General features: G+C 60.0%; 87 protein-coding genes, 4 tRNA genes and 13 pseudogenes (1 of these 104 running past the window's edge). 52 read left to right on the forward strand and 52 right to left on the reverse strand.

What is annotated here, in order from left to right; all coding sequences use genetic code 11:
- Positions 1–50: 50 nt before the first annotated feature.
- Together NCHU2750_RS00550 and NCHU2750_RS00555 are read left to right on the forward strand one after the other, a co-directional pair.
- Positions 51–1,145, forward strand: a complete 1,095-nt coding sequence (locus NCHU2750_RS00550) for a 2'-deoxycytidine 5'-triphosphate deaminase (RefSeq protein ID WP_162939432.1) — start codon at positions 51–53, stop codon at positions 1,143–1,145.
- Between the two features lie 115 nt (positions 1,146–1,260).
- Positions 1,261–1,334 (forward strand) — tRNA-Gly (locus tag NCHU2750_RS00555).
- A gap of 23 nt (positions 1,335–1,357) precedes the next feature.
- Here the strand turns inward: NCHU2750_RS00555 and NCHU2750_RS00560 are convergent.
- The gene (locus NCHU2750_RS00560) at positions 1,358–2,275 is read right to left on the reverse strand and encodes a glycosyltransferase family 92 protein (RefSeq protein ID WP_119938665.1); all 918 of its coding nucleotides are present in this window, start codon (positions 2,273–2,275) and stop codon (positions 1,358–1,360) included.
- A gap of 220 nt (positions 2,276–2,495) precedes the next feature.
- Between NCHU2750_RS00560 and NCHU2750_RS00565 the strand changes: the two genes are divergently transcribed.
- Positions 2,496–3,335 carry a glycosyl transferase gene (locus NCHU2750_RS00565; RefSeq protein WP_119938666.1) on the forward strand — a complete coding sequence of 280 codons (840 nt, stop codon included), beginning with the start codon at positions 2,496–2,498 and terminating at the stop codon, positions 3,333–3,335.
- Between the two features lie 12 nt (positions 3,336–3,347).
- Here the strand turns inward: NCHU2750_RS00565 and NCHU2750_RS00570 are convergent, their stop codons facing one another.
- From NCHU2750_RS00570 to NCHU2750_RS00585, 4 genes are all read right to left on the reverse strand, one after another.
- A complete protein-coding gene (locus NCHU2750_RS00570) occupies positions 3,348–4,184 on the reverse strand; it encodes an ABC transporter ATP-binding protein (RefSeq protein ID WP_119938667.1) in 837 nt (278 codons plus the stop codon).
- Positions 4,181–5,131 (reverse strand): FecCD family ABC transporter permease, encoded by a 951-nt coding sequence (locus NCHU2750_RS00575; RefSeq protein WP_245480299.1) that lies wholly within the window; start codon positions 5,129–5,131, stop codon positions 4,181–4,183. Before NCHU2750_RS00575 ends, NCHU2750_RS00570 begins: the two co-directional genes overlap by 4 nt.
- A 143-nt stretch (positions 5,132–5,274) precedes the next feature.
- Entirely contained in the window at positions 5,275–6,315 is a 1,041-nt protein-coding gene (locus NCHU2750_RS00580) for a FecCD family ABC transporter permease (protein WP_162939433.1), read from the reverse strand.
- Positions 6,312–7,265: an iron-siderophore ABC transporter substrate-binding protein gene (locus tag NCHU2750_RS00585; protein WP_245480435.1), complete on the reverse strand. Its 954-nt coding sequence runs from the start codon at positions 7,263–7,265 to the stop codon at positions 6,312–6,314. Before NCHU2750_RS00585 ends, NCHU2750_RS00580 begins: the two co-directional genes overlap by 4 nt.
- A gap of 381 nt (positions 7,266–7,646) precedes the next feature.
- Here NCHU2750_RS00585 and NCHU2750_RS00590 point away from each other — a divergent pair, with 381 nt between their 5' ends.
- Entirely contained in the window at positions 7,647–9,794 is a 2,148-nt protein-coding gene (locus NCHU2750_RS00590) for a TonB-dependent siderophore receptor (protein ID WP_119938671.1), read from the forward strand.
- Positions 9,795–9,878: 84 nt separating this feature from the next.
- On the opposite strand, the gene NCHU2750_RS00595 is transcribed toward NCHU2750_RS00590, so the two are convergent.
- The 3 genes from NCHU2750_RS00595 to NCHU2750_RS00605 all read right to left on the reverse strand — a co-directional run bounded on the left by NCHU2750_RS00595 (position 9,879) and on the right by NCHU2750_RS00605 (position 12,577).
- A complete protein-coding gene (locus NCHU2750_RS00595) occupies positions 9,879–10,772 on the reverse strand; it encodes a helix-turn-helix domain-containing protein (RefSeq protein WP_119938672.1) in 894 nt (297 codons plus the stop codon).
- Positions 10,773–10,991: 219 nt separating this feature from the next.
- Complete coding sequence (locus tag NCHU2750_RS00600; RefSeq protein WP_162939434.1) at positions 10,992–12,227, reverse strand: O-antigen ligase family protein; 1,236 nt, start codon at positions 12,225–12,227, stop codon at positions 10,992–10,994.
- Positions 12,228–12,364: 137 nt separating this feature from the next.
- Positions 12,365–12,577 (reverse strand): KTSC domain-containing protein, encoded by a 213-nt coding sequence (locus NCHU2750_RS00605; RefSeq protein ID WP_119938674.1) that lies wholly within the window; start codon positions 12,575–12,577, stop codon positions 12,365–12,367.
- A 357-nt stretch (positions 12,578–12,934) separates the two neighbouring features.
- Here NCHU2750_RS00605 and NCHU2750_RS00610 point away from each other — a divergent pair, with 357 nt between their 5' ends.
- On the forward strand, positions 12,935–13,999 hold the full coding sequence (locus NCHU2750_RS00610) for a glycoside hydrolase family 5 protein (RefSeq protein ID WP_119938675.1): 1,065 nt from the start codon (positions 12,935–12,937) through the stop codon (positions 13,997–13,999).
- Between the two features lie 17 nt (positions 14,000–14,016).
- Here the strand turns inward: NCHU2750_RS00610 and NCHU2750_RS00615 are convergent, their stop codons facing one another.
- Positions 14,017–15,942, reverse strand: a complete 1,926-nt coding sequence (locus NCHU2750_RS00615) for a glycosyltransferase family 2 protein (protein WP_119938676.1) — start codon at positions 15,940–15,942, stop codon at positions 14,017–14,019.
- A gap of 278 nt (positions 15,943–16,220) precedes the next feature.
- Between NCHU2750_RS00615 and NCHU2750_RS00620 the strand changes: the two genes are divergently transcribed.
- Entirely contained in the window at positions 16,221–16,973 is a 753-nt protein-coding gene (locus NCHU2750_RS00620) for a transporter substrate-binding domain-containing protein (RefSeq protein WP_245480436.1), read from the forward strand.
- A 72-nt stretch (positions 16,974–17,045) separates the two neighbouring features.
- On the opposite strand, the gene NCHU2750_RS00625 is transcribed toward NCHU2750_RS00620, so the two are convergent.
- From NCHU2750_RS00625 to NCHU2750_RS00635, 3 genes are all read right to left on the reverse strand, one after another.
- Positions 17,046–17,708 (reverse strand): LexA family transcriptional regulator, encoded by a 663-nt coding sequence (locus tag NCHU2750_RS00625; protein WP_119938678.1) that lies wholly within the window; start codon positions 17,706–17,708, stop codon positions 17,046–17,048.
- Between the two features lie 287 nt (positions 17,709–17,995).
- Positions 17,996–18,643, reverse strand: a complete 648-nt coding sequence (locus NCHU2750_RS00630; protein WP_119938679.1) for a response regulator — start codon at positions 18,641–18,643, stop codon at positions 17,996–17,998.
- A gap of 226 nt (positions 18,644–18,869) precedes the next feature.
- Positions 18,870–19,277 (reverse strand): hypothetical protein, encoded by a 408-nt coding sequence (locus tag NCHU2750_RS00635; RefSeq protein ID WP_119938680.1) that lies wholly within the window; start codon positions 19,275–19,277, stop codon positions 18,870–18,872.
- A 171-nt stretch (positions 19,278–19,448) separates the two neighbouring features.
- Here NCHU2750_RS00635 and NCHU2750_RS00640 point away from each other — a divergent pair, with 171 nt between their 5' ends.
- Positions 19,449–19,796, forward strand: a complete 348-nt coding sequence (locus NCHU2750_RS00640; RefSeq protein ID WP_119938681.1) for a DUF952 domain-containing protein — start codon at positions 19,449–19,451, stop codon at positions 19,794–19,796.
- Entirely contained in the window at positions 19,793–20,890 is a 1,098-nt protein-coding gene (locus NCHU2750_RS00645; RefSeq protein WP_119938682.1) for a quinone-dependent dihydroorotate dehydrogenase, read from the forward strand. Before NCHU2750_RS00640 ends, NCHU2750_RS00645 begins: the two co-directional genes overlap by 4 nt.
- Before the next feature lie 20 nt (positions 20,891–20,910).
- Here the strand turns inward: NCHU2750_RS00645 and NCHU2750_RS00650 are convergent, their stop codons facing one another.
- From NCHU2750_RS00650 to NCHU2750_RS00660, 3 genes are all read right to left on the reverse strand, one after another.
- Positions 20,911–22,176, reverse strand: coding sequence for an MATE family efflux transporter (locus NCHU2750_RS00650; protein ID WP_245480437.1), 1,266 nt, complete (start codon positions 22,174–22,176; stop codon positions 20,911–20,913).
- 146 nt (positions 22,177–22,322) lie between these two features.
- Entirely contained in the window at positions 22,323–22,823 is a 501-nt protein-coding gene (locus tag NCHU2750_RS00655; protein ID WP_119942781.1) for a CAP domain-containing protein, read from the reverse strand.
- Between the two features lie 10 nt (positions 22,824–22,833).
- Entirely contained in the window at positions 22,834–23,100 is a 267-nt protein-coding gene (locus NCHU2750_RS00660; protein WP_119938684.1) for a DUF6460 domain-containing protein, read from the reverse strand.
- Positions 23,101–23,249: 149 nt separating this feature from the next.
- On the opposite strand from NCHU2750_RS00660, the gene NCHU2750_RS00665 reads away from it, so the two are divergent.
- The 5 genes from NCHU2750_RS00665 (at position 23,250) to pdeM (ending at position 29,239) form a co-directional block, all read left to right on the forward strand.
- On the forward strand, positions 23,250–24,212 hold the full coding sequence (locus NCHU2750_RS00665; RefSeq protein WP_119938685.1) for a class I SAM-dependent DNA methyltransferase: 963 nt from the start codon (positions 23,250–23,252) through the stop codon (positions 24,210–24,212).
- A 115-nt stretch (positions 24,213–24,327) separates the two neighbouring features.
- Entirely contained in the window at positions 24,328–24,978 is a 651-nt protein-coding gene (locus tag NCHU2750_RS00670; RefSeq protein WP_245480300.1) for a YitT family protein, read from the forward strand.
- Positions 24,979–24,997: 19 nt separating this feature from the next.
- Complete coding sequence (locus NCHU2750_RS00675; protein ID WP_119938686.1) at positions 24,998–25,645, forward strand: YitT family protein; 648 nt, start codon at positions 24,998–25,000, stop codon at positions 25,643–25,645.
- Positions 25,646–25,685: 40 nt separating this feature from the next.
- Complete coding sequence (locus NCHU2750_RS00680) at positions 25,686–28,232, forward strand: ligase-associated DNA damage response DEXH box helicase (protein WP_162939435.1); 2,547 nt, start codon at positions 25,686–25,688, stop codon at positions 28,230–28,232.
- A 281-nt stretch (positions 28,233–28,513) separates the two neighbouring features.
- Positions 28,514–29,239, forward strand: coding sequence for a ligase-associated DNA damage response endonuclease PdeM (pdeM, locus tag NCHU2750_RS00685; protein ID WP_119942786.1), 726 nt, complete (start codon positions 28,514–28,516; stop codon positions 29,237–29,239).
- 11 nt (positions 29,240–29,250) lie between these two features.
- On the opposite strand, the gene NCHU2750_RS00690 is transcribed toward pdeM, so the two are convergent.
- The 5 genes from NCHU2750_RS00690 to NCHU2750_RS00710 form a co-directional block, all read right to left on the reverse strand.
- The gene (locus NCHU2750_RS00690; RefSeq protein ID WP_119938688.1) at positions 29,251–29,688 is read right to left on the reverse strand and encodes a universal stress protein; all 438 of its coding nucleotides are present in this window, start codon (positions 29,686–29,688) and stop codon (positions 29,251–29,253) included.
- A gap of 111 nt (positions 29,689–29,799) precedes the next feature.
- The gene (locus NCHU2750_RS00695) at positions 29,800–31,590 is read right to left on the reverse strand and encodes a chloride channel protein (protein WP_119938689.1); all 1,791 of its coding nucleotides are present in this window, start codon (positions 31,588–31,590) and stop codon (positions 29,800–29,802) included.
- Between the two features lie 70 nt (positions 31,591–31,660).
- Entirely contained in the window at positions 31,661–32,476 is an 816-nt protein-coding gene (locus NCHU2750_RS00700) for a TIGR02186 family protein (RefSeq protein ID WP_119938690.1), read from the reverse strand.
- Positions 32,476–33,399: a sulfite exporter TauE/SafE family protein gene (locus tag NCHU2750_RS00705; protein ID WP_119938691.1), complete on the reverse strand. Its 924-nt coding sequence runs from the start codon at positions 33,397–33,399 to the stop codon at positions 32,476–32,478. The genes NCHU2750_RS00700 and NCHU2750_RS00705 overlap by 1 nt, the downstream gene beginning before the upstream one ends.
- Before the next feature lie 366 nt (positions 33,400–33,765).
- Positions 33,766–37,707: a peptidoglycan-binding protein gene (locus tag NCHU2750_RS00710; protein WP_119938692.1), complete on the reverse strand. Its 3,942-nt coding sequence runs from the start codon at positions 37,705–37,707 to the stop codon at positions 33,766–33,768.
- Between the two features lie 413 nt (positions 37,708–38,120).
- Between NCHU2750_RS00710 and NCHU2750_RS00715 the strand changes: the two genes are divergently transcribed.
- The 3 genes from NCHU2750_RS00715 to NCHU2750_RS00725 all read left to right on the forward strand — a co-directional run bounded on the left by NCHU2750_RS00715 (position 38,121) and on the right by NCHU2750_RS00725 (position 43,741).
- The gene (locus tag NCHU2750_RS00715) at positions 38,121–39,914 is read left to right on the forward strand and encodes an acyl-CoA dehydrogenase C-terminal domain-containing protein (RefSeq protein ID WP_119938693.1); all 1,794 of its coding nucleotides are present in this window, start codon (positions 38,121–38,123) and stop codon (positions 39,912–39,914) included.
- A 200-nt stretch (positions 39,915–40,114) separates the two neighbouring features.
- Positions 40,115–41,323, forward strand: coding sequence for an acetyl-CoA C-acetyltransferase (locus tag NCHU2750_RS00720; RefSeq protein ID WP_119938694.1), 1,209 nt, complete (start codon positions 40,115–40,117; stop codon positions 41,321–41,323).
- A gap of 201 nt (positions 41,324–41,524) precedes the next feature.
- Positions 41,525–43,741 (forward strand): 3-hydroxyacyl-CoA dehydrogenase NAD-binding domain-containing protein, encoded by a 2,217-nt coding sequence (locus NCHU2750_RS00725; protein WP_119938695.1) that lies wholly within the window; start codon positions 41,525–41,527, stop codon positions 43,739–43,741.
- 110 nt (positions 43,742–43,851) lie between these two features.
- On the opposite strand, the gene NCHU2750_RS00730 is transcribed toward NCHU2750_RS00725, so the two are convergent.
- Positions 43,852–44,649, reverse strand: coding sequence for an ABC transporter permease (locus tag NCHU2750_RS00730; RefSeq protein WP_119938696.1), 798 nt, complete (start codon positions 44,647–44,649; stop codon positions 43,852–43,854).
- Complete coding sequence (locus NCHU2750_RS00735; protein WP_119938697.1) at positions 44,646–45,242, reverse strand: ABC transporter ATP-binding protein; 597 nt, start codon at positions 45,240–45,242, stop codon at positions 44,646–44,648. The genes NCHU2750_RS00730 and NCHU2750_RS00735 overlap by 4 nt, the downstream gene beginning before the upstream one ends.
- A 410-nt stretch (positions 45,243–45,652) precedes the next feature.
- On the opposite strand from NCHU2750_RS00735, the gene NCHU2750_RS30275 reads away from it, so the two are divergent.
- From NCHU2750_RS30275 to NCHU2750_RS00760, 5 genes are all read left to right on the forward strand, one after another.
- Positions 45,653–46,285: a hypothetical protein gene (locus NCHU2750_RS30275; RefSeq protein ID WP_162939436.1), complete on the forward strand. Its 633-nt coding sequence runs from the start codon at positions 45,653–45,655 to the stop codon at positions 46,283–46,285.
- 214 nt (positions 46,286–46,499) lie between these two features.
- Positions 46,500–47,285, forward strand: a complete 786-nt coding sequence (locus NCHU2750_RS00745; protein ID WP_119938699.1) for an amino acid ABC transporter substrate-binding protein — start codon at positions 46,500–46,502, stop codon at positions 47,283–47,285.
- 149 nt (positions 47,286–47,434) lie between these two features.
- Positions 47,435–48,115, forward strand: a complete 681-nt coding sequence (locus NCHU2750_RS00750; protein WP_119938700.1) for an amino acid ABC transporter permease — start codon at positions 47,435–47,437, stop codon at positions 48,113–48,115.
- Entirely contained in the window at positions 48,112–48,867 is a 756-nt protein-coding gene (locus tag NCHU2750_RS00755) for an amino acid ABC transporter ATP-binding protein (RefSeq protein WP_119938701.1), read from the forward strand. The genes NCHU2750_RS00750 and NCHU2750_RS00755 overlap by 4 nt, the downstream gene beginning before the upstream one ends.
- 151 nt (positions 48,868–49,018) lie before the next feature.
- Positions 49,019–49,978, forward strand: coding sequence for a bile acid:sodium symporter family protein (locus NCHU2750_RS00760; RefSeq protein WP_119938702.1), 960 nt, complete (start codon positions 49,019–49,021; stop codon positions 49,976–49,978).
- Between the two features lie 81 nt (positions 49,979–50,059).
- On the opposite strand, the gene NCHU2750_RS00765 is transcribed toward NCHU2750_RS00760, so the two are convergent.
- Both NCHU2750_RS00765 and NCHU2750_RS00770 read right to left on the reverse strand, forming a co-directional pair.
- Complete coding sequence (locus NCHU2750_RS00765; RefSeq protein ID WP_119938703.1) at positions 50,060–51,307, reverse strand: OpgC family protein; 1,248 nt, start codon at positions 51,305–51,307, stop codon at positions 50,060–50,062.
- A 211-nt stretch (positions 51,308–51,518) separates the two neighbouring features.
- Positions 51,519–55,031: a hybrid sensor histidine kinase/response regulator gene (locus NCHU2750_RS00770; protein WP_119938704.1), complete on the reverse strand. Its 3,513-nt coding sequence runs from the start codon at positions 55,029–55,031 to the stop codon at positions 51,519–51,521.
- Between the two features lie 208 nt (positions 55,032–55,239).
- Between NCHU2750_RS00770 and mscL the strand changes: the two genes are divergently transcribed.
- The 8 genes from mscL (at position 55,240) to NCHU2750_RS00810 (ending at position 66,232) form a co-directional block, all read left to right on the forward strand.
- A complete protein-coding gene (mscL, locus tag NCHU2750_RS00775; protein ID WP_119938705.1) occupies positions 55,240–55,674 on the forward strand; it encodes a large conductance mechanosensitive channel protein MscL in 435 nt (144 codons plus the stop codon).
- A gap of 115 nt (positions 55,675–55,789) precedes the next feature.
- The gene (locus tag NCHU2750_RS00780) at positions 55,790–56,965 is read left to right on the forward strand and encodes a pyridoxal phosphate-dependent aminotransferase (RefSeq protein ID WP_119938706.1); all 1,176 of its coding nucleotides are present in this window, start codon (positions 55,790–55,792) and stop codon (positions 56,963–56,965) included.
- Positions 56,966–57,119: 154 nt separating this feature from the next.
- A complete protein-coding gene (gene galE / locus NCHU2750_RS00785; protein WP_119938707.1) occupies positions 57,120–58,154 on the forward strand; it encodes a UDP-glucose 4-epimerase GalE in 1,035 nt (344 codons plus the stop codon).
- A gap of 115 nt (positions 58,155–58,269) precedes the next feature.
- Positions 58,270–59,091 carry a polysaccharide deacetylase family protein gene (locus NCHU2750_RS00790; RefSeq protein ID WP_119938708.1) on the forward strand — a complete coding sequence of 274 codons (822 nt, stop codon included), beginning with the start codon at positions 58,270–58,272 and terminating at the stop codon, positions 59,089–59,091.
- A 146-nt stretch (positions 59,092–59,237) separates the two neighbouring features.
- A complete protein-coding gene (locus NCHU2750_RS00795; protein WP_119938709.1) occupies positions 59,238–60,545 on the forward strand; it encodes a calcium-binding protein in 1,308 nt (435 codons plus the stop codon).
- 210 nt (positions 60,546–60,755) lie between these two features.
- Entirely contained in the window at positions 60,756–62,504 is a 1,749-nt protein-coding gene (locus NCHU2750_RS00800) for a type I secretion system permease/ATPase (RefSeq protein WP_119938710.1), read from the forward strand.
- Positions 62,505–62,508: 4 nt separating this feature from the next.
- Positions 62,509–63,822 (forward strand): HlyD family type I secretion periplasmic adaptor subunit, encoded by a 1,314-nt coding sequence (locus tag NCHU2750_RS00805; protein WP_119938711.1) that lies wholly within the window; start codon positions 62,509–62,511, stop codon positions 63,820–63,822.
- A 475-nt stretch (positions 63,823–64,297) separates the two neighbouring features.
- Positions 64,298–66,232 carry a methyl-accepting chemotaxis protein gene (locus NCHU2750_RS00810; protein WP_119938712.1) on the forward strand — a complete coding sequence of 645 codons (1,935 nt, stop codon included), beginning with the start codon at positions 64,298–64,300 and terminating at the stop codon, positions 66,230–66,232.
- A gap of 293 nt (positions 66,233–66,525) precedes the next feature.
- Here the strand turns inward: NCHU2750_RS00810 and NCHU2750_RS00820 are convergent, their stop codons facing one another.
- Together NCHU2750_RS00820 and NCHU2750_RS00825 are read right to left on the reverse strand one after the other, a co-directional pair.
- Positions 66,526–67,473, reverse strand: a complete 948-nt coding sequence (locus NCHU2750_RS00820; protein ID WP_119938714.1) for a pilus assembly protein TadG-related protein — start codon at positions 67,471–67,473, stop codon at positions 66,526–66,528.
- A gap of 227 nt (positions 67,474–67,700) precedes the next feature.
- Positions 67,701–67,775 (reverse strand) — tRNA-Thr (locus tag NCHU2750_RS00825).
- 201 nt (positions 67,776–67,976) lie between these two features.
- Here NCHU2750_RS00825 and NCHU2750_RS00830 point away from each other — a divergent pair.
- The 3 genes from NCHU2750_RS00830 to NCHU2750_RS00840 all read left to right on the forward strand — a co-directional run bounded on the left by NCHU2750_RS00830 (position 67,977) and on the right by NCHU2750_RS00840 (position 70,737).
- Positions 67,977–68,204, forward strand: coding sequence for a hypothetical protein (locus NCHU2750_RS00830; RefSeq protein ID WP_119942788.1), 228 nt, complete (start codon positions 67,977–67,979; stop codon positions 68,202–68,204).
- Positions 68,205–68,310: 106 nt separating this feature from the next.
- A complete protein-coding gene (murA, locus tag NCHU2750_RS00835; protein ID WP_119938715.1) occupies positions 68,311–69,603 on the forward strand; it encodes a UDP-N-acetylglucosamine 1-carboxyvinyltransferase in 1,293 nt (430 codons plus the stop codon).
- Between the two features lie 291 nt (positions 69,604–69,894).
- Positions 69,895–70,737, forward strand: a complete 843-nt coding sequence (locus NCHU2750_RS00840; protein ID WP_119938716.1) for an oxidoreductase — start codon at positions 69,895–69,897, stop codon at positions 70,735–70,737.
- Positions 70,738–70,781: 44 nt separating this feature from the next.
- Here NCHU2750_RS00840 and NCHU2750_RS00845 read toward each other — a convergent pair whose 3' ends face one another.
- The 5 genes from NCHU2750_RS00845 to NCHU2750_RS00865 all read right to left on the reverse strand — a co-directional run bounded on the left by NCHU2750_RS00845 (position 70,782) and on the right by NCHU2750_RS00865 (position 77,606).
- Positions 70,782–72,575, reverse strand: a complete 1,794-nt coding sequence (locus NCHU2750_RS00845; RefSeq protein ID WP_162939437.1) for a bifunctional diguanylate cyclase/phosphodiesterase — start codon at positions 72,573–72,575, stop codon at positions 70,782–70,784.
- Between the two features lie 514 nt (positions 72,576–73,089).
- Positions 73,090–74,334, reverse strand: coding sequence for an NAD(P)/FAD-dependent oxidoreductase (locus tag NCHU2750_RS00850; protein ID WP_119938718.1), 1,245 nt, complete (start codon positions 74,332–74,334; stop codon positions 73,090–73,092).
- 118 nt (positions 74,335–74,452) lie between these two features.
- The gene (locus NCHU2750_RS00855) at positions 74,453–75,415 is read right to left on the reverse strand and encodes a dihydrodipicolinate synthase family protein (RefSeq protein ID WP_119938719.1); all 963 of its coding nucleotides are present in this window, start codon (positions 75,413–75,415) and stop codon (positions 74,453–74,455) included.
- Between the two features lie 104 nt (positions 75,416–75,519).
- Positions 75,520–76,224 carry a GntR family transcriptional regulator gene (locus NCHU2750_RS00860; protein ID WP_119938720.1) on the reverse strand — a complete coding sequence of 235 codons (705 nt, stop codon included), beginning with the start codon at positions 76,222–76,224 and terminating at the stop codon, positions 75,520–75,522.
- A gap of 176 nt (positions 76,225–76,400) precedes the next feature.
- A complete protein-coding gene (locus NCHU2750_RS00865) occupies positions 76,401–77,606 on the reverse strand; it encodes a right-handed parallel beta-helix repeat-containing protein (protein ID WP_119938721.1) in 1,206 nt (401 codons plus the stop codon).
- A 727-nt stretch (positions 77,607–78,333) separates the two neighbouring features.
- Here NCHU2750_RS00865 and NCHU2750_RS00875 point away from each other — a divergent pair.
- A tRNA-Ser gene (locus NCHU2750_RS00875) sits at positions 78,334–78,422 on the forward strand.
- A gap of 327 nt (positions 78,423–78,749) precedes the next feature.
- Here the strand turns inward: NCHU2750_RS00875 and NCHU2750_RS30860 are convergent.
- A pseudogene (locus tag NCHU2750_RS30860) lies at positions 78,750–79,003 on the reverse strand (transposase); the annotation flags it as partial.
- A gap of 443 nt (positions 79,004–79,446) precedes the next feature.
- On the opposite strand from NCHU2750_RS30860, the gene NCHU2750_RS00880 reads away from it, so the two are divergent.
- The 5 genes and pseudogenes from NCHU2750_RS00880 to NCHU2750_RS00900 all read left to right on the forward strand — a co-directional run.
- Positions 79,447–80,208, forward strand: a complete 762-nt coding sequence (locus NCHU2750_RS00880; RefSeq protein WP_119938723.1) for a helix-turn-helix domain-containing protein — start codon at positions 79,447–79,449, stop codon at positions 80,206–80,208.
- Positions 80,209–80,660: 452 nt separating this feature from the next.
- Positions 80,661–82,121 (forward strand): tyrosine-type recombinase/integrase, encoded by a 1,461-nt coding sequence (locus NCHU2750_RS00885; RefSeq protein WP_119938724.1) that lies wholly within the window; start codon positions 80,661–80,663, stop codon positions 82,119–82,121.
- A 148-nt stretch (positions 82,122–82,269) separates the two neighbouring features.
- Positions 82,270–82,359, forward strand: a tRNA-Ser gene (locus NCHU2750_RS00890).
- Positions 82,360–82,479: 120 nt separating this feature from the next.
- A pseudogene (locus NCHU2750_RS00895) lies at positions 82,480–82,584 on the forward strand (IS5/IS1182 family transposase); the annotation flags it as partial.
- A pseudogene (locus NCHU2750_RS00900) lies at positions 82,542–82,814 on the forward strand (ATP-binding protein); the annotation flags it as partial. The pseudogenes NCHU2750_RS00895 and NCHU2750_RS00900, both read left to right, overlap by 43 nt.
- Before the next feature lie 66 nt (positions 82,815–82,880).
- Here NCHU2750_RS00900 and NCHU2750_RS00905 read toward each other — a convergent pair.
- Positions 82,881–84,079 (reverse strand): annotated as a pseudogene (locus NCHU2750_RS00905) (IS256 family transposase).
- An 80-nt stretch (positions 84,080–84,159) separates the two neighbouring features.
- Between NCHU2750_RS00905 and NCHU2750_RS00910 the strand changes: the two are divergent.
- From NCHU2750_RS00910 to NCHU2750_RS00950, 8 genes and pseudogenes are all read left to right on the forward strand, one after another.
- A pseudogene (locus NCHU2750_RS00910) lies at positions 84,160–84,613 on the forward strand (ATP-binding protein); the annotation flags it as partial.
- A gap of 55 nt (positions 84,614–84,668) precedes the next feature.
- Positions 84,669–85,999 (forward strand): annotated as a pseudogene (locus NCHU2750_RS31245) (ISL3 family transposase); the annotation flags it as partial.
- 117 nt (positions 86,000–86,116) lie between these two features.
- Positions 86,117–86,560, forward strand: coding sequence for a hypothetical protein (locus NCHU2750_RS00920; protein WP_162939438.1), 444 nt, complete (start codon positions 86,117–86,119; stop codon positions 86,558–86,560).
- Between the two features lie 6 nt (positions 86,561–86,566).
- Positions 86,567–87,418 (forward strand): S1/P1 nuclease, encoded by an 852-nt coding sequence (locus tag NCHU2750_RS00925; protein ID WP_119938727.1) that lies wholly within the window; start codon positions 86,567–86,569, stop codon positions 87,416–87,418.
- Between the two features lie 62 nt (positions 87,419–87,480).
- Complete coding sequence (gene tnpA / locus NCHU2750_RS31250; protein WP_119938728.1) at positions 87,481–87,888, forward strand: IS66-like element accessory protein TnpA; 408 nt, start codon at positions 87,481–87,483, stop codon at positions 87,886–87,888.
- Positions 87,885–88,235: an IS66 family insertion sequence element accessory protein TnpB gene (tnpB, locus tag NCHU2750_RS00940; protein ID WP_119938730.1), complete on the forward strand. Its 351-nt coding sequence runs from the start codon at positions 87,885–87,887 to the stop codon at positions 88,233–88,235. The genes tnpA (NCHU2750_RS31250) and tnpB (NCHU2750_RS00940) overlap by 4 nt, the downstream gene beginning before the upstream one ends.
- A 59-nt stretch (positions 88,236–88,294) precedes the next feature.
- Positions 88,295–89,932, forward strand: a pseudogene (gene tnpC, locus NCHU2750_RS00945) (IS66 family transposase).
- Positions 89,932–90,228, forward strand: a complete 297-nt coding sequence (locus tag NCHU2750_RS00950) for a hypothetical protein (RefSeq protein ID WP_245480303.1) — start codon at positions 89,932–89,934, stop codon at positions 90,226–90,228. Before tnpC (NCHU2750_RS00945) ends, NCHU2750_RS00950 begins: the two are co-directional and overlap by 1 nt.
- On the opposite strand, the pseudogene NCHU2750_RS00955 reads toward NCHU2750_RS00950, so the two are convergent.
- The 9 genes and pseudogenes from NCHU2750_RS00955 to NCHU2750_RS01000 form a co-directional block, all read right to left on the reverse strand.
- Positions 90,171–91,019, reverse strand: a pseudogene (locus NCHU2750_RS00955) (IS3 family transposase); the annotation flags it as partial. The gene NCHU2750_RS00950 and the pseudogene NCHU2750_RS00955 overlap by 58 nt on opposite strands.
- A 70-nt stretch (positions 91,020–91,089) precedes the next feature.
- Entirely contained in the window at positions 91,090–91,695 is a 606-nt protein-coding gene (locus NCHU2750_RS00960) for a YecA/YgfB family protein (RefSeq protein ID WP_119938732.1), read from the reverse strand.
- On the reverse strand, positions 91,692–93,263 hold the full coding sequence (tnpC, locus tag NCHU2750_RS00965) for an IS66 family transposase (RefSeq protein ID WP_119942790.1): 1,572 nt from the start codon (positions 93,261–93,263) through the stop codon (positions 91,692–91,694). Before tnpC (NCHU2750_RS00965) ends, NCHU2750_RS00960 begins: the two co-directional genes overlap by 4 nt.
- A gap of 49 nt (positions 93,264–93,312) precedes the next feature.
- Positions 93,313–93,636: an IS66 family insertion sequence element accessory protein TnpB gene (gene tnpB, locus NCHU2750_RS00970; RefSeq protein ID WP_502703798.1), complete on the reverse strand. Its 324-nt coding sequence runs from the start codon at positions 93,634–93,636 to the stop codon at positions 93,313–93,315.
- A 26-nt stretch (positions 93,637–93,662) separates the two neighbouring features.
- Positions 93,663–94,130 carry an IS66-like element accessory protein TnpA gene (gene tnpA / locus NCHU2750_RS00975; RefSeq protein ID WP_119938734.1) on the reverse strand — a complete coding sequence of 156 codons (468 nt, stop codon included), beginning with the start codon at positions 94,128–94,130 and terminating at the stop codon, positions 93,663–93,665.
- Positions 94,131–94,214: 84 nt separating this feature from the next.
- A pseudogene (locus NCHU2750_RS00980) lies at positions 94,215–94,561 on the reverse strand (transposase); the annotation flags it as partial.
- A gap of 402 nt (positions 94,562–94,963) precedes the next feature.
- Positions 94,964–96,505 carry a hypothetical protein gene (locus NCHU2750_RS00990; RefSeq protein ID WP_119938737.1) on the reverse strand — a complete coding sequence of 514 codons (1,542 nt, stop codon included), beginning with the start codon at positions 96,503–96,505 and terminating at the stop codon, positions 94,964–94,966.
- Positions 96,502–97,989, reverse strand: coding sequence for a stealth family protein (locus tag NCHU2750_RS00995; protein WP_119938738.1), 1,488 nt, complete (start codon positions 97,987–97,989; stop codon positions 96,502–96,504). The genes NCHU2750_RS00990 and NCHU2750_RS00995 overlap by 4 nt, the downstream gene beginning before the upstream one ends.
- A 22-nt stretch (positions 97,990–98,011) precedes the next feature.
- Positions 98,012–98,959 (reverse strand): glycosyltransferase family 2 protein, encoded by a 948-nt coding sequence (locus tag NCHU2750_RS01000; RefSeq protein WP_119938739.1) that lies wholly within the window; start codon positions 98,957–98,959, stop codon positions 98,012–98,014.
- Positions 98,960–99,094: 135 nt separating this feature from the next.
- Here NCHU2750_RS01000 and NCHU2750_RS01005 point away from each other — a divergent pair, with 135 nt between their 5' ends.
- On the forward strand, positions 99,095–99,463 hold the full coding sequence (locus tag NCHU2750_RS01005) for a hypothetical protein (protein ID WP_119938741.1): 369 nt from the start codon (positions 99,095–99,097) through the stop codon (positions 99,461–99,463).
- Positions 99,464–99,668: 205 nt separating this feature from the next.
- Here NCHU2750_RS01005 and NCHU2750_RS31255 read toward each other — a convergent pair.
- From NCHU2750_RS31255 to NCHU2750_RS01025, 4 genes and pseudogenes are all read right to left on the reverse strand, one after another.
- Positions 99,669–99,803 (reverse strand): annotated as a pseudogene (locus tag NCHU2750_RS31255) (IS6 family transposase); the annotation flags it as partial.
- Positions 99,804–99,856: 53 nt separating this feature from the next.
- Positions 99,857–100,606: a glycosyltransferase family protein gene (locus NCHU2750_RS01015; protein ID WP_119938742.1), complete on the reverse strand. Its 750-nt coding sequence runs from the start codon at positions 100,604–100,606 to the stop codon at positions 99,857–99,859.
- Positions 100,606–102,180 carry a hypothetical protein gene (locus NCHU2750_RS01020; RefSeq protein ID WP_119938743.1) on the reverse strand — a complete coding sequence of 525 codons (1,575 nt, stop codon included), beginning with the start codon at positions 102,178–102,180 and terminating at the stop codon, positions 100,606–100,608. Before NCHU2750_RS01020 ends, NCHU2750_RS01015 begins: the two co-directional genes overlap by 1 nt.
- Entirely contained in the window at positions 102,177–102,554 is a 378-nt protein-coding gene (locus NCHU2750_RS01025; RefSeq protein WP_205583870.1) for an HAD family hydrolase, read from the reverse strand. The genes NCHU2750_RS01020 and NCHU2750_RS01025 overlap by 4 nt, the downstream gene beginning before the upstream one ends.
- 658 nt (positions 102,555–103,212) lie before the next feature.
- On the opposite strand from NCHU2750_RS01025, the gene NCHU2750_RS01035 reads away from it, so the two are divergent.
- Positions 103,213–103,887 carry a glycosyltransferase family 32 protein gene (locus NCHU2750_RS01035; RefSeq protein ID WP_119938748.1) on the forward strand — a complete coding sequence of 225 codons (675 nt, stop codon included), beginning with the start codon at positions 103,213–103,215 and terminating at the stop codon, positions 103,885–103,887.
- Here the strand turns inward: NCHU2750_RS01035 and NCHU2750_RS01040 are convergent.
- A pseudogene (locus NCHU2750_RS01040) lies at positions 103,884–104,638 on the reverse strand (IS630 family transposase); the annotation flags it as partial. The gene NCHU2750_RS01035 and the pseudogene NCHU2750_RS01040 sit on opposite strands and share 4 nt — an antisense overlap.
- Before the next feature lie 75 nt (positions 104,639–104,713).
- On the opposite strand from NCHU2750_RS01040, the gene NCHU2750_RS01045 reads away from it, so the two are divergent.
- A protein-coding gene (locus NCHU2750_RS01045) for an IS3 family transposase (protein WP_119938749.1) occupies positions 104,714–105,927 on the forward strand; the annotation gives its coding sequence in 2 pieces (ribosomal slippage) (positions 104,714–105,050 and positions 105,050–105,927; 1,215 coding nt in all).
- Here the strand turns inward: NCHU2750_RS01045 and NCHU2750_RS01050 are convergent.
- The 4 genes and pseudogenes from NCHU2750_RS01050 to traA form a co-directional block, all read right to left on the reverse strand.
- A pseudogene (locus NCHU2750_RS01050) lies at positions 105,927–106,187 on the reverse strand (helix-turn-helix domain-containing protein); the annotation flags it as partial. The gene NCHU2750_RS01045 and the pseudogene NCHU2750_RS01050 overlap by 1 nt on opposite strands.
- Positions 106,188–106,323: 136 nt before the next feature.
- Positions 106,324–107,505: a capsular polysaccharide export protein, LipB/KpsS family gene (locus tag NCHU2750_RS01055; protein WP_245480304.1), complete on the reverse strand. Its 1,182-nt coding sequence runs from the start codon at positions 107,503–107,505 to the stop codon at positions 106,324–106,326.
- 470 nt (positions 107,506–107,975) lie between these two features.
- Positions 107,976–108,955: pseudogene (locus NCHU2750_RS01060) on the reverse strand (IS110 family RNA-guided transposase).
- Positions 108,956–109,232: 277 nt separating this feature from the next.
- Positions 109,233–112,460 (reverse strand): Ti-type conjugative transfer relaxase TraA, encoded by a 3,228-nt coding sequence (gene traA / locus NCHU2750_RS01065; RefSeq protein WP_119938752.1) that lies wholly within the window; start codon positions 112,458–112,460, stop codon positions 109,233–109,235.
- A 191-nt stretch (positions 112,461–112,651) separates the two neighbouring features.
- On the opposite strand from traA, the gene NCHU2750_RS01070 reads away from it, so the two are divergent.
- A complete protein-coding gene (locus tag NCHU2750_RS01070) occupies positions 112,652–112,951 on the forward strand; it encodes a mobilization protein (protein WP_119938753.1) in 300 nt (99 codons plus the stop codon).
- Positions 112,948–114,513 carry a type IV secretory system conjugative DNA transfer family protein gene (locus NCHU2750_RS01075; protein WP_119938755.1) on the forward strand — a complete coding sequence of 522 codons (1,566 nt, stop codon included), beginning with the start codon at positions 112,948–112,950 and terminating at the stop codon, positions 114,511–114,513. The genes NCHU2750_RS01070 and NCHU2750_RS01075 overlap by 4 nt, the downstream gene beginning before the upstream one ends.
- Positions 114,514–114,540: 27 nt before the next feature.
- On the opposite strand, the gene NCHU2750_RS01080 is transcribed toward NCHU2750_RS01075, so the two are convergent.
- The gene (locus NCHU2750_RS01080) at positions 114,541–114,720 is read right to left on the reverse strand and encodes a hypothetical protein (RefSeq protein WP_119938757.1); all 180 of its coding nucleotides are present in this window, start codon (positions 114,718–114,720) and stop codon (positions 114,541–114,543) included.
- 152 nt (positions 114,721–114,872) lie between these two features.
- On the opposite strand from NCHU2750_RS01080, the gene NCHU2750_RS01085 reads away from it, so the two are divergent.
- A protein-coding gene (locus tag NCHU2750_RS01085; protein WP_162939421.1) for a hypothetical protein crosses the window boundary here: on the forward strand, positions 114,873–115,343 show its 5' portion. It continues 225 nt past the right edge of the window; 471 of the gene's 696 nt are visible here — the first part of the coding sequence; it begins with the start codon at positions 114,873–114,875; its stop codon lies beyond the right edge, outside the window.

Genomic DNA, 115,343 nt, shown 5'->3' on the forward strand with positions numbered 1-115,343 from the left:
CGTCAATGGCTCGCATTTGGTTTTGTCACCGCCACAAATTTGGAAGTGACATGATGGCTCGCGACACGGGAATTCTGGCGGACCGCGCAATTGCGGACCTATTTGAAACGGGACGGCTGGTTTCCGAACGCGAACTGGACCGCGATCAGATCCAGCCGGCAAGCCTTGACCTGCGTCTCGGCGCCAAGGCTTTCCGCGTCCGCGCCTCCTTCATGCCGGGCCCCAACAGTCTCGTGGCCGACAAGCTCGACCGGCTGAGCCTGCATGTCGTCGACCTGTCGCATGGCGCGGTTCTGGAAACCGGCTGCGTCTATATCGTGCCGTTGATGGAAAGCCTCGACCTGCCGGCCACCATGTCGGCTTCGGCCAATCCGAAATCCTCCACCGGCCGCCTCGATATCTTCACCCGCGTCATCACCGATCACGCACAGGAATTCGACAAGATCCCGGCCGGCTATCGCGGCCCGCTCTATCTCGAAATCTCTCCGCGCACCTTCCCGATCGTTGCCCGCCAGGGTTCGCGCCTGTCGCAGATCCGCTTCCGCATCGGCAATGCGCTCCTGTCTGAACCGGAAGTCCTTCACCTGCATGAAACCGAAACGCTGGTCGCATCGACCAGGCCGAACGTGTCGGGTGGCGGCATTGCCCTGTCGATCGATCTGAAGGGCGATGCCAACGGCCTGATCGGCTATCGCGGCAAGCATCACACCGCCGTCGTCGATGTCGACAAGAAGGGCGAGCACGATGTCTTCGATTTCTGGGAGCCTCTCTATAGCCGCGGCCGCAACGAACTGATCCTCGATCCGGATGAGTTCTACATCCTCGTTTCCCGCGAAGCCGTGCATGTGCCGCCGCTTTACGCGGCCGAAATGACCCCCTTCGATCCGCTGGTCGGCGAGTTCCGCGTTCATTATGCCGGCTTCTTCGATCCCGGCTTCGGACATGAAGCCGCAGGCGGCCGCGGCAGCCGCGCCGTGCTGGAAGTGCGCAGCCACGAAGTGCCCTTCATCCTGGAAGACGGCCAGATCGTCGGGCGGCTCGTCTACGAGCACATGCTGGAAAAGCCTCAGGGCCTCTACGGCACCGGCCTTGGCTCGAATTATCAGGCGCAGGGCCTCAAGCTTTCCAAGCATTTCCGCGGCTGATCACCACATCCGTGGCAGCCTTGCCGTGATGCCGCAGCAATTCATTCTTCGACCTGCCGCCCATCGAAGCGGCCTTGACAGAGCCGGCGGCTTGTTGGAAACCTCACATCTGCAAGCGGGTGTAGCTCAATGGTAGAGCAGCAGCTTCCCAAGCTGAATACGAGGGTTCGATTCCCTTCACCCGCTCCAGCCTTCTTTGGCCTCTGCGCCCCTCAGTCTAGCTTGATCGTCGCCCGTTCGACAAAATCCTTCATCGCATCATCCGCGACCGGATCCGTTTCCAGGTGGTCGATGATCGACAGGGATTTGGCCCGGTAGGCCTCGGTCGAGGCATCGTAGGAAATGCCGCGGTTGATCTTTCGGGAAAATTCCTCGCGCGAGCGGCCGTAATAGTGATTGAGCTGGATGAAGCTGGAGGAATAGAAGCCTGCTTCCTTGCGGCTCCGTCGGTCGAAAATCTTGCCTGCGTCATTCGAGGTCTTGTTGCCGAAGGTCCTCGTCTGGAAATGATGCACGGAAACATGCGTCACTTCGGTCGGATCGACGATGCATTTGAAGTTGAGCGCATGCGGATGGCGATACATCGGATCCCTGGCCCGCATCGTATAGGCCTGCGTGACGGGCAGGGCGGGCCGCGTTTCATGGCCGCCATGGCCGAACATGTGCCACGGCAGCGAGATATTCGGGAAGCCGCCGGCTCCAGTCAGAGCCTCCTCAAGCGTCAGTCCGGTTTTCGGCAGCAGGAATTCATCGGCATCGATGAAGGCCATCCATTCGAACTGGCCGCCGAAATTCACGATCGCATGCGCATAGGCGACCGTCTGGGCATTGATGATTTCCTCGGTGGCCTCGTCGCGCATGCGCATCGACCACGGGATGATGGTCACCTCGTCTTCCGACAGCGTCTGTCGGACGAGATCGAACGTTCCGTCCGAAGAGCCGTCATTATAGAGAAAGAAGTGGCGCACGCCCACAGCCCTGTGGAAGCGCAGCCATTCGACGATGTAGTTTGCCTCGTTCTTGATCCAGCAGACGATCGCAATGCCATGCCTGTCCGCCTGCGGCTTCGGCGGCGTGATGCCGATCTCTCTGGTGACGTGGCGCGGACGCTTGAATCCGAAAAATCGCATGGGCCCCTCGGCGCTCGGACGAGGCGAGCGCGCTTGTATTTCCAACGCCAGTCGAATACAGCCCCCCACGAAGGAAGACAAGCGATGCAGCCGGCAGCGCGGTCTTCGTATCGGCGCAGGAAAGCATTGTGCTGCGGGGTCTGCGAAGCAGCCTCGCGCATGGGCCTGGTATCAACCGGAAGATGGGTGTGCGTGCATGAGTTCAGCAGAGAGTTCGACAATGAGTTCTGCAATTCTGGCAGCAAGTGGTGGCGTCAAGCAGGTCATCTGCATCAGCTGGGGCACGAAATACGGCGCCCCCTTCATCAACCGCCTCTACAACATGGTCGAGCGTAACATCACGCCGCCCTTCACCTTCACCTGCTTCACCGATAACCGCGAGGGCCTGCATCCCGGCATTCTCTGCGAGGACCTGCCGCCGATCGGCGTCGAGATGCCGGTCAACACCCGCGGCATCTGGCCGAAATCGCGCCTCTGGGGCCCCGAACTCGGCTCGCTCAAGGGCGCCGTCCTGTTCCTCGACCTGGATTTGGTGATCGTTTCCTCGCTCGATCCCTTCTTCGAGCTCGGCGGTCCCGATGACGTCGTTCTGGCGAAGAACCAGACGACACCGTTCGAGCGGCTCGGTCAGACCTCGCTGTTCCGCTTCCCGGTCGGCAAGCTCGTGCCGCTGCAGGAGAAGTTCAAGGAAAACCCGCAATGGGTGGCCGATACCTACCGGTTCGAGCAGCGCTATGTCAGCCGCTGCGCACCGGGCGGCATCAAGCTCTTCCCGCGTAAATGGGTGCTGCATTTCCGACAGGATTGCCGCTGGCCGTTTCCGCTCAACTATTTCCTCGCACCCCGGCTGCCGTCGAGCGCCCGCGTTGTGATCTTCCCGCGCGGGCTCTTGCCCCAGCATGCGATCGAGGGGCGATACGGCTCCAGCGCTCCTGCGCAAACGCCGCTGCAGCATGTTGCCGGTGTGTTCAACAAGGAGAAGCGCCGCAAGAAGGGCTTCTTCCAGTATTTGCGTCACTACATCCTGCCGACAAAGTGGGTCGCGGATCACTGGCGCTGATATCGGCCCCGTTCAGGCCGCGGTTATCGTGTGGTGCCGCCCGAGCGGCAGCATCATCGGTCGGCCGCAGGTCGGGTCGGTGATCACGCGGCTCTGAAGCCCGAAGACTTCCCTGACATTGTCTTCCGTCAGCACGGCTTCGGGAGTGCCCGCATCATGGATGCGGCCTTGCGCCATCGCCACCAGATGATCGGCATAGCGGGCCGCAAGGTTGAGGTCGTGCAGCACCATCACGATCGTCGTGCCGCGTGCCCGGTTGAGATCGGTCAGAAGGTCGAGCACCTCGATCTGGTGGTTGATGTCAAGAAAGGTCGTCGGCTCGTCGAGAAGCAGGATATCCGTCTCCTGCGCCAGCGCCATGGCGATCCACACCCTTTGCCGCTGGCCGCCGGAAAGCTCGTCCACCGGCCTGTCGGCCAGATCGGCGGTCTTGGTCGCGTCGAGCGCCGCTTGCACCGCCTCGTCGTCCTTCCGTGTCCAGCGGGAAAAAAGCCCCTGATGCGGATGGCGCCCTCGGCCGACGAGATCGGCGACCGTGATCCCCTCCGGCGCGATCGGCGATTGCGGCAGCAGGCCGAGAACACGGGCAAGGTCGCGCGGCGGCATCCGGTGCACTGATTTTCCGTCCAGCAGAACCTGGCCGCCGCGTGGCGCCAAAAGCCGCGACATCGATCTTAGAAGCGTGGACTTGCCGCAGGCATTTGCGCCGACGATGACCGTGATCCTGCCCGGTGGCACGGCGATGTCGAGGTCGCTCAGGATGTCGCTATCGCCATAACCGGCGGAAAGCTTGATGGCGTCCAGAGTATGTGTGGGCCGAGTATTGGTGGGCAGAGTATGACCGGTCATAGCGAGCCTCCGGCCCGGTTTACGCGAATGATGAGATAGATCAGGTAGGGCGCACCGAGTGCGCCGGTGACGACCCCGACGGGATAGCGGCTGAACAACAGGAACTGACCCGCATAGTCTCCCGCCAGAACCAGAAGCGCCCCGACCAGCGCCGCCGGCAAAAGCAACGGCCCGCTATCGCCGACGACCCGGGCCGCGATTGGTCCGGAGAGAAAGGCGACAAAGGCGATCGGTCCGGTTACCGCTGTCGAGCAGGCGATCAGCCCGACGGTGGCGAGGATGACCATCGCGCGCGTGGCCGATACCCTGACGCCAAGCGCGGCCGCCATGTCGTCGCCGAGCCTCAGTGCCTCGATATCGCGCCCGCGGGCGATCAGCAGACCGCCGAACACGGCAAGTGCGAGAGCAAGCGTGATGGACTGCCCAAGCTGCGCACCGTTGACGCTTCCGGTCAGCCAGCGCATCGCTTCCTGCAGGCTCCAGGCGGGCGCCTGCGACAGGATATAGGAGACCACGCTTTCCAGCATGGCCGACACGCCGATACCGACAAGGATGAGGCGCGTTCCGGCCACGCCATTGCGGAACGAAAGCCCATAGACCGCGAGCGCCACGCCAAGTCCGGCCGAGACGGCCAGAACCGAGACGATCGGCCCCTTCAGCGACAGGACGACGATGGCAAACACAGCTGCGGCACTGGCACCGGAGCTGATGCCGACAATGTCGGGGCTCGCCAGCGGATTGCGCAGCATGGTCTGGAATGCCACGCCACCCAGCCCGAAGCTCAGCCCCGCCAGCACGCAGAGCACGGCGCGCGGCAGCCGAAGCTGGCCGACGGTGAAGCTTGCGCCCGGCACGGTCTCGCCCATCAGCACGCGCAGGACCTCGCCGGGCGGCGTGAACGACTGCCCGAGGCAAAGCGTCAGCGCAAAGACGGCGACGATCAGCATCGCAAGTATCGCGAGGATCGCCCGGTATTTCCGCCGCCGCCTATGCCGATTGGCGATGATGATGCCAAGCGTGTTCGCTGGGGCAGGGCCAGGATCAGCGGCCGGGGAAATAGAGGGTGAAATTGGTGTGGAGGACATACCGGTCACAGGTCGCGTACCCTCTGGCGCCGGACGATCCAGATGAAGAACGGTGCGCCGATGAGTGCCGTAATAATGCCGACATTGATCTCGGCCGGCCGCGCCACGATACGGCCGACGATATCGGCGGCGAGAAGAAGTGCTGCACCGCCGAGTGCCGAGAATGGCAGGAGCCAGCGGTGATCGACCCCGGTAAGCAGCCGGCAGACATGCGGCACGACGAGGCCGAGGAAGCCGATCGGGCCGCAGACCGCTGTCGTGGCGCCACAGAGCAGGATGGCGCCGAGCGAGGCGAAGCCACGCGCAAACGCCACCCGCTCGCCGAGACCGGCCGCGAGCTCGTCTCCGAGCGCCAGCGAATTCAGCTTGCGGGCAGAAAGCAGGCTGATGGCGAAGCCGACCGCGAGAAACGGCAGGACGGGATCGATCCGCTCGAATGTCGCGCCACCCACGCCGCCGATCTGCCATGAGCGGATGCCGCCGGCAATATCTGCGCGCGGCAGCACGATGGCGATCACCAGCGAGGAAAAGGCAACCGAGGTGGCAGCACCCGCAAGCGCAAGCTTCAGCGGCGTCGCCCCGCCGCGTCCGAGCGAGCCGACCGTGTAGACGAAGATCGCTGCCAGCGCCGCACCGGCAATCGCCGTCCAGATATAGGCGGAAGCCGAAGCCATGTTGTACCACGCCACACCGACGACGACGGCAAGCGACGCTCCCATGTTGACGCCGAGAATACCCGGATCGGCAAGCGGATTGCGTGTCACACCCTGCATCACGGCACCGGCGAGCCCGAGTGCCGCTCCTGCAAGCAGCGCCAGCAGCGTGCGCGGTATGCGCAGGGATACGGCCGACTGGCCGATCGTGTCGACATGACCATCAAGCGCCAGCCTGATGTCGCCCCAGCCGACATCCCGCGTCCCCACGGTCACGGAGAGGGTGCAAAGGACAAGCAGCAGCCCGCAAAGCGCGATCAGCCAGAGACCGCGTTGTGCACGACCCGAAGCGATGGCTGGTCTCGCCGTCGATGACAGTCCGCGGGTGGTCATTTCGCTTTCTTGGCGGCGTTGGACAGCAACGTCACGTAGTCCTTCAATACCCAGGATATGGAAAGCGGCGTCGGGTTGGCGGCCGTGCCCAGCGTGCTGTTGGGAAGGGTCACCAGCGCGCCGCGCTGGATCGCCGGCATTTTCGATGTCAGCGGGTTGGCCAGAAGCGCATGCAGCAGTTTGTCGTCGCCATAGGTCACGACGATGTCGACATCGTTGAATTCGTCGATCTGTTCGGCGCTCACCGAGCCCGCGAACTTGCCCGGCTTGGAAGCCTGCAGCACGCTTTTCGGCGAGGCGAGACCCAGATCGTCGAAATATTTCACCCGCGTATCGTTCGTCGTGTAGAAGTTGATGGTGCTCAGATCCGATGCGTTGAGATGGGTGATGAACATCGCCGTCTTGCCCTTGAGTTCCGGGTGACCGGCCACCGCGTCGGCGATTTCTCCCTCGAGCTTCTTGATCAGCGCCTCACCTTCGGCGGGCATGCCGAGGCCGAGACTATCCATCCGGATCATCGTGCGCCAGTCGGTAGACCAGGGCGACGACGGATAGGCGATAACCGGTGCAATCTGGCTCAGTGTGTCGTAGTCCGACTTGCTGATGCCGGAATAGGCGGCAAGGATGACATCCGGATGCGTCGCCGCAACGGCCTCGAAATCGATCCCATCGCCTTCGTCGAACAGGACCGGCGTCGGGGCGTTGAGTTCCGTCAGCCTTTGCTTGACCCAGGGCAGCAAGCCATCGCCGTCATCATCGCCGAAATTGGCCTTTGTCATGCCCACGGGAACGATACCCAGCGCCAGCGGCACCTCGTAATTTGCCCAGTCCACCGTGGCGACGCGCACCGGCTTCTTGGCAATCACCGTCTTGCCGAATGCGTGAGTGATGGTGATCGGATAGGTCGGTCCGTCTTCGGCCAATGCCGATCCGGCGGTAACGAACAGCATGCAGGAAAAAGCCACTGCCCGCGCGACTGAAATGATCAATGGCAGCATGGCGCAGCCTCCGCGTCTGTCTCGGGATAAGTGGACTTTCAGTTTCAGGTTCAACAGGCGGCGTCAACGCCGATACGGCATCCGGTCCGGAACTTTCGTTAAATTTCCGTTGAATTCTACAAAACTCGAAAAACCTACAATACTGGATTACGCTACTCAAGTTAGTGCGTTAATGGGGACTTAATATGGGGGCTTAAGCGGCCGGCGAGGTCGAGACCTGTTCTCGATGGAGCGGAATGTCCGGACGCGAGCCAATCTTCTCCCCGCCAGATATGGGCCGCGGCACTCTTATCCCGGAGTGCCCGACTGTCGGATCAACGTTGGAAGATGGATATGAATATAGTACGCACGAGTGACAATGCGAAGCGAGCCTCCAAGCGCTACAGGGGCACCCTGCTGCTCGGATGTACGGCGCTCGTTGCATTGGCTCCGACCTTTGTCTTTGCCCAGGAAGCAGACGCCACCACCGCCAACGCGGGCTCGGGAACGGCGCTTGCACCGATCGTGATCAAGGGGTCGCGCACCGTGCTCGATACGAGCAACGACTCCAAGACGATCGTTGCGACGGAAACAACGGGTGCGGGCAAGCTGCCGACGGATATCCTGACCGCACCGGCAACCGTCTCGGTCATTACCTCCAAGGAACTCGAGGAACGTCGCGCCACCAGCATCGTCGAGGCCGTGCGTTATACGGCCGGCGTCACGACAGGCTATTATGGCGGCGACGACCGTTACGACTATATCAACATCCGCGGTTTCGAGCCCTACACCTATCGCGATGGCCTTGCGATCGGTCGGACGGTCGCGAACACCAAGGAGGAGCCCTATGCCTTCGACCGCGTCGAGGTATTGAAGGGCACGAGCTCTGCCGGCTTCGGCGCGGCGGAACCGGGTGGCTCCATCAACTATGTGACGAAACTGCCGAAGACGGAGCGTTTCGGTGAGGCCTATGTGACCGGCGGATCCTACAATCACAAGGAAGCCGGCCTGGACTTCGGTGACAACATCACCAAGGACGATACGCTCTCCTATCGTTTGACCACGAAGATGCAGAATGCCGACGCTGAGTATGACTACTCGCGCGACAACGAGAAGTTCATCATGGGCGGCCTGACCTGGCGTCCGACCGATGTGACGAGCCTCTCCTTCGTCTTCGATCATCTCAGCAAGGAAGGCGTGCCCGGCTCGGGCGGCCAGCCGATCGGCTCCGATTTCGACCGGAGCGACTTCTTCGGCGAGCCCGACTATTATTTCATGAACACCAATCGCAACACTTACAGCGTGAAGTTCGACCACGACTTCGGCAACGGCCTGAGTTTCAGTTCCAATTCGCGCTATACCAAGGGTCGCAACAACTTCGGCAGCGCCTATCTGTCCTACACGCGCACCGACGGTTCGGACCTCGCCGACCGCTATTACTTCGGCAGTGACACGAACAACGAGCAGTTCGTCACCGATGCCAACCTTGTCTACGAGACGAATTTCGGCAACGTCGACAGCCGCACGCTCGGTGGTTTGGAATACAATCACTTCCAGTCGCAGAATTACGGCCTCTATGACCCCTCTGCTCCGCCGATCAATTGGGTAGACCCGGTCTATTCCGGTGGTCCGGCTTCGGCGGACCCGAATTACGGCACCCGCGACAAGCAGAAGACGAAGGCGATCTACCTGCAGCAGGACTTCACCTTTGACGACCGCCTGACGGTGAGCGTCGGCATGCGCAACGACTGGTTCGACCTAACGGAGACCGACCTGTTCGGGGGCGGCACAGAGTCAGACAGCAACAGCAAGTTCACCAAGCGCATCGGTGTCAGCTACAAGATCACGGATGAACTGGCCCCCTATATCAGCTACGCCGAATCCGCTGCACCTCCCGGCGTCGGCACCGATCCGACCACAGGCAAGCAGTATGAGGTCGGCATCAAGTATCGGCCGGACGCCTTCCCGGCGCTCTTCACCGCCTCGCTCTACGATCTGACCAAGGGCAACATCACGGTCGATGATGGTATCAGCTACATACCTTTCACCGTCAACAAGGTACGCCATCGCGGTCTGGAGCTTGAAGCCAAGGCTGAGGTCACCAAGGATATCAACCTGATCGCGGCCTACAACTACATCGATTCCAAGATCGACGACCCCGGCGAGGATGACAATGGCAATCGCCTGATGCGTGTTCCCAAGAACATGGCGTCGCTGTGGGGCACCTACAAGTTGGAAGGCCAGGGTAGGCGTGGCGACATGACCTTCGGTGCAGGCGCCCGCTATATCGGCTCCTATTATTATGACCTTGCCAACAGTAATAAATCCGAAACTGCCGTCGTGTTCGACGCATCCTTCACCTATAACATCGTCAAGAACACGACCTTCCAGCTGAACGTCAACAACGTCTTTGACGACAAGCACATCACCAATCAGGACGGTGGCGGCGTCTACTACAATCAGGGCCGGACGATCTACGCGACGCTCCGCCAGACCTGGTAATCATGAAAAAGCCCGCCCGGAGCAAAACGGGCGGGCCAAGCTTTGTCGGCGTGAAGGTTCGGCTTGGAACGCCGGGTTAGGGCCTCAGTCAGCCTCATGCATCCGCCGCCATGCGGCGGGTGTATCGCCCACGACCTGCCTGAACGTCTTGGTCAGGTGCGCCTGGTCGGTAAAGCCAAGCTGGGCGGCGATTTCCGCCACCGCGAGGTCCCGCTGAAGCAGCAGCGTCTTGGCAAGCTCCACGCGCTTGGCGAGCTGCCATTGCAGCGGGCTCTTCCCCGTCGTCTGCTTGAACACATTGGCAAACCAGCTTTCCGACAGGCCGACCGTCTCGGCCATTTCCGCAATCGTCAGCCGGCCATTGCTGCAGGCGTCCATCCGCGCGATGAGCTTGTTCATCTGTCCCTTGGTCAGCCGGCCGTTCGAGGTTGGTTTTTCGCCATGGGGAATGTCGAGCAGAGCCGTCGCGATGCTGCCTGCCAGGCTTTCGGCATAAACGGCATGGCGCGAAGGCGAAGATATCTCGTCGACCAGTAGCCCCGACAGCGCCTCGATCGGCCCGAGATCCTGGATCTCGACCGGCCGCTTGAGCGCGGCCATGGCGGCCGAGCTTCCGATCGACGGAGCCAGGAACCGCATCAGCCGGTCCTTGTGCATATGCAGGTTGAGATGGGAAAACCGGTGCAGGCTCTTGCTCGTCGTCCACATCGGCATGCCGGCAGGGATATAGATCGCGCGCGTCATCGGCCGGTAATTGCGCGAGAATTCGCCATTCTCGTTGGAAATTCTCACCCGCGACGACACATCGTTGAAGAACACCATGATCCGCGGGTCTTCGGCAAGATAGTAGCCGCTTGCTCCTGCCTGACTTTCCGCTTCCCAGAGCACGCTCACCAGACCGTCCAGGCAACGCCACTTCACCGGCGACACGACCTGTATGCCGTTGGTTTTCCAGACCATCGAGTGCCAGAAGTTCAATTGCCAATCCACTTCAACGAACAAGCGTCGGATATGCGCGCAGAGGAAACCCGCAAGTTCCTCGTCACCGCCTCCACGCTCTAAGAGCAGGGGACGTCACGATAATTTGAGAAGTTTTATCTAGTTTAACCCAATTGAGCAAGCCGAGGCTGAATTGCCTAGCGCGTTCGCTGCCGCCAAGCGGCCCGGCGACGCGCCGATCAGGTCATGGATTGCCCGTCACGATAGTGCCGCGCGGGGCCGTCTGCCTTGCCGAAACGGTGATTTTCGTGTTCCCAGGCTAAGTCCGATAATGAGGCCAGTAACGGTGGTGCCTCCCGGGGCCGACATGGCCAATGGCGATATGCATCCATAGGCCGTCAGCATGGCCCCGGTCATCAACAGTGGCCAGCCATAGTTCGGCGCCAAGGCACGCAGCGGTTCGGCACATTTCCACAGGACAAAGAAATAGAGGGCGAGACCAAGCAGGCCGAGGTCGAACCAGACCCCCATGGGGCCAAGGTCACTCGAGAAGATCTGCATTTCGCCAAGGAAGCTCTTGGTCATGTCGACACTGGGTGTCACGCCGAAGCCCCAGAGCGGATCCATGAAGATCCGCTGCCGGACAACCTCGTATTCCATCGCCCGGTAGGAGCCGGACGAGTCGTTTGCAAATTGCTCGAACGGATTGAAGGAATGGTAGAGCAGGCCCGACATGACATAAGCGGACCCAGCGATCATGCCCAGCCGCGCCGCGCCGGTGATCAGCGCTGGCCGTTGCGAGAAAAGGAACAGGACCGTGATCAGGAAGATGATCAGCAGATAGACGCGGGACAGCGACAGCACCGAGGCGGCGGCAGAACTTAGGAAGAAGAGTAACCGCCAATAGGTTATCCTCTCGAACAATTGTGTCAGCCAATAGAAATAGGCGAGGCAGGCCACGGCTAGATACAGGAAAATCCGGGCTCCGCGCTCAGCATCCGACGAGGTGATCGCTGCCAGAAGGCTTCCTGGCATAGCGCCTCCCATCTGCAGGACCGACATGGCGGCATAGATGATGCAATAGGCTGTCGAATAGGTGATCACCCACTTCATCAGGTAGTTGGTGCCGAGCGTGACTGCCATGAAACAGAAAGGCAGAAAGCTCAAGAGCCACATGAACTGGAAGAACACGTTGGGCTGAACCGGTATGTGAAGCCTGCCCGCGAACAGCGCGATCTGATTCATGATCAGCGCGATGAAACAGATCGCAAGGATCGGCAGCATGATCCGACCGCGCAGCACCGCATAGCCGCAGTAAAACAGGATGATGGCAGCTGCCCCGCCAAGCAGAAGCGGTTGGGTGAAATCCCCCACCACCCGGTAGAGACGCGATGCAAACAGGAGGTCGATCAGAAGAATTGCGTGGGCGCACACGCGGTGGATGGCAAACTCGAGTTCTTCAAGTGGCTCTCGCATAACTTGAGTCGTGGTCATGAGGACTTTCCGTTCGCGCCCTGATCGTCAGCCAATATCATGAGGATGGTGATCGGTCACTAGAGGCCGGCCTTCACGATGGAAACGTGACTAACGGCACTGCCGCCGCTCATCGGCACTAGCCGGCGATGCCGTCATCAGGCATCTGCCCCAGGCGTGCGATAGCGGTTGCGGATCAGCTTCATGTAATAGTTACCCGGTGAACTGGTCCGGCGCAGATCCTCGATGACATAGGCAGGCACGTCACAGAATTCCCGCATCTCCCCATTCGCCATGAACAACCGCATGCGCGAGGAGGGTACGTCATACTCGACCTGATCGATAAGCTTCGATTTCAGATGGATGAGCATATTTCACCATCCCGTCTACCGTCATCTCTTCGACCGGGAGGATATTCGCGACATGCCTCGAGTCAATATCGGAAGTTTGCTTGCGCGTGGAGGCTCACATCACCCCGCATCACGATTGCATGTAGAGACATGCGGGAAGTAACATTCTAGGGATCTTGTTGTATTTCTTCTGGCGGTGGCGGGTGTAAGCTTGAGTGATTGTATATTCCTGTCCGCCCCTGTGCCGTCGAGCATGAAGAGAGACGACTTGGACTTGCGCTTTAGTGGCGGCGCAATAAGGTGGCGCACGAGCCGGCCGCGGTTGCAGTACCCGCATGGCAGTCTTTCGGCCGGTGCTGCACGTTTGAGGGATGCAAGATGAGGAAATACCTGCTGGCTGCAATTGCGGTTCTGGCCGGTTCGGCAGGGCCGGTCGCAGAAGCAACGGATTTCCAGTATGGTCGCGGCGTCAACCTCGTCGGCAATCACGGCTTTTATTCCGGTTCCACCACTTGGGCGACGCCTGCCGGGATGAACTACTATCTCGGCAAGGGAATGCGGGTGTTCCGCATCGTCGTGGCATGGGAGTGGATACAGCCCAAACTGGGTGGTGAGCTTGACCCGACGGTTGTCGCCGCCCTGCAGAAGGAGACCGATTTCCTCACCGGTGCCGGCGCTACGGTGATCATCGACATTCATAACTTTATGCGTCGCGACCTCAATTTCGACAAGCGCCCGAGCCGGCCTGTGCCGGAAAAGCAGGTCGTTATCGGTGAGGATCCGGCCGTCCCGGCGACCCAATTCGCCGATCTGTGGGTGAAAATTGCCCAAAAATTCAAATCGAACCCGAAGGTCATGTTCGGCATCATGAACGAGCCGCATGATGTCGACGGGCCGACGCTGGGTGCCACATACAATACGGTGCTTCGCGACATTCGCTCCACCGGCGCCACCAACGCCATCCTTCTCGATGGATTGGGCTTCGCCTACGACCTGTCCTGGACCAGTGAAAAACGGGGCACGCCGCTTGGCGCGATCGTCCGCGATCCCGGCAACAACATGGTCATCGACGTTCATCGGTATTTCGATGACTACAGTGCCGGCCAGAAGGAGACCTGCAATCGCGGCACCGGCACATCGATCCTGGTCGATTCCACCAAATGGGCGCGTGCCAACAAGCAGCGGCTTTTCCTCGGAGAGTTCGCCGTCGGCCGCAACGAGGCCTGCTATCGCGAACTCGGTGACATGCTGGCCTATATGGGCAGGAACAAGGATGTCTGGACGGGTTACACGTGGTTCGGTGTCTATGCCGGCCAGCAAGGCTACAACACGCCCGACCAGGGTTTCTGGTATTCGATCGATCCGGGTGGCCCCGATGTCCAGGATTTCACTGGCAAGACCCCCGACGATCCCCGCATGAAGATCCTGCTGTCCGGGCCGTGATTGGCGTCTCCGCAGTCTCAGGCCTTGGCAGCCGGACTGTGCGGTGTCTTGTTCCAGTGGAAGGGCCTGGTCCTGAGTTCGATCAGCGCTCTCCAGCTGGCGACGGAAATCATCAGCCAATAAAGTGGAACGAGTGCCCAGCGCCAGCCGATAAGCCTTTTCTCGTGATCGATCATCGAGCCCACCCCGAGCCCGAGAAAGATCAGATAGCTGCCGAGAATATTGACGAAGTCCATGGCGAAGAGCGATACGGCGCCAAGCGGCAGGTCGTCCTTCGGGGCATCGAGCAGGGCCGATGCGCCAAGCCAGAGGAAGACGAAGATCAGCGGATGCAGCAGCGCCGAAACCAGCATTCCGCCGACCATGAGGTGAAAGGTTGCGAAGGCTGCCGGGCCTAATTCGCCAAACAGCCGCAAGGGCTCGCGCATCAAAACCAGCCAGGTCTGTGCCCATCCCTTGAACCAGCGGGCGCGCTGCGCCATCCATACACTGATCTCGACGGGCGCATCCTCCAGCGTCTGCCGGGTCATCACGTCGCAGCGATAGCCCAGCCGATGGAGGCGCAGCCCGAGATCGGCATCCTCGGTCACGTTGAACGGATCCCAGCCGCCTACCTCGTGCAGGATCTGCGTCCTGAAATGGTTGGACGTGCCGCCGAGCGGCAGGGGCATCCGCGCTGTGGCCAGAAGCGGCAGAAGGCCGCGAAACAGCGCCGAATATTCAAGCGAGAACATGGCGCTGATGAACGACTGTCGCGGATTTGCGATGATCAGCGGCGCCTGCAGGCAGGCAAGCTCCGGTGGGCCCGCGCGAAAACGCGCATAGGCCTCGCGCAATTGCCCCGGATGCGGTCGGTCTTCGGCATCGTAGATCGCCAAATACTCGCCGCGCGCAGCGGTCAGGGCATAGGTGAGCGCCTTCGGTTTCGTCCGCGGCCCGATCGCCGGAACCCTGACGATCTCGAATTGCGGGCCGAGGACAAGAGCTTCCAATGCCTGAATGGTCTCGCTGTCGTCCTCCTCGCAGACGAGTTTTATATCGAGGAGGGCCGGCGGCCAGTCGAGGCGTGACAGGCTCGCCACCAGCTGGCTTGCCACGGGTGCCTCCCGATAGAGCGCCACCATGACGGTGTAGCGGGGCAGGGGGGCGGGCGCCGTCTGCGCCGCGCTCGTTGTCGCCGGCCGGAATATTTTCGCGGCCAGTGCCGTCAGCCGCAGCATGAGCGAAGCGAGATAGGTCAGCGACAGGAGCACATGCAGGAAAAGCAGCGTCTCTCCCGTCGCAATCAGCAAGGCCGCCATCATCGTCGCAGCAACCATCCCGGCGATGAACCCCTGGGCGCCCGAAAGCACCACTCGCGCGGAGAACAATGGCCTCCTTTCAAACAGTGCCTGGCTTGCTTGCCGTCCGCGCCGAACGGCCCCGGCCGCCCAGACGGCGCGGCGGATTGCCGAGGGCGTGGTAATGGCAAGGTCACGCCCGAGGAGCGGCATCGCCGCAAACGTCGCGGCAAGGTCTGCGAGGCGGCCGGCCGAGGGAACGATCGCCGTTTCCGGTGCCCGGTTGCGATGGGCAAGCCGCAGCATGGTAGGACGCAGAAGCTGACTGTCGATCGTCTCCGCATCGACGACAAGCCCGGCATCGATCTCGGACAGCAACGGCAGACGCAGAAGCCGTGCCATCGCGCCGTAATAGGCTTCTTCGTCCACCTCACCGGAGGCGATGAGTTCCGCCTCCAGTGACGTGCCGTTCACAAATGCGCGTTCGCCGAGCGCCGCGATCATCGGCTTGGAAAAGCCGAGTGCCGCCAGTGCGGCCGCTTCCGCACCGGCAAAGCCCGGATCGGCTGCCTCATCCGGCCTCTGTTGTGCCTTATGGCCCTCTGTTGCCGGCCGATCATCGCACGCCACCGCTCCCTGCGGCGGATATTCCCCGATGCGCATGGTTCTGTTACACCGTTCCCGATGGCACTCCGCAAGGCATGCCCGACCCTATCCCACGTCGCATAATAAAGGGGCTCCGGATGATTACATCCCCAGTTTGCCAGGGGGCTTTCGACTTGGCATTCCGCTGGGCATTCGATTGGGGGCGCAGCGATGCCAGCAAAGGGTTCCGCCGTGTGGTCGCTGGAATTGTGGTCGCCACCGCGTCATTGTTCATCTTGGCCGAGGCGAATGCAGCCGAAACCAGAACGCAAAGCGCCGCGGCCACGCTCCCCTTGATGTTCGACAGCCACGAGCGGTTGGCGCGGCCGGATCTGTCAGCCGTCGTGCGCATCCGCATCCTGACGACGGCCGACTTTCCGCCCTTCAATTTCGCCGACCAGAGCGGCCGGCTGTCGGGCTTCAATGTCGATCTCGCCCGCGAGATCTGCGCCGAACTCGATCTCGAGGCAAAATGCCAGATACAGGCACTCCCCTTCGCCGATCTGGAAAAGACGCTGGAAGCCAATGGCGGCGAGGCGGTGATGGCCGGCATCGCCATGACGCCTGAACTGCGCCAGCGCTTCCTGTTCTCGCGCCCCTATATCGGCATTCCCGCCCGCTTTGCCAAAAGACGCGCGGCGAGCCTGCCGGGCGACACGGCTGCAGCACTATCCACCCAGCGGGTTGGCGTGGTGAAGGACAGTGCCCATGAGGTGATGTTCAAGGCCTTCTTCCCGGCGGCAACGGCAGTCCCCTATGCGAGCGAAGCGGAGATGATGGCGGCGCTGAAATCCGGCGCTGTCGATCTGGTCTTTTCGGATGGGCTTCGCCTGTCTTTCTGGGTCGCAAGCGATGCATCGGATAGGTGCTGCACGCTTTTCGACGGTCCCTACGTCTCGGAGAAATTTCTCGGCGAGGGCCTGTCGATCATGGTCCGCAAGAGCGATCCGCTTCTCGTCGCAGCCTTCGATCAGGCGCTGGCGGAACTGTCGCGCAATGGCAGGCTGCAGGATCTCTACCTGCGCTATTTCCCCAACGGTCTCTATTGATCCTGGGAATTTGTTCCTGAGCCGATCGTGTCGGCCTCATGCCGTACGACTTTGCCGGCAGCGCGGCTGGCCTTACTGGCTTGCCCAGATGATCCGTGCCATCCATTCCACGTCGGAAAGATCGAAGACCCGGTTCGGATGGTCGGGATTGAGCGACATCACCTCGACCGTGCGCGGGCTCTGGCGGGCGAGAACCTTGGCCATCACCTCGCCCTCGCGGGTCTTCAGCACCACCCGGTCGCCGCGGCGCACCTGCGCGCCCGGCTCGACGATCAGCACGTCGCCGTCGCGATAGAGCGGCATCATCGATTCGCCCTGCACTTCGAGCGCGTAGACGCCGGCCTTGCGGGACGGATCGACCGGGAATTCGACGACATCCCAGCCCTGGCCGGCGGGAAAGCCGCCATCGTCGAAAAAGCCGCCGGCACCGGCCTGCGCAAAGCCGAGCAGCGGGATCGTGCCCGATTGCGGTGGAAAATTGCCGTCCGGTATCTGGTTGCGGTTGCTCGGCGGCAGGTAGCTCATGAACTGATCGATCGTCGCCCCGGTCGCATCGAGCACCTTCGACAGCGATTCCGTCGACGGCCATCTGAGTCGCCCGTCAGGCCCGAGCCGTTTCGAGCGGTTGAACGATGTCGGGTCGAGGCCCGCCCGTCTGGCAAGGCCTGATGGCGTTAGCTGATGGCCTTCGGCCAGCCTGTCGATCGCGTTCCATATGGCTTCATGTGACAGCATCGTGGCCTGGCCCCGGTCGTTTTCCGGCTCCTTGCCCTTGGCCCTCCTGTCGTCACCGGTCGATCGGCATGGATCGCATCGATCGGAACACTCTGGGCGAAGTCGTCGGCCGAAGGTGAAACAGCCGGGTTTGCTTGGCCCGGCCTGCATTGGTGCCCATGACGATCAGATCAAGACAATCAGATCCACACAATCGGGTGGAGACGATCGTCCCAGGCGATCGCGATTTTAGCCGAGCAGCCCTCTCGCGTAAAGGGAGGAGAGGAATAAAATCCTCTCGCTCTACCTTACGCCACCATCGCCATGTTGATCTTGCCGAGCTTGATCACCGCCTGCGTGCGGCTGTCGACATTGAGCTTCAACAGGATGGCCGAGACATGCGCCTTGATCGTCGCCTCCGAGACGCCGAGCTCATAGGCGATCTGCTTGTTGAGCAGGCCCTCGGCCAGCATGGTCAGCACGCGGTTCTGCTGCGGTGTCAGCGTCTTCAGCCTGTCGAAGATCTCGTTCAGTGCCGGATCGTCGTCGCCGAGGCCCTGATCGCCGCCGGGGGTGAAGATGCCGCCGTCGAGCACGGTGCGGATCGCCCCGCGAATGTCGTCGAGACCCGATGATTTGGGAATGAAGCCCGACGCGCCGAGCTCGATCGACCGGCGCACGGTGGCACAGTCGTCGGTGGCCGAAACGATGACGATCGGTAGCGCGGAAAACTGCGCCCTCAATGTCATCAGCCCGGAAAAGCCGCTGACCCCCGGCATGGCGAGGTCGAGCAGCATCAGGTCGGCATCGGGGTGTTCCTCGCCGGCCCTGAGAGCGGCGGAAAATTCGCCGCATTCGATGATCGTGACATCCTCGCTCATGGCCTTGAGGGCCTGAACCAGCGCGCCGCGAAACAGCGGATGATCGTCTGCGATAATGATAGTGAGTGTCTGCATTCCCACGCCTCCTCCCAAAGGCATAGTTGTGCCGGGATGACTATCCCGCGGCCCTCCTCAAGGCCTTACTTAAATTTGTAGCCTTCTTGCCGCGTCGAAACAAGGGCGCCGTTCCGGTGCCGTCTGTGGAAGACAATCCGGTGGCATCCTTATTCTCCTCGATCTGTCGCGATTTTGCGACAATGCCGCCGCGGCATCTGCGCCCGTCGATAGCCCGCCCGAGAGCTCAGGTGCGGTCCGGCTGCGCCTCTCCCGGCTTCTCTTCAGTGAATTCGCGCACGATACCCATGAAGCTGCGCATGAACCGTTCCATGATCGACAGCGACCGGTCGACCTCCGCGTCGCTCGGCAACTGGTTCTGAAGTCTGTCGGGCGGCGTCTGGCTCAATCGCTCCTCCAGGGCGGTCACCCGCTTTTGCAAGAGATCCAGCTCCTTGTCATAGGCCGCCCGTTCGTCGGGAGCCATCCGGCAGGCGAGTTCTCCGCTTTCCTCCCGGCAGGTGGTGATCGCGCCGGTCTCGGTATCGAGCCTGACGATCCCCTGATCGGTGCACTGCATCGTGAACCTCGGTTCCGCCTCAGCGCCGCCGGCAGCAAGGGCGAGCCCGGCCGTGATGGTTGCCAATCTGCGCATATTTGTCTCCTCCGATAGTGATGGACATTTGGCCGCCTTTGCGGCAAACGGTCCGCAGCCACCGCATGTCGGTGTTAACGGCTTTTCCGGCCCGGGGTTCTGTCAGGGTGGCGAAAAGGCCGCGGTTTCATCGGGCATGATGCGAAGCCCGGATCCTACGGGAGATGTGTGATGACGGATACCGTTTACAAGATCGTCCCCGACAGCATCTGGCGTGACGCCAAGGCGGCGGGCGTGTTCGAAGGGGCCGAGATCGACCATCGCGACGGCTATATCCATTTTTCCACCGGCGCCCAGGCGCGCGAGACGGCGCGGCTGCATTTTTCAGGTGTCGCCGGGCTCATGCTGGTCGCCGTCAATGTTTTGGCCCTTGGCGAGGCGCTCAGGTTCGAGCCTTCCCGTGGTGGCGATCTCTTTCCGCATCTTTACGGCACCCTGCCGCTGTCCGCTGTCCTGTGGGAAATGCCGCTCCTGATCGGCGTTGACGGACAGCATGCCTTTCCGGAGAAAATGCCATGATCGGCCGTCTCGCGGGGATTGCCTCCCGCAGCCTTTTCGTCTTCGATCCCGAAACCGCCCATGGCCTGTCGATTGCGGCGCTGAAGACCGGAATAACCCCGGTCTGCGCGCCAAAGGCGGACCCGCGTCTGGCCCGGACGATCGCCGGCATCCGGTTTGAAAACCCGATCGGCCTTGCCGCTGGCTACGACAAGAATGCCGAAGTGCCGCAGGCGCTGCTGAAACTCGGTTTCGGCCATGTCGAGATCGGCACGGTCACGCCGAAGCCGCAGCCCGGCAATCCCAAGCCGCGCCTGTTCCGCCTTGTCGAGGACCGCGCGGTCATCAACCGTTTCGGCTTCAACAGCGAAGGGCATGAACCGGTCTTCGCGCGGTTGTCGAATTTCCGCCGCAGCGGTCATTCCGGTCTTGTCGGCGTCAATATCGGCGCCAACAAGGAAAGCACCGACCGCATTGCCGATTACGTCGCCGGCATCCGTCGTTTCGCCTCCGTCGCCTCCTATTTCACCGCCAACATTTCCTCGCCCAACACGCCGGGCCTGCGCGACCTGCAGGCGCGCGAAAGCCTTGCCGCCCTTCTTTCCGCAACACTTGCCGCCCGCAACGAAGAGGCGGACAGGCTCGGCCGAAAACTGCCGGTCTTCCTGAAGATCGCGCCCGATCTGACCGAGGAGGGGCTGGACGATATCGCCGCCGAAGTGCTGGCCCATGATCTCGATGGCCTGATCGTCTCCAACACCACGCTTTCGCGCGAAGGCCTGAAGGATCAGGTCCATGCGAGGGAGACGGGCGGCATGTCCGGCGCGCCGCTCTTTGCCCGCGCCACTGCCGTTCTGGCCCGCATGCGCAAGCGCGTCGGCCCCGACCTGCCGATCATCGGCGTCGGCGGCGTAGGCAGCGCCGAAGATGCGCTGGAAAAGATCCGCGCCGGCGCCGATCTCGTCCAGGTCTATTCCTGCATGGTCTATGAGGGGCCGGGCCTGCCCGGTTCGATCAACCGCGGCCTGTCGAAGCTGCTCGACCGGCAGGGTGCAAAATCGATCCGCGACTTGCGCGATACCCGCGTCGACCACTGGGCCTCGCAGACACTCTAACTTCTATCGCCGCGAGAGCCTCAAAAACTCTCGCGCGCCTTGGATGGCAGCATGGCGGCAAGGAAAAGCCCGCGCATGCCGAGAAACAGGTTGAGCGACAGCCACAGGCCGTGATTGGCAAAAGCCGGCACGAGGATCGCCAGGCTGATGCCGAAGCCGAGAAGCGAAATGAGCATCATGTTGCGCATCGCCTTCGACCATGTCGCCCCGATGAACACGCCGTCGAGCTGGAAGGCGAGCGCACCGGTCATGCCGGTCAGCGCTGCCCAGAAGAGATGCGCCTGCGCTTCCACTTGCACTGGTTCCGATGTCGTCAGGAGCGCAATGATCTGAGATCCGAAGACGAGAAAGAACAGTGCCAGAAGCGCCGCCATGAAGAACGACCAGAAGGCCGTCAGCTTCAGCGCCTGGTCGAAGGCCGGCCGGAAGCGGGCACCGATCGCCCGTCCGGCCAGCTGCTCGGCAGCCCCTGCCAGCCCGTCGAGGAAGAACGAACAGAGCATGAAGACATTCATCAGCACTGCATTGGCGGCAAGCGTGATGGCGCCGAAGCTCGATCCGACCCGCGTCATGATCGCATAGGCGCAGTTCAGCACCAGCGAGCGGATCAGGATATCGGCATTGAGCTCAAACAGCGCCTTCAGCTTGCTGCGATCGAGAATTTCTCCGAGCGCCGGCCGCTCTGCCCGCATGCCATGGAATTGGCGCAAGACGATGATCAGCCCGACGACGGCGCCGATCACCTCGGCAAGCGCCGTACCCCAGGCGACACCCTCCACACCGTGACCGAGCGTGAGCCCGATCGTGACCGACAGCACGATATTGCTGCCGTTGATGACGATCTGCAGCAACAGGCCTGTCATCCCCTGTCCGCGCCCCAAAACATAACCGAGAATGGCGAAATTGATGAAGGTGGCCGGGCTGCTCAGTGCCCGAATGCCGAAATAGTGGCGCGTCACATCTGCCACGGCCTTGTCGTCGCTCATCAGCTCGGGCGCATAGGCAAGGATCAGCGGCGTCAGCAGAAGCATGGCGAGCCCCAGCCCGATGGCGCTGATCAGCGCCCGCCAGAACACCGCCTGCTCCTCGCGTCCGTCGCCACGGCCGAAAGCCTGCGCCGTCAAACCCGTGGTCGAGGTGCGGAAGAAACTGAGGCTGCCGAAGATCAGGTCGAACAGGATGGCGCCGATCGCAAGCCCGCCAAGCGCTGCCGGATCGCCGAGCCGGCCGACGACGCCGGTGGCGGTCAGTCCCAGAAGCGGCGTCGTCAGGTAGCCGAGCGTCATCGGCAGGGCGATCGACAGCACGCCTCGATGCGTCACGGTGAACGGATGGACCGCCGTCGCTGGATTGGAACGGTCATGACCGGAAAGGTCGTCGCCGATTGCCTGTTGCCGCCCCATCGTCCTGAAGGGCCCCCGCCCGAACCGTCTTAAGACCCGCTGGAAAGCACCATCGACCAGTAGGAGCGGCCATCCGCCCCCGTTGCCATGGCAACGCCGAGGCCGCGATAATTGCCGAGCATGTTCTCCAGATGCTTGGGAGAATTGATCCAGGCCTGGACCGCGGCTTCGACGGAATGCTGGCCGCTGGCGATATTTTCCGCCGCCGGCAGCTTCACGTCACTGCGCTTCATCCGCTTTCCGAAATCGTCGCCGATGCCGATCAGGTGCTGCATCTCCTCTGCCTTCGCCATGCGAACGGCCTGGATCGACGCGGCCGTTCGTGCCGGGGCATCGAGCGTCAGTGCGGAAAGGCCCTTGCTTGCCCTGAGCTTGTTGACCATCGGCAGCGCCGCAACGGTATCGTCCTGCGCACCCGTGGTCGGGGCAAGGGCCGTGTTGGTGGTGGAACAGCCGGCCAGGGTCAGCGCGGTTCCTGCCATGGCAAGGCCGGAAATGGCGAGGAAACCCCGCCGGGAAGAAGCAGTCATAAAGGTCATGTCAGCGACGGTAGCTCATCAGGCGCAATACGATAAAGATCGGGATCACCACGATCGCGCCGAGCAGCAGATAGTCGCCCACGCGTCCGAGTGCGCGGAAACCGTTATACCAGAGATCGAGGAAATAATAGCGAACGCTGTCAACGATATTGTGAGGCGTGAAGCCGAAGAAGGCGAGCACGAAACCGACAATTAGGCAGACCACGATCAGCTTGACGATCGTCCGGCCGATCGAATCGCCGAGGAACTTGTTCACGCCATCCGCCATTCTTGATCGTCTCCGTTCTATCCATATGCCATAGCCGTGCAGGGCTTGCCCGGCAACCGTGAGATAGGCACTCTTCAGCGCTCCTCAAATAGAACTTGAGTTTTTTTGTGGCTTCGGCAATGAGCGGCAGTGTTTCAGGACAGTAAACGATGAGCCAGTTCTCTTCCGGCGACGTGATCGCCGACCGCCGTGCCGATTATGCCCGCATGCTGGCCGAGGGCCGCGATTTTGCCGCCGCCGCCGAACTGATGGAACAGGCGCTGGAACTGGCGCCCGCTTGGGCCGCCGGCTGGTTCCGGCTTGGCGAATACCGTGAGAAGGCGGGGCTTGAAACCGCCGAAGAGGCCTATCGCCGGGCACTCGAACTGGAACCGGACGACGTGTTCGGTGCGCGGTTGAAGCTGGCCGTGATCGGTGCCGAGGAGGCGCCCGACCAGCCGCCGAGCCGCTATGTCGAAAGCCTGTTCGACGATTATGCCGACCGCTTCGATACCGCGCTTGTCGAAAAGCTCGATTACTCCGTTCCCGGCAAACTTGCCGCTCTGGTCGTGCCGCATGCGCCATTCGTGCTGACCGTCGATCTCGGCTGCGGTACCGGCCTGTTCGGCGCCGAGATCCGCGACCGGACCGAGCGGCTGGAAGGTTTCGATCTCTCCCAGAACATGCTGGCCAAGGCAGAGGAAAAAGGTCTTTACGATCACCTTGCCCAGTCCGATCTCAGCCTTAGCGCGGAAGAAAGCGGGCTTTTCGGCCCGCACCTGCCGCATCACCGCGCCGACCTCGTCTCAGCCGCCGATGTCTTGATGTATCTCGGCTCGCTCGAAACCGTCTTCCCGCTGGTGATCGATCTTCTTGCCGCAGGTGGCCTGTTCGCCTTTTCGGTCGAGGAAGTGGCGCAGGAGGAGCAGGGTGCCGGGCAGGGGCATGGCCAGGGTCAGGCGCAAGGCTTCGTGCTGCGCGACAGCCTCCGCTACGCCCATTCGGAAGCCCATATCCGGCTGCTTCTTGCCCATCACCGGCTCGAACTGCTGCAGCTGGAGCGCACCACCATTCGCATGGATGCCGGAAAGCCGGTCAGCGGCATTCTGTTTCTGTCGCGAAAAATGGGCTGACCACACGCTTTCTTGCGTTTTCACACGGGCGTGATGGCGCGCCGCCTTCCCGCTTGCTGAACCTCGTGTTGCCGTGCAAAATCGCCGCAAAACAACATGAAACAAGGGGAAATGCGTGGCTGACGAACAGGGCACGGCAAAGAGCCGTTTGGGCTTCTACAGTCAGGATCCGGCCCGTCACACACCGCTTGAGGATGCCCAGGGCATTTTCATCAGCGCCATGGTGGCAGCGCTCGGGCTCTACATGCTCAACCAGGTCGGGCTTCTGACCAGCGGTATCGCCGGTGTCGCCTTCCTGTTTCACTATGCCTTCGGCTGGTCCTTCGGCCTTCTGTTCTTCATTCTCAATCTGCCCTTCTACTATTTGTCTTTCCGCCGGCTTGGCATCGGCTTCTCCTTCAAGACATTCGTGGCGATCGCTCTCGTCTCCGTTCTTGCCGACCTGGAACACCGCTTCATCTCCATCAGCCATCTCGATCCCTTCTGGGCGGCCCTTCTCGGAGGCATCCTTCTGGGCTTCGGCCTGCTCGGGCTCTATCGCCACCGCTCGTCGCTCGGCGGCCTCGGCATTCTGGCGATCTATATCCAGGACCGGTTCAAGATCCCCGCCGGCCTCGTCCAGCTCGCCTTCGATCTCTGCGTCATGGCGACAGCCTTCCTCGTCGTCAGCCCGATCACCGTCCTGTGGTCGCTGTTGAGCGCCGTCGTGCTCAACCTGCTTCTCACCATCAACCATCGCTCCGACCGCTATATCGCGGTGCGCTGAGCTTGAAACGGGGGGCGGCATGGCGGATGTAGCGGAGAAGAAGAAAAGCCCGATCGGCTTCTGGGCCTCCTCTACGGAAAGGCATTCGGTCGTCGAGGATGTGCAGGGCGTCATCGCCGGCTCGATGCTGGCAGCCCTCGGCGTCATCATGCTGCAGGCTGCCCATCTTTTGATCGGCGGCACCGCCGGCCTCGGCTTCCTCCTGCGCTATTCCACCGGCGTCAGCTTCGGCACCGCCTTCTTCACCATGAATCTGCCTTTTTACTGGCTGGCCTACAAGCGCCTCGGCCTCGTCTTCACGGTGAAGACTTTCGCTGCCGTGGCACTCACCTCGGTTCTGACCGGCGTCCTGCCCAGGCTCATCGCCTTCGGCACGATCGAGCCGATCATCGCCGCACTCTTCGGCGGCCTGCTGATCGGTTGCGGCATGCTGGTTCTCTTCCGCCACCGCGCCTCGCTCGGCGGTTTCGGCATATTGGCGCTCTACCTGCAGGACAAGTTCGGCTGGCGGGCCGGCTTCGTGCAGCTCGGGCTGGACTGCCTCGTGCTCATCCTGTCCTTCTTTGTCGCTGGCCCCTTCGTCATCGCCTGCTCGGTCGCCGCAGCACTCACCCTCAACCTGACGCTCGCCATCAATCACCGCACCGATCGCTACATCGTGCGGTAGCGGCCTTCATTTCCGCCGGTGAAAACCTATCTTTCATCTCGTGGATCTCGTCGAAACAAAACCCGCCGGCACTCATGCCGTAACGCTGCCCCGGCCGTTCCTCAAATGGTTCGCCGAAAAGGGCTGGCAGCCGCGTGCCCATCAGCTGGAACTGCTCGCCCGCGCTCAAGGCGGCGAGAACATGCTCCTGATCGCCCCGACGGGTGCCGGCAAGACGCTCGCCGGCTTCCTGCCCTCGCTCACCGATCTCGTGTCGCGCGGAAAGATCCCGCCCGGCTCACCCTTCACCGGCATCCACACACTCTACATCTCGCCCTTGAAGGCGCTCACCGTTGATATCGAGCGCAACCTGATGAAGCCGGTCACCGAGATGAGCCTTGCGGTCACCGTCGAAAACCGCACCGGCGATACGCCGCAATCCAAGCGCCAGCGCCAGAAGCTCAACCCGCCGGATATCCTGCTGACGACACCCGAACAGCTTGCCCTGCTTCTCGCCAACAAGGAGGCGGAGCGCTTCTTCAAGGACCTGAAATATGTCGTGCTCGACGAACTCCATTCTCTCGTCACCTCCAAGCGTGGCCATCTTCTCTCGCTTGGCCTCGCGCGCTTGCGCAGGCATGCGCCGAACATGCAGACGATCGGCCTTTCCGCCACCGTCGCCGACCCGATGGACCTGCAGCGTTGGCTGGTGCCGCAGAACACCCCGCAGAACGCCCCGCAGGCCGAAACGCCGGCACCTCCCGCCGGTCTCGTCCATGTGACCGGCGGTGCCGCTCCTGACATCACCATCTTGGGCACCGAAACGCGCATCCCCTGGTCCGGCCACGTCTCCACCTATGCCATCCCCGAGGTCTACGAGGAGATCAGGCGCCACAAGACCACGCTGATCTTCGTCAACACCCGCTTCCAGGCGGAACTCCTGTTCCAGTCGCTCTGGACGATCAACGAGGACAATTTAGCCATTGCCCTCCATCACGGCTCGCTCGATGCCAGCCAGCGGCGCAAGGTGGAGGCGGCCATGGCCGATAATCGGCTGCGCGCCGTCGTCGCCACCTCGACCCTCGACATGGGGATAGACTGGGGCGATATCGATCTCGTCGTCCATGTCGGCGCGCCGAAGGGCGCCTCGCGGCTTGCCCAGCGCATCGGCCGCGCCAATCACCGCATGGATGAGCCATCCAAGGCGATCCTCGTGCCCGCCAACCGCTTCGAGGTTATGGAATGCCAGGCAGCCCTCGATGCCAATTATCTCGGCGCACAGGATACGCCGCCGGTGGGCGAGGGCGCGCTCGATGTCTTGGCCCAACATGTCCTCGGCATGGCCTGCGCCGAGCCTTTCGATCCGCTCGAGCTCTATGACGAGATCATCTCCGCCTCGCCCTATGCCGGCCTGTCATGGGAAATGTTCGAGCGCATCGTCGATTTCGTCGCCACCGGCGGCTATGCGCTGCGCTCCTATGAACGTTACGCCAAGATCAGGAAGACGAAGGAAGGCCGCTGGCGCGTCTCCAATCCACAGATCGCCCAGCAATACCGGCTCAACCTCGGCACGATAGTCGAGGCCACCGAACTCAATGTCCGTCTCGTCAAACGCAATGCCGTGGGGACGGTTGGCCGTGGAGGCATGTCGCTCGGCAAGGTCGAGGAATATTTTCTCGAACAGCTCGTCCAGGGCGATACTTTCCTCTTCGCCGGCAAGGTGCTGCGCTTCGAAGGTATCCGCGAAAACGAATGCCTCGTCTCCAACGCATTCTCGCTCGATCCGAAAATCCCCGCCTATGCCGGGGGAAAATTCCCGCTGACCACTTACCTTGCCGACCAGGTCCGCGCCATGCTGGCCGAGCCCGAGCGCCGCACAAAACTGCCCGATCAGGTGCGCGACTGGCTGAACATCCAGCTCGAACGCTCCATGCTGCCGAAAAAGGACGAGCTGCTGATCGAAACCTTCCCGCGCGGCAAGCGCTTCTTCATGGTCGCCTATTGTTTCGAGGGCCGGCTGGCGCACCAGACGCTCGGCATGCTGCTCACCCGCCGGTTGGAACGGCTCGGCGCCCGCCCGCTCGGCTTCGTCGCCACCGATTATTCGCTCGCCATCTGGGGCTTGAACGATCTCGGCGCGATGATCGCCGAGGGCGCCTTGAGCCTGTCCGACCTGTTCGACGAGGACATGCTGGGCGATGATCTCGAAGCCTGGCTCGATGAAAGCTATATGCTGAAGCGCACCTTCCGCAATTGCGCCGTGATTTCCGGATTGATCGAACGCCGTCATCCGGGCAAGGAAAAGACCGGCCGTCAGGTCACCGTCTCGACCGACTTGATCTATGACGTGCTGCGTAGCCACGAACCGGATCATATCCTCTTGGAAGCGACGCGGCGCGATGCGGCGTCCGGCCTTTTGGATATCGGCCGGCTCGCCGATATGTTGTCTCGGATAAAGGGGCATATAACCCACCGGGATCTCGACCGCGTTTCGCCTCTGGCGGTGCCGATCATGCTGGAGATCGGCAAGGAGACCGTGCCCGGCGAGGCCCATGACGCCGTCCTGCAGGAGGCGGCAGACGAGTTGATTGCGGAAGCGGGATTGTAGCGGGGGCGGATGGTTGATGGAAAAGACCCCTCCCAACCCTCCCCACAAGGGGGAGGGCTTAACCTGGCCTAACCGTTATGCCGTCGGTGAGGCAGGCGGTCTCCTCAGGTCTTCTCCCCCCTTGTGGGGGAGATGGTCGGCAGACCAGAGGGGGACTCCCTATCCGCGATAACCGTGCCGAAATGCTGGATTGCCGGCAGTGCGAATGAGGGCTACCTTCGATTGAATTGGAAAGACGAACGACAGTGATGCATCGCCTGGGGACTTTTCCCCGCACAATGATGACGGGTCAGGCCGCCGGAGCGCCGGGAGGCAGCCGGGGGAGCCCTGGGAGCCAGGACATCCTCGTCCACGGGGTCGCCGCCGTGTGCGATCCGCTGGGTGGGCTCTATCTGCCGGAAACGCGGATGCTCGTCGTCTCCGACCTGCATCTCGAAAAGGGCGCAGCCTTTGCCCGCCGCGGCATGATGCTGCCGCCCTATGATACGCTGGCGACGCTCAACATCCTCTCTGCCGTCATCGCCCGCTATGATCCGGGCGTCGTCGTCTCGCTCGGCGACAACTTCCATGACCGCCGGGGTTCAGAACATCTGCCGGCGGAATTTCGCGCCATGATCGCGGACATGGCGCGCGGCCGCGACTGGATCTGGATCAACGGCAATCATGATCCCGATGGCACGACGGACCTGCCGGGCCTGTCGAGCGACGAACTCGTCTATGGCGGCCTCACCTTCCGCCACGAGCCGAGCCTCATCTCGTCGAAGGGCGAGATCGCCGGCCATCTTCATCCGGCGGCCACCGTCCGCCGCCGGGAGAAATCCGTCCGCCGTCCCTGCTTTGCCAGTGATGGCCACCGCCTCGTCATGCCCGCCTTCGGTGTGCTGACCGGCGGTCTCGATCTCCGTCACCGGGCGATCCAAGGCCTGTTTCGACAGGAAACGCTGGTTGCGCATCTGCTCGGCCGTGATCGCATCTATTCGGTGCGCTATGGCAGTTTGCTGGGCTGACCTTTTCGGCTCTATCGATAGACCAGCACCGGCAGCTTCGACCCGGCCAGAACCTTCATCGTCACGCTGCCGAGCATGAAGGCCTTGAAGCCGGAGCGGCCATGCGAAGCCATGATGATCGCGTCGCAGCCTTTCTCCTCCGCCGTCTTGACGATGCAGCCGGCGGGATCGACGCTCTGCTTCTTGACGATGTTGCATTCGACACTCTGCTGCGCGGCCGCAGCCTTGGCCTCCGCCAGAATGCCGTCGGCCTGTTCATTGGCCCGCTGCTCGTATTCGGCATAGGCGATATCCATGCCGACCGGATAGACGGTGAAGACCTGCAGCGGTTCGATCACCGCGAGGATCGTTACCTGCGCATTGCTTTCGCGGGCAAAGCCGAGCGCTTTTTCCATCGCTTCGGTGGAAAGCGGCGAACCGTCGGTCGGAATGAGGATGTGTTTGAACATTTTTATGGCCTCCTTGGGTGACCTCCCTTGGTCGAGGTCATCTTCGCATGGCCATCTTGCCGCACATTGATCTGCCGCAAGATCAGAATGTTACGTGCAACAAACCGCTCCTCAGAGCTCGCCGGAAACTTCCCGCCGCCTGCGGTCCAGTTCTTCCGTGTAGCGCCGCAGCGTATGGCTTTCGGAAAGCTGGCCGACGACCTTGCGCTCGATCTGGTTGTTGACCACGGCAAGTGCTTCCGCCTCGGTCCGGTCGAACATCGCGGCCGCCTGCTTGGCATTCATGCTGCGCAGCAAAACGTCGTTCTTGAAGCGTATGAACGAAGACAGATCCGGCGCTTCTTCGTCGCTATTGGTCGGCGCGGCATAGATTTCCGGGGTCAGGATGATGCCGACATATTTGTCGGTTTCGTCGATCACGATGACCCGCTGCGTCGAACCGAGCGGGAACTCCTTGCGGAAGTCTTCGAGCGTCATGCCAGCTTTTGCCGTCTTCACATCGGCACGCATCAGCTTGTCGACCGTCAGGTTGCGGATCCAGCCGATATCGTGGGCGCTGCGAATGCTTTCGCCGCGCAGATGGAAACGCCACGTGGCAAACGAGTAGCCGAACGTGGTGCGCACCACGACCGAGGATGCGATGACGGCGGCAAGCGCCAGTGTGGTGATCGGAAAGTCGCCGGTCACTTCCAGCGCCAGGAAGGTCATCGTCAGCGGCCCGCCGATCACCGCAACCGACAAGGCACTCATGCCGACGATCGCATAGGTGGCCGGCGCAAGCGTCGCATTGGCAAACAGGAAGGGCGTCGCATAGGCAAACAGCTTGCCGATCAGCGCACCGAGGAAAAGCGAGGCGAAGAACAGGCCGCCGCGGAACCCTGCGCCGATGCTGATCGCCGAGGCAAGCGACTTGATCAGCAGCAGGCCGATCACCGCACCGATCGCCATGTGCTGGTTGAGGCTTTCATGCAGCGCCCCATGGCCGGCGGAAAGCACGCGCGTATCAATGAGCGCCAGAAGCCCGACGACGATGCCGCCGAGCGCCGGCCGATAGATCGGCGAGATCGAGCTCTTGCGGGCAAGTTCCTCCACATAGCTCACGCCGTTCATCAGGAGTATGCCGCCACCGGCGCAGATGATGCCGAGTGCCACGGCAGGCGGATAATCTGCCGGCACCACGGTACCGATGCTGTCTATATCGATGAGGAACGCATCGCCGATGAAGATCCGGGTGACGAAGGTCGCAGCCAGCGCCGAGACGACGACAGGCGCCAGGCTGACGGCCGTATAGGTGCCGATGATCAGCTCGAAGGCGTAGAAGGCGCCGGTCAGCGGCGCATGAAAGGCTGAGGCGATGGCGCCGGCCGCGCCGCAGCCGACGAGGATCCGCAGATCCTGCCGGCGCAGCTGCAGGAGCAGGCCGAGCTTGGAGGCGATGCCCGAGGAAAGCTGCGTGTAACCGGCCTCCAGCCCGATCGAGGCACCGAAACCGTTGGAAATGATGTTCTGCACCGCGACGATGATACTGTCGGTCAGGTGCAGCCGTCCGCCATGCAGCGCATTCGCCTCGATCGGGTCGACCATCGGCTTCTTGCGCCATTTTCTGAGGATCATGAACAGCACGCCCATAATCACGCCCCCGACGACCGGCGCCCAGAGCGTTACCATCGGTTCCAGATCCGCCGCCGCACTCAGTCTCTCGCCGGGCTCGATGTGGAAGATCAGGATCTGCAGTTCATGGGCGGCAAAGCTCATCGCAGACACGGCAAGGCCGGCAAGCACGCCGACCACCGCCGCCACCACGATCAGGCCGAATTCGCTGCGCCTTATCAGCACGCGCAACTGCGTCGGATGCAGCAGGTGGCGGAGATCAGGCAGTCGGTCGGCGATATGTTTCAGCATGGCGGCAATGGGTCTGGCAGAGTGAGGGCAGGTCTTGGGCCCTTGGGTTGGAGCTGGGGAAGCGGAAAGGCTACTCCTTGCGGAAGGCGATACTGGCGCCCCAGCCGGTCAGAAGCGCGATCAGCACGCTGAACACGCCGTACAGGAGCGGCCGGTCGTGGGCCGTATCGGTAATCGCCTGTTCGAGGCCGGTCTTGACCACGCGCAGCGGGATTTCTCTCTGGGTGATCAGCGTGCCGCCCTTATACAGATAGGCGCGCACGATATGAACGCCATCCGGCACATTGGCCGGTAGTCTGAGCGAGGCGCGAAACAGGCTGGAGGAAACGAAACGCACGCCGCTTGCCTCCTTCTGGTAGAGCCCGCTTGAAAGCTTCAGTCGGCGATAGGCCTCACGGAAATCGGAAAGCTCGCCGACATCGCGGATATAGCCCGTCGGGTTGAGCGGCAGGTGCTCGATACCGACACCGGCAGTGTCGATCGGCGGCAGCTGCGCCGGATCGTCGAGCTGCCGGGTGCTGGCGATCGAATAGCTTTCCGGCACCTGCTCGAATGTCATCGAATCGGTATTCACCCAGACGCCGAAAATGCGCTCCTTCTTGCGCACGGTGGCATAGTCGCGCGGGCCCTCGAGCGTGACGATGATGTCGTAATTGCCGATCGCCAGAAGCAGGTCGTCGGGATTGGTGATCGCGCCGAACACGGTGAGATCGGCACCGCGGAAATCAGAAGTAATGGCGATTTCGCTGGTCGAAACGCCGATATCGAGCCCTTCCTTCACCGTCGAGGCCTCGCCGATCGGGATCTGCGCCAGGCTTTTTCCGGCAGGCAGGACGAAGAGCGGCAAAAGCAGCACAAGGGCGCGGCAAAGGCGGGCAGGAAGCATTACGATCCTCCCCCGACGATGACCGAGTAGAGATCCTGCGGACGGATGAACAGGCCGACGGCGAGGCGGATGCCGACGGCCAGAACGAGCAGAGCCAAAAGCGCGCGCAACTGTTCGCCACGCAGCTTCTGGCCGACGCGCACGCCGTATTGCGCCCCGATCACGCCCGCCACCATCAGGATGAAGGCCAGCACGATATCGACCGAATAGTTGGTCGCCGCCTGCACGATCGTCGTATAGGCGGTGACGAAGATGATCTGGAACAGCGAAGTTCCGACGACCACGTTGGTCGGGATGCGCAACAGATAGATCATCGCCGGCACCATGATGAAGCCGCCGCCGACACCCATGATCGAGGTCAGGATGCCGATCGCAAAGCCGAGCATGACGACGGGAATGGCGGAAAGATAGATCTTCGATTTCTTGAACCGCATCTTCAAGGGCAGCCGGTGCACCCAGTTGTGCTGGCCCGGCCTCTTCAATGGAAGCGGCTGGTTGAGCTTGGCCTTGCGCATCGCCCGCAGGCTCTCCTGCAGCATCAGGAGCCCGATCGTCGACAGCAGGATGACGTAGAGCAGCGAGATGAACAGGTCGAGTTGGCCGATGCTGCGGAGCCAGGAGAAGATCCACACGCCGACGGTCGCCCCGGCAAGACCGCCGACAAGCAGCACCGTACCGAGCTTGATATCCAGCGAACCGCGGCGGAAATGGGTGATCGCGCCGGAAACGGAAGAGGCCACCACCTGGTTGGCACCGGTCGCCACCGCCACGACGGGGGGGATGTTGTAGAAAATCAGAAGAGGCGTGATCAGGAACCCGCCGCCCACGCCGAACATGCCGGACAGGAAGCCGACGGCCGCACCCATGCCGAGGATGATGAATATATTCACCGACAGCTCTGCTATGGGCAGGTAGATAGTCACGGTTGACCCCGCACGGTGAAACAGGACGACCCCCGTCAGACCGCGTTCTAGGGCTTGTCTGGCGTGGTGGTGGAAAAGTCTCTCACATGCCGGGTGAACAAGGCATGAAGATGTTTCCTCATGCTCCCGCACCGCCTTCGAAGTCAAACCGCAGTAGCGCGCTAAAACGGACCGCAAGCCCTTGATTTGACCGTTTTCTTCGCAGCGTGGCGAATATGCCTCGTCACCGTAAACCCGGTCGATTTAGTCGTGATTAGAGGTCCTCGGCAGCCCCTGCGAATGAAAGGCCGCCGGAAAGAAAAAAGCTGAACCGGGACACAGCCATGGGAAAGGCATCCGGTTCAGCGACTGGAGCTCTGATTGTCGTCAGCCGTTGCGGGCCAGAAGTTCGCGCACCATGGCATCATCCACCTTGCCGGTCGGTTCCTGGCCGATCTTGCTCTGGAAGGCCTTGATCGCGGAGATCGTCTTGGCGCCCATCTTGCCGTCCGGCACGCCCGCATCGAAACCGTTCTTGTTGAGGATCGCCTGGATGTTGCGGATGGCTTTCGTCATGTCGATCGACGAGGTCGTCAGCTTCTTGCCGTTGGCCCATTCGTCGGGAAGGTTGACGATGTTGGCACGCGAATCGAGCGGCTTGGCAGTCCAGGCGTCGAGCTTGGCCTTGGCGCTGTCCAGCTGTTCCTTGCGCATCGCCTTGGCCACCTCGTCGCGCTTGGCAGCGGCATCCGTATCGCCGCCCTTGGCGGCAACGCCGAACCACTTGTAGCTCTCCTCGAGATCCTGCTTTATCCCGTTGCCGCGGGCATAGAGAATGGCGAGGTTGAACTGGCTGTCGGCAACGCCGAGTTCGGCTGCCTTGCGGAACCAGTCGACGGCCTTGGCATAGTCAGGCTGCCCGACGGCACCCGAAGCATAGAGCACGGCGAGATTGTGCATCGAGCTTGCATTCCCCGCCTCGGCAGCCTTCTGGTAATAGCTGACCGCCTCGGGCAGGTTGCGCTCGACGCCGGTTCCCTTTTCCAGAACGTTGCCCATCCGGTATTCGGCCGGCGGCAGGCCGCGATCGGCGGCAAGCTTGTACCATTTGGCCGCTTCAGCCGGGTCGGCGGTCACACCGCGTCCCTCGCTGTAGCGGGAGCCGATTTCGTAGAGCGCATTGGCGTCACCCGATGCTGCTGCATCGGCAAGCGATTTGGGTTCGATGCCGGCCGGAACGGCGATATCGGTCGCCGGCTGGGCCTGGGCCGGTTCAGCCGAAACGGTGGGAGCGGCCGCGTTTCCGGCCGGCGCCGGGGCTTCGGCCACCGCGCCCGTATCGCCGTCCTGGGCAACCTGGCCAAGCGGTTCGCTGGTGATCGCACCATTGGACGGAGCAGCGGGCAGGGCCGGCGGGCTGTTGGCGGCATCCGGCGTGACCGGTGCAGCAGCCGGTGGCGGCGTGACGGCCTGCGGCGTAGCGGGAACGGCCGGGCTTGCCGAAGTGTCGGCGGCCATGGGAGCGCTCGGCGCAACGGGCCGTTCGACTGCGGCGGTCGGGGCCGGGGCGCTGTGGCCGCCCGTGACGTTCTTGATCAGCGGCATCGCCATCAACACCAAGAGAACGGCGCCGACGGCCATCAGGATCGGCCGGCGATGGCGCGAAAATGCCGAAACGCTGCTGCCGTCCTTGGTATCCCGGATATCGGCGGCCTTGGCGGGCTTTGCCTTGCCGGCCTTGAGCTTGCCCTTCGGCATCGATCCCATCTGCGACGGGTCGGCTTCCTGCGCCGCGGCCTTGGCGGCCCGGCGTGCGGCAGCAATATAGTCGGCCCGGTCACCGGTCCTGTCACCACTGAAATCGCCGGCAGCCTGGCTTGCCCTGACCCTTTCGAGGATCTTCTTGACGTCGGGAGCGCCCGAGCCCGGCTCCAGCAACTCGTTCTCGATTTCCGGCGAAAGTACGTCATCAGGTTCGGCCGAAGGATCGATCGAAGGCGTCGGCTCCACATAGGTCCGCGCGACGGTCGCTTCCTTCTTCTTCGAGCGGGGCTTCAGGCGTCGCGCCAGATTGACGATCAGGCTCTTGCTTGCCGGCTTTTCGTCGGCGTCAAAATCCTCGTCTTCTTCGGCAGGCTGCAGCATGGCCGGGATATGATCGCCCATGGTCGAGCCGATCGCGCTCGTCTCGCGCAGGCGGTTTTCCGTGCGCGGCATGTCGATGCTGGCAAGTTCCGCTGCCACATGTGCGGAAAGCGCCGGCATGGCCGCCGGAGCCGCCTCACGCGCCATCGGTTCCTGCATGGCCGGGACGTCGCGGTGTGTCGCAGCCGTTGCAAACATCGGCTGGCGCACCGGCTCTTCGCTGCGATAGGGCGCTGCCGCCGCCGTGGCGAACTGGCCTTCCAGCTGGTCCAGCCGTTCGGCGATCTGCACCAGCGTGCCGTGCAGCGCTTCGAATGTCTGGTGCGTGCGGCTTTCGGAACCGCGCGTCAGGTCTTCCAGATGCTTGAGGTCTTCGGCCAGGGCCGCCAGCGCCGCCATGTCGGTACCGGAAACGTTGCTGCCGGCGCTCAGATTGCGCGAATAGGCCTCGACGACCGCCTCGGCGGCCTGGCGTGCCGCCTCGACGATATATTCGTCGCTGGTCGCCATATAGCCTTCGATCGCGGCCATGCGATTGTCGAATTCCGGCGGCCAGACGGCCGGCGCAGGGCTGCTGGGTTCTGAAATCAGCGTCGAGAGGTGGGCGATCTGGGCTTCCAGCCCGCGCAGGGCGTCATCGTCGCCACGCGGCGTGCTGGCTGCTTCGTCGAGCCGCGCCGCAATGTCCCTCAGCCTGTCCTCGATGCGCACGAAGGCCGCCTCGTCGGCGGGATCCTGCACCCGCGGCTGCTGTTCCATCTCTTCGATGCGCTGGGCAAGAAAGTCCAGCCGACCGCCGAGGCCTTCGGCGGTGAAATTGCTGTCCAGCGCGTCGATCTTGCGGGAAAGGTCGGAAAGATATCCGGCAAACTCGTCCTGCTGGCCGGAAGGTTGCAGTTCGAGAACGAGCGCGGAAAGCTGCTCGATCCGCTCTTCCAGCTTGGCCGTGGCCTGTTCCTCGGCCAGATCCTCGATCCTGCCGGTAAGCAGCTCGATCCGGTGCGATAGCCCGTCGGTGGCGCTGCGGTCGGCGGTGAAGCGGCCGATCGTTTCGACATGCTCCATCAGCGCCGAAAGTCCGCCTTCCAGCCGCTGCATGGCGAGTTCGTCCTGCGCGCTGGAGGATGAACGCGCATTGGCGGCGATCGCCCGGCTGATTTCGTCGAGACGCTGGTCGAGCTGGCCGAAATGCTCGTTGAATGCCGCGTCGGAAGGCTTCATCCGCGAACCGAGCTGTTCCATCATCCCGGCAACGGAAAGCAGCTTCTGCTCCAGCGCGCGGATGACCGGGCTGTCGGCCATCAGGCCGAGCTGGTTGCGGATGTCGTCGATCCGGTAGGCCAGCGTCACCAGTTCCTCGCGCATGGCGGCAACCGTGTCGGTTTCCTGGATGCGTTCTTCCAGACCCACCCACTGGCTCTGCATCTGCCGGAGCGAATCTTCGCGGGCAAGCCCGTCCATGACCGTGCGCAGGTCTTCGAAATCGGCTTGCAGCTTGGCTGCATCCGGCGTCGCTTGCATCATGGTCAGATGGTCGATGCTTTCGGCCAACCGGGCGAGATCGGCATGCACGTTCTCTGCAAAGCGCTGATCCTGCGCATCCGCCTTGATCGAGCGCACTTCGTCTCGAAGCGCCTGCATCTCGCGGGTAAGCCCGTCGGAAATGTCGCGCTTCAGCTCCTGCCTGAGATTGGTCAGCGCATCGGTGAATTCGCGCAGGTCCGTGCGGCGCTGGTTGGCCTCGGCCACGCGGGTGGCAACAGCCGGCTGCCTGAGGTCTTCCCGGCGCGTCGGCGTCGCCACGCGGACCTCGCTTCGCGTCTCGGCGTAGCGGGGCTCGGCATATCGGGAATTGTCGGCTGCGGGTGCCGCTTCGCTGCGCGGCGGGCGCTGGCTCGCCTGCTCCAGCATGCGCTGGCGTTCGCGGATCTCGGCAAGCGGATCGCGCGGAAGCGGCTCTCGTTTCGGGATCTGGCGCGGCGGTGCCGGCTGTTGCACCGGCGTGTGCTGCGGCGCTCGCAGGCGCTCGTCATCGACGCCGCGCGCCGCCACCGCCGGCCGGCCGGCGCCGGCCATCAGGCCCTGGATACGTGCTTCAAGCCCCTCGATGGTGCGGTTCAGTGCATCCAGGGACGAGCGGTCTCGGTCTCCATGACGAGGGGGGGCCGATCGTGATCCGTTCATGTGCTCGCTCGCTTCGACGTTGATCCTGCCGGTTCACTCCGAACATCCCCCGGAGGCATTCCTCCATAAGTAAATTCGAATATTAGGTGAACCTTACGCAAGGCTTGCCATGGTGACGGCGTGAAGCCTTTTCGCGTAAATGCTTTGCGCCGCCATATCGCCCACTATGTGCAAAAACATGGTAAATAAGCCGTTAAGAATGTGTGGCGCTTTAACCATTTCATAACAATCTAATATGCGCGCCGCCGGCTGCTTTCCTCCGCGACGGCCCTATATCCCGGCATCTTGCCGCGGAATTGATGACCGTCAGTGATTGACGTTTACGCGCACGTCAATTAAATGACCAATACAAGAGTTCGCAAGTGCCGGGGAGTGGCGCCTGCGAGCGGTGATGACAGGGAGGATGTTCATCGATGCCAGTCTACAAGGCGCCCACCGCCGATACGCTTTTCATCCTGAACGATGTTCTGGGCCTCGAGCGCTATGGCAACCTGCCGGGTTTTGCCGATGCCTCGCCGGATATGATCGAAGCGATTGTCGGCGAAGCCGGACGTCTGGCCGAAGCCACCCTGTTTCCGCTCAACCTTTCCGGCGACCGGGAAGGCTGCACCCGTCATGACGATGGTACCGTCTCGGTGCCGAAGGGCTTCAAGCAGGCTTACGATCAATATTGCCAGGGCGGCTGGATCGGTCTCGCCGTGCCGGAAGAATTCGGCGGGCAGGGGCTTCCCTACACGCTGCATGCGGCCGTCGGCGAATACATGTCGTCCGCCAATATGTCGCTGATGATGTATCCGGGCCTCACCCAAGGCGCGATTGCGGCCATCCTCGTTCATGGTTCGGATGAGCAGAAGACCACCTATCTGCCGAAAATGGTCGAAGGCACATGGTCCGGCACCATGAACCTGACCGAACCCCATTGCGGCACCGATCTCGGCCTGCTCCGCACCAAGGCCGTGCCCCAGGCCGATGGGTCTTACAAAATTTCCGGCCAGAAAATCTTCATCTCCGCCGGCGAACACGGCATGACCGACAACATCATCCATCTGGTTCTCGCCCGCATCGAAGGCGCCCCGGAAGGCACCAAGGGCATATCGCTGTTCATCGTGCCGAAATTCATCGTCGGCGAGGATGGTTCGCCCGGCGCCCGCAACACCGTTACCTGCGGAGCGATCGAGGAGAAGATGGGCATTCACGGCAATGCCACCTGTGTGATGAACTACGATGAGGCCACGGGCTATCTCATCGGCGCGGAAAACAAGGGCTTGGCCGCCATGTTCGTGATGATGAACGAGGCCCGTTTGGGCGTCGGCCTGCAGGGCCTGTCGATTGCCGAGACCGCCTACCAGAATGCCGTGGCCTATGCCAACGAGCGCATTCAGGGCCGCTCTCTCTCGGGCGTCAAGAATCCTGGCGCCAAGGCCGACCCGATCATCGTCCATCCGGATATCCGTCGCACGCTGATGACCATCAGGGCCTTCAACGAGGCCGGCCGCGCCTTCCTGCTGTGGACGGCGCTGAAATCCGACATCGCCCATCGTTCGCAGGACGAGAAGGAGCGCCAGAATGCCGACGATCTTCTGGGCCTCGCCACGCCGATCCTCAAAGGCGTGCTGACCGACAAGGGTTTCGACCACGCCGTCATGGCCCAGCAGGTTTTCGGTGGCCACGGTTATATCGAGGAACACGGCATGAGCCAGTATGTCCGCGATGCCCGCATCACCATGATCTATGAAGGGGCGAACGGCATCCAGGCGCTCGATCTCGTCGGCCGTAAACTGGCGCTGAACGGCGGTCGCGCTGTGATGACCATGTTCAAGGAAATCGGCGATTTCTGCGAGGAAAACCGGTCCGACGAGGCGATGGCGCCCTTCACCAAGGCTTTGAAGAAAGGCCTCAACGACCTGCAGGCCGCCACCATGTGGTTCATGCAGAACGCCATGGCCAAGCCCGACAATGCCGGTGCCGGCTCCACCGACTACATGCACCTCTTCGGCCTCGTGACCTTGGGCTACATGTGGGCGAAGATGGCGAAGACCGCGCAGGAGAGGCTTGGCAGCGGCGATGCCCGCGAGGATTATCTGAACAACAAACTGGTGACGGCCAAGTTCTTCATGGAGAAGGTCATGCCGGAAACGGCATTGCGCAAGGTGCGTATCGAAGCCGGCGCCGACAGCGTGATGGAATTGGCGGCCGGGGCGTTTTGATTTGAGATACCCCCTCTGGCCTGCCGGCCATCTCCCCCACAAGGGGGGAGAAGACACGAGGAAACCGCCCGGCTTCGATCCGGCATTGGCGGTGCAGCGGGGTTAAGCCCTCCCCCTTGTGGGGAGGGTTGGGAGGGGTCTTCTCTCCCGTGTTGATGATAAGGCAAGGCGGCTTGCCGCCTAGGGAGAGAGACGACACCATGACTGAAGTCTTCATTTACGACCATGTGCGCACCCCGCGCGGCCGCGGCAAGAAGGATGGTAGCCTGCACGAGGTCCCGTCCGTTCGCCTTGCTGCCAAGACGCTGGAAGCGATCCGTGACCGCAACAACCTCGACACGTCGACCGTCGACGACATCATCATGGGCTGCGTCGATCCGGTGATGGACAGTGGCGCCGTCATCCCCAAGGCCGCTGCCTTCGAGGCCGGCTATTCGACCAAGGCTCCCGGCATGCAGATCTCCCGTTTCTGCGCCTCGGGCCTCGACGCCATCAATTTCGGCGCCGGCAAGATCGCGGCCGGTTCCGACGACATCGTCATCGCCGGCGGCATCGAATCGATGTCGCGCGTCGGCATGGGCATGTCCGGCGGCGCCTGGTACATGGATCCTTCCGTCAATTTCCCAGCCTATTTCATGCCGCAGGGCGTTTCGGCCGATCTGATCGCCACCAAATACGGCTTCTCCCGCGATGACGTCGATGCCTATGCGGTCGAGAGCCAGAAGCGCGCCGGAAAAGCCTGGGATGCCGGCTATTTCAGGAATTCCGTCATTCCGGTGAAGGACCAGAACGGCCTCGTCATCCTCGATCGCGACGAGCATATGCGTCCGACGACCGACATGCAGGCGCTGGCCTCGCTCAACGCCTCCTTCCAGATGCCGGGCGAAATGGGTGGATTCGAAGCCGTCGCCATCCAGGCCCATCCGGAAATCGAAAAGATCAACTATGTCCACCATGCCGGCAATTCGTCGGGCATCGTCGATGGTGCCGCAGCAGTTCTGATCGGCTCGAAGGCAGGCGGCGAAACGATGGGCATCAAGCCCCGTGCGCGTATCAAGGCTTTCGCCAATATCGGCTCCGACCCGGCCTTGATGCTGACCGGCCCGGTCGATGTGACGGAAAAGCTGCTCGCCCGCACGGGGATGAAGATTTCCGACATCGACCTCTTCGAGCTGAACGAAGCCTTCGCCGCCGTGGTTCTCCGCTACATGCAGGCCTTCGATATTTCCCACGACATCATCAACGTCAACGGCGGCGCCATCGCCATGGGCCACCCGCTCGGCGCCACCGGCGCGATGATCCTGGGCACCGTCCTGGATGAACTCGAACGCCGCGATCTGAACACCGCGCTCGTCACGCTGTGCATCGGCGCCGGCATGGGCACGGCAACCGTGATCGAACGGGTTTGAGGGGGGGACGTTTCCTCCCTCATCCCTGTGCTTGTCACAGGGATCCAGCCAGCCCAAGTCCTTGGGCTGAAAAAAGGTCTATCGCGTCGCAGACGCGACGCTGCTGGATTCCTGTGACAAGCACAGGAATGAGGGTTGAGGAAGCGGCATTCTGGCGTCAACGCCTGTACATTGAGATTTCAGGGAAGAGGAAATCCCATCATGACCACCTACAAAAATTTTTCCGTCGAAACCGACGCGGATGGCATCGCGCTCGTCACCTGGGACATGCCGGACAAATCGATGAACGTCTTCACCCTCGAGGTGATGGATGAACTCGAGGCGATCCTGAAGCGGACGGTGGAGGATTCAGCCGTCAAGGGCGTCGTCTTCACCTCCGGCAAATCCACCTTCTCCGGCGGTGCCGATCTCTCCATGATCCGCGCCATGTTCGCGCTGCTTCAGGATGAGCGTGCCAGGGATCCGGCCAATGCCGCGCAAAAACTCTTCGATGTCGTAGGCCGCATGACCGGGCTCTACCGTGCCATCGAGACCTGCGGCAAGCCCTGGGTCTCGGCCATCAACGGCACCTGCATGGGCGGCGCACTGGAACTGTCGCTCGCCTGCCATGGCCGTGTCGTCTCCAATGCCAAGTCGGTCAAGCTGGCGCTGCCGGAAGTCAAGATCGGCATCTTCCCCGGCGCCGGCGGCACCCAGCGCGTCGCGCGCCTGACCGACGCCCAGTCGGCCCTGCAGATGATGACGACCGGCCAGTCGCTCACCCCGCAGCGCGCCAAGGCAATGGGCTTGGTGCATCAGGTGGTCGAACCCGATCAACTCGTCACGGCGGCAAGGCAGATGATCCGGGATGGCTTGAAACCGGTCGCACCATGGGATGAAAAGGGCTTCAAGGTCCCCGGTGGCGGTGTCTGGACACCCGCTGCCGCACAACTTTTCCCGGCAGCGCCGGCTATCCTGCGCCGCGAAACCGCCGGCAATTATCCCGCCGCGCTGGCGATCCTGAAATGCGTCTATGAAGGTCTGCAGCTTCCCTTCGATACCGCACTGAAAGTCGAGCAGCGCTATTTCACCGAGATCATGCAGACGACCGAAGCCTTCTCGATGATCCGCTCGCTGTTCATCTCGATGCAGGAACTGGGCAAGGGCGCCCGCCGCCCGGCAGGTGTGCCGAAGAGCGAGTTCAACAAGGTCGGCGTCGTCGGCGCCGGCTTCATGGGCGCCTCGATCGCCTATGTCACGGCAGCAGCCGGCATCCCGGTCGTCCTCATCGACCAGACCCAGGAAGCCGCAGACAAGGGCAAGGCGGTTTCGGAAAAACTGGTGGCCGACAGCATTTCCAAGGGCCGCATGACCAGGGAAGAGGGCGAAAAGCTGCTCTCCCTCGTCACCCCGACGCCCGATTACACGGTGCTGTCCGATGCCGACCTCGTCATCGAAGCCGTGTTCGAGGACCGCGCGGTGAAAAAGGCCGTCATCGAGAAGATCGAGGCCGTCATTCCGGAGGCGACCATCTTCGCCTCCAACACCTCGACCCTGCCGATTACCGGCCTCGCCGAGAACTCGAAGCGTCCGGACCAGTTCATCGGCGTGCATTTCTTCTCGCCGGTGGAAAAGATGATGCTGACTGAAGTCATTCTCGGCAAGAAGACCGGCGACAGGGCGTTGGCCGTCGCACTGGATTTCGTCGCGAAAATCAGGAAAACCCCGATCGTCGTCAACGACACCCGTGGCTTCTTCGTCAACCGCTGCGTCTTCCGCTATATCAACGAGGCCTATGACATGCTCACTGAGGGCGTGCCGGCCGCGATGATCGAAAATGCCGCCAAGATGGCCGGCATGCCGGTCGGCCCGCTGTCGCTAAACGACGAGGTTGCCGTCGATCTTTCCCAGAAGATCATGAAGGCCTCGATCGCCGATCTGGGAGAAGCCTCCGTCAAGCCCGGCCACATGGCGCTGATCGACAAAATGATCAACGAGTTCGACCGCCGCGGCCGCAAGAACGGCCAGGGCTTTTACGACTACCCGCCAAAGCCGGCCAAGAAGTCGCTCTGGCCCGGCCTGAAGGACCTCTACCCGCAGAAACCGGCCTCCGAAATCGACGTCGAGGTGCTGAAACAGCGCTTCCTCGTCACGATCGCGCTGGAGGCGGCCCGAACGGTGGAAGAGGGCATCGTCACCGACCCTCGGGAAGCCGATGTCGGCTCCATCCTGGGCTTCGGCTTCGCTCCCTATACCGGCGGCACGCTCAGCTATATCGATGGCATGGGCGTGAAGACCTTCGTCGCGCTGGCCGAAAAGCTCGCAGCCACCTACGGCACCCACTTCGCCCCGACCCCGCTGTTGAAGGACATGGCGGCGAAGGGCGAGACATTCTATGGCCGCTTCGATCCTTATGGGGAGATCGGCAAGGCGGCGTAGGGCCTCTCTCCTCATTCCTGCGCTTGTCACAGGAATCCAGCCAGCCCAAGTCATTGGGCTGGAAAGACTCTTCAATTCACATGAAGTGTCTTGACCGGATCGCAAAGGCTTTATTTCACCCGAAACCGGTCCAGCCTCAGCCTGTCGCGCTCGTCGCTCAGGCTTTTGGCCGCAAGCCAGACGGCGATGACGACGCTGGCTGTCGAGGCGGCGCAGAGAAGCAGCATCAGAAAGATCTGCGACTGCGCCGCGACGATCGGGTTCGCGCCGGCCAATATCTGGCCGCTCATGATGCCGGGAAGGGTGATCACGCCGGCGCCCGCCATCTGGTTCAAGACGGGCAGCGTGCCGGCATAGACGGCCCGCTGCATCAGCGCCGTCATCGCCTGGCGGCGGGTTTTTCCGAGTGCCAGCTGCGCCTCGATTGCCGCCCGCTGCGACGACACCGCCTCAAAGAAATTGTTGAGTGCAACGCTGCTGGCGCTCATCGCCGAGCCTAGAATGATGCCGAAGATCGGGATGACGATGCGCGGCGCCGTCCAGTCCTCGCTGTGGGCGACGGTCAGGAGCGCAAATGCCGCGACCAGCATCGTGCCGCCGCCGACCGCAATCCCCGAAAGCCCGTAATGCCAGAAGCCGGCAAGCTTGCTCTTCTGCCGCGACCCCACCTCGAAGGTTGCGGCGAGAAGCATGGCAACCAGCACGACGAGGCTCAGCCGGTGATCGGCATTGGTGAAGATGAAGCCGAGCACGAAGCCGACGAGCAGCAGCTGCACCACCATGCGCAGTGCCGCAATCAGGATCGAGCGATGGATGCCGAGGCTGAAGGCCGCCGAAAGCGCGGCATTGACGAGCACCAGTGCGGCGGCAAGCGAAAGCTCGAAAGGGCCGAAGACGAGACCGTTCATGTGGGCCTCGCAAGCGTCATCACGCTGTCTGCCAGCCGTTCCACCTGTTCGGGATCATGCGAGGTCAAAACCACGACGCAACCCTGCGCCATCCGCTCCTTCACCAGCGCCTCCAGGGCTTTCGCTGATACCGGGTCGAGTGCCGAGGTCGGCTCGTCGAGCAGAAGCACCTTCGGCCGGTCCTCAATGGCGCGCAGGAAAGCCATGCGCTGCCGCTCGCCGGTGGAAAGCCGGTCGGGTGCCGCGTCGAGCAGCGACGGATCGAGAAAAAGCCGCTGCAGGTTATCGCCCTGTGCGGCGGCATCGGCAAAATGGCCGCCAACCGTCGGCGCCCACCAGCCGGGTTCGGAAGAAACATACCGCACCTGCCGCCGCCATGCGGGGCCGGAGATCGACATGGCCGAAACCCCGTCGACAAGGCAGTCGCCCTCATGCGGCACCAGATCGGCAATCATCTTCAAGGTCAGGCTCTTGCCCGCCCCCGAAGGCCCGCTGACCGCCAGACACCGCCCCGCCGCAACCTCAAGGTCGATCGGCCCAACCGATTGGAATTTCAGCCCGGCGGCTTTCAGTCTGATCGCGGGATTTTGCATGGGCTTGGTAATGGCACCGGAGGCGTGGGGACGCAATATGAGGAGGTGGACGATGAGCTCAGAGGATTTGAGATACGGCCAAAAGTAGGGATGATGTCCTACGGTGTTCGGTCCTATAATGTATGTACGAAGTTTCGCTGCGAGAAATTGATGATCAGACGGCTTCTATATTTGTGGGAAGTGAGGAAAGAGCATTGGCGGTATCGATACTTCCCCGAATTTGTGGATTTCCTAATCCGCCTTTCGATTTTCCCGAGCGCCAGGAAAATTGAGAAAGAAGGTGCAACTCGCATAATGATCGACAACTCTGTTATCGGATATGGCATTGTTCAAGAAACCGGATGGATAAACACCGGTAAAAAATGTGGGGCGATACAGAGATTGACACAGGGTACGCTGCGAGAATCCCAGTGTATCATGATGATGACCAATCTGATGTGGCGAAGTCAGTAAGATTCTTGCCAGCGATAACTGCACTAGCGCGCAAAAAGATAGTCAAGCTCTATTCGTCTAGTGAGTTGCGCGATGAAACATGGACGCAACCTTCCGGGCGTTATCAAGGGTATGAAATATACGATTATAGTTTGTTTTCGGGAGTTGAAATAGAAACGGTTAAAGATCGCAATTACTTTATGATGATGGGGCCATCATCAATGGGGTTTCCGTCGTTGGTCGACCAACGGAAAAGCAGGATGTCGATATCGCAAAACGTAGATCCCATATTTCTTGGTTTAGTTGATGCATTGGGAGAGAAAAGCAGTCAGGACTGCTACCACATAGCCTTCGCTGAGAAAAATAACACGTATTGCTTTCTCACTATGGATTTTAAGCTCATTCGAAATCTTAATTCACGCCGCAAACACCCAGTAGTCGCAAACCTAAAAACAAAAATTTTATCACCTTATGAATTCGGTACCCGATTCCAACTTACGCCATTTTCCACACGGCTGTTTAGCCATCACAAAGCTTCTTTCCCGGTCGCTTGGTGGGAGAATTGGCCGAAGTCCGGAAGAAAGCCTCGCAAACGTAGGCGAACAAAATAAGGGGTCGCCGACCACTCATATCGTACTATCGCGTACGCTCTGTCCAAGACCTTAGCCCACCTGATCCCCCGCGACAAATCGGCCCCATCACCCTCTTTCCCGCCGCCACGCAAAAAATATTCGCATTTGCCGCTTTCGACGCCAGTTTTCTTTCCTCCCAAGCCGCCTATTTTCTGCGATCACCATGCCAACTCATGCATTGGAGAATACCGGAATGACCTTCTTCAAAACCTCCCTCAAGGCCGTTGCCGCAGCCCTGCTCGTTCAGGCCGCGTTCGCCGCGCCCAGCTTTGCCGGCGAAAAGCTCGACCAGATCAAGAAGGCGGGCGTCATCCGCATCGGCACCGAAGGCACCTATGCGCCTTTCACCTTCCATGATGCCTCAAACAAGCTCGTCGGCTTCGATGTCGAGATCGGCGAGGCGGTGGCGGCAAAGCTCGGCGTCAAGCCTGAATTCATCGAAGGCAAGTGGGACGGGCTGATTGCCGGCCTCGATGCCGATCGCTATGACACGGTCATCAACGAGGTCGGCATCACCGATGCCCGCAAGCAGAAATATGCCTTTTCCGATCCCTATATCGCCTCCAAGGCGGTGCTGATCGTCCGCTCCGACAATGACGCCATCAAGGGTTTTGACGACCTGAAGGGCAAGAAGGCAGCCCAGTCGCTGACCAGCAACTACGGCAAGATGGCCGAAGCCGCCGGCGCCGAGCTCGTCGGCACCGATGGTTTCGACCAGTCGATCCAGCTGGTTCTGACGCGCCGCGCCGATGCCACGCTGAACGACAGCCTCTCCTTCCTCGATTTCAAGAAGCAGAAGCCCGATGCGCCGGTCAAGATCGTCGCCGAACAGCCGGAAGCGAGCTATTCCGGCATCCTTCTGCCCAAGGGCGATGACGATCTGGTGGCCGCGGTCAACAAGGCGCTGGCCGATATCAAGGCCGACGGCACCTACAAGAAGATCTCCGACACCTATTTCGGCCAGGACGTCTCCAAGTAACAAGACGTCTCCAGGTAAATGGATCGGTCCGACCCCCGCATCATGGATGCGTGCTAGGATCGACCAGGGATTGAGCCAGAACGTCCGGCCCCGGTCGGGCGTTTTCGCGTTCGTTACCCGTATTGTTTCAGAGTAAAAGGACTTCGCCCGTGCCGCATTGGCTTCAATTGATGCTGGATTCCCTGCCGACCCTCTTATGGGCTGGCGTCAAATTCACCGTGCCGCTGACGCTTCTGTCCTTTGTCCTCGGTCTGGCGCTCGGCCTTGCCACCGCCGTCACCCGCCTGTTCGGGCCGAAGCCGCTGGTGCTTGTCGCCCGGTTTTACGTCTGGGTCATTCGTGGCACGCCGCTGCTCGTCCAGCTTTTCGTCATCTTCTACGGCCTGCCGAGCGTCGGCATCCTGCTCGATGCCTTCCCGGCGGCGCTGATCGGCTTCACCCTCAATATCGGCGCCTATTCCTCGGAAATCATCCGGGCCGTCATCGCCTCGGTGCCGAAGGGCCAGTGGGAAGCCGCTTATTCCATCGGCATGAACTGGCGCCAGACCATGGCGCGCACTGTGCTGCCGCAGGCGGCCCGCGTCGCCGTGCCGCCTCTGTCCAACACTTTCATCTCGCTGGTCAAGGATACCTCGCTTGCCGCCGCCATCACCGTGCCGGAGCTTTTCCAGGCGGCCCAGCGCATCGTCGCCACCACCTATGAGCCGCTGATCCTCTATATCGAGGCGGCGCTTCTCTATCTGGTTCTCAGTTCCGTCCTGTCAGCGCTGCAGGATCGCCTGGAAAAACGCTTTTCGAGATATGGCGGCATGCTGGAGGCCAACCGATGATCGAACTCTCCTATATCCGGAAGAATTTCGGCGACCTTCAGGTCATCGACGATGTCAGTCTCAAGGTGGCCGAAGGCAGCGTCACAGCACTTGTCGGCCCCTCGGGCGGCGGCAAGAGCACGCTTCTGCGCTGCATCAACCTTCTGGAAATCCCGACGTCGGGAACGATCCGCCTCGGCGATGCGTCGATAGACTTCGCGCCGGGCAAGAAGATCGGCTGGGACGCGATCCAGAAGATCCGCCGCCAGACCGGCATGGTCTTCCAGAATTTTCAGCTCTTCCCCCATCGCACGGCACTTGAAAATGTCATGGAAGGCCTCGTCACGGTGCTGAAATGGCCGCGGGAAAAGGCTGAAAGCCATGCCCGCGACCTGCTTGCCAAGGTCGGCATGGCGCATAAGGCCGATGTCTGGCCCTCGACGCTCTCGGGTGGCCAGCAGCAGCGCGTGGCGATCGCCCGCGCGCTTGCCATGTCGCCGCGCGTGCTGCTCTGCGACGAGCCCACATCCGCGCTCGATCCCGAACTGGCGACCGAAGTCGTCGAGGTCTTGAGCAGGCTTGCGGGCGAGGGGACGACCATGGTGATTGCCACCCACGACCTGCGCCTCGCGTCGCGCGTCGCCGATCACGCCGTCTTTCTCGAAGCCGGCAAGATCGTCGAGCAGGGCCCGGCCGACCGTATCTTCGGCGCCCCGGTCGAAGAGCGCACCCGCCGCTTCGTCTCCTCCATCAGCGCGGCACAGGGCGGCTGATCGACAATCGAAATGGGGTGCAAACGCCGGTTGCGAGGCGCCCTCAAGCCAATCAGGAACGAAATCGAACGGTTATCGGTCAAACCGGCCTTGACAAGGAAATCTTAATAATTAGACCGCGCGACACATTATTTCGTTCGGGAGTGAGATCTTGAAATCCTTGGCATCCTTCTCCGCTTTCGTCGGCAAGACTTTCGCCCTCTGGGTGATCCTGTTTGCCGTCCTCGGCTTCTTCTTTCCAGATACGTTCAAGCAGGTGGCGCCATGGATCGTCACGCTTCTGTCGATCATCATGTTCGGCATGGGCCTGACGCTGTCGATCGATGACTTCCGCGAAGTCGTCAAGCGTCCCTTCGACGTCACGATCGGCGTGCTCGGCCAGTTCATCATCATGCCGCTTCTGGCTGTGCTTCTGACTAAGATCATCCCCATGTCGCCGGAAGTGGCGGCGGGCGTCATCCTCGTCGGCTGCTGCCCGGGCGGCACCTCGTCCAACGTCATGACCTACCTGTCCAAGGGCGACGTGGCCCTGTCGGTGGCCTGCACCTCCGTCACCACGCTGGTCGCACCCATCGTGACGCCTTTCCTCGTCTGGATGTTTGCCAGCCAGTTCCTGCCGGTCGATGGCTGGGCGATGTTCCTGTCGATCGTCAAGGTCGTGCTCGTGCCTTTGGCGCTCGGCGCCGCGCTGCAGAAGCTCGTGCCTTCGGTGGTCAAGGCCGCGGTTCCGGTCCTGCCGCTCGTCAGCGTCATCGGCATCGTGCTGATCGTCTCGGCCGTGGTTGCCGCCTCGAAGGGCGCGATCGCCCAGTCGGGCCTTCTGATCTTTGCCGTCGTCGTGCTGCATAACGGCCTCGGCTATACGCTCGGCTTCTTCGCCGCCAAGGCATCCGGCCTGTCGCTTGCCAAGCGCAAGGCGATCGCAATCGAGGTGGGCATGCAGAATTCCGGTCTCGGTGCGGCTCTCGCCACGGCCTATTTTTCGCCGCTCGCCGCGGTGCCGAGCGCGATCTTCTCCGTCTGGCACAACATTTCCGGCGCGCTGCTTGCCAACTTCTTCTCCGGTCGCCTGGATGAGGAAGACAAGGCGAAGCTCAGCCAGACCGTCTGATCTTTTCCAGATCCTGCGGACAAACAAAAAAGGGCGGCCCTGAAAGCCGCCCTTTCTCATGTCTGTGATAGGATGTCCGCCTCAGCGGATGATCATCTGCTGCGGGCCTGCATTGGCCGTCGCAGGTTTCTGGTCGCGGCCCTTGGCCGGTGTCGCGTCGGGTGCGGTGCCAAGCAGCTTGTCTCGCTCGCGCCATAGTGCTGGAATGCAGAGCAGCGCCACCGAGGTCAGCGCGATCGCCGTCTTGGTCCACTCGTTGAGCTCCGGCGTGCGACCGTCGAAATAATAGACGAAGTAGACGATCGCCACATGCCAGACATAGACATAGAGCGAGTGGCGGCCGAGCAGGCGCAGGTAACGCAGGGTGAACACCCAGGTCAGCGCCGAGGCGACCGAGCGCACCCAGGCGGCCTTGTGCTTCGGGCCGGCAACGATCAGCCAGGTGATCAGCAGGCCGACGGCGGCGAAGTTCAACAGATAGACCGGACCGAAATCGGCGCGGATTTCCATCGAGGCGAACTTGGCGATCATATGCGCCGGCATCATTTCATTGGCCGTGATCAGCCGCAGCGGCAGGAAGAACAGGACCAGCACCAGTGCCGCCTTCGGAATGAACATGTTGTCTGGCGACAGCACGCGGCCCCAGTCGATCTTGCCCGACGAGGTCAGCGCGCCGAGCACAAGGCCCGAGAAGAACACGATCTGCCAGCCGAACAGGTTGAACGAGACGCGCAGCCCCTGGTCGTCGGCGCCCTTGATCAGCTCGTTGAGCGGAATGGTGAAGATCTGCTGCAGGCCGAGCTGACCGGCCATCCACAGCATCAGCGAGGCCGCCACGACATAGTGCCACTTGTCCTCCAGCACCAGCTTGATCAGCATCGGCGAGAACAGCATGTAGATGATGTACTGGGGCAGGATATCCATGAAGGTCGGCTGGTAGAGGAAGGTCGCGATCGATGCGAGACGCAGTGGGTCGTCAAAGGTCGTGTAGCCCAGCCAGTTGAACCAGATCGAATAGGCGCCCGGCAGCACCATCTGTGCCGCCATCACGGCGATGATGATGCCCATCGCATAGCGATAGAGCTCGAAGGCACGGGTGTAGATCGCGGTGCGCCCGGCCGCATAGCCCGCCTTCATCATCTTGCGGGCATAGACCATGCCGATCATCAGGCCGGACAGAAAGACGAAGCCCTGCGCGTCTTCGACGAAGGCAAGCTGGTTGTGATTGATCTTGACGAGGAAATACCCACCGGCGAAGACCATGTGGTTCAAGATCATGAAAACGAGGAAATACCCTCGCATCCCGTCAATGATTTCAAAGCGCTTCATCGGTCGCGGTCTCCGTCTTTGCGGGGTCCGGTGGCACTGGTCCCTCGGTCCGTAAGGCCTCTGCGGGCCGGGAAGTCACGCGCCTAAACGTCGCGGGAAGCTGGAGAGTTCCAGCGTGAATCGGTTTTACCCGACGTTCAGACATTTCAACCGTAAACAGTCCGTGATGACTGTCACATGAACGAGAGTTGAGTCGAGAAAAAGGCAGGACCTACTCGGCGGCGATCCTGCGAAGCCCTGCGGCCTGGGTGAGGAAGGCGCGGATCGCGGCAGGCTTCACCGGCTTGTGCTGCACGGCAATCCCGTGCCGCTCGGCCTCGGCTCGAACCTCCGGCGTGCGATCCGCCGTGATCATCAGTGCCGGAATATCGGCATTGTAATGCGCCCTGAGCGACAGGATCGCCTCGATGCCGGTCGTGTCGTCGAGATGGTAGTCGGCAATCACCACGTCCGGCGCCGGTTCGCGTCTTGCGGTAATCGCCGCGACATCGTCTGCCGATGTTGCCTGCCCGACAGTGCAGCCCCAGCCGGTGATCAGCAAAGCCATGCCCTCGAGGATCTTCGGCTCGTTGTCGATGCACAATATGCGAAGGCCGCCGAGCGGATTGGCGGGCTTCGGCCGCTCGCGCCGGCTCTTCGCCGTGGCGGCCTGCGATCCGGCAAGATCGCGCGCGATCTCGACGCGGAACACGGTACCGCGCCCCGGCGTCGATGAGAGATGCACCGGATGCGACAGCATGCGCGACAGCCGGTCGACGATCGAAAGCCCGAGCCCCAGACCGCTTGCGGTTCTGGCGCCGTCTTCCAGCCGGGCGAATTCCTTGAACACGGTGCGGAATTTCGATTGCGGGATGCCGATGCCCGAATCGAGCACGTCGATCACCACCTTGTCGCCGCGCCGCCGTGCCCCGACGATCACCTTGCCGCTGATCGTGTATTTGATCGCGTTGGAAACGAGATTCTGCACCAGCCGGCGCAAAAGATTGCCGTCCGACATCACCTTGAGCGAACTCGGCATGACGACGAATTTGAGGTTCTTCTCCCGTGCCATCGGGGAAAAATCGGTCTCGATCCGCTTTAGCAGATCGTCCAGATCGACCGGACCGAAGCGCGGCTTCATCGCCCCGGTATCGAGCCTTGATATGTCCAGCACGGCACCGAGAATGGTCTCCACCGATTCCAGCGAACTGTCGATATTGCGGGCCAGAGCGGCATTCTTGTCGGCCCCGCCCAGCCGCTCGACAAGTGCCGCGGAATAGAGCCGGGCGGCATTGAGCGGCTGCAGGATATCGTGCCCGGCGGCAGCGAAAAAGCGCGTTTTGCTGAGATTGGCGTCGTCCGCGGCCGTGCGCGCCTCGCCGAGCTCGCGGGCCACCCGCGTCAGTTCCGCCGTGCGCTCGCCGACCCGTTGTTCCAGCGTCTCGTTTGCCTGTTTCAATGCCTGGTCGGCTGCCACCCGCTCGGAAATGTCGGTGAAGGTCGCTACCAGCCCGGCATCCGGCATCGGGTTGGTGCGCACCTCGATGATCCGCCGACCGCCCTGCACCATCAGCGGAAAGGATGTGCCGAGCGTCCGGAACCGGGCGATGACCGCGTCACGTTCAGCATCCGCAATGTCGCCCCGCTCGACAAGCAGGGTGATCACGTCCTTGAGCAGGAACCCCACCTGTCCGGCCTGTTCGGGAAGGTCGAGCAATTGCCGGAAGCGCCGGTTCCACACGGTCAGCCGGTCGGAACTGTCGAACACGGCAATCCCCTGGTCCATCTGGGAAAGCGCCGTCTGCATCATGTCCTGATTGTATTGCAGCGCCTCGCTGGCCTGATCGAGCAGCCAGGCGGTATCCGCATTGGTGTCCTCCACCTTCTGTAATACCAGGGACAGCACGAGCCGTGCCGAGGACGAGCCGATGGCACTGCCGAGCAGCTGTTCGGAGAAATGGATCATCGCCATGTCGGAAGGCTGGTCGTCGCGAAAACGCCGCCCGGCGGTCTTTTCGTAATTGGCGAAGGACCTGAGCATCCGCTCCTCGCCGAGATAGCGCGCGATCACCGTCTTCAGGTCCCCGACGCTGATCCGGGTCTTCCAGCCGCGCGTGGCAAACTGGGCACGAAGGTGGCGCTTGACGAAGATGCCGGCCTGCAGGCGTTCGACCGGGCGCGGATTGCGCGACAGCGAGCCGAGGATGAAGGCGAGCGTATTGAGCGAAAGGCTGAAGATCGTCGTCGTCACGAAGGGGTCGATCTGTGGTCCGGAAAAGATCGCTGTGCCGGGAATGAGGAAATTCAGCACGACGGCGGCGACATTCGAATTGTCCGGTCCGCCGAGGCTTGGAAGGAACAGTAGATAGGCCCAGGAGAGAAAGCCGAAGGACAGGCCCAGAATGGCACCGCGTGCATTCGCCCGGCGCCAGACGAGGCCGCCGAGCAGGGCAGGGGCGATCTGGGCGATGGCCGCAAAGGCGAGCAGGCCGATCGAGGCCAGTCCCGACTGGCTGTCGGCCATCCGGTAATAGCCGTAGCCAAGCAGCATCACGGCAAAGATCGAGGCCCGCCGGATGTTGAGAAGCGTGCGGGTGAAATCCTTCTGCCCGGCCGGTGTCGAGGTCAGCTTGCGCCTCAAAAACAGCGGGATGACGATATCGTTGGAGATCATGATCGACAGCGCGACGGATTCCACGATCACCATGGCAGTCGCCGCCGAAAATCCGCCGATGAAGGTCATCAGCGTCACCAGCGGCAAGCCGGCCTGCAGCGGCAGCGTCAGCACGTAAAGATCGGGATCGCCGCTGCCGCCGAAGGTGATCAACCCGGCGGCTGCGACCGGCAGGACGAAGATATTGATGGCGATGAGATAGACCGGCAGCAGGAAGCCCGCGGCGCGGCGCTCCCGCGGCGTGCGGTTTTCCACCACCGTCACATGGAACTGCCGCGGCAGGATGACGATCGCAAAGGCCGAAAGCAAAATCACCAGCACCCATCGGCTGAGCGGGGTCTCATAGGCAGCCGCAGTCTCCACCAGAAGATTGGCCGAGGCCTTGGCGGCAAGATCCGACCAGCCGTCGAAGACGAAGAAGACGACCGCGATGCCGACAGTCGCGAAGGCGACGAGCTTGACCAGCGATTCCATCGCAACCGCCAGGATCAGCCCGTCCTGATGCTCGGTCGCATCCGTATGGCGGGTGCCGAACATGACGGCAAAGCAGGCCATCAGCAGGGTGACGATCAACGCCAGATCGACGAAATGCAGATTGCCGCCACCAAGCCCGAAATCGGACGGATTGACCATCACGCTGACGGAACTCGATACAGCTTTCAGCTGCAGGGCGATATAGGGAACGGTGCCGACCAGCGCGAGCACGGCGACGATTGCCGCCACAGTGGCATTCTTTCCGTAGCGGGCGGCGATGAAATCGGCGATCGAGGTTAGCTTTTCCGCCTTGGCAAGTTCGACGATACGGCGGATGACCGGCATCCCGAGCGTGAAGGCGAGGATCGGCCCGACATAGATCGCCGCAAATTCCAGCCCGCGCTGCGAGGCAAGGCCAACCCCGCCGAAATAGGTCCAGGTGGTGCAGTAGACGGCAAGGCTCAGCGCATAGACGAGCGGGCGTCCGCCCTTGGGCACGCCGGAACGGCGGCTTTTTCTGTCGCCATAGCTCGCCACCGCAAAAAGCAGCAGGATATAGGCGAATGCCGAGACAAGAACGGCCCAGCCTGCAAGCATGTTTCCTCCCCGCAAAGAATGCGGCTTCGGACATGACATTAAGGGAAATGCCAAAGCTTGGAAATCGGCGCCGCCTCGGCAAAAAGTTCAATGCATCGTTGAGTTTGATGATTGGGTATCATCTTACTGCGTTTGATCTTTTGCATCTTTTCAGCATTTCAGGAAACGCTATGTTAAGCACGACGGCAACCGAAAGAGGGGTCAAGTCATGTCAGTTATCAGCGAATTTCGTTCATTCATTGCCAAGGGCAACGTCATCGACCTCGCGGTCGGTATCATCATCGGCGGAGCCTTCACCGGTATCGTCAATTCATTGGTCAACGACATCGTCATGCCGATCGTTGGTGCGGTCACCGGCGGCGGTTTCGATTTCTCCAATTACTTCCTGGCGCTGTCGAGCGCCGTCACGGCGCCGTCTCTGGCCGAGGCACGCAAGCAGGGTGCAGTTTTCGCCTATGGCAGCTTCATCACCGTGCTCATCAACTTCCTCATCCTCGCCTTCATCATCTTCCTCATGGTCAAGGGCGTGAACAAGCTGAGAGCAATGGAAGACAAGAAGAAGCCGGCCGACGATACGCCGGCTCCGCCGCCGGCCGATATCCAGCTCCTCTCGGAAATCAGGGATCTTCTCAAGACCCGCTAAAACCGGATCCGTGGCCTGCAATTCATCAGAACAATGAATTGCAGGCTCACCGATTGTCATGGGATTTCCTGTGTCTTCTGGGATATGAGAGACAGACGAAAAACAGGAAATCCGTATGTCTCTGCTCAGCTCTCTCAGCCCCCGCGCTCTTGCCGCCCCCGAAAGCGGTATCGTGGAGATCATCAACCATGCCCGCCTTGGCGGTCGTGATGATCTGATCCCGCTCTGGGCTGGTGAAGGCGATCTGCCGAGCCCCGATTTCATCAATCGCGCCGCATCCGACGCGCTTTTGGGCGGCGAGACTTTCTACACCTGGCAGCGCGGCATTCCCGAACTGCGCCAGGCCCTGTCGGATTATTACGCTCGCCATTTCTCGGTGAACCTGCCGATCGAGTATTTTTATGTCACCGGCTCCGGTATGCACGCCATCATGATGGCGGTGCAGGCGATCTGCGGTCCGGGCGACGAGATGATCTACCTGTCGCCCACCTGGCCGAACATCGTCTCGGCGATCGAGATTTCCGGTGCGGTCGCCACTGGCCTGCCGCTTGAATTCACCGGCGGCAGCTGGGCGCTCGATCTTGAAAAGCTCGAAGCGATGATCACCCCGAAGACCAGGGGCCTGTTCATCAACACGCCGTCCAATCCGACCGGCTGGACGGCGACGAAGGAGGATCTCGCTGCGATATTGGCGCTCTCGCGCAAACACGGCCTGTGGATCATCGCCGACGAGATCTATGCCCGCTACTATTATGGCGGCGCGGTGCGGGCACCGTCCTTCCTCGATGTTTCCGAGGCGGATGATCGCATCATTTATGCCAATTCCTTCTCCAAGAACTGGTCGATGACGGGCTGGCGCGTCGGCTGGCTGGTGGCACCGCCGGAACTTGGCCAGGTGATCGAGAACCTCGTGCAATATTCCAATTCCGGCGTGGCCCAGTTCATGCAGCGCGGCGCAGTCGTGGCGCTGAACGAGGGCGATGCCTTCGTCGAGGAAAATATCGAGCGTGCCCGCATCTCGCGCGACATCCTCTGCGATAGGCTGATCGCCACCAACCGTGTCCAGACGCTGAAGCCCGAAGGTGCGCTTTACGCCTTCCTCAAGGTCGATGGCATTACCGACAGTCGCAAGGCAGCGCTCGATATCGTCGATCGGATCGGCGTCGCGCTGGCGCCCGGATCGGCCTTCGGCAAGGGCGGCGAGAATTTCCTGCGCGCCTGCTTCCTGCGCAATCCGAAACATGTCGAAGAGGCCGCAGAACGGCTGGCCGCCTATATAACGGCACTCTGATACCGGTCCGAACCCGTATCGCTAAAAATCGGACGATACTGGAAAGTATCTCTTAGTCATGTCGCCCGATATAGTTGTCCGGCGCCTCCATAAGTAACCGGTGATCAAGCTCCGCGATGTTTTCCTGCCTGCAACAAAGGCAGGGAAATTCGCAATGGCGGTCCTGGTTACGGGCGGAGCGGGATATATCGGCAGTCACATGGCCTGGGCATTGCTGGATGCCGGGGAAAATGTGGTCGTACTCGACCGTCTGTCGACAGGCTTCCGCTGGGCCGTGCCGGATGCCGCCCGTTTTTACCTCGGCGACGTCGGCGACAAGGCGCTTCTGGCACAGGTCTTTGCCGAAAACCATATCGACGCCATCATGCATTTCGCCGGCTCGATCGTCGTGCCGCAGTCGGTCGCCAATCCGCTGGACTATTACGAGAACAATACCGGCAAGACGCGGCTGCTTGCCGCCGCCGCCGTTGATGCCGGCATCCGCCATTTCGTGTTTTCCTCCACCGCCGCCGTCTATGGCGACCAGCAAGGCGATAGCCCGGTTCTGGAAAGCGCTCCGACGCTGCCGAAGAACCCCTATGGCCAGTCGAAGCTGATGTCGGAACTGATGCTGCGAGATGCCGCCGCCGCCCATGATTTCCGCTACGTCGCCCTGCGCTATTTCAATGTCGCCGGTGCTGATCCGCTCGGCCGCACGGGCCTTTCGACCGTCGGTGCGACCCATCTGATCAAGCTCGCCTGCGAAGCGGCGCTGGGCGAGCGCCTGGGTGTCGATGTCTACGGCACCGATTATCCGACGCCGGATGGAACCGGCGTGCGCGACTATATCCATGTGACGGATCTGGTGGCGGCGCACCTGAAGGCATTGAGCTATCTGCGCCGCGGTGGCGAGCCGCTGATTGCCAATTGCGGCTATGGCCGCGGCTATTCGGTGCTCGAAGTGCTGAATGCGGTCAAGCGCGTCAGCGGCCAGTCCTTCGAGGTCCGTTACGGGCCGCGCCGTCCGGGCGATGCGGCAAGTGTCGTCGCCAATTCGACGCTCGCCCGCAGGCTTCTGGAATGGCAGCCGCGCCATGACGATCTCGACCTGATCGTCGACACCGCGATCGCCTGGGAGGGCCAGCTGGCCAGCCGCAGGGTGGTGGATCTGCGCGCCTTGCATCAGAGACTGGCTGCCGCCGCCTTCTGATTGCCCCGTCGTTCACGCCAAAATGTTCACCGGACAGGCATGCCATGCCAAAAGAAGCATGGATAAGCGATCGCTTGGGGAGTATGGGCAGGACGAGCCAATCGGATCGACGGATATGATGCGCCCCTTTTTGAAAGCCGGTCTTCTTCTCATTGCAGGCGGCATGGCCGCTCTACCCGCTCACGCAACCGATGCCGCCAAGGCCTGGGTGCCGGTGGAGCCGACGCATCGCGAACAGAAGGTCAAGCTGGTCGAGCCGCATCTGCATCTCGCCAAGGCGGAGATCGGCCGGGCCAAGCCGCGCGTGGCGCTGACCTTCGATGCCTGCATGGGCGCGGTCGATGAGCGCATCCTCCAGACGCTGGTCAAGGAGCGCGTGCCGGCGACCATCTTCGTCACCGCCCGCTGGCTGCGCAAGAATCAGCCGAGCGTGGCGCTGTTCCTCGCCAATCCCGATCTCTTCGAAATCGAGAACCATGGCGAGAACCATATCCCGGCCATCGATGTTGCCGTACCCGTCTATGGTATTCCCTCGGCAGGTTCACCCGAAGCGGTGGCGCGCGAGGTCGGCAAGGGCGCCGAGGCGATGATCGCTGCCGGACTGCCGGCACCCCGCTGGTTCCGCGGCGCAACCGCCAAATACGACGCCTCCTCGATCGATGAAATCCGCAAGATGGGCTATCGCATCGCCGGATACTCGCTGAATGGCGACGAAGGTTCGCTTCTGGGCACCGCTGCCGCCGACAAGCGCATCGCCGCTGCCAGGGACGGCGATGTGGTGATCTCCCACATCAACCAGCCGACCCATGCCGCCGGCGAGGGCGTGGCAAGCGCCATCCTCAAGCTCAAGGCTCGTGGCGTCGAGTTCGTCCGCCTCTCCGACGTCGCGACCGACGGCGACTACGACACCACGGCCGCCCGTCCCGGCCTGTTCTGAGAGAGCGGGCGCCTCGGTTAGCATGCGGGGCGCGTGGTATGACGAAAGACTTCCAGCATCTTGATCCGGCCTAACCCAAACGGGTGACGCCAGAAAAAGCAGCGGTGATAACGTTTCCGTGACAAGAGCGCGTGTGAAGGCGCGTCATGAGGGAGGAAACCATGGTCACGCTGCAGAGATATTTTCCGGGGAACGTAAACCCGGACCACTACAATCCGCCAATCGTGGGCCTCGACTACATGCCGTCGATGGCCGACCTGCTCGATTTCGATGCGGTGGTGTCGAGAACATCGTCATCGACCCAGGTTCTCTTCAAGTTCGGGAACGGTATCCAGGGCAAGATCATCGGCAGCGGACTGAAATTCAACAAGGACGGCGACGCCACGGCAGGCCGCGTCACCGAGGTTCAGGTTCTCACCAAGGACGGCAAGCTGATCGAGAAGATCTCCGGCTTCGACGTGGCAGCGACCACCTTCCAGACCGTACTCGACGATTCCTGGCACATGCAGGAATGGCTGTTGCGCGGCAATGACACGCTGACCGGCGGCGCGGGTGGCGATGATCTCTATGGCCACGCCGGCAACGACGTCCTCAAGGGCGGCGCCGGTGACGATTTCCTCGTCGGCGGCGCCGGCAAGGACAGCTATGACGGCGGCTCCGGCTGGGACCAGCTGAGCTTCGACGATGGCAATGCCGTCAAGAAGGGCGTCACCGTCGATGCCGTCAACCACAAGGCGACCGACGCTTACGGCAATGCCGAAACCTTCTCCAGCATCGAGAGCTTTCGCGGTACGAAACTCGCCGACACGTTCAAGGGTTCCAGTGCAGACGAGCAGTTCATGGGCCTCGCCGGTGCCGATACGATCAATGGCGGCGGCGGCTTCGATGAGGTCCGTTACCATCGCGACGTCAAGCGCGGCGGCACGTATGGCGTGACCGTCGACCTGCAGAAGGGCACGGCGACCGATGGTTTCGGCAACAAGGACACGCTGGTCAGCATCGAGGGCGTGCGCGGCACGGACTTTGCCGACAAGCTGATCGGCAGCACCGTGCACAACACGCTGCGCGGCGATGGCGGCAAGGACCAGCTTTACGGCAAGCTCGGAAACGACGACCTGACCGGCGGCGGCGGCAAGGATGCCTTCTATTTCGACACCAAGCTCAACGGCAGCAGCAATGTCGATCACATTCTCGATTTCAGCGTTGCCGATGACACTGTCTATCTGGCCAAGGCAATTTTCACCAAGATCGCCGGCACCGGCGTCATGACCAGCGGGCAGTTCTATGCCTCGACCAATGGCAAGGCCCATGATGCCGACGACCGGATCACCTATAACAGCAAGACCGGCGATGTCTTCTACGACGCCGATGGCAACGGTGCCGGGGCCGCGGTCAAGTTCGCGGTCGTCGACGATGGCCTGAAACTGACCTCGGCGGATTTCTTTCTGTACTGAAACGCATATCCCGGAGAAGACGGGCGTCGACATTGCCGGCACCCGTTTTGGCTGATGTGGCATCGGCTAACCGCATACAGCCTTAGGAGGATGCGCCTGTTCAGATCTGCGCAATATAAGTATTATCTGATGCAGGAATGGGATTTTCGGATGGAGAGATGGGGGAAACGGTTGTGATCGCAACGTTCCGCCGATGGCGAAAGGTCGGGAATGCAGGCCAGGCATGAAAGCAACACGTCTGCATCCAAAGTCTTCGCCCGCTGCCGCGTGGGGTTGCTGACCGTCGGCGTGGCGAGCGCGCTCATCAATATCCTCTATCTCACCAGTTCCTTCTTCATGCTGCAGGTCTATGACCGGGTCATCCCGAGCCGCAGCATTCCGACGCTCGTGGCGCTCGGGCTTCTGGCCCTGCTTCTCTACCTGTTCCAGGGCGCATTCGAACTGGCCAGGAGCCGGATGCTTGCCCGCATAGCCGGCGTCTTCGACGAGGAGCTGGGAGATCGCGTCTTCAGGACGGCAGTGAGGATGCCGGTCAGGGGCGGCGGCCCGACGGACGGTATGGGGGCGATGCGGGATTTCGATCAGGTGAGGTCGTTCCTGTCGAGTGCCGGACCGCCCGCTTTCTTCGATCTTCCCTGGCTGCCCTTCTATGTCCTCATCTGCTTTCTGTTCCACCCGGTGATCGGCTTCATCGCCATCGGCGGTGCTGTCATCCTCACCATTCTCACCTATCTGACCAACCGCGCCACCCAGACGATATCGAGAGAGGTCCACGAGGCCGGCGGCCGGCGTGGCGCCCTTCTGGAAGCGGTGCATCGCAATGCCGAAGTGGTGGAGGCGATGGGCATGGCGCGCGATCTCTCGCGCTCGTGGTCGCAATTGAACGATCGCTATCGCCGCTCGCATCTGCAGAACTCGGATGTCTCGAACGGCTATTCCACTCTTTCGAAGATTTTTCGCATCGCCCTGCAATCTGGCGTACTTGCCGCAGGCGCCGTTCTCGTCATCGAAAACCAGGCATCCGCCGGCATCATCATCGCAGCCTCGATCCTGACGTCGCGTGCCTTGGCGCCGGTCGAGCAGGCGATTGCAAACTGGCGCGGCTTCGTCTCGGCGCAACAGTCCTGGCGCCGCCTGCGCCAGAACCTCGATGCACTGGCGGATGCGCCCCTGCCGCTCAAGCTCGCCCAGCCGCAAAGGACGCTGCGGGTCGAGGGCCTTGCCAGCGGGCCGCCCGGCCGGCGGGACATCATCGTCTCCAACATCGCCTTCGCCGCCGAGGCGGGCGATGCGATCGGCGTGATCGGGCCGAGTGCGTCGGGAAAGTCGTCGCTTGCCCGTGCGCTCACCGGCATATGGCCGAACCATCGCGGCTCGGTGCGTCTCGACGGCGCGACCCTCGACCAGTGGAGCGACGAGGATCGCGGCCGGCTGGTCGGTTACCTGCCGCAGGATATCGAGCTGTTCTCGGGGACGGTCGGCGAGAACATTGCCCGCTTCCGTGCCGATGCGCAGGATGAGGCGATCGTCGAGGCGGCCAAGGCGGCTGGCGTGCATGAACTGATCCTCAAGCTGCCGAACGGCTATGCCACCGAAGTCGGTCCCTCCGGCTCGATGCTGTCGGCCGGCCAGCGCCAGCGCATCGCGCTCGCCCGTGCGCTTTATGCAAACCCCTTCCTGATCATTCTCGACGAGCCGAATTCCAACCTCGATGTGGAAGGCGAGGGCGCCCTTGCGAAGGCCATCGTCAATGTCCGCAACCGCGGCGGCATCGCCATCATCATTGCCCACCGGCCGAGCGCGCTGTCCGGCGTCAATCTGGTGCTGATGATGAACGAGGGGCAGATGGCAGCCTTTGGTCCGCGCGACGAGGTTCTGGCAAAGGTCCTGCGTCGCGAAGCCTCTGGCCCGGATCATCGGCCGGCCTCGCTCAAGATCGTCTCGGAAGTGCAGGAGTGAAGAGATGAGTGAGACGATCGCCACCTCATCCTCGCAGCGCTCGCTTCGCCGCCATGTCATCGTCGTCGCGGTGCTCGGCCTTGCACTTGTTGGCGGCATCGGCGGATGGGCGGCAATGGCCACGCTCTCCAATGCGGTCGTCGGCGAGGGGACGGTCATCATCGATGACAATGTGAAGAAGATACAGCACCTGAGCGGCGGCGTCGTATCGGAACTTCTCGTGAGGGAAGGAAGCCATGTCGAGGCTGGCGATGTCCTTGTGAAGCTTGACGGCACCTCGCTGCGGGCAAGCCTGGCGATCGTCGAGAGCGGGCTCGCACAGCTCTATGCCAAGCGCATCCGGCTTGAGGCCGAGACGCTGCAGGACGGCACGTTCAGCGAGGCGGCTCTAGCCGAGAGCGGCATGGATATTGCTGCCAACCGCAAGCTGGTCGATGGTGAGATCCAGCTTTTCCAGATGCGCAGGTCGTCGCTTGCCGGCATGAAGAAGCAGCTTGATGAACGCAAGAGCCAGCTCAAGGAACAGATTGCCGGAAATGACCTGCAGATCAGGGCGATCGACGATTCCATCACATTGATCGATGAGGAATACCGGGCGATCGACAGCCTCTACAGGCAGCAGCTCGTCACCCTTCAAAGGGTCAACGCGCTGAAGCGCCAGCGTGTCGAGCTTGATGGCAACAAGGGCGAGCGGATTGCCGCGAGGGCGCAGGCCGAAGGCCGTATCAGCGAGATCAACCTGCAGATATTGCAGCTCGACGAGGACCGCAGGGCGGAGAATGCTAAGGACCTGACGGATGTCGAGGCAAAGATCTCTGAGCTCGAGGAACGCCGCATCTCCGCCCGCGACCAGCTTCAGAGGCTCGATGTCCGTGCACCGCTTGCCGGGCGCATCTACCAGCTCACCGTTCACACGATCGGCGGGGTGGTCAATCCCGGCGAGCCGCTGATGCTGCTTGCCCCCGACCAGCGCGAATTGACCGTGGAAGCCAGGATTGCCTCGCGCAACATCGACCAGGTCCGGCCCGGTCAGGCGGTCGACATCCGTTTCAGTGCCTTCGACCAGCGCACCACGCCGGAAGTGACCGGCACCGTCATTTCCATGTCTCCCGACGTCGTGGTCGACCAGCGCAGCGGCCTCAGCTACTATCCGGTCCGCATCAGGCCTCAGCCGCAGAGCCTCGCCAAGCTGGAAAAGCTCGCGCTCTATCCCGGCATGCCGGCGGAGGTCTTCATCCGCGTCGCCGACCGCACCGTGATCTCCTATCTCGCCAAGCCCTTCACCGACCAGATGGCGCATACGTTTCGCGAGGAATGACCTCAGCCATGGCGTGATGGATTGTTCGTCCGCCGGCTTCCTCGGCCCTGGGTGGGAGTGACCGCCGGCGCTCAACTCCTGGGTGCTTCGATCCCGTATCAACCCAGTGCGGAATGCAAAAAGAATGCTGAGCAGCGCTCGCAGATGCCTCGAAACGCCACGTTTCCGCAGGAAACATTAACCACTGTACATTAGAAAATAGCCAGCCGCACACTCGGTTCCGCGGACTGGAAATCTCGACGATATTTTGGTCCGCCAGCGATAGCTCGCCGCAGCATGATGCTGACGATTACATGCCGCATCAAGCGCCGGGCAGCATCCGTCGGGAGGACGATGCAGGACAGGCGCCGGAAGGGATGTCCCCTTCATCATCGCTCGATGAGTGAGCGCTCACCGTGAATGTCCGCACTTTCGACGTTCCGATGCCTTCCGACACGGGGAAGCCAAGGCGCGTCATCCAAGCGATGGGGTCCTTATGTCCTTTCTTCAGAATGCGGCGATACGAACGAAAATCCTTTCCGTGCTGGTTCCGGTCTGCCTTGTCGGCATCGGCGGCGTGGCATTCGTCGCCAACAATTATAAGAAGGCCGATACGGCCTATTCGAATTTCATCTCCACGGACAATAGCGCTGCCCTCGATCTGGCGCGCGCCGACCGCAATCTGAACGCAGTGTCGGCAGGCACCTATCAGACGATCGCCTATGATGCGGGAACGCCCAAGTTCAAGGCGGCGAACGACTTCTATCGCAACAGCGCCAAGGCCCTGCTGTCACGCCTCGATAGCGCCAAGGGCAATCTGCCGAAATTTGCCGACCAGATGGACGGCTATATCGGCAGGGCTCAGCAGATCATTGCGATAACCGACAAGGTGGTCGAATTTGCCTCCAGTAATCAAGATGCGGAAGCAAAGGCACAGCTTGAAAGCGCCGACACGCTGGTGGTCACCTTGTCGAAGGACCTCAGTGGCTTCATCACCCAGCGGACGAAGGATATCGCCACCGAGAGCGGCAAGCTGAAGGGCCAGACCAACAGCACGATCGTCACATCGCTCACCGTGCTGGCCGCGCTGTTTGCGATCGGCATCATCGCGGCGCTGTTCATCATCGCCCGCGGGATTACCGGGCCGATCGATCGCCTGCGCGCACGGATGATCAGTCTGGCCGGCGGTGAGACCGCGGCCGAAATCGGCGGTATCGCGCGCAAGGACGAAGTGGGCCAGATGGCCTCGGCTGTTGCCGTATTCCGCGACAATGCGCTTGAACGTATCCGTCTGGAAGCGCAGGCCGAAGCCAATCGCAGCCTGTCCGAGAAGGAGCGCATCGCCCGTCAGGAACAGGAAGCCAGGGACGCGGCCAATGTGAAATTCGCCGTCGACAATCTCGCCAAAGGCCTCTCGTCGCTTTCGGATGGCGATGTCTCCTACCGCATCGGCCAGCCGTTCGCCGACACGCTCGATGCCGTGCGCCAGGATTTCAACAATTCCGCCGAGAAGCTGGAATCGGCCCTGACGCAGGTGGCACAGAATGCTCGTGGCATCGAGGCGGGCGCCAACGAGATCAAGCAGGCCGCAAACGACCTCGCCAAGCGCACCGAACAGCAGGCAGCCGCTGTCGAGGAAACGGCAGCAGCCCTCGAACAGATCACCACGACGGTCAGGGATTCGACTAGCCGCGCCCAGGAAGCCGGCCAGCTCGTCAGCCGCACGCGGGCCGGCGCTGAGAAGTCGGGCGAGATCGTCCGCCGCGCCGTCTCCGCCATGGAACAGATCGAGAAGTCGTCCGGCGAGATCAGCAACATTATCGGCGTGATCGACGAGATCGCCTTCCAGACCAACCTTCTGGCCCTGAATGCGGGTGTCGAGGCGGCTCGTGCAGGCGAAGCCGGCAAGGGCTTTGCCGTCGTCGCCCAGGAAGTCCGCGAATTGGCGCAGCGCTCCGCCAATGCCGCCAAGGAGATCAAGGCGCTGATCGGCACGTCCGGCGACCAGGTTCGCGACGGTGTCCAGCTCGTCGGTGATACGGGTCGTGCGCTCGAAACCATCGTCGCCGAGGTGCAGGAGATCAATCGCCATGTTGTGGCGATCGTCGAGGCGGCGCAGGAGCAATCCTCGGGTCTCCAGCAGATCAACACGGCCGTCAACACCATGGACCAGGACACCCAGAAGAACGCGGCCATGGTGGAAGAAACCACGGCGGCCACCCACAGCCTGTCGCGCGAAGTCTCCTCGCTCAACGAATTGCTCAACCTGTTCAAGCTGTCGGGCACGGCTCGCCAGGCTTCCGCTCCCGTGCGGGTGGCAACCGGATCGGACCGGCCGGCAGCCTCTCCCGTCCGCGCGCTGGGCCGCAAGATCGCCGGCGCGTTCAATGGAAATGCGGCTGTCAGTCGGGATAACTGGGAGGAGTTCTGAGAAAATTCCGGACTGTCATGGATGAGCCTCTCTGCAGCGAGGTCTTCGGCTGCATCCGTGGAACGATCCCCGAAAACCGCCTCCACCCGCGAGAACTGCGGGTGGAGGCCAAGCATTGGCTAAAGCAGGCCGCTATCTTTCAGATTCGCTTACCGCGCTTTAGCTGTCTGTTTTTGCGCATGTCTTTGTCCCGAAACCGGTGACCACTTTCGGGAGACATGCTGTAGGACGCAGGATGCCCGGCTTGGCTTTTCAGGAGCCGTCTTGTTTTTAGTCTTTGCCCGCCGCGGGGGTCACTTGGTCAGAACCACATTCTGGCCGCTCGGAGCACAGGTCGTCTTCGCCGTGTAGAAAAAGTCCTGTCGGTCCCAGCCGCCTCCGTCTTCCCAGGCGTGACTGGATGTCTTGCCGCAGACGAGAATGCTGCTGAGCGGGCTCGTTACGCCCTTGGCCAGTTGAACGCCATCCACGAACAGGTAGTAGCTGGTATTGGGATTGTCGGTGCGCAGTGTCAGGTCGTATTTCGAATAGGCAGCGGTGGAGTTTGCCAGGCAGACGATCTTGCTGGCCAGGACAAAGCCCATTTGCCCGGTGGGGCAGCCATCCTTCTTGATCTCCATCTGCAGGATGAGAGACGAATATTTTCCAAGATCGATGCTGGTCGACGGAGACACGGTCATCGTGCCTTGCCCCTGGTCGTCGGTCGTGGCCGGTTGATAGGTTACCGTGCCGACGATCTCTTCCTTCGTGCTGCCCGGCCTGATGACCCTGATCGTGACCTTCTTGTAGTAAAAGCCCTGCGCTTTTGTGGGGGTAAACTCGACCTTGCTCGGCTTTTCCGGTGCCAGTGATTGGGCAAACACGCCGACATCGATGGCGTTGAGACCCATGAGAGGCAAGAAATTGTTCTTCGACTTTGCCTGGATGAGGACCCCGAGTTTCGCCTCATCCATGGTGACCGTATAGGTCGCACCGTCCAGGAGCTTGCTCTTGTAACCCTTCAGGAAACTCTCCGCCTGGGCAATCGCTGCAGCGGAATTTGTCCCGTTATAGACGGCGCCTCCCGCAAGTGCGGCACTGTCGGCAATGCCCTGCATGTTCTCTTTTTCGGCATAGGCGGAATAGACATCGACCGCACCGCCTGCCGTGTAGAGGAGCAGCGGCATCAAAAGCGCGCTCATCATGCCGAAATTACCGTCCCGGCTCCGCAACAGACGGTCAAGCTCAATCCTGCGAAGCATCCCTGCACCTCACGCTATTGGGTGAGGCGATCTTCTCGTATGTAAGTAAAAGATAATATAAGATTGCATTAGGGAATCTAAATAAACGCGCTGCGGGCATTCCGGGCGGAGCTATATCGACGTAATACCGAGCGCCCGTTGCCGACTGCCCTTGCGACTCGGCTCCTCGAACGGAGCCGGAAGGCAATTGCTTTCAAAGCAAAAGACAGAATTTACTAAGGGGAAAATGGTGCTGCTAGAGAGATTTGAACTCTCGGCCTCTCCCTTACCAAGGGAGTGCTCTACCCCTGAGCTATAGCAGCTTAGAACCGGTGCGGAATGTCTTCCGCGTCTTCGGCGAGGGCCTATTGCCATAGGTTCTTGGTGAGTGCAAGCGGCAATTTCCAAGTTATTTCATCGAGCATGGGGAAAACCGCGTCTCTGCTTTTGTTTGCCGGGCTTTTTGGCTATGGAAGGCCATGGACGAAAATGATGACGTGCAGAATTCCGATAACCAGCTCGACATGCAGGCGCGGGGCGAAAGCCGCGGCGACCGTGCCCGCAAGGCGCAGGCGGCCCGTGAAGCGGATCGGAAAGACAAGGCCGCCGCCAAGCTCAGGGAAAACCTGATGCGTCGCAAGAGCCAGTCCCGTGCCCGCCGCGCCGGCGATGCGGATGAAACGCAGGGCCTGCCCGCAGCAGGAACCGGTGGTGCCGCATCCACTGCCGCAAAATCGGACGAATCATCCTGACTTATGTCCTCAAAGGGACGATCACGAGATTTCACCAAACATTGAAGCGAGAGGGCTTTTCGTCTAAGGACGCTGCCTTGCGCTTGAGAGGGAAAGTTTTTCAGCCATGGATCGCATACGCATTTTAGGCGGTAACAAGCTCACCGGCACCATTCCGATTTCCGGCGCGAAGAATGCGGCACTGCCGCTGATGATCGCCTCGCTTTTGACGAGCGATACGCTGACGCTCGAAAACGTGCCGCATCTGGCGGATGTCGAGCAGCTTCTGCGCATCCTCGGCAATCACGGGGTCGACGTGTCGGTCAATGGCCGCCGCGAAAGCCAGAGCGAGAGCTACGCCCGCACCATCCATTTCACCTGCCGCACCATCGTCGATACGACCGCCCCTTACGAGCTGGTCTCCAAGATGCGCGCCTCCTTCTGGGTCATCGGCCCGCTTCTGGCGCGTGAGGGCCGGGCCCGTGTTTCGCTGCCGGGCGGTTGCGCCATCGGCACACGCCCGGTCGATCTTTTCCTCGACAGCCTTGCAGCGCTCGGCGCCGAGATCGAGATCGACGGCGGTTACGTCAACGTGTCGGCCCCTGCGGGCGGCTTTGTCGGCGCGCACTATACCTTCCCCAAGGTTTCCGTCGGCGCCACCCATGTGCTGATGATGGCCGCAACGCTCGCTAAGGGCACGACAGTCATCGACAATGCCGCTCGCGAGCCGGAAATCGTCGATCTCGCCGAGTGCCTGATCGCCATGGGCGCCAAGATCGAAGGCGCCGGCACCAGGACGATCACCGTTGAAGGTGTGTCGTCCCTCCATGGCGCCCGCCATCGCGTTCTTCCCGATCGCATCGAGACCGGCACCTATGCCATGGCGGTCGCCATGACCGGCGGTGACGTCACGCTGACCGGCACCCGCGCCTCGCTTCTCGACAACGCGCTTGAAACCCTGCGCCTTGCCGGCGCCGAGATCACCGAGACCGAAAGCGGCCTGCGCGTGGTGCGGAACGGCAATGGCATCCAGCCGGTCGATATCGTCACCGAACCCTTCCCGGGCTTCCCGACCGACCTGCAGGCGCAGTTCATGGCACTGATGACCCGCTCGTCCGGTGTCTCGCATGTGACCGAAACCATCTTCGAAAACCGCTTCATGCACGTGCAGGAACTTGCCCGCCTCGGCGCCAGGATCTCGCTCTCCGGCCAGATGGCCCGCATCGAAGGCGTGCCGCGGCTGAAAGGTGCGCCGGTCATGGCAACCGATCTTCGCGCTTCCGTCTCGCTCGTCATTGCCGGCCTGGCCGCCGAGGGCGAAACCATGGTGAGCCGCGTCTATCATCTCGATCGCGGCTTCGAACGGCTTGAAGAAAAGCTCACCCGATGCGGCGCTGTCGTTGAACGCGTCAGCGACTGATCGTCGCCACTGCAGCATGTCTCCCGAAAGTGGTCACCGGTTTCGAGGTGAAGACATGCGCAAAAACAAAGAGCTAAATCACGGCAAGCGAATCTGAAAGATCGCAACGTGATTTAGCGCGCCGTGCGTCCATATGGACGCATACCGGACGCGCGAACCTTTTGAAGCCACAGCATCGAAAGGACGGCAGGGAAAACCCTTGCCGTCCTTTTTTACATGCCTATGTCTGGAAGGCATCCCGCATCTCTCCCGCCTCATATTCGTGATCCGGCTTTAAACGGAGATTTTTTCATGACCGATATGTCCTCCCCCGTCTGGTTCATCACCGGATGTTCAACCGGCTTTGGCCACGAACTGGCAAAGCTGGCAATCGCCCGCGGCTTTCAAACGGTCGTCACCGCCCGCGACAAGGGCCGGCTGGCGGATCTGGTGCAGGGCCACGACAATGCGCTCGCCGTTGATCTGGATGTCACCGATCAAGGCCAGGTCGAGGCTGCGGTAAACGCGGCTGAAGAGAAGTTCGGCCGCATCGACGTTCTCGTCAACAACGCCGGCTACGGCTACCAGGCCTCGATCGAGGAGGGCGATGAAGCCGAGATCCGCGCCATGTTCGATGCCAACGTCTTCGGCCTCTTCGCGCTGACGCGGGCCGTTCTGCCGGGCATGCGCGCCCGTCGCAAAGGCCACATCCTCAACCTCACCTCGCAGGCCGGTTTCGTCGGCTTTCCGGGTTCCGGCTATTACGCTGCCACGAAACATGCCGTGGAAGGTTTCTCGGATGCGCTCGCTGCAGAGGGCGCACCGATCGGCATCAAGGTCACCTGCGTGGCACCGGGGCCGTTCCGCACCGATTGGGCCGGCCGCTCGCTCAAGCAGACGCCGGTGAAGATCGCCGACTATCAGGATACGGCCGGCATCCGCATGACGACGACGGCGGGATACAGCGGCAAGCAGCCGGGCGATCCGGTCCGTGCGGGAGAGGCGATGATCCGCGCCGTGGAGGCGGCCAACCCGCCGCGCCATCTCGTGCTCGGCGAATTGGCCTATAACGCCATCACCGCCAAGCTCGCCGAAAGGCGGGCCGAGATCGAGGCGTGGAAGGATGCCAGCCTATCGGCAGACTTTCCCAAATAGGCCGGTCTTGTTGCTTCACCCGCGAAGATATTGGCAAGTCGTGGTCACATGCCGCCACAACAAGCCGATGCCTTGGCGGGGCCGGCCATCAGGGCCTGGGTGGTCGTCTCGCGGTCTGCGGGGCGCCCGAACAGGTATCCCTGGGCGTAGGAGCAGCCGAGCCGCTGCAGACGGAGCGCCTGGTCCTGCGTCTCGACGCCTTCCGCCACCATCGCCACCCCGAGGCCGGAGACCATGTTCAGAAGCGTGCGGATGATCACCTCGCCGCGGTCGTCGGACATGCGGTCGACAAAAGTCTTGTCGATCTTGACGATATCCACCGGGAAGTCGAGGAGATGGGTCAGCGAGGCATAACCGGTGCCGAAATCGTCCAGTGCCACCCGCAATCCGTCGATTCGCATGCCTTCTATCGTCTTTGCCACCTTGCGGTCGCGCTCATCCATATAGACCGTTTCGGTGACCTCGATGACGACCTGCTCAGGCGGGATCTGGTAGGGAGAAAATGCCTCTCGGATTCGCTGGCGAAGATTGCCAAGGTCGAAATCCGCCATCGACACGTTGACGCTGACATAGTGGAGAGGAGCGCCGCTGTCGCGCCATGTGTGTAGGTCAAGCGCGACCTTTTCAAGCATGCGGTCGGTCAGCGCATGGCCGAGCGAGGCATCCTGCAGGGCCTCGGCAAACGCACCCGCCGGGATGATTTGCCCATCCGTGCCACGTACGCGGCAGAGCGCCTCCAGCCCGACAATCTCCTGGCTGTCGAGCCGCACGATCGGCTGGTAATGCGCCTCGATACGGTCCTCGGCCAGCGCGCTCGTCACCATCTGCAGCATGCGGAAACGCGCCATGCCGGCCTGGCCGAGCTCGTCATTATAGAGAACGAAACCACCTCGGGCGGTCCGCTTGGCATGGTGAAGTGCCAGATTGGCATGCTGCAGGCATGCCGGGACGTCCGGCTCCGGCGATGGCCTGCATATTTCCCCTCCGCAACTTGCGGTCAGGCGCAGCGTGTGGTCGTTCTCCTGTAGCGAACATTCCTTCAGCGCCTTGAGTATCTTTCTGCTGGTTGCGGCGATATCGGGCGGATTTCCCTCGACGATGACCGCAAATTCGTCCGCATCGACGCGAAAACTATTCTGCGGGCCGACGATACGGGTCACCGCAGCGGCGGCCTCGAGGATCATCCTGTCGCCTGCGGTATGGCCGAACACTTCATTGATCCTGCCGAGATGGTCGATGTCGATCAACAGGATGCCGAAAGGTGCCGAAGAGGTGTCGGCTCTCTTTTCGACGGTGCGGATGAAATTGGCACGATTGCCAAGCCCTGTCAGAATGTCGAAATGGGCAAGCCGCTGGTTTTCCGCCTTTACTTCCTCACGTTCGAGAACGAGCGAGCACAAGTGTAGGCATTCTTCGACGATCCGGCGCTCCTCTTCCGTCGGGCCGCGATTTTCCGTGTAATAGAAGCCGAATGCACCGAGCACGCGGCCGTCGCTTTGCAGGATCGGGCTGGACCAGCAGGCCTTGACGTCATGTTCCTGGAGCAGGATGTCGGCAAGCGCTCTGTAGGGTGCCCAGTAGGGATTGGTGAAGATATTGTCGACCGCGATCGGCTTGCCGAGAAAGGCCGCCGTACCGCAGGAGCCGACGCCCGGCCCGATGGCAATTCCATCAAGAGCCCGGGAATATTCGCGGGAAATGCTCGGCCCTGCAAGTGGGTGCAGCAATCCGGCACGATCGACCGTCACAAGCGAGCAAAGCACGCCCGTGGCAAGTCTTTCCGCGTGCGCGCATATGTAATTGCCGGCCTCTTCAAGCGAGCAGCCGTGAGCAAGCATATCAAGTATTTCTTGCTGCAGATGACCGTATCCCCCCGTCATTCGATAATTCTTCCTTAAATTCTACATGAGGAAAATTTATTGGGCAGATGATGCAAGATAAAAGGTAATCATAATGTTATATGATTGAACGTAATTCTTGCTAAAGCGGATGATCACGACATCGTGGGTCTCGCCGCGGGCTGGCGCAGGTCGATGTTTCGCTTCCCTCCTCCCCCAGAGATATAGGGGGGCCCATTTGACTTTGAAGAGGGATGTTGCGCGCATGGGCGCCTTATCAGGCCACGAGGGCAACACTCCGCCCGCCTCTCCACCAGCTTGCGCCGCCACCGGAGACGGGCCGGCGAATGTTCATGGGGACAGCGGGCGCACGTGGTGACCACCGCCGCTGTTTATGGGGCGACGCCGGGCGGCCGACCGCGGTCGGCAAGGGTGGCAACCTTCGCCTGTGTTTGGTGCAGCGCCTTACATCCGTCGGACTGATCGCCGACCTGCTGCGCAGCCTATGCCCTCTTCAGCCGAAGCGGGATGGCGAGAACGGGGAAATATCGATTGCCGGCGTCTGGCCGCAGAGAAGATCGCTGACAAGGCGGGCAGTGCCGGCGGACTGGGTAAGGCCCAGATGGCCGTGGCCGAAGGCATAAACGACATTCGGCGTGGCCTTGGCGCGGGCAATCGCCGGCAGGCTGTCGGGCAGTGACGGGCGAAAGCCCATCCATTGCGTGCCGCCTTCGGTCTTCAGCCCCGGCAGGAAGGTTTTCGCCTTTTTCAGCATCGCCTCAGAACGTGCGTAGTTAGGCGGCAGTTTCAGCCCGCCGAGTTCGACGGCGCCGCCGACCCGGATGCCGCTCGTCAGTCTCGTCACGACGAAGCCATGGCCGCCGAAAGTCACCTGGGTGCGCAGGTCGAGCGAGCCGGATGGCAGTGTCGTATTGTATCCGCGCTCTGTTTCCAGCGGGATGTTTTCGCCGAGCGTGCGGGCGATGTGATGCGAAAAGGCTCCCGCCGCCACCACCACCTTGCCCGCTTCGCAGACGGTGCCGGTTGCGCTGACGATCTCGACACCGCCGGTCGACGGCCGCAAGGCCTTCACGTCGCTGACCGCAATGGTGCCGCCGCGGGCGCGAAAATTCTCGGCGAGCGCCAGCGTGTAGAGCTTCGGATCGGCGATCGAGAACCAGCCCGGCGTGAATGTGCCACGGATGAAGCGGGGCGCAATGCCCGGCTGGATGCGGCTCATCTCGGCGGCATTCATGTGCTGGAATTCGATCCCGTGCTGTTCGCGGGCGTCCCATCCCGGCAGCGAGGCGCGGAATTCCGCGTCGCTTTCATAGACCTGCAGATTGCCTTCCTTGCGCAGCATCGAAAGCGTTTCGGTGGCCTGCAGGAAGGGTTCGAGCTCGGCCTTGGAGAAATCCATCAGCGACGTCTGGGCCGCTGCCGAATGGGCAACGCGCGACGCCTGGCAGGCGCGCCAGAAGCGGAACATCCAGGGCATGATCTGCAGCGCATAGGCGGGCGGCAGCGATAGCGGGCCGAGTGGATCAAGCAGCCATTTCGGTGCCTTCTTCAGGATGCCGGGCGAGGCAAGCGGCAGGATGTCGGTAAAGGCAAAGGCGCCGGCATTGCCGGCCGATGCGCCGGCGGCAGGTCCCTCGCGGTCCACCACGGTCACGCTCAAACCCCGCATCTGCGCGGCAATGGCGACGGAGAGGCCGACCACCCCCGCCCCGATGACGATGACATCCGACCTGCTCATTTTCTCGCTGCTTTCCGGCAGGCCTGGAACGGCATGCCACCTTGCTGGATCTGTTGGAGTTGTTGTCAAAACGAAGAAGGAAGCCCTCCGGGTGGAGGGCTTCCTGTATCTGGAGGCGTTAGGCCTTGTAGGTCTGGACCGCGCCGGGGAGCTTGCTCCAGTCGGCATACCATTTGTCGAACAGAGCGAGCTGGGCTTCGACATAGCCGCGCTGGCTGTCGGAGAGCACGTCGGTCTCGATGAAATTGAGCGTGAACTCCTTGTTCCCCTTCAGCACCATCATGTGCTTGAAGTAGAGAACCAGGTCCGGGCCTTCGTCGAAGGAGGAGAGTACGCCGAGTGCCGCTTCGAGTTCGAGCGCGCGGGCACGGGCATCGGCATCGCCCTTGGCGGCAGCCTCTGCGAGATTGCAAAGATGCAGCACTTCCTTCGGCAGCACATTGCCGATGCCGGTGATGGCGCCGGTGGCGCCGCAATTGACATAGCCGTGGAAGACCGCCGTATCGACGCCGATCATCAGCGTCACGTCGTCATCACGGCTGGTGATGTTTTCCGCCGCATAGCGCATGTCGGCCGGGCCGCCGAATTCCTTGAAGCCGACGAGGTTCAGATGTTCGGCGCGCAGCGCGAAGAAAAGGTCGGCGCGGGTGGCAAAGCCGTAATAGGGGCTGTTGTAGATGACTGCCGGAAGGTTTGGGGCAGCAGACAGGATCGCCTTGAAATGCGCCTTCTGGGCGGAGATCACCGAACCGCGGGAAAGGACGCGCGGAATGACCATCAGGCCGCTTGCGCCAACCTTTTGGGCATGCGCGGCAAGTGCCACGGCGGAAGCGGAGTTGATCGCGCCGGTGCCGACGATGACCGGAATGCCGGCCTTGACCAGGCGCTCGACGCCTTCCATGCGCTCAGCATCCGTCAAAAGCGGCCAGTCGCCCATCGAGCCGCAGTAGATGACGGCGGACATGCCGGCAGCGATCAGTTCCTTGCCCTTGGCGACCAGAGCGTCGAAATCAGGCGTGCGATCAGCCTTGCAGGGGGTCATCAGCGCCGGCATGACGCCGGAGAAAATATTGGCTTTCATAGTATGCTTCCTTGATATCCGAACGGCCGGCAGAGACGATCCCGGCTTCTGGAAACGGAGCATACTCCTTCAATTTTCTTTGTCGACAAAAAAAATACAAGATATCAAAGATCAATATCGACGCGATCGTTGCGTGTCAGAAGCCGGCCGATCTGCTCGACGATCTGCTCGCCATGCGCCTTGCCGAGACGGTCTGCGGCGGCCACGTCGCGGGCTTTGACGGCAGCGATGATCTCCTCGTGTTCCTCGACGAAACGCGGTGGAAGGCGATCATTGTAGGATTGGTAATAGAGGCGCAGCATGCGCCGGCCTTCACCGAGCAGGCGGTCGAAGAATGTGTTGTAGTAGTTGTTGCGCCCGGCGGCTGCGATCGCGGAATGCAGGGCGGCATTTGTGGCGATCATGGCAAGCGCGTCCTGCGCCCTGACGGCCTCGGCAAACGCCTCATGATGTTCCCAGATGATCGCGAGATCCTCCTCGCGGTGATGCTGTGCGGCAAGTCTTGTCGTGACGCGGTACATCAACACCAGTGCGTCGAAATAGGCGGGCATGCCGAGGAAATCGATATTCGACACCATGGTCGAGCGGTTAGGCAGCGTCTCGATCAACCCTTCGCCGGCAAGCCGCACGAGCGCCTCGCGGATCGGCGTGCGCGACATGCCGAACCGTGCCGCAAGCTGTACCTCATCGATCGCGCTTCCCGGTGCAAGCTTCAGATCGAGGATCTCGTCCCGCAGGAGGTCATAGACCAGCCGCACGCCGGACCCGCGCTTGCGCTCCGCAATCTGGTTGGTTTCTGGATCTGTCATGCTGGCTCCCACTTGTCGACATGATGTACCACGTCTCTAACCTATGGAGGCAATACAGTCTGCCTGATATTCAGGCCGATACAGAAGCTTTGCACATCATATAGGGCCAGATGGCACGGGCACGCGGGCCCAATCTTCGGATGCCTCGGGTTGCTGCGGATGTTGAAAAGGCAAGATCATCCATGATTATTGGCCAGCCGATTGGTCGGATCGCTGTTGCGGAACGCATCGCGGCCGCCGCCGACGGCCCTGTTATCGTCCACGGTGTTGTTCTGCGCCATGTCCAGCGAAGTCAGGGCGCTGCCGAAGGGATGGCTCGGATCGGTAAAGCAGTAGGACCTGTTGCCATTGCGCGAATTGAGCCACACGGCCGGATCCTGGCTGCCGTTCATGACGAATGTATTGCCTTCGATCCGGTTGAACTGGGGCGCCTGATGGCGGATCGTGCCGCCCTCGCCGCAGTTGCGATATACGAATATGCCGCCATTCGATGCCCTCTCGAATGTATTGCCGGTGATTGTATTGTGGGCGGAGCCATCAATGGCAATTTGTTCGCGGCCATTGGTGCTGAGGTCGAACGTATTGTCGGTGATGTTGGCGCCAGCCGATTCCGCATCGAGGTAGACGGCCACGCTGGAGCTCGTCCCCGTAAACCGCGAGTTCGACAGGGTGACGTTGGTAACTCCGGGGCTGACGTAAAACGGCACTCCGCCCGAACCGGCGAAGCGGATATTGTCAAAGGTGATGCCGCTTGGCGCAGAAGTCTGTGCGAAGGCCGTATGATCTGCATTGAGTGAAGACTGCTTGACAGGCTGCGCCTCGCCGTTGCGGCCGAGACCGTAGATCCGCACGCCATTGGCGATCTGGCAGTTTCTCACCGTCACGCCGACCGGCCTGCTCCAGGTGCCGCCGGCATTGCGCGAGCGAACGACCACGGAATCCTTGTCACCTTTGGATGCGGTTCCCTCAAGCCGCCCGCCGTTGCAATCGAGGCTGCTGCCGCTTGACGCGCTTCCTTCGAAGACAACCTGGCGCGTCACCACCGACCGGGCCGGCAGCTTGGTGCTGCAGGCCAGCTTGACGGGGGAGGGGTCGGATGAGGCGGGTGTCAGAAGCTGCTGGACGATATCGCTCGAGCAGGTGTCAGCTGGAGAGGTCGATGCGACCGGCGCCGGTTTGGATACTGGTGCTGCTGTCGCCTGAGCCGGAGGTTGCCGGACTGGCGATTGAGCAGGCAAAGCCCCGGCTCTGCCCGTACCGTAACCTGGCTGAAAAAGACTTTGTTGCAAGTCGGACGTCAGAGGAGCGAGATCGCTTTGGCAGGCTGTCAGCAATATGACTGACGCCATGGCCAGCAGATAGGGCGAGTTGGAAAGGCGCATTCTGGTTCCCCTCGTCGTGTCCTGGTAAGTGCTCAAGGGAAGCTAGCTACCATATGTTAACCATTTATTTCCCGTGCATCGGGGCGCGTCCTCAATCGGAGCGTGATTGCGCGCCATCGGAAATATAAAGCCGCGATGAGGTAGGCGGCGACCGATGGCCTGTGGCCTGGTGCCGAGAACAATACCGGAATGATTTCGTCATCAACGCTGGTAATGACGAACTGGATAGGGGAATGGTGCCTGAAGGCGGACTTTCAGTCCGGGTCAAATGGTGAAGGCGTTGCGCCCTAAAGCAGGACCCGCGTCAAGCCATGCGGCTCAAATCAATCACTTGGCTCTCCTTTGTCATGCAGACATGAACCGAATCTGACGTCGGGAGGACGCGAGCACGCTTTCGACAGCCGGCTTCACCAGATGATGCAAGCCAAATCGGCAGCGCCGCTGGCCAGCGGCCGCAGGACGTGCGCACGAGCGGGGCGCGACCATTTCCCGAAGTGCAGCTGCAACGGCTTCAGCAGCTCAGCTGCGACAAGGTTCTGAGCGACCCGGCGAACACCAAATTCCGATCGCACAAAATTGAGTAACGCATGACTTTCCTCCACTTTCTTGAGGAAAGGGCAGCAATCTTGAACATTTCCATAAATATCGGTTGATCCTGCAAATTCGTCAGTATATATCGCGGCCGTTCCAACGTCCTTGGGTCCGCAGCGACTCAAGACATCCTGAAGGACAGGTGGCCGAGTGGTTTAAGGCGCACGCCTGGAACGCGTGTGTACGTGAAAGCGTACCGTGGGTTCGAATCCACCTTGTCCGCCATTATTTTAAGGAATTTCGGCGGCTTACGGCTATGAGTCCTGGACAATCTTGTTTCGTTCGAAATTTCTCATTCTCTGGTCAGATCAACCTCCGAGAGATAAGTCACGCTGGCCTTGCCTTCAGATTTTATGCAGCTTTGGGTGTCCTCCAGCTGCTTTTGAGGCGCTACATGAATTTGGCCCAGCGTTCGCTGGAATTTTCCGGGGTTAGAACTCAGATCGGCGAGGATGCCGATTAATCGGTCATAAGCGAAATCGGCACTTTGTTGCCGATTGCCCTATGTGGCCGAAACTTGCCATTGAAACTCTCAATGTAGCTGCTGTTGATCGGCTCAGTCGATTCCGTCTTCGCCTCATCGTCGAAGACGTTTGTCGCCGCGCAAGAAGTCGGCCTTTCCACTGTTTGATTTGGTTGGCGTGCATGTCGAGCTGCCGGGACAAATCCATCGCCGCCTGCTTGCCTCTAATCGCGGCGAGTGCGACCTCTGCCTTGAAAGCCGGGCAATGGGGCCGGCGGCGCGGTTTTGTCACGGCATCTAAGCCGAAGCTAGGTGGAAATTCTCCTTGTCCCTGCTGTAGCAGATTTCCCGGGGTACTGCTCACCGCTGCATGTTCGGGGATCAGGTAATCGACGGCACGGAAGTGTCGAAAAAATCACGGTGATATTTCGGCGAATTTCCCTATTGCCCAAGCTCCGGTATCAAAGCAGCGATCGGCGATAAGAATGTCGAAAATCAAGCCGCCGAGCGTTAAGAAGCGATCGCAAAAGATCAACCATTTCAAGGGAATAAATGGTGCCCGGAGGCGGATTTGAACCACCGACACGCGGATTTTCAATCCGGTCGCAACTTTAGGCTTGCAGTGGGTTGCGAGCGAAAAAGTGTCAAGTGCCTAGTAACAAATCAATCACTTATCGCATGTTTGTCAAACCCCTTTGAGCGACTTCTGGAACTGTTCAAGCGGCCGTCATTTGCGGAACAACGTCTACTCGTCAGATTGTCGGATTCTGGTCCTGGGAGGCGTGCATGAGCGGGGTGCGGCCATTTCGGGATGTGAAGCTGCAATGGCTTCAGCAATTGAGCTGCGACAAGGATCTGAGCGACAACGCGCGGTCCGTGGCGCTCTATATCGTCACCACGCATTTGAACGGCCACACCGAGAAGGCGTGGCCGTCCTATCAAACGATTGCCGACGCGACCGGCAAGAGCGTCAAGACCATTCAGCGCGTCATCCGTGAGCTTGAGACCAGTGGCTGGTTCGAGATCCGGCGCGGAAATGGCATCAGGCACAACACGGAATATTGCCCCTCTGCGGTATCGATTTTACGCGCATCGGACGCCCGCGAAAAGACGGACAAAGTTGTCACCCTTTACCCAGGCGAAGGCGGTCAAAATCGTCCGGCAAGGCGGTCAGATGTGTCCGGCGAAGGGGGACAGATATGTCCACCAAACCCAGAGAAAGAAAAAATATATAAACCTAACCCGCGCGAGGACGCTCCGCCGCGCGTCGAGACGCGGCGAGCCGTCCCGCTCGTTTTCGTGGCCGAGACCAAGACGAAGCAGGTCGAGCAGTGGTGCGCCTGGCTCCGTCGCCATGGCTTTCCGTCGCTTGAAGCTCTCGGCATTCGGACGGTGAAAACCGGTCAGCCAGGTTATGCTCTGCCGGGCTACTGGCCACCGGATGAGGCAAGCCCGAGGGCGCTGGAATGGGTCGCCTTCTTCAGCTGCCGTCGAGACCATATTGCCGATGAACCCGACCGACAGGCCGACCTTCGGAGGGCGTCATGACGGCCGGCGAGTGGAAGGGAGCGAGTGGAAGGGAGCAAGGCGACCCCTGTCATACGGCAAGCCGTGTGACAGGGAATATTGCCGCGGAGAAGGGCCCCTCTGCAGTGACCAGGTGCACGCTCCGATCGCACGAGGCGTTCTTCACGGTCAAGTTGGCGCTAGGAGATAACCGACCGATCGCAAGCGTGTGTGACAACAAAAGTGGAACGTTTTCTAGCTCACAAGTTGGACTATAAGCTGCGCGAAATGCTCTCTCTGGCGAAAATACTGGAAAAAGTTGAAATAGAAGAAGAAGTGGGGCGAGCCAGGCAATGTGGAGCGTGGAATGTGTTGATGCGAAGCCTCCACGCAACGGATGTGTCTTGACTAAGACTATGGGAATGACACTGTGACTGAATTGGCAACGTACATTAAACAACGGTCTTGAAACGTGCCTTTTCAGGGGTGACGTCATGCATCGCAACTACCCGCTCAGCGATCTGCAAGCCCTGCGCATGAAGCCCGGCGATAAGCCGATTTCTGATGGCACGGTTTTGGGCCTTTACCTTTTCGCCTCCGCCAAGGAGGGAGCAGGGAAGTGGATATTCCGATATAAGTCCCCGCAAACGGGAAAACGCAGAGAAATGGGGTTTGGAGGGTTTCCCTCTGTATCAATCGATGCTGCAAGAAAAAAGGCAGAAGTGGCTCGTGAATGCCTTCGTCGAAGGCTGGATCCACTTGAGGTCAAAAAGCAGAAAGGGTCCTATTCTGCACAGATGGGGCGCATCCCCACATTCGAAGTTGTGGCCCGTCAGTATCATAGTCAGATCTCAGCCGGGTTCAGAAGCCAAAAGCACAATGATCAGTGGATTTACACGCTGGAAAAATACGTTTTCCCGATTATCGGAAAAGAGAACCTCGCCACGTTAACGCCGGCGAAATTCGCGTCGTGCCTGAAGCCGATCTGGCTTGCTAAGCCGGAAACGGCGCGCAGAGTGAAGGAGCGATGCGCGGCGGTTATCCGTTGGGCGCTGGCACACCAATACTTGACGAGCGATCCGATCGCTAACGTCAAGGCATTGCTACCGAGGCAGCCGACAAGGCGAGAGCGAGTTTGCCATTTTCCTGCACTGCCTTGGAGAGCAATACCCGGATTCATTGGGGGTACGCTACGTTCGGGTGGTGACGATATACATCAAAACATGCTGGAATTGGTCATTCTAACGGCCTGCCGCTCTGGTGAAATCCGCAGGATGCAGTGGGACGAAATCGACTTTCACGAGCGGACGTTCACAATTCCGGCGTCGCGTATGAAAGCTAAGGTCGCGCATCGCGTTCCGCTGACACCACGAGTGCTGCAGATATTAGAAAACGAGCGGAATAAATCCGCCCTTCGCCAAGGCTTGGTGTTTAAGTCTAGGACAGGCGCAGCTGTCACGGATATGGCTTTAACTAAGATCCTTCGCGCAAGCCGCGTCGCAAGCGATACTAAAGCCAGATTTGCGACTACTCACGGGTTCCGGTCAAGCTTTCGCGACTGGGCTTCGGAAAACGGTCACTCCGGCGAACTCGCAGATCGCACACTTGCCCATAGCCTAAGAAGCGCCGTTGAGGCCGCCTATCACAGGACAGATTTGCTCGAACAGCGAAGGATGCTGATGCTGCAATGGGAAAACTATTGCCTCCAAAACGTTCGTTCAGTCGACGAAGATCGCCGCGATGCTGAAGCAAAGCAATTGGACAAGCTTATTGCCGAGGCCAAGGCGTTTCGGCAGGCTGAAGAAATCCGCGCATACATCTTCGCGGTGGTGGACCGTTGCGATACGAATTCATTCGTCGTTGACCACAGAGTGAGGCAATGGGCAAACTGGGCTCTGAGGGAGGTCGATCGGATCGACCCGACGAACGCGAAATTCCAATCCAGCCAAAATTGAAGAGAATACGACGCTCTCCAATCTTTTCTGAGGAAATGGAGGCGATCTTGAACATTTCTAGAAATATCGGTTGATCCTGCAGAATCGGCGGTATATATCGCGGCCGTTCCAACGTCGTTGGGTCCGAAGCGACTCAATACATCCTGAAGGACAGGTGGCCGAGTGGTTTAAGGCGCACGCCTGGAACGCGTGTGTACGTGAAAGCGTACCGTGGGTTCGAATCCCACCTTGTCCGCCATTTCTCCCAAAAAACCAACATTTTCAATGATATTTCCATACCACGATGAGGGTTGGTGCGCGGATCGTTAAGTGCGGTGTCTTTGATGCTGAGCCAGCCCGATATCTGGTTTCCACCACGATGCCGTTCAAGCACAAATCCTCCCACCGCCATCATATCAGCAACATGAAATTCGTGACGAACTGGTCAGAGTACGAAGCAGGCCTTCGTCGGCGCGGAAGCCTGGCGTGAAGCTGACAGCAATCCGCGATCAACTCGACAGCCTGCTAGACGAGGCCGCTCGCTCGAAAATGACCTTGCGCGAGGCACTGGCGTTCCTGGTGTCACGCGAGATTACACGGCGCGACGAGCGGCGCATCTCCATGTCGAGCAAACTGGCGCAGTTTCCGTTCGTGCGTGAACTCGACGGCTTTGACTTTGAGGCACAGCCATCGGTGGATCGCGGACAGCTCAGGATCGTGTCCCGAGGAGTGGTGTAGCTTCGGCAATCGCGGTGCCTTCCGGACAAAGCCGGGAATTGATCAGCTTGCCGCAGCGGGCAGGCTGATGAGCGGATCATCGCTCATCGTGGCGATGGTTTCCAGTGTCATATAGCGGGACCGTTGGACGGCCCATTCGTCGTTCTGTTCGAGCAGGAGCGCGCCGACGAGGCGGATGATGGCTTCGTCGTTGGGGAAGATGCCGACGACATCGGTGCGCCGCTTGATCTCGCCATTGAGTCGTTCGATCGGGTTTGTCGAGTGAAGTTTCGCCCAGTGCTGCTTGGGAAAGGTCATGTAGGCGAGCACGTCCTGCTCGGCAGTGTCCATGAGAGTGGCGAGTTTCGGCACCTTTGGCCTGATCTGGTCGGCGACATTGCGCCACTGGGCGCTTGCGGCCTCCGGTGTGTCCTGGGCGAAGGCCGTGGCAATGAAGGCGGAGACCACGCGCCGGCCGCTCTTCCCGGCATGGGCAAGCGCATTGCGCATGAATGGACCCTGCAGCGCTGCCAGGTCGCGGAAAGCACCTTGGAGATGGCTGCCTTGATACCCTCATGTGCATCGGCGACGACGAGCTTCACGCCGCGTAACCCACGCCTGGTCAGCTTGCGCAGAAACTCGGTCCAGATCGCCTCGGCCTCGGACGTGCCGATTTCCATGCCGAGCACCTCGCGTCGGCCGTCGGTGTTGACGCCGACGGCAATGATGACAGCGACGGAAACGATGCGCCCGCCGCGCCGGACCTTCAGGTAGGTGGCATCGATCCAAAGGTAAGGCCATTCTCCTTCGATGGGCCTGTCGAGGAAGGCCTTCACCTTCTCGTCGATCTCTTCGCAGAGCCGGGATACCTGGCTTTTGGAGATGCCGCTCATGCCCATGGCCTTGACGAGATCATCGACGGATCGGGTCGAAACGCCCTGGATATAGGCTTCCTGAATGACCGCCGTCAGAGCCTTCTCGGCCATGCGACGTGGCTCCAGGAAACTCGGGAAGTAGCTGCCTGTGCGAAGTTTGGGAATGCGCAACTCCACGGTTCCTGCACGCGTCTCCCAGTCTCGGTCGCGATAGCCGTTGCGCTGGGCCAGTCGAAAGCCATTCTTCTCGCCATAGCCCGCGCCGGTCTTCGTGCTGACCTCCAGCGCCATCAGCTTCGCGGCGGCAAAGCCGATCATCTCCCGCAGCAAATCGGTATCAGCACTCTTCTCAACGAGTGAGCGCAGGTTCATCATGTCGTCGGTCATCGGTGGTGTCCCTCAGGTTGGTCATAAGCAACCCGACCCTACCGGAAAAACACTGGTGACCACCCCTCAGCTACACCACGTCCTGGGACACGATCCAGCTCAGAGAGTTGGCGACCTGTCGTTGGATTGCTCACGGCGATACGGTTAGCCACGCTTGTCGCCATGTTGGCCAAGGCCCACAGCGACGGAACCCTAGACAAGCAACTGACGATCCTGTCACGGCCGAAACTGCTCATTATCGATGAGCTCGGATATTTGCCCTTCGAAGCGAACGCGGCTCACCTTTTCTTCCAGCTGGTCTCTCGCCGCTACGAGAAAGGATCGATCCTGATCACCTCAAATCGATCAGTCGGTGAGTGGGGGAGCGTCTTCGGAGACCCTGTTGTCGCCACCGCGATACTGGACCGCCTTTTGCACCACTCGGCAGTTATCACCATCCGAGGGGATAGCTAGAGGCTTCGCGAAAAGCGCCGTTCCGGCCTTCTGCAGAAGGCCGGAACGGCGCTCGAGGCAAACGAAACAGCAAATCAATGAAGGGGGTCAGTTCTTCGTTTCGCCTACGGGGTCAAATCTTCACTTCGCTTGACAAGTCATGACGCGTCGGTTCTGGTGCGATGCCGTACTGTGCGGCCGGCGTATCTTCTGCGAACAATTCGGTGACAACGTGCTGGTTCGCTATGGTCGACGCACCCAGAGGTTGGAGACGATTGTTCACCACCTCGGCTTGGCGCTTGGCGGTAGACCTGCCGCAGCATTTGCCGAACGCCTGATGGTGCCGGTAAGTAACGACACGTTATTGCGAGTGGTTCGCCGCCGTATCGGTGATCGGAACGAAGACCTCAATGTTATAGGCATTGATGACTTTGCCTTCAGGCGAGGGCAAACCTACGGAACGATTGTCTGTGACCTCGAACGGCGCAGACCCGTTACCCTATTGCCGGATCGCGCGCTGGATACGTCTCGAACATGGCTTGCAGAGCATCCGTCGATATCGATTGTCGCTCGTGATCGGGCGGTGGCTATGGTGAGGCCATAGCGAAGGCCTTGCCCGATGCTGCGCAGGTCGCCGATCGATGGCACCTAATGGAGAATTCCAGCCGGGCCTTCCTCGATGCCGTCGGCAAGTCGATGCGGCAGATCAGACAGGCGGTCGGCAGCAATGTCGTTGATCCTAAGCTTCTGACATACGCTGAGAAGCTGCAGTATGAGGGATATCTACGCCGTCAGGAAACGAACGAGGCGGTCCGAGAACTATCGAAGAAGGGAACATCGATTCGACAGATCGTGCGGCAAACCGGCCATAGCCGGAAGCTCGTTCGCGACGTTTTAAGGGGCCAGCGTCTCGACGTATTCCGAACGCGACCCAGCTCTCTGGATAGCTGGCTGCCCTGGCTTAACAGCCGCTGGGAGGAAGGGGCGCGGAACGCTTCGGCACTCTGGCGTGAGATGAAGACGAAGGGTTTTGCGGAGCAGAGCGGCGTCGTCTCGCAATGGGCGCAACGCCGACGTCTTGCGGAAAAGGCCAATCAGAGCGGGCTCGCCAGAACGCCGTCCGCTCGGCTCATGACCACCGCGCGCGACGACCTTGCAAAGTCCGAAGCGATCCTGGTGGCCGCGATCGAAGCTAACGTCCCGGAGCTTGTGGTCGCTCGTACGGCCATTGGTGACTTCCAGTCCATGATCCGCTCGAAGACAGCGCGGAAGCTCGACGAGTGGTTGGAAGCCGCTAAGGACAGCCTGGTCGGATCGTTTGCTGGCGGAGTCGAAAAAGACCTCAACGCCGTCAGGAATGCGATCATATCACCGTGGTCAAATGGGCAAACGGAAGGTCAGATCACACGCATGAAGCTCATCAAGCGCCAGATGTACGGAAGAGCAAAGCTCGATTTGCTGCAAGCAAGACTGATCGGCGCATCGTAGGAGTGGAACATCAGCAAATGTGCGTCAGAGCCAGTTCTCAGTGGCAATCAACACGTTTACGCTGCGATCGCTGCACCTATGTCCTCTTCAGTTGCTTGTTCGGATTATGACAGTTAAATGACAGTCCGTGCATCGCTGCGCAGCAATGAGCGACGCTCTAAACACAACGGGAGGTCGGTCTGCATTATGAAAATTAGCCTCGACGACATAATCACGAGACTGGAGAGAACTCGCAGCCCTGATCGGGCAGTTGACTTCAGCCTAGCTCGCGTAGTTGGCTGGAAAGTCTTGTCTGTGCCCGGCGACGGCGGGAAGCGCAAGGACTTGTGGATCGTCCCTGGAAGTGATGAACCAGACAAGGTCCCAAAATATACGTCCAGTCTAGATGCCGCCAAGCAGTTTGCAGATCAGCTGCTGCCGAATAACGCTGTGGCCGTCACGTTTGGTGATGAAATCGAGGCCATCGCTGAAGGCGGTGAGCGGGTACGCTCCCGCGTCGGAGCGGTAGCCATTTGTTTGGCTGCGCTTTCGGCTTATCAAGAAGCAATGAGGAAGGTCTGATACGGGATGACTGCGTTCTCCAAAAACAAAATGACGCGGTTTGCCGCTATCATGCTGATATCTCTTTGGCCGAGCCTGTCCGCAGCCTGGAGTGGCGGAGGCCATTCGATAATTGCCTACATAGCCGAAAGTCACCTGTCAGCTCAGGCTCGACGGGGGGTGCAGGATCTACTTAAAGAGGAAAACCTCAACTCAATTGAGCAGGTGGCAAACTGGGCAGATGCAATGCGATCGCTGAAGGTACCACAACAACCATCACATGCGCTGCGGCTCCCGCTTGACGGTTCGCCCTACGATCGGAAGCGTGACTGCGGCAACAACATGTGTGCGACATGGGCGATACAAGCTGCCATTAACTGTTTAGCCGATGCCAAGGCCACTTCAGAGGCGAAAATCACAGCGCTGAAGTATTTGGTTCATCTCACGGGCGATATCCATCAACCTCTTCACGCTAGCAAGGATACTGGACAGCGCAAGGTACTGTTCGCGGGCGAGCAACTGTCATTGCATCAAGTATGGGATGGCGGCATAACGCGATCGCTGAAGATTGGAAACCGTAAGCTGGCGGGGATGGTCGACCTGCAAATCCCAGACTCCACCGTCGACCTAGATCCTATTCATTGGGCATACGAGAGTCGAGACATAGCGCGGGACGAGATTTATCCTGAGCTACAAGGCCTCCCAACACAGAACGGCGCTACTGTCCTTCCAGCAGACTATGCTGAGCGCCATTGGCCAACCGTTGAGAAGCGCTTGAAACTTGCAGGCTTGCGCCTTGCCGGCGTTTTGAACGCCATATACTCCGGCAATGCTTCGCTAGTTAGCCAAGGTCCATCTCCCGAAGACACTGAAGAATAAAAGTATGCCTGCGGCGAAGGCCGTCTGTCTTGAGTTGGTGATTAGCTCTAAGTCCATGGCTTATGTCATGCGCTACAGTGATTTCCCCCATTGAGGTGTTCTCCGCCGATGATCTTGGTCGTCGCCGGGATTGGTCGGACGAAGAGAAAGTCCGGATTGTTGAGGAAAGTCTGCAGGGCTTTCGGCAGGGCTCGGTGACGGCACGGCGATATGGATTGTCACGGTCATTGTTGACCCGCTGGCGTCGGGAATACCGGGGCGGCCTTTTGACCGGTTCCGCGTCAACGGGCTTCGTGCCGCTTTCGATCTCGCCGCCGGCGGCGGCATCCCCCGAGATGAGCGCTCCGCTTCAGTTTGAAGACGACAGAACGATCGAGATCGGGCTGCCGAACGGTCGTCGCCTGACGATCCCGGCCTCGCTTGATCCGATCATCCTCGCTCGTCTGCTGCCGATCCTGGATGCGTCATGATCGCCTTTCCGGCTGGGGTAAAGGTATGGATCGCGGGTGGTGTGACGGACATGCGTTGCGGCATGAATAGCCTGGCGCTGACGGTGCAGGAAGGACTTGGCCGCGATCCTCATGGCGGCGAGGTTTTCTGCTTCCGGGGGCGCAAGGGGGATCTGATCAAGGTCCTGTGGCATGACGGCGTCGGCATGTCGCTTTACCTGAAGCGGCTGGAGGCCGGCAAGTTCATCTGGCCGGTTAGTCAGAATGGCTCGGCGGTGCCCGTGTCGGCGGCGCAGTTGAGCTATCTCCTGGAAGGGATCGACTGGCGCAATCCCCGCTGGACGCAACGGCCTGCGACGGCCGGCTGATTGCTACCATTCTTCTGTTTTTGTTGGGCTTTCGGCATACGACATGGTAGCTTTCGGCCATGGACGATGCTGCTTCGGAGATAGCCAGTTTACGGGCCGCGCTTGCGGCATCGGAGGCGCGTGCCGCCTCGGCCGAGGCTGATCTCGCGCAGGTGCGAGCCGTCGTGACGACGTCCGAGGCGATGATCCGGCACCTCAAGCTCGAGATCGCCAAGTTGCGTCGCGAGCAATATGGTCAGAGTTCGGAACGACGCGCACGGCTGATCGACCAGATGGAATTGCAGCTCGAAGAGCTTGAGGCCGACGCTACCGAGGACGAGATCGCGGCGGGGCGTGTGGCGGCGGAGGTTGCGCAGGTCCCAATCTTTGAACGACGCCGGCCGGTCCGTAAGCCGTTTCCCGAGCACCTGCCGCGCGAGCGCCAGGTCATTGAAGCACCCTCGACCTGCACCTGCTGCGGCTCGCCCCGCATCGTCAAGATGGGAGAGGACGTCACCGAGACGCTGGAGGTGATCCCGCGCCAATGGAAGGTGATCTAGACGGTGCGTGAGAAGTTCACCTGCCGGGACTGCGAGAAGATCAGCCAGCCACCGGCACCTTTCCATGCGACACCACGCGGATGGGCAGGACCGAACCTGCTGGCGACGATCCTGTTCGAGAAGTTCGGCCAGCATCAGCCATTGAACCGCCAGGCTGAGCGCTACACCAGGGAGGGCGTCGATCTCAGCCTGTCCACGCTGGCCGATCAGGTTGGGGCATGTGCGGCTGCGCTGCAGCCGATTCATGATCTGATCCGCGCTCATGTCCTTGCCGCAGGGCGGCTGCATGGCGACGACACCACCGTGCCGCTTCTGGCCAGGGGCGCAACGAAGCAGGAAAGGTTATGGACCTACGTTCGCGATGATCGTCCTTTTGCCGGCGGCGCACCTCCCGCGGCGCTCTTCTACTTCTCTCCCGATCGGGAGAAGATCCATCCCAATCAACATCTTGCTGGGTGGCACGGCACACTGCAGGCCGATGCCTATGGCGGCTACAACGATCTTTATCGCGCCGACCGCAGCCCCGCGGCGGTGATCAGCGCGCTCTGCTGGAGCCATGCGCGACGCAAATTCTTCGAGCTGGCCGACATCGCCGGCAACGTGCGTAAGGGCAAACCTGCCCACGAGATATCGCCTGTCGCGCTTGAGGCCGTGGCCCGTATCGACGCGCTCTTCGAGATCGAGCGCGGTATAAACGGGAAGTCCGCAGAGGAACGATTAGCTGCCCGACAACAGCATACTCGTCCGCTTGTCGAAGACCTGCACGACTGGCTCATGGCCCAGCGTTCCCAGATGTCGAAGCACAATCCCGTCGCCAAGGCGATCAACTACATGTTCGAGAAGGACGGGCGCTGGAAAGCCTTCACCCGGTTCCTCGATGACGGCAGGCTCTGCATGTCGAACAATGCGGCAGAGCGGGCCCTGCGCGGAATCGCTCTGGGAAGAAAGGCATGGCTATTCGCAGGCTCCCAGCGCGGTGGCGAGCGTGCTGCCTTCATGTATTCCCTAATCGTCACGGCAAAGATGAACGATATCGATCCGCAGGCCTGGTTGGCCGACGTGCTCACCCGCATGCCCAACATGCCGGTATCACGGCTGCCGGAGTTGCTGCCTTGGAACTGGTCTGCCGATGGCAGCGGCCGACAGATGGCCGCCTGATGGGCGGCCAGACGCATGTCTACACGATCGGCTACGTCGCTGTGCTGATCGGCGAAAACCTCGAACTCATCCAGGAAATCGCCAGCAACTCCGACAATATCGACTATGGCGAGATGATCCATGCCCATGACGGCAGCGAAGAGGGCATCACGACATTCACCGACCGGGGCGTCGAGAGCCTGAAGGAATTCCTCGCCGACATCCGCACTTGGGAGGGCGGTGACCTGCCACTGAAGTTTCATCCGGCTGGGATTAGAGCCTCGGCGCTTTTTGATAAGCCAAATAGCGCGGTTTGAGCAACCGGCGGAAACGCGAAGCTTCCACCTTGCGCAGCGTTGGAGCCGGTTGCGGCGATGATCCCGGCATAGTCCGCCGGGGTCTGGTATCCGAGCGATGAGTGCGGCCGGAAATGGTTGTAGTCGTTGACCCATTCGGCGATGGCGCTGCGAGCATGATTGAGGCCGAAGAACAGGCTTTCGTTCAAAAACTCATCGCGCATACGCCCGTTGAAAGATTCGACGTAGCCGTTCTGCATCGGCTTTCCCGGCGCAATATAGTGCCAGTCGACCTTGTTATCTTTCGCCCAGGCCAGGATCGCGTTCGACGTGAACTCCGTGCCGTGGTCGGAAACGATCATGCCGGGCTTGCCTCGTCGTTCGATCAACGTCGTCAGTTCGCGAGCAACGCGACGTCCAGAGATCGATGTGTCCGGGACCGCAGCCAGGCACTCGCGTGTGACGTCGTCCACGACATTGAGCACGCGGAAGCGCCTGCCACAGGCGAACTGGTCATGAACGAAATCCAGTGACCATCGCGCATTGGCCGTCGCCTCCACCAGGATCGGCGCACGGGTGCCCACGGCACGCCGCCTCGCTTTACGCTTGCGGACCGAAAGGCCTTCCTCGCGATAAAGCCGGTAGATGCGGTTGACGCCGGACGGCTCTCCCTCCCGCCGAAGTAGGATGAACAGCCGCCGATAGCCGAAGCGTCGTCGCTCGTTGGCGAGATCGCGCAGCTTCGTCCGCAGTTCGACCTCCGGCGGTCGGCAGGATCGATAGCGGATCGTCTTGCGGTCGGCGGATATGATCTGTATCCGTTGCGAGCGCCCCACACGGATTTAGCTTGACGCTTGACGAGGTGCCTCTGGGGGATCTTTCCTACGAGATATCGTTTGCTGGAGCGCCGGGATTGAAGCGCATTGGTTTGCAGTGCGCGTAGATGGTTTCGACGGCGGTTGGGATGGCACGCCATGCGTCTTTAAGGAGGGCCTCGGGCGGCCTCGGGTACACTGCTGAGACCATTTCGAGGAGATCTGCCTCGGTGGCTTGCATCAATATGGCCATGATGGGTTCGCCGGTCTGTTTCTCGGCCATGAGAGGCGCCCAGGCTGCCAGGTTCAGTTTGATGGCGCCATAGAACCCATCGGCCCAATCGCCAGGCAGGACTTCCTCATCATCCGTGCGCATGAACATCGGTGCATACCGGCCGGGCGCCGTCAGTTGGTGAGCGATGAGGTTGTAGTGATCGACGATCGTTTCGATCACGGCGTAGGTCTTGTTTCCGACGAAGGCCTTTTCCTCGTGCTTCCCAATGACATGGAACATCCAGTCATTGGGAAGCAGGAAGACCGGACCTGCGGCCAATCCCGTCAGGAACCCATTGAGCGTTGACACGCCCCGGCATGGTGGCGCCGGCTCTGCCTTGTCGAACCACGCCTCCAACTGATCAAGCGTCAGAAGCTTTGCACGCTTGGGAGCCTTCACGCTGCTACCGCCATGTTCATATCCGCATGTTCCTGTTTCCAATGCCACGGCAGGCAACGCCAAAGCGAGGTAGACTTTATCTCCCCGGACACGATGCGTTCAAGAACGTCATTGAGCCAGGTATAGGGATCGAGCCCGTTCAATTTGGCCGTGGTCAGCAAAGAGCCTAATATGGCCCAGGTCTCGGCACCGCCATCACTGCCGGCGAACAGGCTGTTGACGCGCCCGAGTGCGACGCTGCGCATATTACGCTCGACGGTGTTGGAATCGACTTCAAGTCTTCCATCCTCAAGGAAGAGGGTCAGGCCAGCCCAATGGCCAAGCGTGTATTTGATGGCGGAAGCGACTGGGTCCTTGGCGGATATATCTTTGAGCGCGTCCATCAGGAGCACTTTCAGATCAGCCATCAGGACCTTGCTCTTTGCTTGCCGGACACCGAGCCGGTGTTCGGCGCTCGTTGCGCGGATTGAGGCCTCGATCGCATAGACCTCAGCCAGGCGTTCGATCACCACCTTGGCCAGCTCGGATTTGTACTTCTTGAAGACATCGACAAACTTGCGACGCGCATGGGCCAGGCAGTAGGCAAGCGCAATGCTGCCGGCCCGGCGATCCGGTCGGGTCAGGCTCTTGTAGGCCTTGTACGCATCAACCTGCAAAATCCCGCTATAGCGGACCAACTGCGACTGGATCTCCGTCTTTCCCCGACCTTGCGCAAAGACATAGGCGACAGCCGGATAGGCTGGACCATTCCAGGGCCGATCGTCCACGGCGTGAGCCCAGAACTGACAAATCTTGGTTCGTGTTCGGTCTCGCTTGAGTACCGGCATTCGGGTTTCATCGACAAAGACCCGAGAATGACTATGGATATAGGCTAATAGCTTGTCGTAGAGCGATTTCAGCCACCAGGCGGAGCGTTTCACCCAACCGCAAAGCGTTGACGTATCGAGCCGGACACCCTGACCCTTCAACATCTGAACCTGGCGGTTGAGCGGCAGATACCAAGCATATCGCCATACCACGACATTGCTGATCATGGACGTCGTGGCCAGCCCTCCGTCGAACAGCCGAGGCTTCGCCTTCGCTTGAACGATGCCGGCCTCGCAGGCCCGGCAGGCATATTTCGGGCGCACCGTGCGCAGGACATAGAGCGTTGCCGGCCGTGACGCCAGGACCTCGCTCTGGTCTTCTCCGATACGATGGAGCTTTCCCTGGCAGCAGGCACATTCCAACGAGGATGGCTCGATGACCTCGACAACTCGCTCAAGATGCTCCGGCAAAGCGCCGATGTTGCGACGAGGCTGAGAATGGTTCCTTGCCGGGCGCGGCATTTTCGGGAGGCCTGTACCTTCGCTTTCCGAAGCCACCTCAGACTCAACGGCCACGTCTCCCAGATCGAGACGGATCTGACCTTCGACCACATGGGCTAACTGTTCGGATCGTTGGCCAAAGGGCTTTGCATGGGCCGACTTCAACAGCACCTTGAGACGCTCGATTTCAGCGTCTCTTTCCAGGATCATGCCGACCAGAATGTCAGGATCCCGCGGCAGATGTTGGCCACGATCGAGCATGCCAAAATCTAGCATATCGTCACGGAATTGTCGATCAATTCCAATGAGATCACGCTATCTTTGCAGGCCGTTTGACCGGCTTCTTCTCCACGCGTGTCCAGTCCAGGCCATCGAGCAAAAGCGCCAATTCGCTGGCGCCGAGACGAACCGCTCCATCGTGAACAGCCGGCCAGGTAAATCGCCGATCCTCCAAAACCTTGGTCAACAGCACCATGCCGCTGCCATCCCAGACAACCATCTTCAGACGATCGTTCCGCTTGCTGCGGAAGACATAGATGTCGCCTGAGTATGGGTTGGCGCCGAGCGCAGTCGATACCAGCGCCGCCAGCCCATTGATGCCCTTCCTGAAGTCCACCGGTTTTGAAGCAATCATGATCCGCAAATCCGATCCAAGTGAGATCACGCCGAGGCCCTGAGCGCTTTGAACACCATGCACAGTGCCTGCTCATCGATGCCACCCTCGATCACGGCACAGGCGCCGTTGATTTCGACACGGATCATCAGCGCCGTCACCGCGGCCGGGCCGCCCAAGCCTTCATCGGCCCTGACAACCGGCACAAAGCGCATTTCCTCGTCATCCGACATGTGCTCTCGCGCGCAGCGCCGCCAATAGTGCAGCAGCCCCTGGCTCACGCCATATTGGCGCGCAACGGCAGAGATATTTGCACCAGGCACGAAGCTGGCCGCCGTGATTTCCGCCTTCTCATCAGCGCTCCAACGGCGCCGGCGTTCTTTGCCGAGCAAAACCTCGACACGGCGAGGTGCCCGCCTATCATCGACAACTTCGCTCGTAGCATAGTGCTGATGATTGTCATCAGCACTATGCGGTGACGCCTTCTCGTCGAAATCGACTGGTCCGAAATCCATAGTTCCGTCTCCCACAATCATGTCAGAGCCGAACTATGCGCGAGCCGAAACCCTCTGGAAATGTGGGGTCCTCGCAACGGTTACTATGATCTGGCAGGCCCGCCGTTCCGAAAGGCCCATGACGGCCTTCAGGTGCGCGACGGCGTCACGCTTGGCGGCAGGCCCTACCATTTTTTTGAAAGAAGCTCACGAAGGGCGGCCGTATCCAGCATCTGTTCGGCGAGCAGCTTCTTCAGCTTGGCATTCTCCTCCTCCAGCGCCTTCAGACGCTTCGCCTCGGACACTTCCATGCCGCCGTATTTGGCCTTCCAGTTGTAAAACGTCGCCTCGGAAATCCCGTGCTTGCGGCAGAGATCAGCCGCTTTCGCACCTGTCTCCTGCTCCTTCAGCACCGAAATGATCTGCTCTTCTGTAAATCTCTGCTTCTTCATGCGTCCGTCCTCAATGGGCCGGACTCTAATCCATTCTGGAGGAAATTCTCAGTGGCAGGTCAGCGGCGTTCGCCAGTTCCTTGCCGACGAGCAATGCGACCAAGAAAAGATTGAGCGCATCATAGCAGACCAGCCAAAATCATAAGCGGTGCGGCCTACGCCGGATGGATACGAATAAAACGGCATGAGAAATATTGAGATAGTAAAGGTCCTCACCCGCAAACCTTTTGACCTGAGCCCCAACTTTCCTCCGGGATTTTGGAGAGGCTTTGGTTTCTTTGCTCTGGGACCAAACCTTGGCCCCCTCATTCACAAACGCAACGACACCCTCATGCAACTCGATCGGATGCGGCTTGCCCAATGGTGCATCTCCTTCCACGGGCAAAGGAAACATACTTCAAGCTAGACTGGAATCCTGCCCAGCTGCGCGACGTCTGCCTGCGCAGCAGCAATCAAACGGCGCGCTGCCTCGTCCCGCTTGTCTGCGCTTTGCATCTTTTCAAGAAACGCAGCTGCTTTGATAAGCGAAATATCGACAAGGTTAGCGTTATCAATGGGCGCTCTGGGCATAGTATATCCACCGCTCCACATATGGTAGGCCAGTGTTTCGTGAGCATGCACGATTGGCGATGACAATTCCGCCGCGGCTACCATAGTCGACAACGGATATACGGACGCATATCTTGTCATTGCTTCCATACTACCAATTGCGAACTGATCACCGACCCAGCCATTTTTGCGATTAATGCCGAACTCCGTTTCGACAAAAACTAGCTTCTCGTTTTGCACACGATGTAGGATTGAGCCCCATTCCGATGGATTTGCCTCAAAGGTCAAATCCGGACGGATACGGATGACTACGTCGTAGTCTTTGCCTGAACTCATCATCAGCTCATGACAGGCCCAAATCTTATAGAACATTCGGTGGTGATTGGTAGGCACATCGATGTCATCTTCTACGACCGCGTCAACAGCCGAGTAATATTCAATCAATTGCTCCGAGGTAACCTTCGTCCCCTGGTCCAAGAAGCGGGGATGGGCTTCCAGAAATGACCGGCCCGTGATCTTGTTCTCCAAGCAGAGTGCACGAAATTCATTCAGGACACGCCCTTCGAACCACCTGTCGGCACGATCTGGCACCAGCATTCCGCGGCCAACGTCACTCCAGGCGTGCACGAAACGATCAACTTTGAACTCGTCGAAGAGGGGCTTCATGATTTCGTGGGCGCGTTGGAACCCACGCATCTGGCCGCTCATGCAGAGCGCTATTGAAGGCTTCTTACGCAAAATCGATACTACAGCAATAGCGGAAAGATCCGGCTTCTGTGACCGAAGGCGTCGGCGGCGCTGTAGCTTCTCGATCACCTCCTTCTCTCTGCGATCAAGGCTAGACTCATCAGCGATAAACTGGTCAAGCCGCGCATCGACCTTAGCCCTCTGTTCCAGCCTATCTTCTGGTAGAAACCCGCAGAGGTATTGGTCCAGCATGAAAACATGTGAAGGTTTAACGCCTGGAGCGTCCAAATTATCTATCATTAACTCAATCAATGTGCCCATTGATCGCTCGCGCTTCATTACCCGGCAAGCGAAACGAACACGGTCGACCGGAATAGCGAAAATGCGGTCGGTGAACCAACGCTTGAATTTCTTCACGCTGTCTTTTGTCGAGCATATAAGGGCGGCCATCACGTGGTTGTCGGAAGGCGCAAAGCCGCTCGCTTCCATCTCTTGTAGAAACGGTCCAATCACGTCTCGAAAAGACTTGAACTCATTTCGGTCCGCGTAAAACATCTTTACTGCATGGTCCGAGAATTCATGTTGCCCGGTCAGTGCGTAGGCGACACGAGCCTCATCCTTCGTCTTGATCTTTCCGCCAGATGTGCTCCATCGCTGATGAAGCTTGATCACATCGTCGTAGGAGAACGCGGCACTGTTCTGGGTCATGATTTCTCAGCTTCGGACTTGAATGGGTATAGCTTAGGCAGGAACGACTTCTTGAATTTTCCGAACTCGGCGTGAGAGGAGCTACCGCCTCCGTCATTCAGGCAGAAGAACCTTAAAGCAAGATGGCCAGACCTTTTATCAAACATTCGATAGTTTGTGTGGCGCACAATCATCGAATTCTCGTTGCTCTCGACGCATTTACCTTTGCTCAAGGCATAATGGTGGTACAAGAAGGATGCGAAAGATACGTCGTCCTTCGTTCTGAAACGCGCAGCACGGGTCACTGCCGCTGCGCCGCTGAACTCGTCGAGTAAGCTTTGAAAGAGCGTTTTGTTAAACGCATATGGTGCGTGCCTGTGCATCTGCACTGGTAGCATACCAGTGACTGACTGTAGGAGATTGGCGCCGTTAACCGCCGCGTGCTGCCATTCTTCCGCGCGGTCTTGTTTGCAGAGCTGGCGAAGGTAGGGAATAACGCCATAAGGCTCGAGCCGAGCCACGCTCTGGCCGTACGCAGTAAAGAAATCGTTCTTGTTCAGATTGCTGGACAGGAAGAAGTCATCATTCAAATAAATGAAGTTCTCGCTCAAGCCCGGCAGGAGGTGCAGATAGGTTTCAATAACGTGAGAATTAAACGTGGGCAGAACTTCCTGCGGCATCACCTCGTCGTGCATGACCCATCTATATCGATCCGATGACACAAACCAATCTGGAGCCGGGCAATTGGAGAAGATGTAAACCGTTCTAATCCAAGGCGCGTACATTGCTAGTGATCGGATGGAGTGACGTAGCTCGTCATTATGGCTAAACCGATCAGGATCAATAGCGCCAGGGTCCTTGTAAGGCTTGATCAACTCTCTCCATGATGGTGCCGTGCTGTCTACCCAAGTGTAGACCGCATCAGTTGGCTCCGGAGACGAGAACGGAGTCACCACCGTGCTCAATTCGGTCCTTTTGCTACCGAAAAGCATCCGCTTTACAGGGGCGTGTTCACCTGGCGCAAGTGCTACTCCGCGCTGCTCTTTCCAAGGAGTAATAGAATGGCGGCTCAGGAGAGCGTTCTGGCTGCCAATTACGGCAAGCTCGATGCGGCCGTTCTTCGTAGGGTTCAGTACCGACGCCTTGAAGCGCCGAGACTCGACCTTTCGCCACGCTCCCTCTTTGGACATAGCGAAGATGCGCGCGCCAGTGCTGTCAGCAACGTTCGCCAAGGACGACATAACGAACGGGATCGAAAATGCCGATAGATCTACTTCGTGCGGGTTATCAGAATACGGACGAGTAATGCCTAGGTCTAGTCGCCGCAAAACTTCGGCAACGGACGTTGGAGCCTGACCGCTTACAGTCTGCTCGAACAATGTGGACCATTTCTCGGCTTGTTTAGCCGGAAGCATTAAATGGGTGACGGGATATCTTTCGTTAAGATAATTTCGAGCAAGGATGGCGTATTTACTGACTATCTTCGATAGTCGTTGATTTAGCATCACCTGATTTCCCTTATCAGCCTCAAGCTGAGATCGCCGGGTTATGGTAGGGGCTAAGCAGACCCAGCCTCATATCCTCGTGCCGCTTCCTTAGGGCATCCCACTCCGCGAGCGTCTGCTGGCTACGAGTGAAAATCACACGGCGATCCCGTACAGCAATAGATTCGCAACTAGTAAAAAATGACGAGACCTCACGGAATAGGGCAAAATACAAGGTCCGAAAAACGTGCACTTGGCAAGAGGGGCCGAAAACGATTTTTATCCGCTCGTAGAAATCAGCGTCCTCACTGACGTTTTCTCCGATGAAGAAGCCGACCTCGTTTAACACCTCTTCGCGAGGAAACATCATCGAAATGATGCACTTCATTACTCTCTTGTCATTAATCTCCAGGCGCCGACCGCCCTGATCGACACGCACGTAATTGCACGTCGCGAGCTTTTTGCGAGGGTTGGCAGTCAGTGCGAACAGTTGATGCTCCAACCGATAAGGCGAGCTAGTGTCGTCTCCGTCCTGGAATGTTACGTAATCGCCCGTTGCAGCGAGCATGCCGGCATTCCGGCTTGCACCAGTCCCCAGACGCCGTTCATTGGTAACTACACGAATCTGATTGTGCTTCGATGCAAGATCAGCAATCAGTGTTGCAGCCCCGTCCGTACTACAATCATCAACGATAACAATCTCGACATTCGAAATTGACTGATTGAGTATCGACATCACAGACTGGCGCAGGGTGGATCGATCGTTGTGGGTAGCAATGATCACACTGACGCTTGGTACAGATGACACTCTCCGGCGAAACCTCTTGTAGAGCAATCGGTCTTCGTACATCAACTGTGGATCAGCGATAAGGTCGGAAAGCCAGCCGTTACGATCAATCGCATTGTATAGCGCTACGACGGGCTTTCGGATAAAAGACGGAGCTTCTTTTTCGAGCACTAATCGAGGGTGCCTGCGAAATTTGAAAAGCATTGTCTACCGCCGCCGTACTGTTGCCACCATCTCTGTCTGACATTTATATGTCACTTTTGTGACTGGTAATCCAGAGGCTGGACAACGGTTTTAAGTTGAAGATGACAGTTTTGCGGCAGTGGCAGGGAGGGATTTATGAATAGCAATTTGATGGCATTGTCACAATTGAGGTCAGCCTCGCGTGGAAGCAGCGCGCTCAGCGCTGCAGTGGCGGAAGCCTTAGGATATCGAAAGGACCAAATGGCGATCGATGCTGGCGCGAAGAAGAACTGGGTTGCCCCGTCGGGCGGCGATTTTGTAGAGCTACCCCACTTCACTACATCATTGGACGCCGTATGCAGCCTGCGTACAGTCTTGGGCGAATCGACTACGATTAGCTTCAGTTGGGAGAAAAGTCAGGCAACCGCGAAAATAGCTGATGGACCGTTTATAGTCGCGTCGACTCCGGAACTGGCTATTTGCATGGCTGCCGTTCATTACCAGATGAGGCGGCAGCAGATATAAGACTGCGGCACCAAAAGTGCCGCAAGCTTTTAGGATATCAGACGTACTTAGCGAGATCGTCGCTGTTTCCCGTAGGTATTGCCGCGTTGCTTTAGCTTGGTTGTTAGGGTTTCTGATGTGCAGAAGTCAGCCGGTCATTTCCTCGGTGTAGTCGGCCCGCAGGGCGAATGCATCGGCCCGTGCATGACGGTGTGAAATGGCGGCCCCCGCGCTCAGCTAGCAGATCTTCCACATCGGATGTGCTCAAGGCAAAGCGGTGGGAGACTCAAACCGCAGAAGCGACAAAATTACGCGGAAAACGAAAACCCGTCTAACGGGGAAAGGCGCTCGGCAATGTCATCGCCAGGAGCACCGGACCCGTAACGCTCGAACAACTTGGAAATACCAATAAGGTCAGGCTATCTGCGTCAGAAAGTGGCGGTACTCCGCAGGAGTACCGCTGAACTTGATATTGTCGGCATCCATCACCCGGTAGACAACGGTTTTGCCCTTCTGGATCATGGCGTTATAAAGCGGCGCAATGTAGCGTTCGTGGCCCTGCAGCTCGGCGACCGGCCGGTTACGGATCGCGTCGAATTCATTCATGAAAGTTGCGGCACTGGCGAATTGGTAAAGGCCGGAACTGCAGAGGTTCGAGATTCGAACCTTTTCCGTTACTTCCAGGGCTTCCCCTATATTCTCGTCCGTATGCTTGGGGCGCACGAAGGACCAGTGGTCGCCGTCGCCGACAAAAACGTCGAGATATCCGGCGACATTGGCGAATTTCGACAAATCGGGTTGCTCGAAACCGGAATAGATCGTGTCGATATTGAAGATCGTGATCGGTTCGTCAGGCGAGACCCCGCCGACCTCCAGCCCCCGCGCGACCGTTGTCGCCTGGCCGTCTGTCGGGTTGTCGAGACGCGCAAGCTTGACGTTTTCGGCACGAAGTCCGATCGCGTCGGAACTTTCCAGAATGAATTCCTCTGAGCAGGTCGCACCGAGATAGACAAACAGAAATTTCTCGTCGGCGAAGGCGTCGCGGAAGCCGTAGACCGAATGCTGGAACAGGTTCATCGAACCCGCCGGCAACATGAATTTCGGGACGGTGAAGCCCGCTTCAGTAAACCGTCTGCTGAGGCCGGCCATGGGAAAGACGTACATCAAAGCGATTCCATCTGTTGAAAAAGGCGTGCTGCATTGCCAAGAAAGCAAACCTGCCTGTCTGGCCGGTCGGCGTGAAGAGGTATCATCGACAGAAACAAGTGCACGAGAATGGCTGAGACCAGCCGTTCATCGAACGGGGCGTTCAGGATTCCTGCTTCGCGGAAGGCGGCGATCAGCGTCGGCCAGTTGCCATTGTTGAACTCGGTCATGTTAAGATCGACATTGCGGCCGTCCAGCCTGCCGGAAATATATCCCGAAATGATAAGATCATATCCGCCGATCACCGAGTGCGCGAGTTTTGCTACATCGTAACGGGGGTCGCCATAGATTGATTTCGATCCGTTCGGAAGCAAGCCTCTTGGATCTATAACTTTCACGGACTGGCTTCTGAAATCGTAGAAAATGTTCGAAAAACCGAAGTCGCCGTGCAGCAGGCTGGCTTCGGGTGTGCCGTGAGTGTCAATGATTTTGTCGGCGCGGCGCGACATTTCTAGTGGCGACGGCATGGATTGCCCGCCGTATGAAAAGCCGGTTGTGATGTCGAAGCCACTCTGTTTTGAAAAATCTGCGAGCCGCTTTTCGGTTTTCGCCCCGTAATAATTACTAAAATTCACGCCCAGATCTATGGGCGGCCTGATTGCTCTGCTATCGTTGAGGAAGGTTTGGCAGGCCCGGAATATACGTTGCCAAACATGGCGATTCAGCCTGCCGTATACGGCCAGATTGGCGAGCGTCGTCAGGTAGGTATTCGCAGTCCGGTACCCGAACTCGCCATTCTCCCTGATACGTCCCAGATAGGCCGGGACATAAATGCGCATAGAATCGGGGAGGCTCTCGAACCAGCTTGCCTCGCCGTCAAGCTTGGCTAGGTCAGCGCTGGTCTTGTCCACTGCTGTTGGCGTTATCCGGAGCGAGTTGAATGACCGTTCCGTGGTTATCAAGCCGCAGGAGGCGAAATATGTCTGGACGTGGCCGAAATCGTACCAGTTGCCGTCCGTCACCATGGAAAGAGGCGTCTTCTCGGCATAGCGCTCCAGCGCACTGATGAAATTGCCGCGGCTGAGGGCAATGGCCTGCAGCAGCGCCGGCACGTTGTTGAGGGAAAAAAGACCCGAAACGACGAAACGGCCGCCTTCCTGCTTCTCTGCCGGCTGGCCGCCAATGGGGGCTGGCGCCCAGTTTTGGGCGTCCGAAGCCAGATGCGCGGAATAGAAGTTGTCCTCAAGTTCAATACCGGTGACGAGCGTATCGCCGTAAAGGATCAAGAGCGGTTGCTGGTATTCGCCGATCGCGTTGATGCAATTGGCAATCGATTCGCCAATGCTGAACATCGGATCCGAGCGGATAATCGTGGCGCCGAGCCGCTCTATGCGTTCCACATCGATCGGCGGGATTTCGAAGTCGTCCGGGAGCGAGAGATAAACATGGCTCGCCAGAGCACTCATGTCCTCGATCTGACGAATGAAGAGCCGCTGGCTGCCAAGCGGCAGAAACGAGGGCGGAAGCCGTCCGAATTCTGCTTCTAGACCTTGGGAGACATATGCGCTTGACGCAATAAGGGCGATTGTCACTGCTTGGCTCCCGTTCCAATAAGCGCATAGATCTCGTCGAGGCTCAGCCGCGCAAATTCGTCGGGCCTGATTGCTTTGTCATCGACGTAAAAGCCACCATTCTCACACCAGGGCTTGCCGATGTGAATCTCGTCATAGGGCACGCCATGTTCGTTCAGCCACTGAATGATCACCGGCAAGGTATTGGCATTTATCTTTCCGAGATTTCCGGCATAGGTTCGCATGTTGCGTGCGGTATGAATCGCAATCGTGAAGCCTAGGTTGCGATATTCAACGAGCTTGGCCACGACCTCCGGATTATGGGAAAGATTTTCGTAGCTCTCCCCAGGCCGGGGCTGGGTTATCGTATCGTCAAGGTCAATTACAATTTTCACGCCAATTACCTATTCCTAGTCTTCCCTTCGCGAGTCGTCGCGGCTGAGGTGGCAGCCAAGTGATAAGGAGTTAAGTCGGCGCCATAACCTTGCGAGCAGGCATGCTCATAGAGGAAAAATCGAGCGGAATCATCAGGCATTTTGGAAATCGGCGAAATCGTCATCCAAACATATGATAGTGTATATACATCGCATTTTTTCGGCAGCATCGCGATCGGGCTGTAATGCAACACCAACCGCAGAGACCGCCAACTTGGCAATACCCACGGGACTGGACTAAGTCGGTGCGGAAAAATATTCTGAACGACAGGGCTCTCGATGCGTCCGAACGAACGCCTTAGTAGCGTTATCTCCGGTCATCATCGCCCGATGCATCTTTGGTGAATCGATGATACCGAAATGAGGGAGATCTTCAACGAACATTACCACGATATAAATATTTTCTTCAAAGAGCGCGGGCACCACTTCGTCTACGACCTGCGTCATCCGGACGCGGGGCAGATAACTTGCGAGTTTCTCGGAATAGCCCCTAGACCTCTGTCCAAACCCAATTATTTCTTTCGAACTCGGGCTCGGAAACGCATCGACATAAAGACAACCGCCGGCTCCGTGTCATGCAGTCGGTGGTGGGCTATAACGACGGAGAGAAGTAAAGGATATGGAGAAAACCATCCATTTTATCTGGGTTTCGCCGACGGACAGTATCTCTCTTCCGGCAGACATTTCTTCCAATCTCGATCGGTGGCGGAGCTTGCACCCCAATTTTGAACAGCGCATATGGGGCCTTGCTGATATCTTGGCTTTGGCCGCAAGGCACGGTCTCGACCGGGCCGCGTCATGCATATCCGCCTGCCGCCTGTTTGCCATGAAGTCGGATATTGCTCGGCTGCTCATCATGGCCTCCGAAGGGGGCATCTATTCCGATCTCAAGAATAGCCCGCGCCGGCCGTTTCTCGACACATTGGCGACGGACCACTATCCCGTAGTGATCGGGTATCCCGACGATATACAAGTGGCGCAAAAGGGCAACCTTTCCTATTTCAACGGCTTCCTTATCGGACCGCGAGGGCATGCCTTTTTCCGGGATTGCCTGGACAGGGCATGCCTCAACGTTGAGGGCCGAAAGACAGCGCCGGTTTTCGAAATCACCGGCGGAAGGGTTCTCGAAGATTGCATCGGGGCGCCACCCCGCAGCGATATAAGGCTCATGCCTGGAGAAAGCGTTTGGGGCGAGAATGCCTTGATGACACGCATAACCGCCTCTTATAATGGCGCCAACAATGCCCAGCACTGGGTGAACCAGCAGAATCAGGGCGATCTTTATATCGACTAGATTGATTCCAACGTTTGGTGCCCGCGTTTAACAGCCGCGATTATCTCGTCGAGGTCTGCCTTCCACACGAACGGCTTTGGCTCGGCATTGTGCTCTCTGACAAAGCGGTCGATGGCGGCTTGAAGGTCGACCAGGAAAGACGCCGTGCTTAAGGCGACGCCGCGTAAGCTTTGCGAAGAACTCTTCGACGGCATTCAACCAGGAACAGGATGTCGGCACGAAGTGGAAGGTCCATCGAGGATGCCTGTCCAGCCAAGCGCGTACTTTCGGCTGCTTGTGTGTCGCGTAGTTGTCGAGAATGACGTGGACGGCTTTATCCTTGGGCAGGGTCGCTTCGACTGCATTGAGGAAGCGAATGAATTCCTGATGGCGGTGTCGCTGCATATTTTTGCCGAACACCGACCCATCGAGGAATATTGAGGGCGACAAATAGCGTCGTCGTGCCGTGCCGTTTGTAATCATGGGTCATCGTGCCGCCGCGCCCCTTCTTAAGCGGGAGACCGGGCTGTGTCCGATCAAACGCCTGAATCTGGCTCTTCTCATCGACGGAAAGAACGATGGCGTGGGCTGGGGGCGAGACATAGAGGCCGACAACATCGTGCAGCTTCTCGGCAAAGGCTTTGTCATTCGACAGTTTAAAGCTACGCCAACGATGCGGAGCCAAACCATGCTCATGCCAGATTTTAACGACGGAAGACGCCGCGATCCCTACCGTTTTTGCCATGGCCCGTACTGTCCAATGTGTCACCTCCTTGAACTGCCCCCCATTTCGACCGGACAGTCGGCATAAGCAGAAAGGCTCCAGCACAGGCTTGAGGACAGGCTTATGTCTAACGAGAATCGACACGCTGAATTGCTGACGGGTGATGTTCGCCGCAGACGGTGGACACCCGAGCAAAAGCTGACGATCATCGAGCAGAGTTTCGAACCAGGCGAGACGGTATCGTCGGCCGCTCGCCGCCATGGCGTTGCGCCCAATCTGCTTTATCGGTGGCGCAGGCTCTTGAGCGAGGGAGGTGCTGCAGCCGTGGGTTCTGACGAGCCGGTTGTCGGCAATTCGGAAGTAAAGAAGCTGGAGGATCGCGTCCGCGAGTTGGAGCGCATGCTCGGCCGTAAGACGATGGAGGTCGAAATCCTCCGCGAAGCCCTTTCCAAAGCGGACTCAAAAAAACGGATATCGCGGCCGATCTTGTTGCCGAAGGACGGTTCGCGATGAAGACCGTCGCAGACACGCTGGGTGTCTCCCGTTCCAATCTCGCCGGGCGGCTGAAAGGCAGATCGAAGCCGCGTGGGGCATGCCACAAGGTTGGGGATGCAGAGCTTCTGCCCGCCATCCGCAGGCTGGTGGATCAAAGGCCAACCTATGGCTATCGGCGGATCGCCGCGCTCCTCAATCGCGAAAGGCGAGCCGCCGATAAGCCTGTCGTCAACGCCAAACGGGTTCATCGCATCATGGGCAACCACGCCATGCTGCTGGAGAAGCACACGGCCGTTCGCAAGGGCCGCCTCCACGACGGCAAGGTCATGGTCATGCGCTCCAACCTGCGCTGGTGCTCCGATGGTCTGGAGTTCACCTGCTGGAATGGGGAGGTCGTTCGCCTCGCTTTCATCATTGACGCCTTCGACCGCGAGATCATCGCCTGGACAGCGGTCGCCAATGCCGGAATATCTGGCTCGGATGTCCGCGACATGATGCTGGAGGCGGTCGAGAAACGCTTCCATGCAACCCGAGCCCCGCACGCTATCGAGCATCTCTCGGACAACGGTTCGGCTTATACAGCACTGGAGACCAGGCTATTTGCCCAGGCGCTCAATCTGACGCCCTGCGTCACGCCGGTGGCCAGTCCGCAGTCGAACGGAATGTCCGAAGCATTCGTCAAAACCCTGAAGCGGGATTACATCCGCATCTCGGCACTACCGGACGCCGAAACGGCGCTCCGGCTCATTGACGGATGGATCGAGGACTATAACGAAATCCATCCCCATTCCGCGCTCAAGATGGCTTCCCCTCGGCAGGTCATTAGGGCTAAATCAATCTAGCCGACCTGTCCGGTGAAACGGGGAGCACTCCACTCCCGCTGTAGTGGCTCCAAAGTGAGGGCAACGAACTTCTCGACTGATTCATCATCGAGTGGAGCTATGGCAGGAGGCCTGCTTTTGTCACGCAGGAGGCCATCGACACCTTCGGACATAAACCGTTCTTGCCAGCGCCAGACGCAGGTTTTGGATTTGCCAGTTTCCTCCATGATGGCTACAGTTCCAAAGCCATCACTGCTCATGAGGACGGTCCTCGCTCGCCACGGAATGGCTTTGGACGTATAACCACGAACGGCCCAACACGGGCATTGGCGGCATCACACCCGCTCAGAAACTGAAAATGGCCGCGTGAATTCTATTGTCGAACCCCGTTAAAGAGGTTTTGCGCGGATAATGATTTTAAGATTTTGCTTTAGCCCGCATTTTATCGATGATCGCGAGGGCATCCTCGATTTCGATGTATTTTTTCTTTTGCGGGTCAAAGTAACGAGGGTAAAGAATATAGGCACATGCAAAAACCTCCTCCACCGAAAGCGTTCGGTTCCGGCGTAGGTTTGGTTGCCTGTCGTCAGTTAAGCCCCAGCCCGAGTAAAAAGGGCATCCTATTGTTGTGACCTTGATTCCTCGTAATAGTGCCTCAAAGCCAGATAACGAGGTAATCGTGTACACATGATCGATGGACTGAAAAGAATCAGAAAGAGCTACATCGTCATCCAATATTTTGGCGATTGGTCGAACATCATTAGGGTCAGATAACTTTGATGCTAACCCGCTGAGAACCTCTGGATGCGGCTTGTATATTAGGTCTGCTTCAGGGTTCTCTCGTCGTGCAAGTCGTACAAGGTCATTGTTCGTGAACGGCCTGTTGCATCCGTAAGCAATCGAGGCATCACTCTCTACCTGACCAATCACTAAAACACGTTTTTGAGATTTTTGTCCATACACGGATTCTATATTGAAAGATGACCCAGAGTTATATTTACTTATCCCATTGTTAAGCATGTATGATATCGCGTTCCTTGCGCGATAAATCAGTTGCTTGTCATTGTCAAAATCGTAGTTGCTAAGAATATTCTCAAGATCTGTAGGCTTGTCGGAACGAAAATACATATCTTGACGATCGAATGTCAGGGACATCGGTGGGGTGCGCAGTGCGCCGAGCTTTAGCGAGCGGATAAAACCGTCCTCTACATAGTAGAATGGGATGCTGTTTGCCTCGCAAAAATCTTTAAGTTGTTGCGGCCCCTTGTATTGCCAACTCAAAACGATGCTTCGCTCGTCGAGCACGAGCTTCTTTTTCCAATGCCGATCAAATTGGCCAGGCTTTAGTTTAGTTGGTGCTAATATGACTGTATAATCAGGAAACCAATCGGTTATGAAGGTTTTCCAACTGCTGAAACCAAATACGTATAGTGGCGGCTTTTTCGGCCGGAGCACTTTTCGAGCGTAGAGCAGTAGTCGCGTGGTCATTCCCGATGGATGAGCCGACTTCTCTGGAGCTTCAGGCGTACTGGGGGTCATCAACTCAATACCAATGTAGCTTTGTAACCTAATCGCAAAACTTTCTAGAGCTGCGCCCATCACGAAAATTAAGGCAGCGTTTAGGCGATTAAAGTATCGCAGCGATATGACAGATAAGTGAAATAGACGGAAGGCCGAATTGGTTGTAACGGGTTCAAACCTGCATTTGTGCTGGATCGTTAAGTCCGGTGTCTTAGAGTCTTCCCTGATTGGGGTCGTTGAAGAGCTGCTCCGATTTGAATTTCGGATCATACCGCCCCGCGGGCCACTCGCTTCTCTTCGCGGTCGGCGCATGGCTGCCGCATGATGGGATCAGGTAGGCACAGTGTCTCAATCTGTTTCACTACCTTAAGGGTTCGCCCCAGCTTCAGGACACGAAACTAGATCACCTTGGCCATCGTGCCCGCGGGAACGATCCGATTAGCCTTTTCAGGCAGAACCTGCTGTTTGTATGTTATCTCACAGATTGTCCATTATCAGGCTGCTGCGAGGTCGATCTGCTCTCCGAAACGGAATTCAGAGCCGTCGCATCACATCCGATGCAGGATTACTGCTATTTTACGGGCCCCTGCAACGCGTGCTCGCGCATTCTCCGACGCCTGGCGATGCCCATGCCCCATGCCCGGCTGGACCATCTCTTCGACCGAGTGAGCAGCGAATGGGCTGCTTCGTAAAGCGCGGTTCGTGCGATCTCGTCACCACATCGGCTGATCTTGCCCTGGATGTCGGTCTCGCCGGATTGATAGCGGGACGGCGTCAAACCAAGATGGGCACCGACATCGCGCGATCGACGAAAGCGATCGGGTCGGTCGATGGTAGCACGGAACGCCAGCGCGGTGATCGGCCCGACGCCCGGTACGCTTATCAGTTGGCGGCATGTCGTCTCATACTTGGCAACGCCGAGCACCTATTTCGTGAGACGAGCGCACTCCTCGAGCATCGTGGCAAGCACCGCCAACAGCGGCTCCATCAGAGCGATCGACAACTTCTCCCCGGCCATGATATCTCGCACCTTGCCCACGAAGTCCGCACGGCTCAGTGTCCCAAGCTTGATGCCGCCTTCCCGCAAAATAGCCCGCACGACATTCTCGATTGAGCGTATCTCGTTCATCACTGTCCGCCGCGCCACCAAAAGCGATCGCCATAGTCGGCATTGGCGGCTTTTGACATGCACCTGCCGGAACCAGCCCGCACGCATGATCTGCGCCAGTGCACGCGCATCATTGCGATCGGTCTTGTTCGGCATCGTCTTCATCGCCGCATTGGCCTGGCGCGTCTCGATGCAGACGGCTGCCAGTCCTGCGCTCCGCAACCCGTCATGCAGCCAAGCCGCCAGAGAGCAAGCTTCAAGGCGGATGCGCTCCATCGGCAAACCGAACTTCTCGAGTGCTGTGACCAGCGCCGGAGGCTCACTGATCGCCCGCATCTCCTTCACGATCCGGCCCGTCTCGTCGACGATACAAATCGATGCTTTTTCCAAAGATACATCCATTCCGGCGTAATACATCATGGCTGCTTCCTCTCGATGCGTGTGGCCAGCGGAGCTGCGCGTGCTGTAACCGATGGTCGCTGGCCATATGGCAGCAATAAACCCAGCGCGGCGATAAAAGGCGTCCCTTCCGGCCGCGGCGATCAGAGGAAACAGCTTGCCGTCTTAATGCGTTCAAACCCGACCCCGCCTTTGCCGATGCAAGACTAGTCGGAGAGCTTTGAGCCTGCGATCGGGTATAACGTCATCGTCTGGCTGCCAGAGGCAGCTTTTCCTCAAAGCCTGAAGCAGATGTTGATTAAAGCCCTGGCGTCAAACCTTTGCTGAGGGTCTGCGCCAACTCATACTGCCGAGACAACTCCTGCCGACGCGCTTGATCGGCAATACGAACCACTTCGGCAACCCGATCGATACGGCCGGCAAGCTCCTGATCCAACTGCTCCGGGTTCTTGAGCAGATCCAGCCGATCGGAAGTGCCAAACCGCTTCCGCAGCGCCGATACGATGATCTCCGCTTCGTCCAGAGCCTGCTTCCCCTCTGGCGCCTCGGCAAGCTTCGCAAGGAACGCATTCTTTTCTTCATACGGCTTCGCATCAAGCTCACTGAGGATGCGCTCGCTTCGAGGCGTCAGCCCCGGTACCTCGATCATATTCTGTTTTTCCCGTTTCCAGGCCTCGCGGCGCCGTTCCCGATCGAGCTGCCGTTCCCAGGCCTCGACGGCATGGCCGACATGAGCGCCCAGCGCACGGGCCGCACGGCGGGCTGCCTTACGCTGGCGGTTGTCACCGAACATGCCGGTCTTGCCGAGGAGCGGGCCAAACTGCTCCGGCACATCCGCGGCGGCGCGACCGAGCAGTTTGATATCCACCTTCTGCCCGATGATCATCGACTTCAGGACAGCAGCAACACCGGACGGATGAGCGTAGACGTTGCCGGCCATCTGCCTCAAGTTTTCGACCTCCTGCTCCAGATATGGCACGGCCTTGGCCCGGGCGACCTCCTCGACCGTCCTGGCATAGTGGGTGACGGCCGGCACCAGCGGCTCGACCTTTGCAACGCTCGGCGTTGCCTCGTGATCCTGTGACGGATCTAGCCGGACATGGATCTGGCTGCGGTTGATGTTTTCGAAGAGCCCGCGCCGGTCGGCAAACGCCTTGGTGTAATCCAGCGTCGTTTCCTTGGCCCTGGATCGGCCAAGAGTGGCACCGAGCGCCTTTATGTCCTTCAGCTCGTCCTGCCCCACATAAAGCCGGACTTCGTCTCGATGACGGGTCATTGCGACATAGGTGAGGTGCCGATCCATGGTCGCCGATGCCATCACGAAAGCCCTGTCGACTGTCGCCCCTTGGGATTTGTGGATGGTGGTTGCGTAACCATGGTCAAAGGCCTGGTAACTTTTGATCGGTAGGGTGACGTCACGGGTCCTGTTCAGCCCGTTACCGTCGAGCTGTATCTGTATTGCGTCGGGCTCGACGGCCAGTACCGTTCCCAGCATACCATTCTTCACACCGAGATCGCGATTGTTCTCGAGCAGAACGATGCGGTCACCAGGCGCGAATGAACGCTTACCGTCATTGGTCTGGTAAATGCGTTCTGCCCCCAGCTTGTTATCCTGCCTCAGCTGCTCGCCCTCGCCTCGCGCCAGCTGGCCATTCTCCTGCAGTGCTTCGCGAATGTCGGCATTGATGGCTCTGACATCAACGCGACGATGCGCCAGTGCGATGCGTGAACCAGCCGGATGCTGATCGAGGTCGGCAAGATAGTCCGCAACGAGTTCCGCGCGCGCCGCATCCCGATCAGCAAGGAAACGCACGTCGCCGCGCTCAGCATACTTTTCGAGCCCCTCCTTCGTCCGATGGGTGGCAAAGGCGGTAGATGCCTCCCGCTGCCATTCTTGTTTCTGCCGACGGATTTCTGAAAGCTCGACGGCGCCAACCTGCTCGACGATCGCCCGGAATGGCGAGCCGGCGCCGATCGCCTGCAGTTGTTCGTGATCGCCGACCAGGACCAGCTTGGCGCCCTTCGCCTGCACCTCGCCGACAAACATCGCCAACTGCCGGCTGCTGACCATGCCAGCTTCATCGATGACAAAGATATCCTGCTGGCCAAGCTCGGCTCTGCCCCGCTGCCAGCCATAATCCCATGAGGCCAATGTCCGTGAAGCTATGCCGGACGATTCCTCAAGCCCCTCGGCCGCCTTGCCGGCAAGTGCGGCACCGTGGACGCGATATCCCTGCCGCTCCCAGGCATCTCGCGCCGCCGCCAGGATGGTCGATTTGCCGGCGCCAGCAAAGCCAAGGACAGCCGCGATCTGCTCCGGCCCTGTGATATGCTCGACGGCAGCACGCTGCTCCTGGCTCAAGCCGGCGTTGGCGATGTGGCGGTCGCGATCCTGTTCGGACAAGCGTCCATCATTCACGCTCCGTTGAAGTGATGCGGCGACACCCGCCTTGATTGCATCATCCTGCACGTCCAGAGCGGCCGCGACGTTTTCGACGTTGACGCCATGGCGTGGTACCCCCCGCATCTCGGATGCGCGCAACGCCATGGTCTGTTCGATCTCCACTATCTCCTTCGTCGAATAGCGCGCCAGTTCTCCATCCTGGCCCAGTCGCAGCTCAACCAGTGCCGGCGACGCCATGACGGCGGCAAAGGCATTCTGGAATTCCTGACCATCGTCGATGTAGCGATGCAGCGTACGCGCCACGTCGTGACGATCGAATACGCTCTTTTCGCCGGTGATCAGTATCAGCGCCTGCTCCGGTTTTTCCCGGATCAGCGCCGCATTCTTCTTCGCCGCCTCCGTCTCGTTGCGGACACGCGACACACCAAGCCCGCGCCGGTCCATCTGCGAGGCATGAACGCCCATATGCTCGGTCGGCTCGATCTCGAGGCCGCGCTCCTGGTGCGAGCGATGATCGACGCGGATATCGAGGCCGGCCCGCGCCAGTTCGCGGTTGGCGTGGTTCTCCCAAGCCTGGCGGATATCGCGCAACTGCATGTGTGAGGTCGGCTGATTGTTGTTGAGCAGCCATTTGTTCTCGCGCTCGATCAGGGTCTTGTCGCCGAGGCCCTCGGCCGTCACCTCCCGCGTCGTCATCATCACATGCGCATGCATATTGCGGATGTCGGTATCGCCGGTCGGACGGTGAATGGCAAAATCGACGGCGGCGCCATACCGATCGGCGAGATCCTGTGCGAATGCCCGAGTCAGCGCAATCTGCCGTTCTCGCGACAGTTCATGCGGCAGTGCCAATTCGAATTCGCGAGCCACGCGGGAATCTTTGCGTTTCTCCGCACGCTCCACCGCATTCCACAACGCCGCACGGTCACTTGCCCATTCCGCCTCCACCCCTTCCGGCAGCACGATTTCGCAATGCTCGACGCCGCGCTTGGCGGTAAAGTCATGCACAAGGCCGTCGCGTTCGTTCAAAAGGCGGCTGGCGGTACGGTAGGCCACCGCTGCCACGGCGCTGCGGCCGCCGCTGCGCGCCACCGGCTTCATGCTGCAATGATAAATTGCCATGACCGCCTCCGGACGAGGAAAGAGCGTTTTCGAGCGCTGAGTTGCGCAGCAACTCGTAAGTGCGCCCTTGGAACTCTTTTCGCTTCGCTCTCATCGTTATGGGACCCCAGCGGATGCGGCCATTGCAGAATTTACCCTATTGAGGCTTCGAGCCTGCAGCCTAGCGTCGGCCCCTTCACAGGGAGACAATCATGGTACGTAAACCGATCACGCAAAGGATTGCCGAACTTGAGGAGCGCAGACGGGTGCTGATAACGCGCCTGAGCAAGCAGGAGCGCGCCCGCGACACACGGCGAAAGATCCTCATCGGTGCGCTCGTCCTCCATAGGCTGGAGAGTGCCAGGGATCCGGCGTTTTCGACGCGCTTGCGTGACTGGCTGCGTGCCGAGCTTCCCGGTTTTCTGACAAGGGATGGTGACAGCGAGCTGTTCGAGGACATTATCGGGCCTGCGCAAGCTGAGCCGAGCCACGATCGGGAGGAAAGTCGATGAGCTTTTCCCATATCCTCAAGTCGCTGTTTGCCGCGCCGTTCTTCGCGCTCCTCTGCATCATCATCGGAACGGTGTTTTCGGCGCTGATCCTGCTGATCAATTTTGCCATTCTGGTCATCGGTGATTTTGCACCTGGACGGATCAGCGAAGCGGCCGAGATTGCCGCCCGGTATTTTCCGATCGTGCTGGGCATTCTTGGCGCGCTCTCCGCTTTCATGATCGACGGTCCAATCCCTGCCGTGTTCGGGACGGCACGCTGGGCAGACAAGAAGGAGAAAAAGCAACTCACGGCCGGGAGCGACGGCCTACTGATCGGCCGCGATCCACAATCGGGTGATCTCTTGCGCTATGATGGGCCGGCGCATTTGCTAACCATGGCGCCGACCAGAACCGGCAAGGGCGTCGGCACCATCATTCCCAATCTGCTGACGGCCAATCGCTCGGTGATCTGCATCGATCCGAAGGGCGAGAATGCCAGGGTCACCGGGCGCGCGCGGCAGATGTTCGGACCCGTCTTCTACCTCGATCCGTTCGAGGTTATCGGGCGCCCCGGATCGGCATTCAATCCGCTCGATGGCCTGAAAGCCGACGGGATGGATATCGCGGAAGATGTCGGCACGCTCGCCGATGCCCTTGTGGTCGATGATCCCGGCATGTCCGGAGAGGCGCATTGGAACGAGGAGGCCAGGGCACTCATTGCCGGCCTGCTTCTTCATATCGTTGCTGCCGAGCCACCCGGCCAGAGACATCTCGGCACGCTCAGGAAACATCTGACGCTGGCGTCGCAAACGTTCTCGTCGCTACTCGCAGACATGCAGATCATGTCGGACTGCAACGGGTTAATCGCGCGTGCTGCCAACCGCCATCTCGGCAAGTCCGATCGAGAAGCTTCCGGCGTTCTGTCGGCGGCACAAAGGCATACGCATTTCCTTGACAGCCCGCGCATGACGGCGGTGATGGCGCGATCGGATTTTGCATTCGCGGACCTTAAACGAAGGAATGCCACGGTGTTTCTTGTGCTGCCGCCGGATCGCCTGTCGACTTATTCAAGATGGCTGCGGCTGCTGATCACCCAGAGCCTGACCGACATGGCGCGCGACGCGACCACGCCCCACCAGCCGGTGCTGTACCTCCTCGATGAATTCGCGGCTCTCGGTCATCTGGCACCTGTCGAGCGGGCCATGGGCTTGATGGCCGGTTATGGCGTGCAGCTATGGCCCATCCTGCAGGACATTCACCAGCTGCGCGCGGCCTACGGAAAACGCGCCGGCACATTTCTGTCGAACGCCGCCGTGTGCCAAGTGTTCGGGGTCAATGACGTGGAAACGGCAGAGCTTGTCGGCAAGGCGATCGGCAAGACCGATGCGGTTTACTCGACGCAGTCATGGGGAGATGGCAAAACCTCGACGTCGCAGCACATATCGGCGCGGGATCTGATCAATCCAGATGAAATCATGAGGTTGCCGGGGGACAGGATGATATTGCTGCGGCAAGGGCAACGGCCGGTTTGGGCGAAGAAATTGCGGTATTTCGAGGATGCGGAGTTTAAAGGATCGCTCTAGCCCGGCAATTCCGATCCATCTCTCTCCCTATTCAGCAGAGCTGCCGGAATCGCCTTTGCTCACCTCTCTGCGCTGGAGCTCATTCTCTATTGCTTCACGGATAAATGCCGCGACCTGATAATTGCCAACCAGCGCCTTTATTCTTGCACGTGTTTCCGGCGAGAGGCGCACCTTGGTTTCTTCGACGTTGAGCGGCGGACGTCCCATGTTTGACAGTCAATATCCGTTGTTATTCGGCTTCACAATATGGCGTTGACGCAATAAACGGGGACGTTTATTGTCGGTTCGCTATCGGCCGAATGACGTGCTCCAACACGTCATCCAGCCTGACCACAACCAAGCTTACAGGAGCTCGGATCATGGCTGATTCTGACACTAGCAGAACTTTGCCTGCAGATACCCGCACAAAAAACAAAACTCCTGACGGGCGCGAGACCCAGCTTCCATCGCGGATAAATCGTCAAAACCTTCTAGGAGCCACTGCAAAGGTGCTGCTGGCGCTTACCACCGAGCTGGAGAAAGCGCCCGAGAGAAACGTGCCGGGTCCGACGTCAACGGCACGCCTTTGGCTGAACTGGTATGAGGCTCATCAGCGACGCGTCCGCATTACCAAGTATCGGCAGAAGGTCGAGGCGAAGGTTCGCGCGATGGCGGGGGCATTCCCGGTGGTGCGGATCGAGATATCTGCCGACGAGCCGGATGTGACCGTCTATTCGCTTGCCGAAATCAACCGACTGAAATCTCGCGTTCCCCCAGAAAAGTTGGCAGCCGTACGATCACTGATGAGGAAGCGCCGGGAGAATTGGAATGCTGCCGACAGAAAGCTTGGT

The sequence above is a fragment of the Neorhizobium sp. NCHU2750 genome, from assembly GCF_003597675.1.
Lineage (GTDB): Bacteria > Pseudomonadota > Alphaproteobacteria > Rhizobiales > Rhizobiaceae > Neorhizobium.

Bases quoted from the DNA above. Each gene is read 5' to 3' on its own strand.
- NCHU2750_RS00845 (WP_162939437.1), bottom strand. From the start codon at position 72,575: ATGCTTGCTCACGGCTGCTCGCTTGAAGAGGCCGGCAATTACATATGC.
- NCHU2750_RS00780 (WP_119938706.1), top strand. From the start codon at position 55,790: ATGTCTCTGCTCAGCTCTCTCAGCCCCCGCGCTCTTGCCGCCCCCGAA.
- NCHU2750_RS00615 (WP_119938676.1), bottom strand. From the start codon at position 15,942: ATGCGCATCGGGGAATATCCGCCGCAGGGAGCGGTGGCGTGCGATGAT.
- NCHU2750_RS00830 (WP_119942788.1), top strand. From the start codon at position 67,977: ATGCAGGCGCGGGGCGAAAGCCGCGGCGACCGTGCCCGCAAGGCGCAG.
- NCHU2750_RS00765 (WP_119938703.1), bottom strand. From the start codon at position 51,307: ATGAAGCGCTTTGAAATCATTGACGGGATGCGAGGGTATTTCCTCGTT.
- NCHU2750_RS00690 (WP_119938688.1), bottom strand. From the start codon at position 29,688: ATGTTCAAACACATCCTCATTCCGACCGACGGTTCGCCGCTTTCCACC.
- NCHU2750_RS00865 (WP_119938721.1), bottom strand. From the start codon at position 77,606: ATGCGCCTTTCCAACTCGCCCTATCTGCTGGCCATGGCGTCAGTCATA.
- NCHU2750_RS00770 (WP_119938704.1), bottom strand. From the start codon at position 55,031: ATGCTTGCAGGCTGGGCCGTTCTTGTCTCGGCATTCGCCTATATCCTG.
- NCHU2750_RS00660 (WP_119938684.1), bottom strand. From the start codon at position 23,100: ATGGCGGATGGCGTGAACAAGTTCCTCGGCGATTCGATCGGCCGGACG.
- NCHU2750_RS00850 (WP_119938718.1), bottom strand. From the start codon at position 74,334: ATGAGCAGGTCGGATGTCATCGTCATCGGGGCGGGGGTGGTCGGCCTC.
- NCHU2750_RS01005 (WP_119938741.1), top strand. From the start codon at position 99,095: ATGAATAGCAATTTGATGGCATTGTCACAATTGAGGTCAGCCTCGCGT.
- NCHU2750_RS00665 (WP_119938685.1), top strand. From the start codon at position 23,250: ATGAGCCAGTTCTCTTCCGGCGACGTGATCGCCGACCGCCGTGCCGAT.
- NCHU2750_RS01075 (WP_119938755.1), top strand. From the start codon at position 112,948: ATGAGCTTTTCCCATATCCTCAAGTCGCTGTTTGCCGCGCCGTTCTTC.
- NCHU2750_RS00995 (WP_119938738.1), bottom strand. From the start codon at position 97,989: ATGCTAAATCAACGACTATCGAAGATAGTCAGTAAATACGCCATCCTT.
- NCHU2750_RS00650 (WP_245480437.1), bottom strand. From the start codon at position 22,176: ATGACGCTCGGCTACCTGACGACGCCGCTTCTGGGACTGACCGCCACC.
- NCHU2750_RS00880 (WP_119938723.1), top strand. From the start codon at position 79,447: ATGAGCGGGGTGCGGCCATTTCGGGATGTGAAGCTGCAATGGCTTCAG.
- NCHU2750_RS00630 (WP_119938679.1), bottom strand. From the start codon at position 18,643: ATGCAGACACTCACTATCATTATCGCAGACGATCATCCGCTGTTTCGC.
- NCHU2750_RS01070 (WP_119938753.1), top strand. From the start codon at position 112,652: ATGGTACGTAAACCGATCACGCAAAGGATTGCCGAACTTGAGGAGCGC.
- NCHU2750_RS00550 (WP_162939432.1), top strand. From the start codon at position 51: ATGATGGCTCGCGACACGGGAATTCTGGCGGACCGCGCAATTGCGGAC.
- tnpB (WP_119938730.1), top strand. From the start codon at position 87,885: ATGATCGCCTTTCCGGCTGGGGTAAAGGTATGGATCGCGGGTGGTGTG.
- NCHU2750_RS00735 (WP_119938697.1), bottom strand. From the start codon at position 45,242: ATGCAAAATCCCGCGATCAGACTGAAAGCCGCCGGGCTGAAATTCCAA.
- NCHU2750_RS00715 (WP_119938693.1), top strand. From the start codon at position 38,121: ATGCCAGTCTACAAGGCGCCCACCGCCGATACGCTTTTCATCCTGAAC.
- NCHU2750_RS00885 (WP_119938724.1), top strand. From the start codon at position 80,661: ATGCATCGCAACTACCCGCTCAGCGATCTGCAAGCCCTGCGCATGAAG.
- NCHU2750_RS00655 (WP_119942781.1), bottom strand. From the start codon at position 22,823: ATGACTGCTTCTTCCCGGCGGGGTTTCCTCGCCATTTCCGGCCTTGCC.
- NCHU2750_RS00925 (WP_119938727.1), top strand. From the start codon at position 86,567: ATGACTGCGTTCTCCAAAAACAAAATGACGCGGTTTGCCGCTATCATG.
- NCHU2750_RS00635 (WP_119938680.1), bottom strand. From the start codon at position 19,277: ATGCGCAGATTGGCAACCATCACGGCCGGGCTCGCCCTTGCTGCCGGC.
- NCHU2750_RS00620 (WP_245480436.1), top strand. From the start codon at position 16,221: ATGTTCGACAGCCACGAGCGGTTGGCGCGGCCGGATCTGTCAGCCGTC.
- mscL (WP_119938705.1), top strand. From the start codon at position 55,240: ATGTCAGTTATCAGCGAATTTCGTTCATTCATTGCCAAGGGCAACGTC.
- NCHU2750_RS00755 (WP_119938701.1), top strand. From the start codon at position 48,112: ATGATCGAACTCTCCTATATCCGGAAGAATTTCGGCGACCTTCAGGTC.
- NCHU2750_RS00585 (WP_245480435.1), bottom strand. From the start codon at position 7,265: ATGCTGTTCGTTACCGCCGGATCGGCATTGGCCGAAGACGGACCGACC.
- tnpA (WP_119938734.1), bottom strand. From the start codon at position 94,130: ATGGATTTCGGACCAGTCGATTTCGACGAGAAGGCGTCACCGCATAGT.
- NCHU2750_RS00605 (WP_119938674.1), bottom strand. From the start codon at position 12,577: ATGCTCATCCATCTGAAATCGAAGCTTATCGATCAGGTCGAGTATGAC.
- NCHU2750_RS00640 (WP_119938681.1), top strand. From the start codon at position 19,449: ATGACGGATACCGTTTACAAGATCGTCCCCGACAGCATCTGGCGTGAC.
- NCHU2750_RS00730 (WP_119938696.1), bottom strand. From the start codon at position 44,649: ATGAACGGTCTCGTCTTCGGCCCTTTCGAGCTTTCGCTTGCCGCCGCA.
- NCHU2750_RS00565 (WP_119938666.1), top strand. From the start codon at position 2,496: ATGAGTTCTGCAATTCTGGCAGCAAGTGGTGGCGTCAAGCAGGTCATC.
- NCHU2750_RS00920 (WP_162939438.1), top strand. From the start codon at position 86,117: ATGACAGTCCGTGCATCGCTGCGCAGCAATGAGCGACGCTCTAAACAC.
- NCHU2750_RS00575 (WP_245480299.1), bottom strand. From the start codon at position 5,131: ATGCTGATCGTCGCCGTCTTTGCGCTGACGCTTTGCCTCGGGCAGTCG.
- NCHU2750_RS00805 (WP_119938711.1), top strand. From the start codon at position 62,509: ATGAGTGAGACGATCGCCACCTCATCCTCGCAGCGCTCGCTTCGCCGC.
- NCHU2750_RS00950 (WP_245480303.1), top strand. From the start codon at position 89,932: ATGGGCGGCCAGACGCATGTCTACACGATCGGCTACGTCGCTGTGCTG.
- NCHU2750_RS00625 (WP_119938678.1), bottom strand. From the start codon at position 17,708: ATGCTGTCACATGAAGCCATATGGAACGCGATCGACAGGCTGGCCGAA.
- NCHU2750_RS01000 (WP_119938739.1), bottom strand. From the start codon at position 98,959: ATGCTTTTCAAATTTCGCAGGCACCCTCGATTAGTGCTCGAAAAAGAA.
- NCHU2750_RS01015 (WP_119938742.1), bottom strand. From the start codon at position 100,606: ATGTACGTCTTTCCCATGGCCGGCCTCAGCAGACGGTTTACTGAAGCG.
- NCHU2750_RS00720 (WP_119938694.1), top strand. From the start codon at position 40,115: ATGACTGAAGTCTTCATTTACGACCATGTGCGCACCCCGCGCGGCCGC.
- NCHU2750_RS01055 (WP_245480304.1), bottom strand. From the start codon at position 107,505: ATGGGCGCAGCTCTAGAAAGTTTTGCGATTAGGTTACAAAGCTACATT.
- NCHU2750_RS00675 (WP_119938686.1), top strand. From the start codon at position 24,998: ATGGCGGATGTAGCGGAGAAGAAGAAAAGCCCGATCGGCTTCTGGGCC.
- NCHU2750_RS00610 (WP_119938675.1), top strand. From the start codon at position 12,935: ATGAGGAAATACCTGCTGGCTGCAATTGCGGTTCTGGCCGGTTCGGCA.
- NCHU2750_RS00855 (WP_119938719.1), bottom strand. From the start codon at position 75,415: ATGAAAGCCAATATTTTCTCCGGCGTCATGCCGGCGCTGATGACCCCC.
- NCHU2750_RS00695 (WP_119938689.1), bottom strand. From the start codon at position 31,590: ATGCTGAAACATATCGCCGACCGACTGCCTGATCTCCGCCACCTGCTG.
- NCHU2750_RS00580 (WP_162939433.1), bottom strand. From the start codon at position 6,315: ATGACCACCCGCGGACTGTCATCGACGGCGAGACCAGCCATCGCTTCG.
- galE (WP_119938707.1), top strand. From the start codon at position 57,120: ATGGCGGTCCTGGTTACGGGCGGAGCGGGATATATCGGCAGTCACATG.
- NCHU2750_RS00795 (WP_119938709.1), top strand. From the start codon at position 59,238: ATGAGGGAGGAAACCATGGTCACGCTGCAGAGATATTTTCCGGGGAAC.
- NCHU2750_RS00725 (WP_119938695.1), top strand. From the start codon at position 41,525: ATGACCACCTACAAAAATTTTTCCGTCGAAACCGACGCGGATGGCATC.
- NCHU2750_RS00990 (WP_119938737.1), bottom strand. From the start codon at position 96,505: ATGACCCAGAACAGTGCCGCGTTCTCCTACGACGATGTGATCAAGCTT.
- NCHU2750_RS00570 (WP_119938667.1), bottom strand. From the start codon at position 4,184: ATGACCGGTCATACTCTGCCCACCAATACTCGGCCCACACATACTCTG.
- tnpA (WP_119938728.1), top strand. From the start codon at position 87,481: ATGTCATGCGCTACAGTGATTTCCCCCATTGAGGTGTTCTCCGCCGAT.
- NCHU2750_RS00840 (WP_119938716.1), top strand. From the start codon at position 69,895: ATGACCGATATGTCCTCCCCCGTCTGGTTCATCACCGGATGTTCAACC.
- murA (WP_119938715.1), top strand. From the start codon at position 68,311: ATGGATCGCATACGCATTTTAGGCGGTAACAAGCTCACCGGCACCATT.
- traA (WP_119938752.1), bottom strand. From the start codon at position 112,460: ATGGCAATTTATCATTGCAGCATGAAGCCGGTGGCGCGCAGCGGCGGC.
- tnpC (WP_119942790.1), bottom strand. From the start codon at position 93,263: ATGCTCGATCGTGGCCAACATCTGCCGCGGGATCCTGACATTCTGGTC.
- NCHU2750_RS00745 (WP_119938699.1), top strand. From the start codon at position 46,500: ATGACCTTCTTCAAAACCTCCCTCAAGGCCGTTGCCGCAGCCCTGCTC.
- NCHU2750_RS00710 (WP_119938692.1), bottom strand. From the start codon at position 37,707: ATGAACGGATCACGATCGGCCCCCCCTCGTCATGGAGACCGAGACCGC.
- NCHU2750_RS01080 (WP_119938757.1), bottom strand. From the start codon at position 114,720: ATGGGACGTCCGCCGCTCAACGTCGAAGAAACCAAGGTGCGCCTCTCG.
- NCHU2750_RS00790 (WP_119938708.1), top strand. From the start codon at position 58,270: ATGATGCGCCCCTTTTTGAAAGCCGGTCTTCTTCTCATTGCAGGCGGC.
- NCHU2750_RS00700 (WP_119938690.1), bottom strand. From the start codon at position 32,476: ATGCTTCCTGCCCGCCTTTGCCGCGCCCTTGTGCTGCTTTTGCCGCTC.
- NCHU2750_RS00800 (WP_119938710.1), top strand. From the start codon at position 60,756: ATGCAGGCCAGGCATGAAAGCAACACGTCTGCATCCAAAGTCTTCGCC.
- NCHU2750_RS00860 (WP_119938720.1), bottom strand. From the start codon at position 76,224: ATGACAGATCCAGAAACCAACCAGATTGCGGAGCGCAAGCGCGGGTCC.
- NCHU2750_RS00820 (WP_119938714.1), bottom strand. From the start codon at position 67,473: ATGCTTCGCAGGATTGAGCTTGACCGTCTGTTGCGGAGCCGGGACGGT.
- NCHU2750_RS01035 (WP_119938748.1), top strand. From the start codon at position 103,213: ATGGAGAAAACCATCCATTTTATCTGGGTTTCGCCGACGGACAGTATC.
- tnpB (WP_502703798.1), bottom strand. From the start codon at position 93,636: ATGATTGCTTCAAAACCGGTGGACTTCAGGAAGGGCATCAATGGGCTG.
- NCHU2750_RS00645 (WP_119938682.1), top strand. From the start codon at position 19,793: ATGATCGGCCGTCTCGCGGGGATTGCCTCCCGCAGCCTTTTCGTCTTC.
- NCHU2750_RS00600 (WP_162939434.1), bottom strand. From the start codon at position 12,227: ATGACCACGACTCAAGTTATGCGAGAGCCACTTGAAGAACTCGAGTTT.
- NCHU2750_RS00590 (WP_119938671.1), top strand. From the start codon at position 7,647: ATGAATATAGTACGCACGAGTGACAATGCGAAGCGAGCCTCCAAGCGC.
- NCHU2750_RS00560 (WP_119938665.1), bottom strand. From the start codon at position 2,275: ATGCGATTTTTCGGATTCAAGCGTCCGCGCCACGTCACCAGAGAGATC.
- NCHU2750_RS00810 (WP_119938712.1), top strand. From the start codon at position 64,298: ATGTCCTTTCTTCAGAATGCGGCGATACGAACGAAAATCCTTTCCGTG.
- pdeM (WP_119942786.1), top strand. From the start codon at position 28,514: ATGACGGGTCAGGCCGCCGGAGCGCCGGGAGGCAGCCGGGGGAGCCCT.